Origin of the sequence: Streptomyces sp. NBC_00158 (assembly GCF_045160885.1) — a bacterium.
Lineage (GTDB): Bacteria > Actinomycetota > Actinomycetes > Streptomycetales > Streptomycetaceae > Streptomyces.
In genome coordinates, this window is sequence record NZ_CP108161.1 from 5249409 (window position 1) to 5362563 (window position 113155).

At 71.7% G+C, this 113155-nt stretch carries 108 protein-coding genes and 2 riboswitches (2 of these 110 only partly in view); of the genes, 63 read left to right on the forward strand and 45 right to left on the reverse strand.

Going from position 1 to position 113155, the window contains the following annotated elements; translation table 11 throughout:
- From OG553_RS24145 to OG553_RS24165, 5 genes are all read left to right on the forward strand, one after another.
- Nucleotides 1–136: the 3' portion of a hypothetical protein gene (locus OG553_RS24145; RefSeq protein ID WP_405980987.1), read on the forward strand. The gene continues 188 nt to the left of window position 1, outside the view; only the last 136 of its 324 coding nucleotides appear in the window; its start codon lies off the left edge, out of view; the stop codon is at nt 134–136.
- A 78-nt stretch (nt 137–214) separates the two neighbouring features.
- Complete coding sequence (gene lipB / locus OG553_RS24150) at nt 215–1027, forward strand: lipoyl(octanoyl) transferase LipB (RefSeq protein ID WP_405980988.1); 813 nt, start codon at nt 215–217, stop codon at nt 1025–1027.
- 111 nt (nt 1028–1138) lie between these two features.
- A complete protein-coding gene (gene lipA / locus OG553_RS24155; protein ID WP_007263733.1) occupies nt 1139–2086 on the forward strand; it encodes a lipoyl synthase in 948 nt (315 codons plus the stop codon).
- Between the two features lie 243 nt (nt 2087–2329).
- Nucleotides 2330–2527: a hypothetical protein gene (locus OG553_RS24160; protein ID WP_401243206.1), complete on the forward strand. Its 198-nt coding sequence runs from the start codon at nt 2330–2332 to the stop codon at nt 2525–2527.
- Between the two features lie 10 nt (nt 2528–2537).
- Nucleotides 2538–3236: a DUF4191 domain-containing protein gene (locus OG553_RS24165; RefSeq protein ID WP_405980989.1), complete on the forward strand. Its 699-nt coding sequence runs from the start codon at nt 2538–2540 to the stop codon at nt 3234–3236.
- 194 nt (nt 3237–3430) lie between these two features.
- Here the strand turns inward: OG553_RS24165 and OG553_RS24170 are convergent, their stop codons facing one another.
- Entirely contained in the window at nt 3431–3898 is a 468-nt protein-coding gene (locus tag OG553_RS24170) for an RDD family protein (RefSeq protein ID WP_405980990.1), read from the reverse strand.
- A 184-nt stretch (nt 3899–4082) separates the two neighbouring features.
- On the opposite strand from OG553_RS24170, the gene glnA reads away from it, so the two are divergent.
- Both glnA and OG553_RS24180 read left to right on the forward strand, forming a co-directional pair.
- Nucleotides 4083–5492, forward strand: a complete 1410-nt coding sequence (gene glnA / locus OG553_RS24175; RefSeq protein WP_401243199.1) for a type I glutamate--ammonia ligase — start codon at nt 4083–4085, stop codon at nt 5490–5492.
- Between the two features lie 153 nt (nt 5493–5645).
- The gene (locus tag OG553_RS24180) at nt 5646–5918 is read left to right on the forward strand and encodes a hypothetical protein (protein ID WP_405980991.1); all 273 of its coding nucleotides are present in this window, start codon (nt 5646–5648) and stop codon (nt 5916–5918) included.
- Between the two features lie 36 nt (nt 5919–5954).
- Here OG553_RS24180 and OG553_RS24185 read toward each other — a convergent pair whose 3' ends face one another.
- On the reverse strand, nt 5955–6611 hold the full coding sequence (locus OG553_RS24185) for a TetR/AcrR family transcriptional regulator (RefSeq protein ID WP_405980992.1): 657 nt from the start codon (nt 6609–6611) through the stop codon (nt 5955–5957).
- An 85-nt stretch (nt 6612–6696) separates the two neighbouring features.
- On the opposite strand from OG553_RS24185, the gene OG553_RS24190 reads away from it, so the two are divergent.
- Nucleotides 6697–7467, forward strand: a complete 771-nt coding sequence (locus OG553_RS24190; protein WP_405980993.1) for an SDR family NAD(P)-dependent oxidoreductase — start codon at nt 6697–6699, stop codon at nt 7465–7467.
- A 20-nt stretch (nt 7468–7487) separates the two neighbouring features.
- Here OG553_RS24190 and OG553_RS24195 read toward each other — a convergent pair whose 3' ends face one another.
- From OG553_RS24195 to OG553_RS24220, 6 genes are all read right to left on the reverse strand, one after another.
- A complete protein-coding gene (locus tag OG553_RS24195) occupies nt 7488–8006 on the reverse strand; it encodes a DUF4240 domain-containing protein (protein ID WP_405983120.1) in 519 nt (172 codons plus the stop codon).
- 117 nt (nt 8007–8123) lie between these two features.
- Entirely contained in the window at nt 8124–10808 is a 2685-nt protein-coding gene (aceE, locus tag OG553_RS24200; RefSeq protein ID WP_405980994.1) for a pyruvate dehydrogenase (acetyl-transferring), homodimeric type, read from the reverse strand.
- 278 nt (nt 10809–11086) lie between these two features.
- Entirely contained in the window at nt 11087–11713 is a 627-nt protein-coding gene (locus OG553_RS24205; RefSeq protein WP_405983121.1) for a GntR family transcriptional regulator, read from the reverse strand.
- Nucleotides 11714–11922: 209 nt separating this feature from the next.
- Nucleotides 11923–13698 (reverse strand): 2-oxoglutarate dehydrogenase, E2 component, dihydrolipoamide succinyltransferase, encoded by a 1776-nt coding sequence (gene sucB / locus OG553_RS24210; protein ID WP_405980995.1) that lies wholly within the window; start codon nt 13696–13698, stop codon nt 11923–11925.
- Nucleotides 13699–13751: 53 nt separating this feature from the next.
- Nucleotides 13752–15140 carry a dihydrolipoyl dehydrogenase gene (gene lpdA, locus OG553_RS24215; RefSeq protein WP_405980996.1) on the reverse strand — a complete coding sequence of 463 codons (1389 nt, stop codon included), beginning with the start codon at nt 15138–15140 and terminating at the stop codon, nt 13752–13754.
- Between the two features lie 341 nt (nt 15141–15481).
- Nucleotides 15482–17020 carry a leucyl aminopeptidase gene (locus OG553_RS24220; protein ID WP_405980997.1) on the reverse strand — a complete coding sequence of 513 codons (1539 nt, stop codon included), beginning with the start codon at nt 17018–17020 and terminating at the stop codon, nt 15482–15484.
- A 357-nt stretch (nt 17021–17377) separates the two neighbouring features.
- Here OG553_RS24220 and OG553_RS24225 point away from each other — a divergent pair, with 357 nt between their 5' ends.
- The 5 genes from OG553_RS24225 (at nt 17378) to OG553_RS24245 (ending at nt 24229) form a co-directional block, all read left to right on the forward strand.
- Complete coding sequence (locus OG553_RS24225; protein WP_405980998.1) at nt 17378–19405, forward strand: hypothetical protein; 2028 nt, start codon at nt 17378–17380, stop codon at nt 19403–19405.
- A gap of 199 nt (nt 19406–19604) precedes the next feature.
- On the forward strand, nt 19605–21125 hold the full coding sequence (gene pelF / locus OG553_RS24230) for a GT4 family glycosyltransferase PelF (protein WP_405980999.1): 1521 nt from the start codon (nt 19605–19607) through the stop codon (nt 21123–21125).
- Nucleotides 21122–22726, forward strand: coding sequence for a hypothetical protein (locus tag OG553_RS24235; protein ID WP_405981000.1), 1605 nt, complete (start codon nt 21122–21124; stop codon nt 22724–22726). The genes pelF and OG553_RS24235 overlap by 4 nt, the downstream gene beginning before the upstream one ends.
- 31 nt (nt 22727–22757) lie before the next feature.
- Nucleotides 22758–23408, forward strand: a complete 651-nt coding sequence (locus OG553_RS24240) for a spherulation-specific family 4 protein (protein WP_405981001.1) — start codon at nt 22758–22760, stop codon at nt 23406–23408.
- Nucleotides 23408–24229 (forward strand): endo alpha-1,4 polygalactosaminidase, encoded by an 822-nt coding sequence (locus tag OG553_RS24245; protein WP_405981002.1) that lies wholly within the window; start codon nt 23408–23410, stop codon nt 24227–24229. Before OG553_RS24240 ends, OG553_RS24245 begins: the two co-directional genes overlap by 1 nt.
- A 567-nt stretch (nt 24230–24796) precedes the next feature.
- On the opposite strand, the gene OG553_RS24250 is transcribed toward OG553_RS24245, so the two are convergent.
- Both OG553_RS24250 and OG553_RS24255 read right to left on the reverse strand, forming a co-directional pair.
- Nucleotides 24797–25051: a hypothetical protein gene (locus OG553_RS24250; RefSeq protein WP_405981003.1), complete on the reverse strand. Its 255-nt coding sequence runs from the start codon at nt 25049–25051 to the stop codon at nt 24797–24799.
- The gene (locus OG553_RS24255; RefSeq protein WP_405981004.1) at nt 25044–25190 is read right to left on the reverse strand and encodes a hypothetical protein; all 147 of its coding nucleotides are present in this window, start codon (nt 25188–25190) and stop codon (nt 25044–25046) included. Before OG553_RS24255 ends, OG553_RS24250 begins: the two co-directional genes overlap by 8 nt.
- A gap of 525 nt (nt 25191–25715) precedes the next feature.
- On the opposite strand from OG553_RS24255, the gene OG553_RS24260 reads away from it, so the two are divergent.
- Both OG553_RS24260 and OG553_RS24265 read left to right on the forward strand, forming a co-directional pair.
- Nucleotides 25716–25898, forward strand: coding sequence for a hypothetical protein (locus tag OG553_RS24260; protein WP_405981005.1), 183 nt, complete (start codon nt 25716–25718; stop codon nt 25896–25898).
- Nucleotides 25885–26352 carry an NUDIX hydrolase gene (locus tag OG553_RS24265; protein ID WP_405981006.1) on the forward strand — a complete coding sequence of 156 codons (468 nt, stop codon included), beginning with the start codon at nt 25885–25887 and terminating at the stop codon, nt 26350–26352. Before OG553_RS24260 ends, OG553_RS24265 begins: the two co-directional genes overlap by 14 nt.
- A 659-nt stretch (nt 26353–27011) precedes the next feature.
- On the opposite strand, the gene OG553_RS24270 is transcribed toward OG553_RS24265, so the two are convergent.
- The 5 genes from OG553_RS24270 to OG553_RS24290 form a co-directional block, all read right to left on the reverse strand.
- A complete protein-coding gene (locus OG553_RS24270; protein ID WP_405981007.1) occupies nt 27012–28229 on the reverse strand; it encodes a sensor histidine kinase in 1218 nt (405 codons plus the stop codon).
- 22 nt (nt 28230–28251) lie between these two features.
- Entirely contained in the window at nt 28252–28989 is a 738-nt protein-coding gene (locus tag OG553_RS24275; RefSeq protein ID WP_405981008.1) for a hypothetical protein, read from the reverse strand.
- Entirely contained in the window at nt 28986–30869 is a 1884-nt protein-coding gene (locus OG553_RS24280) for a phosphatidylglycerol lysyltransferase domain-containing protein (RefSeq protein ID WP_405981009.1), read from the reverse strand. Before OG553_RS24280 ends, OG553_RS24275 begins: the two co-directional genes overlap by 4 nt.
- Nucleotides 30870–30951: 82 nt before the next feature.
- On the reverse strand, nt 30952–32019 hold the full coding sequence (cobT, locus tag OG553_RS24285; RefSeq protein ID WP_405981010.1) for a nicotinate-nucleotide--dimethylbenzimidazole phosphoribosyltransferase: 1068 nt from the start codon (nt 32017–32019) through the stop codon (nt 30952–30954).
- Between the two features lie 55 nt (nt 32020–32074).
- On the reverse strand, nt 32075–33289 hold the full coding sequence (locus tag OG553_RS24290; RefSeq protein ID WP_405981011.1) for a bifunctional adenosylcobinamide kinase/adenosylcobinamide-phosphate guanylyltransferase: 1215 nt from the start codon (nt 33287–33289) through the stop codon (nt 32075–32077).
- A gap of 182 nt (nt 33290–33471) precedes the next feature.
- On the opposite strand from OG553_RS24290, the gene OG553_RS24295 reads away from it, so the two are divergent.
- Nucleotides 33472–33681, forward strand: a complete 210-nt coding sequence (locus OG553_RS24295) for a hypothetical protein (RefSeq protein ID WP_405981012.1) — start codon at nt 33472–33474, stop codon at nt 33679–33681.
- A 408-nt stretch (nt 33682–34089) separates the two neighbouring features.
- Here OG553_RS24295 and OG553_RS24300 read toward each other — a convergent pair whose 3' ends face one another.
- Both OG553_RS24300 and OG553_RS24305 read right to left on the reverse strand, forming a co-directional pair.
- Entirely contained in the window at nt 34090–34797 is a 708-nt protein-coding gene (locus tag OG553_RS24300; RefSeq protein ID WP_405981013.1) for a class I SAM-dependent methyltransferase, read from the reverse strand.
- 113 nt (nt 34798–34910) lie between these two features.
- Entirely contained in the window at nt 34911–35510 is a 600-nt protein-coding gene (locus OG553_RS24305) for a DUF3043 domain-containing protein (RefSeq protein WP_405981014.1), read from the reverse strand.
- 262 nt (nt 35511–35772) lie between these two features.
- Here OG553_RS24305 and OG553_RS24310 point away from each other — a divergent pair, with 262 nt between their 5' ends.
- A complete protein-coding gene (locus tag OG553_RS24310; RefSeq protein WP_362468707.1) occupies nt 35773–36567 on the forward strand; it encodes a PspA/IM30 family protein in 795 nt (264 codons plus the stop codon).
- 14 nt (nt 36568–36581) lie between these two features.
- Complete coding sequence (locus OG553_RS24315; RefSeq protein ID WP_405981015.1) at nt 36582–36860, forward strand: hypothetical protein; 279 nt, start codon at nt 36582–36584, stop codon at nt 36858–36860.
- A 76-nt stretch (nt 36861–36936) separates the two neighbouring features.
- Here OG553_RS24315 and OG553_RS24320 read toward each other — a convergent pair whose 3' ends face one another.
- Complete coding sequence (locus OG553_RS24320; protein ID WP_405981016.1) at nt 36937–37704, reverse strand: hypothetical protein; 768 nt, start codon at nt 37702–37704, stop codon at nt 36937–36939.
- Between the two features lie 70 nt (nt 37705–37774).
- Between OG553_RS24320 and cobS the strand changes: the two genes are divergently transcribed.
- From cobS to OG553_RS24335, 3 genes are all read left to right on the forward strand, one after another.
- Complete coding sequence (gene cobS / locus OG553_RS24325) at nt 37775–38596, forward strand: adenosylcobinamide-GDP ribazoletransferase (RefSeq protein ID WP_405981017.1); 822 nt, start codon at nt 37775–37777, stop codon at nt 38594–38596.
- A 26-nt stretch (nt 38597–38622) separates the two neighbouring features.
- Nucleotides 38623–39336 (forward strand): response regulator, encoded by a 714-nt coding sequence (locus OG553_RS24330; RefSeq protein WP_405981018.1) that lies wholly within the window; start codon nt 38623–38625, stop codon nt 39334–39336.
- A gap of 146 nt (nt 39337–39482) precedes the next feature.
- Nucleotides 39483–42611, forward strand: a complete 3129-nt coding sequence (locus OG553_RS24335) for an efflux RND transporter permease subunit (RefSeq protein WP_405981019.1) — start codon at nt 39483–39485, stop codon at nt 42609–42611.
- Between the two features lie 67 nt (nt 42612–42678).
- On the opposite strand, the gene nadA is transcribed toward OG553_RS24335, so the two are convergent.
- On the reverse strand, nt 42679–43866 hold the full coding sequence (gene nadA / locus OG553_RS24340) for a quinolinate synthase NadA (protein WP_405981020.1): 1188 nt from the start codon (nt 43864–43866) through the stop codon (nt 42679–42681).
- 330 nt (nt 43867–44196) lie between these two features.
- Here nadA and erpA point away from each other — a divergent pair, with 330 nt between their 5' ends.
- Complete coding sequence (gene erpA, locus OG553_RS24345; protein ID WP_030010511.1) at nt 44197–44553, forward strand: iron-sulfur cluster insertion protein ErpA; 357 nt, start codon at nt 44197–44199, stop codon at nt 44551–44553.
- A gap of 105 nt (nt 44554–44658) precedes the next feature.
- Here erpA and OG553_RS24350 read toward each other — a convergent pair whose 3' ends face one another.
- Complete coding sequence (locus OG553_RS24350; RefSeq protein ID WP_405981021.1) at nt 44659–46092, reverse strand: hypothetical protein; 1434 nt, start codon at nt 46090–46092, stop codon at nt 44659–44661.
- A gap of 88 nt (nt 46093–46180) precedes the next feature.
- On the reverse strand, nt 46181–46396 hold the full coding sequence (locus OG553_RS24355; RefSeq protein ID WP_405981022.1) for a hypothetical protein: 216 nt from the start codon (nt 46394–46396) through the stop codon (nt 46181–46183).
- Nucleotides 46397–46527: 131 nt separating this feature from the next.
- Between OG553_RS24355 and OG553_RS24360 the strand changes: the two genes are divergently transcribed.
- Nucleotides 46528–47505, forward strand: coding sequence for a carbohydrate kinase family protein (locus OG553_RS24360; RefSeq protein WP_405981023.1), 978 nt, complete (start codon nt 46528–46530; stop codon nt 47503–47505).
- 481 nt (nt 47506–47986) lie between these two features.
- On the opposite strand, the gene OG553_RS24365 is transcribed toward OG553_RS24360, so the two are convergent.
- Nucleotides 47987–49369, reverse strand: a complete 1383-nt coding sequence (locus OG553_RS24365; protein ID WP_405981024.1) for a cysteine desulfurase/sulfurtransferase TusA family protein — start codon at nt 49367–49369, stop codon at nt 47987–47989.
- A 306-nt stretch (nt 49370–49675) separates the two neighbouring features.
- Between OG553_RS24365 and coxB the strand changes: the two genes are divergently transcribed.
- The 4 genes from coxB (at nt 49676) to OG553_RS24385 (ending at nt 54156) form a co-directional block, all read left to right on the forward strand.
- On the forward strand, nt 49676–50650 hold the full coding sequence (coxB, locus tag OG553_RS24370) for a cytochrome c oxidase subunit II (protein ID WP_405981025.1): 975 nt from the start codon (nt 49676–49678) through the stop codon (nt 50648–50650).
- Nucleotides 50647–52377 carry a cytochrome c oxidase subunit I gene (ctaD, locus tag OG553_RS24375; protein WP_405981026.1) on the forward strand — a complete coding sequence of 577 codons (1731 nt, stop codon included), beginning with the start codon at nt 50647–50649 and terminating at the stop codon, nt 52375–52377. The genes coxB and ctaD overlap by 4 nt, the downstream gene beginning before the upstream one ends.
- Complete coding sequence (locus OG553_RS24380; RefSeq protein WP_125818808.1) at nt 52374–52772, forward strand: cytochrome c oxidase subunit 4; 399 nt, start codon at nt 52374–52376, stop codon at nt 52770–52772. The genes ctaD and OG553_RS24380 overlap by 4 nt, the downstream gene beginning before the upstream one ends.
- A gap of 136 nt (nt 52773–52908) precedes the next feature.
- Nucleotides 52909–54156 carry an Ig-like domain-containing protein gene (locus OG553_RS24385; protein WP_405981027.1) on the forward strand — a complete coding sequence of 416 codons (1248 nt, stop codon included), beginning with the start codon at nt 52909–52911 and terminating at the stop codon, nt 54154–54156.
- 97 nt (nt 54157–54253) lie between these two features.
- Here the strand turns inward: OG553_RS24385 and OG553_RS24390 are convergent, their stop codons facing one another.
- Nucleotides 54254–54655: a hypothetical protein gene (locus tag OG553_RS24390; RefSeq protein WP_125818806.1), complete on the reverse strand. Its 402-nt coding sequence runs from the start codon at nt 54653–54655 to the stop codon at nt 54254–54256.
- Nucleotides 54656–54841: 186 nt separating this feature from the next.
- On the opposite strand from OG553_RS24390, the gene OG553_RS24395 reads away from it, so the two are divergent.
- From OG553_RS24395 to OG553_RS24420, 6 genes are all read left to right on the forward strand, one after another.
- Entirely contained in the window at nt 54842–55462 is a 621-nt protein-coding gene (locus OG553_RS24395) for a heme-copper oxidase subunit III (protein WP_007263684.1), read from the forward strand.
- Nucleotides 55463–55538: 76 nt separating this feature from the next.
- Entirely contained in the window at nt 55539–56348 is an 810-nt protein-coding gene (locus tag OG553_RS24400; RefSeq protein ID WP_405981028.1) for a c-type cytochrome, read from the forward strand.
- Nucleotides 56345–57403, forward strand: a complete 1059-nt coding sequence (locus tag OG553_RS24405) for a Rieske 2Fe-2S domain-containing protein (RefSeq protein ID WP_405981029.1) — start codon at nt 56345–56347, stop codon at nt 57401–57403. Before OG553_RS24400 ends, OG553_RS24405 begins: the two co-directional genes overlap by 4 nt.
- Nucleotides 57400–59037: a cytochrome bc complex cytochrome b subunit gene (locus OG553_RS24410; protein ID WP_405981030.1), complete on the forward strand. Its 1638-nt coding sequence runs from the start codon at nt 57400–57402 to the stop codon at nt 59035–59037. The genes OG553_RS24405 and OG553_RS24410 overlap by 4 nt, the downstream gene beginning before the upstream one ends.
- A 165-nt stretch (nt 59038–59202) precedes the next feature.
- Nucleotides 59203–60267 carry an anthranilate phosphoribosyltransferase gene (trpD, locus tag OG553_RS24415; RefSeq protein ID WP_405981031.1) on the forward strand — a complete coding sequence of 355 codons (1065 nt, stop codon included), beginning with the start codon at nt 59203–59205 and terminating at the stop codon, nt 60265–60267.
- 89 nt (nt 60268–60356) lie between these two features.
- A riboswitch (SAM riboswitch) is annotated at nt 60357–60473 on the forward strand.
- A 227-nt stretch (nt 60474–60700) separates the two neighbouring features.
- Nucleotides 60701–62092, forward strand: a complete 1392-nt coding sequence (locus OG553_RS24420) for an aminotransferase class V-fold PLP-dependent enzyme (RefSeq protein WP_405981032.1) — start codon at nt 60701–60703, stop codon at nt 62090–62092.
- A gap of 67 nt (nt 62093–62159) precedes the next feature.
- Here the strand turns inward: OG553_RS24420 and OG553_RS24425 are convergent, their stop codons facing one another.
- Nucleotides 62160–62441: an Lrp/AsnC family transcriptional regulator gene (locus OG553_RS24425; protein WP_007263678.1), complete on the reverse strand. Its 282-nt coding sequence runs from the start codon at nt 62439–62441 to the stop codon at nt 62160–62162.
- Nucleotides 62438–63172, reverse strand: a complete 735-nt coding sequence (locus OG553_RS24430; RefSeq protein ID WP_405981033.1) for a rhomboid family intramembrane serine protease — start codon at nt 63170–63172, stop codon at nt 62438–62440. Before OG553_RS24430 ends, OG553_RS24425 begins: the two co-directional genes overlap by 4 nt.
- A 113-nt stretch (nt 63173–63285) precedes the next feature.
- On the opposite strand from OG553_RS24430, the gene OG553_RS24435 reads away from it, so the two are divergent.
- The 7 genes from OG553_RS24435 to OG553_RS24465 all read left to right on the forward strand — a co-directional run bounded on the left by OG553_RS24435 (nt 63286) and on the right by OG553_RS24465 (nt 71997).
- Nucleotides 63286–63525, forward strand: coding sequence for a hypothetical protein (locus OG553_RS24435; RefSeq protein WP_007263676.1), 240 nt, complete (start codon nt 63286–63288; stop codon nt 63523–63525).
- A 39-nt stretch (nt 63526–63564) separates the two neighbouring features.
- Nucleotides 63565–64929 (forward strand): NYN domain-containing protein, encoded by a 1365-nt coding sequence (locus OG553_RS24440; protein WP_405983122.1) that lies wholly within the window; start codon nt 63565–63567, stop codon nt 64927–64929.
- A gap of 202 nt (nt 64930–65131) precedes the next feature.
- Nucleotides 65132–66151 (forward strand): NlpC/P60 family protein, encoded by a 1020-nt coding sequence (locus OG553_RS24445; protein ID WP_405981034.1) that lies wholly within the window; start codon nt 65132–65134, stop codon nt 66149–66151.
- A 235-nt stretch (nt 66152–66386) separates the two neighbouring features.
- A complete protein-coding gene (locus OG553_RS24450; RefSeq protein WP_405981035.1) occupies nt 66387–67439 on the forward strand; it encodes an NlpC/P60 family protein in 1053 nt (350 codons plus the stop codon).
- A gap of 25 nt (nt 67440–67464) precedes the next feature.
- A complete protein-coding gene (locus OG553_RS24455; protein WP_405981036.1) occupies nt 67465–68607 on the forward strand; it encodes a hypothetical protein in 1143 nt (380 codons plus the stop codon).
- Nucleotides 68608–68628: 21 nt separating this feature from the next.
- A complete protein-coding gene (locus OG553_RS24460) occupies nt 68629–69771 on the forward strand; it encodes a glycosyltransferase family 4 protein (RefSeq protein WP_405981037.1) in 1143 nt (380 codons plus the stop codon).
- Nucleotides 69772–70383: 612 nt separating this feature from the next.
- Complete coding sequence (locus tag OG553_RS24465) at nt 70384–71997, forward strand: GMC oxidoreductase (RefSeq protein WP_405981038.1); 1614 nt, start codon at nt 70384–70386, stop codon at nt 71995–71997.
- Nucleotides 71998–72030: 33 nt separating this feature from the next.
- Here OG553_RS24465 and OG553_RS24470 read toward each other — a convergent pair whose 3' ends face one another.
- On the reverse strand, nt 72031–73827 hold the full coding sequence (locus OG553_RS24470) for an AMP-dependent synthetase/ligase (RefSeq protein WP_405981039.1): 1797 nt from the start codon (nt 73825–73827) through the stop codon (nt 72031–72033).
- Between the two features lie 255 nt (nt 73828–74082).
- Between OG553_RS24470 and OG553_RS24475 the strand changes: the two genes are divergently transcribed.
- From OG553_RS24475 to OG553_RS24500, 6 genes are all read left to right on the forward strand, one after another.
- Nucleotides 74083–74865 (forward strand): metallophosphoesterase, encoded by a 783-nt coding sequence (locus OG553_RS24475; protein WP_405981040.1) that lies wholly within the window; start codon nt 74083–74085, stop codon nt 74863–74865.
- A gap of 113 nt (nt 74866–74978) precedes the next feature.
- On the forward strand, nt 74979–75422 hold the full coding sequence (locus OG553_RS24480; protein WP_405981041.1) for an SRPBCC family protein: 444 nt from the start codon (nt 74979–74981) through the stop codon (nt 75420–75422).
- Between the two features lie 90 nt (nt 75423–75512).
- Nucleotides 75513–76691 (forward strand): ArsA family ATPase, encoded by a 1179-nt coding sequence (locus OG553_RS24485; RefSeq protein ID WP_405981042.1) that lies wholly within the window; start codon nt 75513–75515, stop codon nt 76689–76691.
- A gap of 67 nt (nt 76692–76758) precedes the next feature.
- Nucleotides 76759–77238, forward strand: a complete 480-nt coding sequence (locus tag OG553_RS24490) for a DUF5304 domain-containing protein (protein WP_405981043.1) — start codon at nt 76759–76761, stop codon at nt 77236–77238.
- A gap of 61 nt (nt 77239–77299) precedes the next feature.
- Complete coding sequence (locus tag OG553_RS24495) at nt 77300–78241, forward strand: ROK family glucokinase (RefSeq protein WP_125819571.1); 942 nt, start codon at nt 77300–77302, stop codon at nt 78239–78241.
- A 70-nt stretch (nt 78242–78311) separates the two neighbouring features.
- The gene (locus OG553_RS24500) at nt 78312–79070 is read left to right on the forward strand and encodes an endonuclease/exonuclease/phosphatase family protein (RefSeq protein ID WP_405981044.1); all 759 of its coding nucleotides are present in this window, start codon (nt 78312–78314) and stop codon (nt 79068–79070) included.
- Between the two features lie 635 nt (nt 79071–79705).
- Here the strand turns inward: OG553_RS24500 and OG553_RS24505 are convergent.
- Together OG553_RS24505 and OG553_RS24510 are read right to left on the reverse strand one after the other, a co-directional pair.
- A complete protein-coding gene (locus OG553_RS24505) occupies nt 79706–80377 on the reverse strand; it encodes a YdcF family protein (protein WP_405981045.1) in 672 nt (223 codons plus the stop codon).
- Nucleotides 80377–81486, reverse strand: coding sequence for a helix-turn-helix domain-containing protein (locus tag OG553_RS24510; RefSeq protein ID WP_405981046.1), 1110 nt, complete (start codon nt 81484–81486; stop codon nt 80377–80379). Before OG553_RS24510 ends, OG553_RS24505 begins: the two co-directional genes overlap by 1 nt.
- Before the next feature lie 150 nt (nt 81487–81636).
- Here OG553_RS24510 and OG553_RS24515 point away from each other — a divergent pair, with 150 nt between their 5' ends.
- The 3 genes from OG553_RS24515 to OG553_RS24525 all read left to right on the forward strand — a co-directional run bounded on the left by OG553_RS24515 (nt 81637) and on the right by OG553_RS24525 (nt 82908).
- On the forward strand, nt 81637–81786 hold the full coding sequence (locus OG553_RS24515; RefSeq protein WP_405981047.1) for a hypothetical protein: 150 nt from the start codon (nt 81637–81639) through the stop codon (nt 81784–81786).
- Complete coding sequence (locus OG553_RS24520; RefSeq protein WP_405981048.1) at nt 81779–82051, forward strand: hypothetical protein; 273 nt, start codon at nt 81779–81781, stop codon at nt 82049–82051. Before OG553_RS24515 ends, OG553_RS24520 begins: the two co-directional genes overlap by 8 nt.
- Nucleotides 82052–82134: 83 nt before the next feature.
- Nucleotides 82135–82908, forward strand: a complete 774-nt coding sequence (locus OG553_RS24525; protein ID WP_405981049.1) for a glycosyltransferase family 2 protein — start codon at nt 82135–82137, stop codon at nt 82906–82908.
- Between the two features lie 577 nt (nt 82909–83485).
- On the opposite strand, the gene OG553_RS24530 is transcribed toward OG553_RS24525, so the two are convergent.
- Both OG553_RS24530 and OG553_RS24535 read right to left on the reverse strand, forming a co-directional pair.
- Nucleotides 83486–84073 (reverse strand): hypothetical protein, encoded by a 588-nt coding sequence (locus OG553_RS24530; protein WP_405981050.1) that lies wholly within the window; start codon nt 84071–84073, stop codon nt 83486–83488.
- Entirely contained in the window at nt 84066–84845 is a 780-nt protein-coding gene (locus tag OG553_RS24535) for an alpha/beta hydrolase (protein ID WP_405981051.1), read from the reverse strand. Before OG553_RS24535 ends, OG553_RS24530 begins: the two co-directional genes overlap by 8 nt.
- A 160-nt stretch (nt 84846–85005) precedes the next feature.
- On the opposite strand from OG553_RS24535, the gene OG553_RS24540 reads away from it, so the two are divergent.
- From OG553_RS24540 to OG553_RS24560, 5 genes are all read left to right on the forward strand, one after another.
- Nucleotides 85006–85818 carry a lysophospholipid acyltransferase family protein gene (locus OG553_RS24540; protein ID WP_405983123.1) on the forward strand — a complete coding sequence of 271 codons (813 nt, stop codon included), beginning with the start codon at nt 85006–85008 and terminating at the stop codon, nt 85816–85818.
- A 57-nt stretch (nt 85819–85875) separates the two neighbouring features.
- Nucleotides 85876–87087 carry a MacS family sensor histidine kinase gene (macS, locus tag OG553_RS24545; protein WP_405981052.1) on the forward strand — a complete coding sequence of 404 codons (1212 nt, stop codon included), beginning with the start codon at nt 85876–85878 and terminating at the stop codon, nt 87085–87087.
- 41 nt (nt 87088–87128) lie between these two features.
- Entirely contained in the window at nt 87129–87773 is a 645-nt protein-coding gene (locus OG553_RS24550; RefSeq protein ID WP_042803204.1) for a response regulator transcription factor, read from the forward strand.
- 156 nt (nt 87774–87929) lie between these two features.
- Nucleotides 87930–88961: a 6-phosphofructokinase gene (locus tag OG553_RS24555; RefSeq protein ID WP_405983124.1), complete on the forward strand. Its 1032-nt coding sequence runs from the start codon at nt 87930–87932 to the stop codon at nt 88959–88961.
- 122 nt (nt 88962–89083) lie between these two features.
- Entirely contained in the window at nt 89084–90094 is a 1011-nt protein-coding gene (locus OG553_RS24560; protein WP_405981053.1) for a 2-hydroxyacid dehydrogenase, read from the forward strand.
- Nucleotides 90095–90438: 344 nt separating this feature from the next.
- Here OG553_RS24560 and OG553_RS24565 read toward each other — a convergent pair whose 3' ends face one another.
- On the reverse strand, nt 90439–92373 hold the full coding sequence (locus OG553_RS24565) for an anthranilate synthase family protein (protein WP_405981054.1): 1935 nt from the start codon (nt 92371–92373) through the stop codon (nt 90439–90441).
- A gap of 327 nt (nt 92374–92700) precedes the next feature.
- Between OG553_RS24565 and OG553_RS24570 the strand changes: the two genes are divergently transcribed.
- Together OG553_RS24570 and OG553_RS24575 are read left to right on the forward strand one after the other, a co-directional pair.
- Nucleotides 92701–94065: a class II 3-deoxy-7-phosphoheptulonate synthase gene (locus OG553_RS24570; protein WP_007263646.1), complete on the forward strand. Its 1365-nt coding sequence runs from the start codon at nt 92701–92703 to the stop codon at nt 94063–94065.
- A gap of 179 nt (nt 94066–94244) precedes the next feature.
- The gene (locus OG553_RS24575; RefSeq protein WP_405981055.1) at nt 94245–94514 is read left to right on the forward strand and encodes a bacterioferritin-associated ferredoxin; all 270 of its coding nucleotides are present in this window, start codon (nt 94245–94247) and stop codon (nt 94512–94514) included.
- Nucleotides 94515–94562: 48 nt separating this feature from the next.
- On the opposite strand, the gene bfr is transcribed toward OG553_RS24575, so the two are convergent.
- Nucleotides 94563–95039, reverse strand: a complete 477-nt coding sequence (bfr, locus tag OG553_RS24580; protein WP_030037303.1) for a bacterioferritin — start codon at nt 95037–95039, stop codon at nt 94563–94565.
- Nucleotides 95040–95222: 183 nt separating this feature from the next.
- Between bfr and OG553_RS24585 the strand changes: the two genes are divergently transcribed.
- Nucleotides 95223–95855 carry a sulfite oxidase-like oxidoreductase gene (locus OG553_RS24585; protein ID WP_405981056.1) on the forward strand — a complete coding sequence of 211 codons (633 nt, stop codon included), beginning with the start codon at nt 95223–95225 and terminating at the stop codon, nt 95853–95855.
- Between the two features lie 52 nt (nt 95856–95907).
- On the opposite strand, the gene OG553_RS24590 is transcribed toward OG553_RS24585, so the two are convergent.
- From OG553_RS24590 to thiO, 8 genes are all read right to left on the reverse strand, one after another.
- Nucleotides 95908–96528, reverse strand: coding sequence for a DUF4396 domain-containing protein (locus OG553_RS24590; protein WP_405981057.1), 621 nt, complete (start codon nt 96526–96528; stop codon nt 95908–95910).
- Between the two features lie 99 nt (nt 96529–96627).
- A complete protein-coding gene (locus OG553_RS24595) occupies nt 96628–97488 on the reverse strand; it encodes a deoxyribonuclease IV (RefSeq protein WP_405981058.1) in 861 nt (286 codons plus the stop codon).
- Nucleotides 97489–97494: 6 nt separating this feature from the next.
- On the reverse strand, nt 97495–99408 hold the full coding sequence (pknB, locus tag OG553_RS24600; RefSeq protein WP_405981059.1) for a Stk1 family PASTA domain-containing Ser/Thr kinase: 1914 nt from the start codon (nt 99406–99408) through the stop codon (nt 97495–97497).
- A 788-nt stretch (nt 99409–100196) separates the two neighbouring features.
- Complete coding sequence (gene cyaB / locus OG553_RS24605; RefSeq protein ID WP_405981060.1) at nt 100197–100769, reverse strand: class IV adenylate cyclase; 573 nt, start codon at nt 100767–100769, stop codon at nt 100197–100199.
- 14 nt (nt 100770–100783) lie between these two features.
- A complete protein-coding gene (locus tag OG553_RS24610; RefSeq protein ID WP_405981061.1) occupies nt 100784–101035 on the reverse strand; it encodes a hypothetical protein in 252 nt (83 codons plus the stop codon).
- A 667-nt stretch (nt 101036–101702) separates the two neighbouring features.
- Nucleotides 101703–102497 (reverse strand): thiazole synthase, encoded by a 795-nt coding sequence (locus tag OG553_RS24615; RefSeq protein WP_405981062.1) that lies wholly within the window; start codon nt 102495–102497, stop codon nt 101703–101705.
- 4 nt (nt 102498–102501) lie between these two features.
- Nucleotides 102502–102702, reverse strand: a complete 201-nt coding sequence (gene thiS, locus OG553_RS24620) for a sulfur carrier protein ThiS (RefSeq protein ID WP_405981063.1) — start codon at nt 102700–102702, stop codon at nt 102502–102504.
- On the reverse strand, nt 102699–103880 hold the full coding sequence (gene thiO, locus OG553_RS24625; protein ID WP_405981064.1) for a glycine oxidase ThiO: 1182 nt from the start codon (nt 103878–103880) through the stop codon (nt 102699–102701). The genes thiS and thiO overlap by 4 nt, the downstream gene beginning before the upstream one ends.
- A riboswitch (TPP riboswitch) is annotated at nt 103878–103990 on the reverse strand. (Overlaps the previous gene by 3 nt.)
- A 114-nt stretch (nt 103991–104104) precedes the next feature.
- Here thiO and OG553_RS24630 point away from each other — a divergent pair.
- From OG553_RS24630 to OG553_RS24650, 5 genes are all read left to right on the forward strand, one after another.
- Complete coding sequence (locus OG553_RS24630) at nt 104105–105349, forward strand: NAD(P)/FAD-dependent oxidoreductase (RefSeq protein WP_405981065.1); 1245 nt, start codon at nt 104105–104107, stop codon at nt 105347–105349.
- 112 nt (nt 105350–105461) lie between these two features.
- Entirely contained in the window at nt 105462–105827 is a 366-nt protein-coding gene (locus OG553_RS24635; RefSeq protein WP_362468403.1) for an Rv2175c family DNA-binding protein, read from the forward strand.
- A gap of 81 nt (nt 105828–105908) precedes the next feature.
- On the forward strand, nt 105909–106547 hold the full coding sequence (gene thiE, locus OG553_RS24640) for a thiamine phosphate synthase (RefSeq protein WP_405981066.1): 639 nt from the start codon (nt 105909–105911) through the stop codon (nt 106545–106547).
- A gap of 82 nt (nt 106548–106629) precedes the next feature.
- Nucleotides 106630–107544: a methylenetetrahydrofolate reductase [NAD(P)H] gene (metF, locus tag OG553_RS24645; protein ID WP_405981067.1), complete on the forward strand. Its 915-nt coding sequence runs from the start codon at nt 106630–106632 to the stop codon at nt 107542–107544.
- 50 nt (nt 107545–107594) lie between these two features.
- Nucleotides 107595–108479 (forward strand): hypothetical protein, encoded by an 885-nt coding sequence (locus tag OG553_RS24650; protein ID WP_405981068.1) that lies wholly within the window; start codon nt 107595–107597, stop codon nt 108477–108479.
- Between the two features lie 22 nt (nt 108480–108501).
- Here the strand turns inward: OG553_RS24650 and OG553_RS24655 are convergent, their stop codons facing one another.
- The 5 genes from OG553_RS24655 to OG553_RS24675 all read right to left on the reverse strand — a co-directional run bounded on the left by OG553_RS24655 (nt 108502) and on the right by OG553_RS24675 (nt 112719).
- Entirely contained in the window at nt 108502–109935 is a 1434-nt protein-coding gene (locus tag OG553_RS24655; RefSeq protein ID WP_405981069.1) for a phytoene desaturase family protein, read from the reverse strand.
- A gap of 31 nt (nt 109936–109966) precedes the next feature.
- Nucleotides 109967–110590 carry a DUF4126 domain-containing protein gene (locus OG553_RS24660; protein ID WP_405981070.1) on the reverse strand — a complete coding sequence of 208 codons (624 nt, stop codon included), beginning with the start codon at nt 110588–110590 and terminating at the stop codon, nt 109967–109969.
- 102 nt (nt 110591–110692) lie between these two features.
- Nucleotides 110693–111094: a DUF3040 domain-containing protein gene (locus OG553_RS24665; protein WP_401252724.1), complete on the reverse strand. Its 402-nt coding sequence runs from the start codon at nt 111092–111094 to the stop codon at nt 110693–110695.
- A gap of 309 nt (nt 111095–111403) precedes the next feature.
- The gene (locus OG553_RS24670; RefSeq protein ID WP_405981071.1) at nt 111404–112162 is read right to left on the reverse strand and encodes a methyltransferase; all 759 of its coding nucleotides are present in this window, start codon (nt 112160–112162) and stop codon (nt 111404–111406) included.
- Between the two features lie 74 nt (nt 112163–112236).
- Entirely contained in the window at nt 112237–112719 is a 483-nt protein-coding gene (locus OG553_RS24675; RefSeq protein ID WP_405981072.1) for an SAV_6107 family HEPN domain-containing protein, read from the reverse strand.
- A 182-nt stretch (nt 112720–112901) separates the two neighbouring features.
- Between OG553_RS24675 and OG553_RS24680 the strand changes: the two genes are divergently transcribed.
- Nucleotides 112902–113155: the start of an ATP-binding cassette domain-containing protein gene (locus tag OG553_RS24680; protein WP_405981073.1), read on the forward strand. Its footprint extends 766 nt past the window's final position; the window shows 254 of its 1020 coding nt (coding positions 1–254); its start codon is at nt 112902–112904; the stop codon falls past the right edge of the window.

A 113155-nucleotide genomic window follows, 5' to 3' on the forward strand; every position in this document is an offset into this window, starting at 1 on the left:
GCCGAGGGCCGACGAGGACCCGGACCGGCCGGCCGCGGGCCGCAGGCGCCCCCGCCGGCTGCCGGCCGCCCCGCCGCCGGAGCCCGCGCGGGGACCGGCACGGGCACCCGCGCCGGAGCCCGCGCCGGGGGCCTGAGGGGCCGCGCACGGGCCGCCGTACTCTTGACCGGAGTGCGATACGTGCACACAGCAGGTTCAACGAGGAGGCGCTGCGGTGACTGAGCTTCGGTTTGTCCATCTGGGCTTCGGGCCGGAATCCGTCGAGTACACCGAAGCCTGGGAAGAGCAGCGCCGGGTGCACGCGGCCCGCTTCGCGGACGAGATCGGCGACACCTGCCTGATGGTGGAGCACGAGCCGGTCTACACCGCCGGCCGCCGCACCGACCCCAGCGAGCGCCCCCTGGACGGGACCCCGGTCATCGACGTGGACCGCGGCGGCAAGATCACCTGGCACGGCCCGGGCCAGCTCGTCGGCTACCCGATCATGAAGCTGCCCCGCCCCGTCGACGTGGTCGCCCACGTGCGCCGGCTGGAGGACGCCCTGATCCGCACCGCCGCCGAGTTCGGGCTGGAGACCACCCGGGTCGAGGGCCGCTCCGGCGTCTGGGTGCTCGGCGACCCCGTGGAGCAGCGCCCGCAGATAGGCGGCCTCTCCCTGGACTTCAGCGTGCCCGCGCCGGACCCCCGCAACGGCGACGACGAGTTCGACGCCCGCCTCCACGGCCCCGAGTACGCCCCCTCCAACGCCGGCCAGCGCCGCGAGGACCGCAAGCTCGCCGCCATCGGCATCCGCGTCGCCAAGGGCGTCACGATGCACGGCTTCTCCCTGAACGTGAACCCGGACAGCACCTGGTTCGACCGGATCATCCCCTGCGGGATCCGGGACGCCGGTGTGACCTCGCTCTCGTACGAACTGGGCCGCGAGGTCACCATCGCCGAGGTCCTGCCGGTCGTGGAACGGCACCTGAAGGACGTGCTGGAGCAGGCCGAGCTGAAGCCGCGCGAGATCGAGCCGGCCGCCGGCTGACCGGGCGGGGGAATGCCTCCGGGCGGCCCCCGGTTGGCGGACGTAAGAGCGTACGAATTTACGGGCGTACCCTGGTGGGCGCCGAAGAATCGAAGTCACAGGGAGCCGGTCGTGTCCGCAGTCGCACCCGACGGACGCAAGATGCTGCGCCTGGAGGTCCGTAACAGCCAGACCCCCATCGAGCGCAAGCCCGAGTGGATCAAGACCCGGGCGAAGATGGGTCCCGAGTACACCAAGATGCAGGCCCTGGTGAAGGGCGAAGGACTGCACACGGTGTGCCAGGAAGCCGGCTGTCCGAACATCTACGAATGCTGGGAGGACCGCGAGGCCACCTTCCTCATCGGCGGCGACCAGTGCACCCGGCGCTGTGACTTCTGCCAGATCGACACGGGCAAGCCCGAGGCCCTGGACCGGGACGAGCCCCGCCGGGTCGGCGAGTCCGTGGTCACCATGGACCTGAACTACGCCACCATCACCGGCGTCGCCCGCGACGACCTGGCGGACGGCGGCGCGTGGCTGTACGCGGAGACCGTGCGCCAGATCCACCAGCAGACGGCCGGCCGCGAGGGCGGCCACACCAAGGTCGAGCTGCTGGCCCCGGACTTCAACGCGGTCCCGGAGCTGCTGGAGGAGGTCTTCGCCTCCCGCCCCGAGGTCTTCGCGCACAACGTCGAGACCGTGCCGCGCATCTTCAAGCGCATCCGCCCGGGCTTCCGCTACGAGCGCTCCCTCGACGTGATCCGGCAGGCCCGCGCCTACGGCCTCGTCACCAAGTCCAACCTGATCCTGGGCATGGGCGAGGAGCGCGAGGAGGTCAGCGAGGCGCTCAAGGAGCTGCACGAGGCGGGCTGCGAGCTCATCACCATCACCCAGTACCTGCGCCCCTCGCCGCGGCACCACCCCGTGGAGCGCTGGGTGAAGCCGGCCGAGTTCGTGGAGCTGGCGAAGGAGGCCGAGGAGATCGGCTTCTCCGGCGTGATGTCCGGCCCGCTGGTCCGGTCCTCGTACCGCGCCGGCCGCCTGTACAACCAGGCGATGGAGAAGCGCGCCGCCGTCTGATCCGGCGACCGCGTGACCGTGCGTGAGTGTGAGCTCACGCACAAAAGCTACCAATCGGTAACACCGCATCGACGCGGCCCCTAGGCTCTTTTCGTGTGAGGAGCCCGGCGGGCCGCGTCTGTGTTTGCAACGTGTCAATCACATTTGACCGACCGGTCACGCCCTGGTAACACCAGTCAGTGACGCTGGATCCACGCACCGCACACGCCGACGATGCGAGCAGCGAGAGTAGGGGTCGACATCATGCAGGCCGCGCCAGTCCGCGCCATCGCCATTCCGTCCTTCACCGAGGCCTTCCGGGGCCTGGAATCGCTGCTCATGAGCGGTGCCAGGCGCAACGCCTGGACGGCCGTCCTCGAGGACCGACGCCGGGCGAAGGACCGCGTGGAAACCGAGCACGTACTCGAGGCCGCGGCGACCCGGACCCCGCAGGACACGTAAACTTCGCCTTATGGCGAGGAAGTCAAACGCAGAGACTGCTGCGAACCCCGGGCGACTGAAGCAGATCGCCCTGACGTACAAGATGACGCGGAAGGCCGACCCCAAGGTCGGTCTGATCGTCGCGGGCGTGGGAATCGTCACCTTCGGTGTCTTCCTTGCGATCGGCTTCCTGATCGGCCACCCGGTCTACCTGGGCATCCTGGGCTTCCTGGTGGCGTTCCTCGCGATGGCGATCGTCTTCGGACGGCGGGCCGAGCGGGCTGCCTTCGGGCAGATGGAGGGGCAGCCGGGCGCTGCCGCGGCCGTACTGGACAACGTCGGACGGGGATGGACGACCACCCCGGCCGTGGCGATGAACCGGAACCAGGACATCGTCCACCGGGCCGTCGGCAAGGCGGGCGTGGTCCTGATCGCGGAGGGCAACCCGAACCGGGTCAAGGCCCTGCTCGCGGCCGAGAAGAAGAAGATGGCCCGGATCATGCCCGACATCCCGGTCCACGACTTCATCGTGGGCACCGGCGAGGGCGAGGTGCCGCTCAAGAAGGTCCGCACGACGCTGCTGAAGCTGCCGCGCGTCCTGTCCGGCCCGCAGATCACGCAGGTCAACGACAAGCTCCGGGCCATGGGTGACCTCATGAGCAACATGCCGGTCCCGAAGGGCCCGATGCCCAAGGGCATGCGCATGCCGCGCGGCGGAAAGATGCGCTGACCGTACTCGTCGTATACACACGGGGGCGCCCCCGAGCCATCCGGCTCGGGGGCGCCCCCGTGTGTATACGAGCTGTGCATGCGAGCGGTGGATTCCGGCCACCGCCGCGGTGCGCGTACGCCTCTACGCGTCTGCGGTGGTGTACCGGTGGTGCGCCGCTGGAGCCGGGATCCGGATCCGGACCCGGCTCCGGACTAGATCCGGACCTGGACCGCGCCCGCGAGGCGGTCGTGCAGTCCGCGGCCGTCGCGGTCCCAGATCAGCGCCGGGACGACCAGGGCCAGCAGCAGGGTCCGCAGCACCACGCGGGGGATGCTCAGGCGGCCGCCGCCCTGCCCGACCACCCGGAGGCCGAGCATCCGCTTGCCGGGGGTGAATCCCACGGTTCCTACGGTCAGCAGGGTCAGGGAGAGGAAGAGGGCGAGCGTCCAGTTGCCCGCGGCCGCCAGATCGCCGTGGGTGATGAGCCCGTACGCGATGAGCTGGCAGCCGATCCAGTCGACGAGGACGGCACCGAGCCGGCGTCCGAAGCGGGCCGCGGAGCCGGGTCCCGACTGGGGCAGGCCGAGCCGCTGGCCCGGATAGCCGAAGTCGACGCCCATCTCCTCGGCGGCCGCGCGCGGGCCGGAGAGCCAGGAACCGATTGCTTGCCTGTTGTCCACTCCACCACGGTACCGGTGGTCCTCCACGGGACCTGGACCGGACCCTGGTTAACTTGTGCGAAACAAATGGGTCATGCTTGGGAAATCCCGTCTGCTTATGGTCGGTCAGCGTGCGGCACCGCACTGACGCACCACGAGCTATAAAGCCCGTCCCTGCCCCGGGACCGGGAGTAGGAGGAGTTGGATGTTCAAGAACGCCGACGAAGTGAAGCAGTACATCGAGGAGAACGACGTCAAGTTCGTCGACGTCCGCTTCTGCGACCTGCCTGGTGTGATGCAGCACTTCACCATCCCGGCGCGAGCGTTCGACCCGGCGGAGGAGCTCGCCTTCGACGGTTCCTCGATCCGCGGCTTCCAGGCGATCCACGAGTCCGACATGGCGCTGCGTGCCGACATCACCACCGCGCGCCTGGACCCGTTCCGCAAGGACAAGACGCTCAACATCAACTTCTTCATCCACGACCCGATCACGGGTGAGGCCTACAGCCGCGACCCGCGCAACATCGCCAAGAAGGCCGAGGCCTACCTCGCCTCCACCGGCATCGCCGACACCGCGTTCTTCGGCCCCGAGGCCGAGTTCTACGTGTTCGACAGCGTGCGCTTCGCGACCTCCGCGAACGAGGGCTTCTACCACATCGACTCCGAGGCCGGCGCCTGGAACACCGGTTCCGAGGAGAACAACCGCGGCTACAAGGTCCGCTACAAGGGTGGTTACTTCCCGGTCGCCCCGGTCGACCACTTCGCCGACCTGCGCGCCGAGATCTCCCTCGAGCTGGACGCCCAGGGCCTCCAGGTCGAGCGCCAGCACCACGAGGTCGGCACCGGTGGCCAGGCCGAGATCAACTACAAGTTCAACACGCTGCTCGCCGCGGCCGACGACCTGATGCTCTTCAAGTACATCGTGAAGAACGTCGCTTGGCGCAACGGCAAGACCGCGACCTTCATGCCGAAGCCGATCTTCGGCGACAACGGCTCGGGCATGCACGTCCACCAGTCCCTGTGGACCGGCGGCGAGCCGCTCTTCTACGACGAGGCCGGCTACGCGGGCCTGTCGGACACCGCCCGCTACTACATCGGCGGCATCCTCAAGCACGCCCCGTCGCTGCTCGCCTTCACCAACCCGACGGTGAACTCGTACCACCGCCTGGTGCCGGGCTTCGAGGCGCCGGTCAACATGGTGTACTCGCAGCGCAACCGCTCCGCCGCCATGCGCATCCCGATCACGGGCTCGAACCCGAAGGCCAAGCGCGTCGAGTTCCGCGCGCCGGACCCGTCCTCGAACCCGTACCTCGCCTTCGCGGCGCTGCTCCTCGCGGGCCTCGACGGCATCAAGAACAAGATCGAGCCGATGGAGCCGATCGACAAGGACCTCTACGAGCTCTCGCCCGACGAGCACGCGAGCGTCCCGCAGGTCCCGACCAGCCTCGAGGACGTCCTCAAGGCCCTGGAGGAGGACCACGAGTACCTCCTGGCCGGCGGTGTCTTCACCCCCGACCTCATCGAGACCTGGATCGACTACAAGCGCACGCACGAGATCGCCCCGATCGCGCAGCGCCCGCACCCGCACGAGTTCGAGCTCTACTTCGACCTGTAAGAAGCCCAGGTCAGCGTAGGCAGGGAAGGCCCCCGCCGCTCTCTTTCGGAGAGTGGCGGGGGCCTTCTGCTTTTGACAGCCCGCCCGACCGGAGTAACGGTTGATAAGACCTAAAAGCCCGATAAGCGATATTTGTATCGGAGGTGCATGAAGATGCGCCGTAGGATCGTCGGAGCCGTTGTCGCCGGGGCCGCCGGACTCGCCCTGGGTCTGCTGCCGGTCACGAACGCCTCCGCCCACGACGGTGGCTGGGACTCGCGCTCGGACTACCGCCACTCGAACCACTGGGACGACGACGACTGTGGTGGGAACGGCCGCTGGAGCGACCACGACCACGGCTGGAACGACAGCGACTGGGGCCGCTGGGACAACGCCGGCTGGCACGACCACGGCGGATGGGACGACGACTGGGGCGGCTGGCGCTGAGCGCCCCGCACCCCTCTTCCGGTGCCCCTGCTCCGCTCAGCGGCGGATCAGGGGCATCGCGCCGGTCAGCTCGCGCAGGGCGCGGACCGCGAGGTCCGCGGGGGAGCCGGGGCCGGAGACCGGGGCGTCCCCGGCGGACCAGAGCTCCAGCGAGACGCGGATCGCGTCCGTGGCGGCCGCCGCGAGGAGGCGTACGGACATCGGGTCCGCGTCCGGGCCGGCCAGTCCGGCCACCACCGGGACCAGGCGCTCCTCCGAGTCCTGGTTCACCCGGTACCAGACCGCCCGCAGCGCCTCGTCGGAGGCGGCCGCGCGCAGCAGGCCGCGGGTGACCTCCAGCCCCTCCTCCACGGCCTGCGAATCGCTCAGCGAACGCGTCACCGCGCGCTCCAGCGCCTCGGACAGGGGGGTGCCCGGCCGCTCCTCGGCCAGCAGCGCCCGCCAGGCGTCGCCGCCGCCCGCCAGCAGCGGGGCCACGGCCTCCTGCTTGTTGCGGAAGTAGCGGTAGAACGTGCGCAGCGCGACCCCCGCCCGGTGGGCGATGTCCTCGGCGGTGGTGCCGTCGGGGCCGTGTGCGGCGAAGAGCTCGCACGCGGCGCGGGCGATGTCCAGCTGGGTGGCGGCCTTGCGGCGCTCCGTCAGCGACTGGGTTCCGGGGCCGCTCTGGGGGGAGTACGGGCGGGGAGATCTCACGGGTGAAGACTACGCCAGGCCTAGCTGAAGAATGCATTACGTGCCAGTCTGGCAAAACGTGCCAGGCTCTCGGTACGCTCGCCCCATGAACCGTTACGAAGGACGTCGCGTCCTCATCACCGGCGGCGGCTCGGGCATCGGCCAGGCCACCGTCCACCGCATTCTCTCCGAGGGCGGCCGCGTCCACGCCGTCGACGTCAACGAGGCCGGCCTCAAGGCCACCGCCGACCGGGCGGCCGCCGACGGCCACGCCGGCCGGCTGACCACCGCCGTCCTGGACATATCCGACGAGGCCGCCGTCAAGACCGGCGTCGCCGCCGCGGTCGACGCCCTCACCGGCATCGACGTACTGGTCAACGCGGCGGGCATCCTGCGCTCCGCGCACACCCACCAGACCACGCTCGACCTGTGGAACCAGGTGATCTCGGTCAACCTGACCGGCACCTTCCTGATGATCCGCGAGTCGCTCCCCGCCCTGCTGGCCGGAGAGCAGCCCGTCGTCGTCAACTTCAGCTCCACCTCGGCCAGCTTCGCCCACCCCTACATGTCCGCCTACGCGGCCAGCAAGGGCGGCATCCAGTCCATGACCCACGCACTGGCCGCCGAGTACAGCAAGCAGGGCCTGCGCTTCGTCGCCGTCGCCCCCGGCTCCATCGAGAGCGGCATGACCACCGGCACCGGCCCCGGCCTGCCCGAGGACACCGACTGGAGCCTGTTCGCCAAGCTCGCCCCCGCCCTCGGCCAGGGCTTCGCCGGCCCGCAGACCGTCGCCGGCGTCGTCGCGATGCTGGGCTCCGAGGACGGCGCCTTCATCACCGGCACCGAGATCCGCATCGACGGCGGTACGCACTACTAGGACGAGACGGCGGACACCCCCTAGGGGCGGAAGCGGTCCCAGAGCCGGGGGAAGCGCTCCGCCAGCACGGCTTCGTTCTCGAAGTCCAGCGGGGCGCCCTCCGGCTCCTCCGCCTGCAACGGGATCCCCAGGTCCGGCGCCACCACCCCGGTGAGCTGCTCGTACGCCTCGTCGGCCGCGTACCCCAGCTCCTCGCCGTCCCCGTCGATCTCCTCGTCGAACTCGCCCAGCAGCTCCGCCAGCCGGTCCGGGTCGTGCACCCCGCCCTCGAAGACCTCCCGGCCCTGCCCGATGAGCCAGCACCTGAAGTAGTCGAACGCGTCGTCGCTCGCCCCGTCGAGCAGGACCCACGCCGCGCCCCACAGGTCCCAGGTGTACGCCCGGTTGTAGCGCGACTCGAAGTGCCGCGCGAAATCCAGCACGGAGTCGGGATCGAGCTGTGCCAGCCGCTCCACGAGCAGCTCGGCATGCTCCTCGGGGTCGCCCTCGGCGGCCTCGCGGGTACGGTCGACGATCTCCCAGAACTCCGTCTCGTCCATCACGGGATCCAGCATCCGGGCTCGCACCCCGCCCCGCCACCGCTCATACGGCCAAAGGCCGGTGTCCGACCCCTTTGGGGGGTGGACACCGGCCTTCGGCGTTCGACGGGACACGGCTCAGAGGCCGTAGCGCTCCCGGGCCTCCTTGACCGCGGAGGCGGGAACCTCGCCGCGGCGGGCGAGCTGGGCCAGCGAGGCCACCACGATCGACTGGGCGTCGACACCGAAGTGGCGGCGGGCGCCCTCACGGGTGTCGGACAGACCGAAGCCGTCCGTACCCAGCGAGGTGTAGTCCTGCGGGACCCACTGGCTGATCTGGTCCGGGACCTGGCGCATCCAGTCGGAGACCGCCAGGACCGGGCCCGGGGCGCCCTCCAGCACGCGGGTCACGTACGGGGTGCGCTCCTCGCCGCGCAGCAGCGCCTCGTCGCACTCCAGCGCGTCGCGGCGCAGCTCGCCCCACGAGGTGGCGGACCACACGTCGGCGGCCACGTTCCAGTCGGCGGCCAGCAGACGCTGCGCCTCCAGGACCCAGTGGATCGCCGTACCAGAGGCCATGAGCTGGATCTTCGCGGCGTCGGCGGCCGGGGCCGCCTCCGCTAGGTCGGCCGCCGTGTTGAAGCGGTAGAGACCCTTGACGATGCCCTCCTCGACGCCCTCGGGCATCGCGGGCTGCACCTTCGGCTCGTTGTAGACCGTCAGGTAGTAGAAGACGTCCTCGGGCGTCTCGCCGTACATGCGGCGCAGACCGTCCTTGACGATCACCGCGATCTCGTACGCGAAGGCCGGGTCGTAGTTGAGCGACGCCGGGTTCGTGGACGCGATCAGGTGCGAGTGGCCGTCGGCGTGCTGGAGGCCCTCACCGGTCAGCGTGGTGCGGCCGGCCGTGGCGCCGACGATGAAGCCCTTGCCGAGCTGGTCGGCGAGCTGCCACATCTGGTCGGCGGTGCGCTGCCAGCCGAACATCGAGTAGAAGATGTAGAACGGGATCATCGGCTCGCCGTGCGTCGCGTACGACGTGCAGGCGGCGATGAAGTCGGCCATGGCGCCGGCCTCGGTGATCCCCTCGTTGAGGATCTGGCCGTCCTTGGCCTCCTTGTAGTACATCAGCTGGTCGCGGTCGACCGGCTCGTACGTCTGGCCCAGCGGCGAGTAGATGCCGGCCGACGGGAAGAGGGACTCCATACCGAAGGTACGGGCCTCGTCGGGGACGATCGGCACCCAGCGCTTGCCGGTCTCCTTGTCCCGCATCAGGTCCTTGACGAGGCGGACGAAGGCCATGGTGGTGGCCATCTCCTGCTTGCCGGAACCCTTGATGAGCGGGGCGAAGGAGCGGTCGGCCGGAGCCGGCAGGGCCACGTGGTGGACCTTGCGGGCCGGGGCGGGGCCGCCGAGGGCCGCGCGGCGCTCGTTCAGGTACCGCACCTCGGGGCTGTTCGCGCCCGGGTGGCCGTACGGGACCTTGCCGTCGGCGAAGGCGCTGTCCGGGATCGGGAGGCCAAGGAGGTCGCGCATGTCCTTGAACTCGTCGATCGTCAGCTTCTTCATCTGGTGGTTCGCGTTCTTCGACTCGAACCCGGCACCCAGCGTGTAGCCCTTGACGGTCTGCGCGAGGATGACCGTCGGCGCGCCCTTGTGCTCCAGGGCGGCCTTGTACGCGGCGTACACCTTGCGGGGCTCGTGGCCGCCGCGGGAGGTGTGGAAGCACTCGGCGATCTTCGCGTCGGAGAGCAGGGCGCCGAGGGCGGCGAGCTCGGCGTTGGCGCCGAAGAAGTGCTGGCGGATGTAGGCCACGTCGCGGGTCGCGTACGTCTGGAACTGCGCGTCCGGTACCTCGCGCAGGCGGCGTACCAGGGCGCCCGTGGTGTCGAGCTGGAACAGCTCGTCCCAGGCGGTGCCCCAGAGGGTCTTGATGACGTTCCAGCCGGCGCCGCGGAACTGGGCCTCCAGCTCCTGGACCACGCGGAAGTTCGCGCGGACCGGGCCGTCGAGGCGCTGCAGGTTGCAGTTGATGACGAACGTCAGGTTGTCGAGCTGCTCGCGGGAGGCCAGGGCCAGGGCGGCGGTCGACTCGGGCTCGTCCATCTCGCCGTCGCCGAGGAAGGCCCAGACGTGCGAGTTGGAGGTGTCCTTGATCCTGCGGTTCTCCAGGTAGCGGTTGAAGCGCGCCTGGTAGATCGCGGAGAGCGGGCCGAGGCCCATGGAGACCGTGGGGAACTCCCACAGCCACGGCAGGCGCCGCGGGTGCGGGTAGGAGGGCAGGCCGTTGCCGCCGGCCTCCTGGCGGAAGTTGTCGAGCTGCTGCTCGGAGACGCGCCCGTCGAGGAAGGCGCGGGCGTAGATGCCGGGGGAGGCGTGGCCCTGGATGTAGAGCTGGTCGCCCGATCCGTCGGCCTCCTTCCCGCGGAAGAAGTGCTGGAAGCCGGTCTCGTACAGCCACGCGGCGGAGGCGAAGGTGGCGATGTGGCCGCCGACGCCGTACTTGGAGCCGCGGGTCACCATGGCCGCCGCGTTCCAGCGGTTCCAGGCGGTGATCCTGGCTTCCATCTCCTGGTCACCCGGGAACTCGGGTTCCGCGGAGGTGGGGATGGTGTTGACGTAGTCCGTCTCCAGCAGCTTGGGCAGGGCGAGGCCGGCGGCCTCGGCGTGCTGGAGGGTGCGGCGGAGCAGGTATTCGGCGCGGCGCGTACCGGCGGCCTTGGCGACGGCGTCGAGGGAGGCCGCCCATTCGGCGGTCTCCTCGGTGTCGCGGTCCGGGAGCTGGTCGAGCTCGCTCGGAAGCTTTCCTACGGGGTCGGACATCGGTGTGCGCCGCCTTCCGGACAAAGGAGAGGAGGTGGTGAAGAAAACCCTGACGGGCAGGACAGGGTCGTTGGACCCGGTTGGGGCCCGCAGTGACTGTAAATCCCTGATCGATGATCGATCAAATAAAAGTGACGAATAATCGACGGTGTGACGAAAGTCGGCACCCGGTGCCATGAACTCAGGCACCCGGTGCCGGTTTCATCAGTACATGCCACCGGCGCCGCGATCCGCTGGAGGATCGGTCAAATGTGCAGGTCAGACGGGTGGGAGGAAGGTCAGGCGCTGCGCGGGGCGCAGCCCAGGACGTGCCGCTTCACCAGGACGCCGATATCGGGGTCCTGGCTGCGGAACGCGGCGACGAGGGCCTCGTGCTCCTCCGCGTAGGACTTCTGGACGGTTCCCAGCCACCGGATGGACAGGGCGGTGAAGACCTCGATGCCCAGGCTCTCCCAGGTGTGCAGCAGCACGCTGTTCCCGGCCGCCCGCACCATCTCCCGGTGGAAGCCCACCGTGTGCCGCACCTGGGCCGTGCCGTCCTGGATCCGGTCGGCCTCCCACAGGGCCTCCACGTGCGGCTCCAGGGCCGAGCAGTCGGTCGCCAGCCTCGGGGCGGCCAGCTCGGCCGCGATCTGCTCCAGACCGGCCCGGACCGGGTAGATCTCCTCCAGGTCGGCCGCCGAGAGGTTGCGTACGCGGACGCCCTTGTTCGGCGCCGACTCGATCAGCCGCAGCGTCTCCAGCTCGCGCAGCGCCTCGCGCACGGGCGTCTGGCTGACCTCCAGCTCCACGGCGATCCGGCGCTCGACGATCCGCTCGCCGGGCTTCCAGCGGCCGCTGACGATCCCCTCCACGATGTGCTCGCGGATCTGCTCGCGCAGCGAGTGCACGACGGGTGGGGTGATCATCGGGTTTCAACTCCTGTGTGTGCGGACACGCGGGGCCTGATGCGTAGACAATAAGGCCGTCGTGGCCTGCTCCGATGCGTTCGTGGTCAGGGACGCAGGGTGAGGCTCGTTACAGCGGGGCACAACGGGGCACAACGACGGCGCCCCCGCCCGGACGAATCCGGACGGGGGCGCCGCGAGCGACAGCCGGGGCTGTGCGCAGGGCCTTACAGGCCGAGCTCGACCTCGAACTCGCCGGCCTCGAGGATCGCCTTGACGGCGCTGAGGTACCGGGCCGCGTCCGCGCCGTCCACCAGGCGGTGGTCGTAGGACAGGGTCAGGTACGTCATGTCGCGGACGCCGATGACGGTGCCCTCTTCGGTCTCGATGACCACCGGGCGCTTGACCGTGGCACCGATGCCCAGGATCGCGACCTGGTTCGGCGGAACGATCACCGTGTCGAACAGCGCACCGCGCGAGCCGGTGTTGCTGATGGTGAAGGTCGCGCCGGACAGCTCGTCCGGGGTGATCTTGTTGCCGCGGACCTTGCCGGCCAGGTCGGCCGTGGCCTTGGAGATGCCCGCCAGGTTGAGGTCACCGGCACCCTTGATGACCGGGGTCATCAGGCCCTTCTCGGAGTCCACGGCGATGCCGATGTTCTCCGAGTCGAAGTAGGTGATGGTGCCCTCGTCGTCGTTGATCCGGGCGTTGACGACCGCGTGGGCCTTCAGCGCCTGGGCAGCGGCCTTGACGAAGAACGGCATCGGGGACAGCTTGACGCCCTCGCGGGCGAGGAAGCCGGCCTTGGCCTTCTCGCGCAGCTTCATGATCTTGGTGATGTCCACCTCGACCACGGAGCTGAGCTGCGCCTGCGAGTGCAGGGCCTTCATCATGTTGTCGCCGATGACCTTGCGCATGCGGGTCATCTTGACCGTCTGACCGCGCAGCTCGGACACCGCGGCCGGAGCCTTGGCGGCGGCCGGGGCGGCGGCCGCGGCGGCCGGAGCCGGAGCGGCGGCGGCCTTGGCGGCCTCGGCGGCGGCCAGGACGTCCTGCTTGCGGATACGGCCACCGACACCGGTGCCCGTGACCGTCGACAGGTTGACGCCGGACTCGGAGGCGAGCTTGCGCACCAGCGGGGTCACGTACGCGCCCTCGTCGCCGGAGACGGCGGCGGGGGCGGCCGGGGCGACCGGAGCCGGAGCGGCGACCGGAGCCGGGGCGGCCGGAGCGGCCACGACCGGAGCCGGAGCGGCCACGGGGGCGGCCGGAGCCGGAGCTGCGGCGGCCGGAGCGGCCACGACCGGAGCCGGAGCGGCGGCCGGAGCGGCCGGGGCGACCGGAGCCGGAGCTGCGGCGGCCGGAGCGGCGGCCGGAGCCGCGCCCGCGACACCGATGACGGCGAGACGGGCGCCGACCTCGGCGGTCTCGTCCTCGGCGACCAGGATCTCCAGCAGGGTGCCGGAGACCGGCGCGGGGATCTCGGTGTCGACCTTGTCAGTGGAGACCTCGAGCAGCGGCTCGTCGGCCTCGACGGACTCGCCGACCTCCTTCAGCCAGCGGGTGACGGTGCCCTCGGTGACCGACTCGCCCAGCGCGGGCAGCACGACGTCGGTACCGGAGGCGGCGCCCGCCGGAGCGGCGGCCGGGGCAGCCGGGGTCTCGGCCGGTGCGGGGGCGGCCGGGGCCTCGGCGACGGGGGCCGGAGCCGCCGGAGCCGCGACGGGCTCGGCGGCCGGGGCGGCAGCGGCGGCCGGGGCGCCGGAGCCGTCGTCGATGACGGCCAGCTCGGCGCCGACCTCGACGGTCTCGTCCTCGGCGACCTTGATGGAGGCCAGGATGCCGGAGACGGGGGAGGGGATCTCGGTGTCGACCTTGTCGGTCGAGACCTCGAGCAGCGGCTCGTCGGCCTCGACGCGCTCGCCCTCGGCCTTGAGCCAACGGGTGACAGTGCCCTCGGTGACGCTCTCGCCGAGCGCCGGAAGGGTTACGGAAACCGACATGGTTTCAGTTGCTCCTAACGAAAGTGCGGAAGTGGTCGTCGCGCCCGTGACGATTAGTCGTGTGCGTGAAGCGGCTTGCCGGCCAGGGCCAGGTGGGCCTCGCCGAGGGCCTCGTTCTGGGTCGGGTGCGCGTGGATGAGCTGCGCGACCTCGGCCGGCAGGGCCTCCCAGTTGTAGATCAGCTGGGCTTCGCCGACCTGCTCGCCCATCCGGTCACCGACCATGTGGACGCCGACCACGGCACCGTCCTTGACCTGGACGAGCTTGATCTCGCCCGCGGTCTTCAGGATCTTGCTCTTGCCGTTGCCCGCCAGGTTGTACTTCAGGGCGACGACCTTGTCCGCGCCGTAGATCTCCTTGGCCTTGGCCTCGGTGATGCCGACCGAGGCGACCTCGGGGTGGCAGTACGTGACGCGCGGGACACCGTCGTAGTCGATCGGCACGGCCTTCAGGCCGGCCAGGCGCTCCGCGACGAGGATGCCCTCGGCGAAGCCGACGTGCGCGAGCTGCAGGGTGGGGACGAGGTCGCCCACGGCCGAGATGGTCGGCACGTTGGTCTGCATGTACTCGTCGACCAGGACGTAGCCGCGGTCCATCGCGACGCCCTGCTCCTCGTAGCCCAGGCCCTGGGAGACCGGGCCGCGGCCGATGGCGACCAGCAGCACCTCGGCCTCGAAGGTCTTGCCGTCGGCCAGCGTGACCTTGACACCGGTCTCGGTGTACTCGGCCGACTGGAAGAAGGTGCCCAGGTTGAACTTGATGCCGCGCTTGCGGAACGCGCGCTCCAGGATCTTCGAGCTGTTCTCGTCCTCGACCGGGACGAGGTGCTTGAGGCCCTCGATGACGGTGACGTCGGTGCCGAAGGACTTCCACGCCGAGGCGAACTCGACGCCGATGACGCCGCCGCCCAGGATGATCGCGGACTGGGGCACGCGGTCCAGGACCAGCGCGTGGTCCGAGGAGATGATCCGGTTGCCGTCGATGTTCAGGCCCGGCAGCGACTTCGGCACGGAGCCGGTCGCCAGCAGGACGTGGCGGCCCTGGATGCGCTGGCCGTTCACGTCGACGGAGGTCGGGGAGGACAGACGGCCCTCACCCTCGATGTAGGTCACCTTGCGGGAGGCGACCAGGCCCTGCAGGCCCTTGTACAGGCCCGAGATGACCTCGTCCTTGTACTTGTGCACACCGGCGATGTCAACGCCCTCGAAAGAGGCCTTGATACCGAACTGTCCGGCCTCGCGTGCCTGGTCGGCGATCTCACCGGCGTGCAGCAGAGCCTTCGTGGGGATGCAGCCGTTGTGCAGGCAGGTGCCGCCGAGCTTGTTCTTCTCGATCAGCGCAACGTCGAGACCCAGCTGGGATGCGCGGAGAGCCGCGGCGTAACCGCCACTGCCACCGCCGAGGATCACTAGGTCGAAAACGGTGCTGGCGTCGTTCGCCACGTCACGTCCTCCATGCATGTGCGCCGGGCACCGGTCCTCTGTGACCGGGCGGCGGCTGGTAATCGGCCGCTTGTTTCTTCGGCCCTGTGGTGGGGGCCCTGTCCTGCCGAGAACCCATCTTCGCATTTGTCGGGGGAACGCGGGACGCCGGGCCCCGGGTGTGGACCGTCGTTCTGCCCGAGATCAGGGTTACCCGTGCGTAGAAACCTACTGATCCTCGACGTTTCTTCCAGAGCGAACGCGCCCCGGGACCCCGACGGGGGTCCCGGGGCGCGGCGCGCGTCACAGCGGGCGTCTCACGAGGTGGTACGCGGACGCCCGCGCGACGGGGTCCGGGGCCGTCAGCCCAGGTCGCCGGTGGCGGTGCGCTCGGCGAGGCGCACCAGGGTGCGCACGGCGGAGCCGGTGCCGCCCTTGGGGGTGTAGCCGTACGGGGCGCCCTCGTGGAAGGCCGGGCCCGCGATGTCCAGGTGCGCCCAGGCGATGCCCTCGCCGACGAACTCCTGGAGGAAGAGGCCGGCGACCAGGCCGCCGCCCATCCGCACGCCCATGTTGGCGATGTCGGCGGTGGGGGAGTCCATCGTCTTGCGCAGGTCCTCGGGGAGCGGCATCGGCCAGGAGGCCTCGCCGACCTCTTCCGCGATCTCGTGGATCGAGGTGCGGAAGGCGTCGTCGTTGGCCATGATCCCGAAGGTGCGGTCGCCGAGCGCCAGCACCATGGCACCCGTGAGCGTGGCGACGTCGACGATCGCGTCCGGGGCGTCCTCGGAGGCCTTGGTCAGCGCGTCGCCCAGGACCAGGCGGCCCTCGGCGTCGGTGTTCAGGACCTCGACGGTCTTGCCGCTGTACATGCGCAGCACGTCGCCGGGCTTGGTGGCGGAGCCGGAGGGCATGTTCTCGGCGAGCGCGAGCCAGCCGGTGACGTTGACCTGGAGGCCCAGCTTGGCGGCGGCGATGACGGCGGCGAAGACGGCGGCGGCGCCGGCCATGTCGCACTTCATCGTCTCGTTGTGGCCGGCCGGCTTCAGGGAGATGCCGCCCGAGTCGTAGGTGATGCCCTTGCCGACGAAGGCGAGGGTCTTCTCCGCCTTGGCGTGGGTGTAGGAGAGCTTCACCAGGCGCGGCGGGTTCTCGGAGCCCTTGCCGACGCCCATGATGCCGCCGTAGCCGCCCTTGACCAGCGCCTTCTCGTCCAGGATCTGGACCTTGACGCCGTTCTCCTTCGCGGTCGCGGAGGCGACGGCGGCGAAGGCCTCGGGGGTGAGGTCGTTCGGCGGGGTGTTGACCAGGTCACGGGCGACGTTGACCTCGGTGGCGACGACGACGGCGCGCTCGGCCGCGGCCTTGTGCTCCTTGTCGCGCGGCTTGGCGCCCAGCAGGGCGACCTCGGCCAGCGGCTGCTTGGGCCCGCCGTGCTTGTCGGCCTTGCCGTTCTTCTTCTCGCCGCCCTGGTAGGCGGTGAAGGCGTACGCGCCGAGCAGCGCGCCCTCGGCGACGGCGGTGACGGCGGAGGCGTCGTCCAGGGGGAGGGCGAACGCGGCCTTCTTCGAACCGTGCAGGGCGCGGGCGGCGGCGCCGGCGGCGCGGCGCAGGGCCTCCTCGTCGAAGGACTCGTCCTGCTCAGGGGCCGTGCCCAGGCCGACGACCAGCACGACCGGGGCCTTGAGGCCGGCCGGGGCGGGCAGCTTGGTGGTCTCGCCCTCGGCGCCCGTGGCACCGAGCGAGTCGAGCACGGCGGCGAGCTTTCCGTCGAACGCCTTGTCCACGGCCTCGGCGCCGGCGGCCACGACGAGCCCCTTCGGGCCCTTCGCCACGCCGACCACGAGGGCGTCGGCGCGCAGCGTCGCAGCGCCGGCAGTGCTGAGAGTCAGAGCAGTCACGGTGGTGAGGTCTCGCTTCCGTTTGTGTTAGTGGGCGCTTGGGTCGCGTCGGGGTCACCGGCCGCTCCGCAGCGATCGTATTCGGGCCCAGCGGCCGCCGGAAACGAGCCTACGCGCAGGTAGTCGTCCGTACGCCACTACAGGGTTTGTCAAGTTGTTCGATCAACGCGCCATCAGGTTCACCCATCTGTGGACTCTGCTCCAGGTTTGCCCTTTAGAGCTGACGGGGTCCGAGAGACTCGCATCACTCTCGCAAGGGGACGTGGGGTCCTTTTGCATGATTTTCCACAGTGCCTCCCCGGCCCGGCCGTCCGCCATGGGCCGTCGTCGAGGGATGCCTGCGGGGGGAAGGCCGAAATGGTCAACAAGAACCGGATGAACAGGGCCGCCGCGGCGATGGCGGCAGCGGCCCTGATGTCCGTGGCAGTACCCGCCGCGACCGCCCAGGCGGCGGCCGTGACGCCGCGCATCGACCTGAAGGTGCTCGTCGTCGACGACGGCGGCAGCTCGGTCGGCGCGATCACCGCGCAGCTCAAGGACACGGGCGTCCCCTACACCCGGGTCGACCTCGCCAGTGCCGGCCGCCCCGTCATCGACGCGGCGTTCCTCGCCGACACCGTCGACGGCCGCCCCCGGGCCAAGTACCAGGGCGTCGTCCTGCCCAACGAGAACCCCTTCGGCGAGGGCTCCGCCGAGATGGCGGCGCTCAGCGCGTACGAGACGACGTACGGGATCCGCCAGGTCGACGCCTACACCTGGGCCCACCCGGGGGTCGGCCTGGAGTACACGGACAACGGCGGCTACAGCGGCCAGCTCGACGGCACCCAGGCAGCCGTCACCGCCGCCGGCAAGGCGGGCCCCTTCGGCTACCTCGGCGGTCAGGTCGCCTTCGAGGACAACTCCGCCATGGTTCCGGAGAGCTACGGCTTCATGGGCAAGCCGCGCACCGGCTACACCAGCTACCTGGACGCCCCCGTCACCGGCGGCCGGGCCTCGCTCGTCGGCGAGTACACCCACGACGGCCGCTCCGAACTGGTCGTCACCTTCGGCTACAACCAGTACCAGCAGCAGTTCCGGCTGCTGGCCCGGGGCATCGTCGAATGGCTCACCCAGGGCGTCCACCTCGGCCAGGAGCGCAACTACTTCGCGGTCCACGTCGACGACGTCTTCGCCCCCGACGCCCGCTGGAGCAAGGAGCTCAACTGCACGCCCGGCGACTACGCCTGCGCGGGCGGCGAGGGCAAGGAGAGCACCATCCGGATGACCGCCGCCGACGCCCAGTACGCGGCGCAGTGGCAGACGTCCAAGAACTTCAAGCTGGACATGCTCTTCAACGCGGGCGCCGGCGAGGAGTGGAAGGCCGAGAACGGCGGCACCGACGCGATGACCGCCCAGCTCGTCGCCGACCGGGCCAAGTTCCGCTGGATGAACCACACCTACACGCACCCGTTCCTCGGCTGCGTCCAGGACACCAGCGCCAACCCCTGGTCCTGCACCAAGAACGCCCAGGGCGCGACCAACTGGATGAGCCGCGCCGAGATCTCCGCGCAGATCCGCGACAACAACAACTGGGCGGCTTCCAAGGGCATCACCCTCGACCGCTCCGAGCTGGTCACCGGCGAGCACTCCGGCCTCAAGACCCTCCCGCAGCAGCCGCAGGACAACCCCAACCTGGCCGGCGCCCTCGCCGACAACGGGGTCAAGTGGGCCGGCAGCGACAACTCCCGCGAACCCGACCAGCGGGCCGTCGGCGCCGCCCTGACCGTCCCCCGCCACCCGATGAACGTGTACTACAACACGGGCACCAACGCGGAGATGGCCGACGAGTACAACTGGATCTACACCAGCCGCGCCGACGGCGGCAGCGGCATCTGCGAGGACAACCCGGCGACCTCCACCTGCCTGCCGGCCCCGCTGAACACCAGCACCGGCTACCTCGACCACATCGTCCCGGCCGAAGCGCGCACCGCCATGCGCCACGTACTGGCCAACGACCCGCGGCCGCACTACGTCCACCAGTCCAACCTCGCCGAGGACCGCACCCTGTACCCGGTGCTCAACCAGGTCCTCGACACCTACCGCGGCCTCTACGCGACCAGCGCGCCGATCGTCAACCAGAGCATGAAGGACACCGGCGTCGAGCTCCAGCGCCGCGCGGCCTGGAACAAGGCCGTCGCCGACGGCAAGGTGACCGCCTACAAGATCGGCAAGGACGTCGTCGTCAAGGCGCCCTCCGGAGTCGTCGCCCCGGTCACCGCCCCGAACGGGACCAAGAAGCAGCTGCTGCTCGGCACCGCCGACTTCGGCACCGCCTACGCCGGCACCCGCTCCGCCTGGACCGCGCCCGAGGTGCTCCAGTCGCAGGTCACGCTCAAGCTCCTCTGACCCGCCGGCGCCAGCCGCCCCACTCGCCCCACCTTCACCACCCGCGCGACCCTTCCCGGCCGTACTGCCCGTACCGCCGCCCGGACGGCCCGCGGCACGCGTAACACCCAGAGCCGGCGCTCCACGCGCGCACCACGGGCGCCGGCCCCTTTTCCGTCCTGGGGGGACACACCGCATGAGCCATGGGCGTCATGTCACCATGCTCACCGAAGGCACCTACCCGCACGTCCACGGCGGCGTCAGCACCTGGTGCGACCAGCTGGTACGCGGCATGCCGGAGGTCGACTTCAACGTCATAGCCCTCACCGGCTCCGGACGCGAGCCGGTCACCTGGGAGCTGCCGCGCAACGTCTACCGGCACACCGCCGTCCCGCTCTGGGGCCCGCCGCCGGTCCGCACCCGCCGCTCGGCCCTGCGCGGCAAGGCCCGCCGCCGCTTCACCGAAACGTACGAAACCTTCCTGCTCTCCCTCATCGACCCCGAACAGGGCGGCTTCTCCGAAGCCCTCGGCGAACTCGCCCGCCTCGCCCGCGCCGGCCGCCTCGCCCCCGCCCTGCGCTCCGAATCGGTCCTGCGCCTCCTGATGGACGTATGGTCCCGCCCCGGCCTGGTCACCGCCGCCGCCGACCCCACCATCCACGACGCGCTCACCGCCACCGACCTGCTGGAGCACGCCCTGCGCCCGCTCGCGGTGCGGATCCCGCCCGACAGCGTCGCCCACGCCGTCAGCAGCGGCCTCGCCACCCTCCCCGCCCTCGCCGCCAAACGCCTCGACGGAGTGCCCTTCCTCCTCACCGAGCACGGCATCTACCTCCGCGAGCGCTACCTCGGCTACCGCACCGCCGCCCAGCGCTGGCCCGTCAAGGCCCTGATGCTGGGCTTCTACCGCGAGCTCAACTCCGAGGGCTACCGGCAGGCCGACCTGATCACCCCCTGCAACCAGTACAACCGCCGCTGGGAAGAACGCGGAGGCGCCGACTCCGAACGCATCCGCACCGTCTACAACGGCGTCGACCCGCACGCCTTCCCCGAAGCCGGACCCGAACCGGACGTCCCCACCCTCAGCTGGTGCGGCCGCATCGACCCGATCAAGGACCTCGAAACCCTGATCCGCGCCTACGCGTACATGCGCGAGGAACTCCCCGCCCTGCGCCTGCGCCTCTTCGGCCCCGTCCCCGCCGGCTGCGAGGACTACAAACTCCGCCTGGAGAAACTCGCCGCCGAACTCGGCGTCACCGACGGCATCACCTACGAGGGCCGCATCGACCAGGTCGCCGAGGCCTACGCCGCGGGCTCCGTCGTCATGCTCTCCAGCATCAGCGAGGGCTTCCCCTTCAGCATCATCGAAGCCATGTCCTGCGGCCGCACCACCGTCTCCACCGACGTCGGGGGCGTCCGCGAAGCCGTCGGCGACACCGGCCTCGTCGTCCCGCCCCGCGAACCCGAGACCATGGCCCGCGCCACCCTCGCCCTCCTCCGCGACGACGAACGCCGCGCCGAACTCGGCCGGATGTCCCGCAAGCGCGTCGTCGAGAAGTTCACCCTCCACCAGTCCGTGGACGGCTTCCGGCACATCTACCGCGAACTCGCCGACCTGACCCGGACCGGCCGGCCGCCGCTGCCCGCCCGCACCGGCGCCGACTGGACCCAGAGGCTCGCCGACCCCTGGTCCAACGACCCCTGGAACAAGGAACTCGCGGCCGACGGGAGCATGTGGTGAGCGGATCACTCTGGCTCAAGCCCCCCGGCCCGGACGGCACCTGGGTCCACCTCGGCCGCCGCCCGGCCCCCGCCGGACGCCCGGCCGCCGCCGGACGCACCGACACCCTGCCCGACCTGCCCCGGCCCCGCCCCGGCGAACCCGGGGCGCCCGCCGCCGACCCCATGGACGAACTCGCCGACCGCCTCGGCGAGTTCGCCGGCGCGGCCGTCCACCCCGACGAGATCGCCGCCATCCTCGAATCCGACGGGATGACCGACGAACACATCCGCCTCACCTACGGACGCCAGGACTCCTTCGCCCTCGCCGAAGACCTCTACGCCCGCGTCCCCCGCACCTTCCCCGAACCCGACCGGCTCCCCGACCCCTGGAAGGTCTCCCTCACCGCCTGCCTGCTCCGCGGCCTGATCTTCGCCCTGCCCGGCCTCGCCTACGTCCTCGGCGCACCCCTCCTCGAAGGCCCGCCCGACCGCCTCGGACTCCCCGCCGGCACCCTCACCCTCCTCGCCGGAGCCCTCATCGGCTGGGTCTGGGACCAGAGCCTGTCCCACCGCGCCTACTCCTGGCTCGGCCTCGGCGACCGGGCCGCCGCCGGACGCACCCTCCTCGTCGGCGCCCCCGCCGGAGCCCTCCTCGGCACCGCCGCCGCCTTCGCCGTCCCCGGCGGCCCGCCGTTCTCGTACGCCTTCGCCGCAGGCCAGGCCGTCTACGTCGGCGCCGCCACCGTCCTGCTGGTACTGGGCCGCGAACGGCTGCTGCTCGCCGCACTCGCCCCCATGGCCGCCGGGGCCGTCCTCGCACTGTTCACCGACCCGCCCGTACCCGTACGCGTCACCCTGCTGCTCGTCTCCCTCCTGGCCGCCTGCACCCTCGCCCTGCGGGAACTGCCGGTCGCCGCCGGAGTACGGGCCGGGGTGCGCCGGATCCACCGCTGGGCCGAACGCCGCCCGGGCGAAGGAGGCCCCGTCCGCTGGCGGATGCTGCGCGGCGCCGAGGAGGAGCACACCCGGCGCGGACCCCGCATCGGGGACTCGGCGCCCTACGGGGTGTTCGGCCTCGGCACCGGCCTGCTCGTCCTCTACGCCGCCCTGGGCGAGGTCCTCAGCGGCGGCCCCGCCGAAGCCGTCGCCGCACCCTCCGCCGTGGCCCTCACCCTCAGCATGGGCCCCGCCGAATGGCTCCTCCACCGCTTCCGCAGCGGCAGCCTCGCCGGACTCAGGGCGGCCCGCTCACCCCGCGCGTTCTGGCGCCGCATGCTCGGCACCCTGACCCGCTGCCTCACCGCGTACCTGGCGGTACTGCTCGTCCTCGGCGTCACCGGAACCCTGCTCTGGCCGCACGCCCCCGGCCTCACCGGGCTCCGCGTCGCCACCCTGATGCTGCTCGGCGCCGTCATGTGGACCGGGCTGCTCCTACAGTCCTTCGGCGCCGTCCGCCCCGCCGCCGTGGTCTGCTCCGCCGCCGCCTTCGCCCAGAGCCTCGCCCTGCTCGCGGGCATCGGACAACCCCGCCTGGTCCAGCTAGCGGTGGCCGGCACCGCGGCGGCCGCCCTCGCCGTCCTGGTCTGCCTGCTCCTCGGCCGGGCCACGGCACACCGCTGACCCAAGAAGACAAGGAAGACGAAGGAACCCCATGCTGCTGGTGCCGCTCTACGAGCACCCCGCCGACCGGCCCGAGGAGTGGGAGCGGCTCATCCGCTCCGCCGGACAACTGCACTCGGTGGTGCTCAACCCCGACAGCGGACCCGGCCGCGCCCCCGACGAACGGTTCGCCGCCGTCGCCGCCCGGCTCCGCGACGCCGGCGTACCCGTCCTCGGCTACACCGACACCGACTACGGACGGCGCCCCCACGCGGCCGTCGTCCAGGACCTGCTGCGCCACCGCGACTGGTACGGGGCCGACGGTGCCTTCCTCGACCAGGCCGCCGCCGACCCGGAACTCCTCCCGCACTACGGCCGGCTCGCCGTCGCCGCGAGGGCCGCGGGCGCCCGTACGCTCGTCCTCAACCACGGAGTCCACCCCCACCCCGGATACCTCCGGCTCGCCGACCTCCTCGTCACCTTCGAAGGCCCCTGGGACGCCTATCGCGACCAGGCCGCCACCCCGCCCCCGTGGACCGCCGACCACCCCGCCCGACGGTTCTGCCACCTCGTCTACGCCGTCCCGCCGGACGCCCCCGCCGCCGAACTCGCCGCCCAGCGCCACGCGGGAGTGCACTGCGCGGTCCCCGGCACCGGGGCCCACCCGTGGGGCACCCTCCCGTACGCCCTGGAGTCGGCGTGATGAAGCGTTTCGCCCCGCTGTTGGTGGCCGGCCTGCTGCTGCTCACGGCCGCCTGCACCGCCGAACCCGACGACGACGAGGCCGTCGGCCCCGCCCCCACCTGGCCCGAGCAGAAGCCGGGGGAACGCTGGCAACCCCGGCCCGGCACGCCCTGGCAGTGGCAGCTCACCGGCAAGCTGGACACGTCGGTGGACGTGCCGGTGTACGACGTCGACGGCTTCACCACGACGAAGGAGGAGGTCGCGAAACTCCGGCAGGACGGCCGCCGGACCATCTGCTACGTCTCCACCGGAGCCTGGGAGGACTTCCGCCCGGACGCGGGCGACTTCCCGGACGCGCTCCTCGGGAAGGGCAACGGCTGGGACGGCGAACGCTGGCTCGACGTCCGCCGAGCCGGTGAACTGGAACCACTGATGGCGAAACGCTTCGACATGTGCCGCGACAAGGGCTTCGACGCGGTCGAACCCGACAACATGGACGCCTACCGCAACGACTCGGGCTTCCCGCTGACCGCCGAACACCAGCTGGCGTACAACCGCCTCATCGCCCGCCTCGCCCACGACCGGGGCATGGCCGTCGGCCTCAAGAACGACCTCGACCAGATCCCGCAGCTGGTCGGCGACTACGACTTCGCGGTCAACGAACAGTGCGCCGAGTACGACGAGTGCGACACCCTGACCCCCTTCATCAAGGCGGGCAAAGCGGTCTTCCACGCCGAATACAAACTGCCGACGACCCGCTTCTGCAAGCAGTCCAAGCGCCTGCAACTCAGCTCCCTGCAAAAGAAGCTGGACCTGGACGCGTGGCGCAGGGGGTGCTGACGGGCCTCACGGTTCGGGCCCGCTATCTCCCCCTCGACCCCCTGGGGCCGGGCGGTGGCTGCCCACCCGCCCCCTCATCTGCGGGGCGGTGGGGCGGGTGGGCGGGATCCCCTCGGGCGGTCTCGGAGCAGGTTGGGGGTTTCCCGTCAGTCCCATCGTCCTTCCGTGTCGGGCCGGCCTGTCAAGGGCGCTCCCTTCGGTCGCGTCGCTACGCGATGTCGCTTCGCTCCACCCTTGACAGACCGACCCGCCACGGAAAGCCGAAAGACTGCCGGGAAACCCCCAAAGAAACGGTCACCGGACAAAGGGCAAGGGACGGGCCCGTCAGCGATGAGGCGAGGGGCCGGGCGTCGGCCCGCCGGGCATCCGGGCCCCTCAGCGTCCCGATTCGGGGCCGAGTGCGCGCCTACCTGCACGAGAGGTTGATCAGAGCGCCGTGCGGAGCGCCCAGGCGCGCCAGATCGCTACGCGCTCCTCATTTCTCGGCGTCCGGCGACCGTCTATGGCTGATACCTGCACGAAAGGACGACCAGGGCAGCGAGGGGAGCCGACGGGCGCGTCAGATCGCTATGCGCTTCTCTGATCTCGGCGGCCGGCGGCCGTCTTGGGCTGGTCCGGGGCGGGTTCGACGTTGGTGGCGGCGGTGGTGAATTCTCGGCCGGAGGCGCCCCGGATGTAGGCGAGCTCCATCCAGCGCTCGATGCCGGTGTCGGAGACGTTCTCATTGATCACAGCCATCAACACGCCTTCGGCGCCCGAGGCGATGTCACGGACACGACGGCGGAGGAGGCGGTGGGGGACGTACTCGTAGCAGTCACTCATCGGACGCCGCCTCAAGGCTGCTGAGGAACCGCTCCCAGCCGACACGGGCCCGGTCGAGGAGTTCCGCGCTGGGCTCAGCCGGCGCCAGAGGCTGCGGCCACGGGACATCCCTGTCGTCGTCGGCGTTGAGAATCTTCATCGGTCCTCCAGTTCAGGTGGCGTCGAACCGATCGTGGATCCCACGTGTGGGCGTTCCCACTCCGTTTGCGGGACGTTTGGGACGCTTCGCCGCTAGCGTCTCCTCCGTCCCGGACGGCCTGTGGAGAGACCTTTGAATCACGCACTCCGCCGCGCGATGGCGAATGCCAAGGTGACGGAAAACAACTCGCAGAAGCCTGCGGGGTGGACGCGAAGACGGTCGGACGGTGGATCACAGAGCCGCACCGCGTTCCTCATGCCCGCCATCGATGGGCAGCCTGTGAGGCACTAGGAGAGGAGGAAACGGCCTTGTGGCCCAACGCCGTTCGATCGGCTCTGACCAGCGGCCCCGACAAGGAGATAGTTCAGGTTTTTCCGTACCGGTCTGCGGCTCCTTCAAGCCTGTGGCGCTCACTGGTGACGAAGGCGCAGCATGACCTGGTGTTCGCTGGCTATACCGACTACTTCTTGTGGCTGGAGCAGGCCAATTGGAGGACGGTTCGAGACGGGCCACGTCAACCTCTCGGTGTTCAGGTTCGACGACGAGATGATCGTGACTCCCATCCTGGCCCGTCAGGTCGGGCACGATTCGCCGATGATGCACCTGCGACGTCGTCAGGCGGACGGCATGTTCGACCGGTTCTCGGCACATGTCGAGGAGCTGTGGAGCCGTGGTACCGACATCAGGGAGAACAATGCCCAGGCGTGACTACGAAGACGACCCCAGCGCCCCGCCGGCGAACAGCCTCGTGCCCGCGGCTTCCGCGGTCGTGGTGGATGACGAGGGCCGGGTGCTGCTCCAGCGCCGCACCGACAACGGAATGTGGGCCCTTCCCGGCGGCAAGATGGACCTCGGCGAGTCCATCGGCGACTGCGCGGTACGGGAAACCCACGAAGAAACCGGCATCACCGTCCAGATCACCGGCATCGTAGGCACCTACACCAACCCTGGCCACGTCTTCGCCTACGACGACGGCGAGGTCCGTCAGGAGTTCTCCATCTGCCTCCTGGCCCGACCCACCGGCGGCGTTCTCCGCACGTCGGACGAGTCTTTTGAAGTCGCTTGGTTCGCACCCCACGAGACCGACGAACTCCCGATGGTCCCCAGCATCCGCAAACGCCTGAACGACTGGCGAGCCGGAAACGGTCCCGTCATCCGCTGAGTCGACCACACACTGCTCCATTTGCCATTTGGTGCAGGCATCAGCCCAGGACGACCGTCGGACGCCGAGATCCGAGGAGCGCGTAGCGATCTGACGCGCCCGGCGGCAGCCTGGGCTGCTCGGTTCGTCCTCTGGTGCAGGTATCAGCCCAAGACGGTCGCCGGACGCCGAGATCCGAGGAGCGCGTAGCGATCTGACGCGCCTGGGGCTCCGGAGGTCGCTCGGGTCGCCTTTTGGTGCGGGTAGCCGCGCACCCGGCCCGGAATCAGGACATCTGAGGGCCTGGATGCCCGGCGGGCCGGCGCCCGGCCCCTCGCCTCATCGCTGCGACACCCGTCCCTTGTCCTCTGGACCGTGCCGTTTCTTCGGGGGTTTCCCGGCAGTCTTTCGGCTTTCCGTGGCGGGTCGGTCTGTCAAGGGTGGAGCGAAGCGACATCGCGTAGCGACGCGACCGAAGGGAGCGCCCTTGACAGGCCGGCCCGACGCGGAAGGACGATGGGACTGACGGGAAGCCCCCAACCTGCTCCGAGACCGCCCCAGGGAGCACCGCCCACCCGGCCACCGGCCCGCAGACGGCGAGGCGGGTGGGCAACTACCGACCGGCCCCCACCCCCTCGCGGGGGAGATAGCGCGCCCGAGCCGCAAGCCCCGTACCCCCCTCACACCGGCAGGATCGCGTGTACCCGGTACCCGCCCCCGTACCGGGGTCCCGCGAAGCAGGAGCCGCCCAGGGCGCCCGTGCGTTCGCGCATGCCGAGGAGGCCGTGGCCGCCGCCCGGGTCGCTCTGGCCCGGGGAGGAGTCCGCCGAGTCTCCGCCGTCGTCCAGTACGGTCACCTCCACCGAGGGGCCGACCCGGACCACGCTGACCTCGGCCCGCGCACCCGGGCCCGCGTGTTTGCGTACGTTGGTCAGTGCTTCCTGGATGACCCGGTACGCCGCCAGGTCCACGGCCGCCGGCAGTGGTTCCGTGCCCGTGCCCAGCTGGACGGTGGCCGCCACCGGCAGGCCGGCGTGGCGGAAGGTGTCGAGGAGTTCGTCCAGCAGGGCGAGTCCTGGCGCGGGTTCCGTCGGGGCTTCCGGGTCGCCGGACTGGCGCAGGAGCCCCACCGTGGCGCGCAGCTCGTTCAGTGCCGAGCGGCTGGCGTCCCGTACGTGGGCGAGGGCTTCCTTCGCCTGGTCGGGCCGTTTGTCCATGACGTGCGCGGCCACTCCCGCCTGGACGTTGACCAGGGCGATGTGGTGGGCCACCACGTCGTGCAGGTCCCGGGCGATCCGCAGCCGTTCCTCGGCGACGCGCCGCCTGGCCTCCTCCTCCCTCGTGCGCTCGGCCCGCTCCGCGCGTTCCCGTATGGCGTCGACGAAGGCGCGCCGGCTGCGGACCGCGTCGCCGGCGGCGGCGGCCATCCCGGTCCAGGCGAAGATGCCGATGTTCTCCTGCGCGTACCAGGGCAGCGGTCCGGCGAGCATCGCGACCCCGGTGAGGCCGGCCATCGTGAGCAGTCCGATCCGCCAGGTGGTGGGCCGGTCGGTGAGCGCGGCCACCGTGTACAGGGAGATGACGGCGCTCATGGCGACGGGTGCCCTCGGTTCCCCGGTGGTCAGTTCCAGCAGGGACAGCCCGCAGGTGACGGCGAGCACGGTACGGGGTCTGCGGCGCCGCAGTACGAGGGCGGCCGCGCCGAGCAGCATCAGCAGCAGGGAGAAGGGCTCGGGGGTGCGGGTGCCGAAGGTGGGGCCGTGGGGCCCGTGCGGGTCGGCGAAGGAGCCGACGACCATGGCGACGAGTGCCCCGAACGCGAGTACGGCGTCGGTGGCGAGCGGATGCGTACGCATCCACTGCCGGGTGGCGGCGAAGGGCCCGAGGTCTGTCGTCACCCGGACACGGTACGGGCTCCCGCTAGAGCCGCGCGGATCCCGGGGGCGTGGGCGAGGAGGGGGGTGCGGGCGGGCGGGGGCCGAGCGGGGCCCGCGAGCGGGCCGGGCCCCACTTGGCGCGGACCACGCACACCACCATGACGGCGGCGATGGCCGCGAGGTGTTCCTTGCCGGCGAGGTTGTTCTTGATCAGCACCTCGCCGATCATCACGAGGATCACCAGGGCCCCGGTGAGGTACGCCCGGTAGCGCCAGCAGACGTAGATGGCGAGGCCGACGACCGCCGCCGACGGCCCGGTGTCGTTGACGATCCGGTCGGACACCGGCAGCCCGAAGGGGTGGTCGGGGCCGAGGGAGAGTCCGACGCGGGCGTACGTGGTCCCGGCGATGGTGGCGACGTATCCGATGAGCAGGGTGCGCCACCAGCCGATGCAGATCTCGGCGATGCCGAAGACCAGCAGGATCTGCGCGAGAGCCCCCCACACGGGCAGGTCGAGGGCGGGGACGAAGAGGGAGAGCGGGGTCCGCAGCAGCGCCAGCCACAGCGGGTCGGCGGCTTTCACGGACCCCAGGTCCTGTACGGGCTGGAAGCCCCAGGGGGTGTTCTGGACGATCTGGAAGACGGAGGTCAGGGCGACCGCCCCGAGGGTCATCGGGGCGGCCCGCCACTTGTCGCGGACGAGCGCGTCCCGCACGGTCAGCAGCAGAGGGCCCCACTCACGGCGGGCGAACTGCCGGACCTCCGTCTTCCACGACGTCAACGAATCGTCTCCAGGTGTTTGCGGTGCAGCCACTTGGGCAGACCGGGAGCCTCCAGGAAGCCCTCGGCCCGACCCGCCGCGATACCGATCCGCAGCAGGTCCGAACTCTTCTCGAAGAGCATGAACCGCGGTTCCCAGATCGGGCGGTATTTGGCGTTGGCCCGGTAGAGGGACTCGATCTGCCACCAGCGGGAGAAGAAGCTCAGCAGCGAGCGCCACATGCGCAGCACCGGACCCGCGCCGAGCTTGGACCCCCGCTCGAAGACGGAACGGAACATCGCGAAGTTGAGCGAGACCTGTGTGACGCCGATCTCCTTCGAGCGTTCGAGCAGCTCGATGACCATGAACTCCATGAGGCCGTTCTCGGAGTCCCGGTCGCGGCGCATCAGGTCCAGGGACAGGCCCTTGGGGCCCCAGGGCACGAAGGACAGGACGGCGCGCAGGTCGCCGTTGCCGTCGGTGCACTCCAGCATCACGCACTGGCCGTCGTCCGGGTCGCCCAGACGGCCCAGCGCCATGGAGAAGCCGCGCTCGGTCGCGCCGTCGCGCCAGTCGTCGGCGCGTTCGAGCAGTACGGCCATCTCGTCGGCGGGGATGTCGGCGTGGCGGCGGATGCGGACGGTGTAGCCGGCCCGCTTGACGCGGTTGTAGGCCTGGCGGACGGTGCGCATGGCGCGGCCCTCCAGGGTGAACTCGTCGGTCTCGACGATGGCCTCGTCGCCCAGTTCCAGGGCGTCCAGGCCGTGCCGGGCGTAGATCTGCCCGGCTTCCTCGCTGGCGCCCATCACGGCAGGGACCCAGCCGTGCTCGCGGGCCTCGGCGAGCCACGGTTCGATGGCGCCGGGCCAGGCCTCGGGGTCGCCGATGGGGTCGCCGGAAGCCAGGGAGACGCCGCCGACGACGCGGTAGGTGACGGCGGCCTTGCCGGTGGGGGACCAGATGACGGACTTCTCGCGGCGCAGCGCGAAGTAGCCGAGCGAGTCGCGGTCGCCCTGCTTGGCGAGGAGCGCCCGCAGCCGCTCCTCGTCCTCGGGGGTGATCGGGTCGACGGCGCGCCGGGAGCGGAACGCCGCGAACAGCACGGCGAGCAGCAGCAGCATCGACATCACGTTGATGGCCACGTCGACCCAGGCGGGCGTGGTGATGGCCCGGTACGCCTTGTCGTCGGGCGCGAGCGTGATCAGCCGCATCACGCCGTACCGCCAGCGCGCCAGGAAGGTGGCGTCCGCGCGGTCGGCGTCGGTGTTGGTGGCGCCGACGATCAGGGCGGCGATCAGCGAGGTGAGCAGCAGGCCGACGGCGGCCACGGCGGTGGCGAGCTTCGGGTTGGAGCGGTCGCCCTTGGCGTAGAACTCGTGGCGGCCCAGGAGCAGGGCGCCGACGAAGGCCGCGGTCAGGGCGAGCGAGACCCAGTTCTGGGCGTGCTGGCGGAACTCGGGGTAGCACATGCTGAGTTCGCCGCTGGTGCAGGGCGCGAAGGCGGCGACCGCGAAGGCCAGCAGCAGCATGCCGCTGACCACCAGGTTCAGGATCCAGGCGGCCCGCTTGCGGCGGCCCATCGTGACCGCGAGCAGCAGCGAGAACAGGCCGGAGGCGAAGCCGGCCGTCAGCAGGTACGGGGTGTAGAAGTCGGCGGTGTTGTGCCGGCGCAGGTCCTGCCCGAGCGACAGCCACACGGCGCTGAGGAAGTTGACGAAGGTGACGATCCGCAGGTACCAGACCGCGAAGGCGGCACCGCGCCGCGACCTGGGAGTGCCCCTGCGGCTCTCCGGCTTCGCGGCCGCTTCCCCTCCCTGCTCCTTCTTGTTGTTGGAACCCTTGCCGGAAGCCTGATCGAGGCTCCGGTCGGTTTCTACGCTGGTCAAGCGGACCTCTCCCATGAAAAGCGATGATATGGGGCGTCACCGGTCCGCAGCGCAGTGCGAGCACTGCGGACTGGTCAGGCCCGTAGTGCCCGGTGTCTCAGTCCGTCGGCTGCTGCGCAGCAGCTCTCTCCGGAAGTTCCGCCGCGAGTGCGGCGGCCGCCTGGACCAGGGGGAGTGCCAGCAGGGCGCCGGTGCCTTCCCCTACTGTGACGCCGTGGTCGAGCACCGGGTTGAGTGCCATCCGGTCCAGTGCCTTCGCCTGGCCCGGCTCCCCGCTGGACTGCCCGGCCAGCCACCAGTCGGGGGCGCGGAAGGCGGCCCGCTGGGCCACCAGCCCGCAGGCCGCCGAAACGACCCCGTCGAGGATGACCGGCGTACGCCGTACCGCGGACTGGAGCAGGAAGCCGGTGATCGCGGCGACGTCGGCGCCGCCGACCGCGGCCAGTAGCGCCGTCTGGTCGCCGAGCACCGGGCGGGCCCGGCGCAGCGAGTCGCGGATGGCGGCGCACTTGCGCATCCAGGCCAGGTCGTCGATCGGCAGTCCGCCGCGGCCGGTGACCACGGAGGCGTCCGTCCCGCAGAGCGCGGCCACGAGCGTGGCCGCCACGGTGGTGCCGCCGACGCTCAGGTCGCCGAGGACGACGAGGTCCGTACCGGAGTCGGCCTCCTCGTCGGCGATCTGGATGCCGAGCCGCAGCGCGTCCTCGGCCTCCTCGGCCGTCAGCGCGTCCTCGACGTCGATCCGGCCGCTGCCGCGCCGTACGCGGTGCCGCACCACGTCCTCGGGCAGCAGCTCCGGGTCGCAGTCCAGGCCCGCGTCCACGACGCGCACGCCCGCGCCGAACCGGGCGGCCAGCACGGAGACCGGGCTGGTCCCGTCGAGGACGGCGCGCACCAGCTCGTGGGCGCTGCCCGCGGGCCGGGCGGAGACGCCCTGGGCGGCGATGCCGTGGTCGGCGGCGAACAGGACGACGCGCGGCCGCTCGATCGGCTTGACCGGGACCTGTCCCTGCGCGGCGGCCAGCCATTCGGCGAGCTCGTCGAGCCGGCCCAGGGCGCCGGGCGGCACGGCCAGCCGCTCACGACGCTCCTCGGCGTCACGTCGGACGCCCCCGTCGGGGCGTTCGATCAGATCGGAGAAGTCGTCGAGATTCAGCGTGGTCATCTGCCAGAGATTACAGCCGCCCGGGCCCTCCCTCAGGGGGTGTACCGGCTCCGCTTCACCTCGGTTGTTCCTTGAGGACGAGAGCCTGCCCCGCGACGACCAGGAGTACGTGCTCGCACTCGCCCGCGACCGCGTTGTTGAGGCGGCCGAGCTCGTCGCGGAACCGCCGTCCGGACGCGGTCGCGGGCACCACGCCGGCCCCGACCTCGTTGCTCACCAGCACCACCGGGCGGCGGCTGGCGCGGACGGCCGCGACCAGTTCGTCGACCCGTGCGCGCAGCACCTTGCGGCCCTCGGAGGCCCACACGGCGTCGTCCCACGCGCCGGCCCGGTCCATGGCGTCGGTGAGCCACAGCGCGAGGCAGTCGATCAGCAGCGGCGGACCGGTCCGCTCCAGCAGCGGCACCAGTTCGCAGGTCTCCACCGTCCGCCAGGTGGCCGGGCGCCGCTCCCGGTGCAGGCCGACCCGGTGGGCCCATTCCGCGTCGCCGTCGCGGGTGCCGCCGGTGGCCACGTAGACCACCTCGGGGAACGCGGCCAGGCGCCGCTCGGCCTCGAAGGACTTCCCGGAGCGGGCCCCGCCCAGCACGAGGGTGCGGCGCGGTACGTCCGGTACCGCGCGGTACTCGCCGGCCGCCACGGTGGTGCCGTCCGGCACGGCCCGCGCCCCGGCGGCGGCGCAGCGGCGGTCGAGCTCCGGGCCGGGCGGGGTGTCGTGGTCCAGGTGCACGGCGATGACGTCGGTGTCCGGGCCGACGGCGCCGCTCGCGCGGAGCCGGGCCAGCGCCTCCGGGCGGCCGAGCACGTCCGCGAGGACCAGGTCGTACGGGCGCTGCGGGTCCCCGTTGCCGGTGCCGGCGGGGGCGCCGCCCGGCGGGAGGTACAGCAGCCGGGCGCCGTCGGGGCCGGTGACCTCGTACCCGGTTCCGGGGGCGTCCATGGGCACGGCCCGCACCCGGTGCCCGCTGATCACCGACAGCTCCCGCCCGTCCGGTACCCGCCCGGCGGCCGGCAGTCCGGGCGGCAGCTCGACGGGGGGCCCGTCGTGCGGGTGCGTGAGGAGCACCTGCCGTACGCCGGCCAGCGAATGCCCCGCCCGGGCCCCGGCCAGCACCGCCCCGGGGGTCAGGTCGAGCAGCAGCGCCCCGTCGACGAGGACGGAGGTCGCGCCGCGGGACCGGCCGCCCACGGAGACCGCGCAGGCGGCGCAGGGACAGCCGGGGCGGGGCAGTCCTTCGGGGGTACCGGTGCCGAGCAGAGTGAGTTCCACACAGAGATCCTCCCGCGTCGCCGGTGGTGGTGCGCGCCCGGCCGGCGCCTGTCGCGTGCGGGCGCGGTGACGATCGTGGCGGGAATCTCCTCCCTCAGGGAGGAACGGAGGTCGATCTGCGGGCACACTCATGGCGAGAAGCGTGAGATCGCGGAGATCGCGGACGAGCAACGGAGGCGGACATGGCGTGGACGTGGCGGTTCGAGGCGGCCGACGGCAGTGAGGTGGCACCGGCGGTGGAGCCGGAGGAGTTCACCACGCAGGGGGACGCGGAGTCCTGGATCGGGGAGGTCTGGAAGGAGCTGCTGGACGGCGGGGCGGAGAAGGTGACCCTCTTCGAGGACGGCGCCCAGATCTACCCGATGAGCCTGAGGGCGGCCACTGAGGCCTGAGGCCTGGCCGGGCGGGGGTTGGGTGGCCGGTGCCGGTGCCGGTGCCGGTGGGCGGGTGCGGGTGCGTTGCCGCTGCGCGGGGCGGGTGCCGGTGCGGGTTGCCTGCGGCGCCGGTCCCCTACCCGCCCTTCCACCGTTCCCAGGGGCTCCGCCCCTGACCCCGGTACGGGCGCTGCGCGCCCGTCGCCTCAAACGTCGGCGGGGCTATGAATAGCCCCGCCGGCGTTTGAGGCGCGGGGGTCCGGGGGCGGAGCCCCCGGGGAACGGGCGAAGGGCGGGTAGGGGACCTCGCCCCGCGCAGCGGCACACCACCCGCACCCAGCACCGGGTCGAGCCCCGCTCGGGAAACGCCGGAACCCCGGGGGAGTACCCCCGGGGTTCCGTAAAGCCCAGCCCAGCCCAGCCCCGCTACCCGCGCACCCCGCACAGGTGCAGGAGCGCCGCCACCCCCCGGTAGGGATCGGTGCGGCCGGCCCGCTCCTCGGCGGCCAGCAGCCGCTCCAGTTCCTCGTCCGGCGGCAGCTCCGCCGCGGCCTCGGTGCCGTCGGTGAAGACGCGGACCCCGTACCAGGTGTGCAGCGGCGCGCCGATGCCGGAGAGCGTCGCCGTCAGGTCGGCCAGCCGGTCGGCCCGTACGTCCAGGCCCAGCCGGTTCGTGTAGTCGACGGTGTCGAAGGCGCCCAGCGCCCCCGCCCAGTCGCCCGCCAGCCCCGGCCGCAGCGCGAGCGCGTCGCCGTTGCGGACCAGCAGGGACAGCAGCCCGCCGGGGGCGAGCATGCGGGCCAGTCCGGCGAGCATCGCGTCGGCTTCCGACACGTACATCAGCACGCCGTGGCACAGCACCACGTCGAAGCTGCCCGGCTCGAAGTGCGCGCCGGTCTCGCGGCCGTCGCCCTCCACCAGCTCGACCCGGTCGCGGATCCCGGCCGGTTCGGCGGCCAGTGCCGCGTGCGCGACCGCCAGCATGGCGGCGTCCTGTTCCAGGCCGGTGACGCGGTGTCCCGCCCGTGCCAGGCGCAGTGCCTGGGTGCCCTGGCCCATGCCGACGTCGAGGACCCGCAGCCGCTGCCCGACCGGGAAGCGGTGCGTGATCTGTTCCTCGACCTGCCGGCCCACGAGTTCCTGGCGGACGGCGTTGCGCAGCCCGCCCAGTCCCTCAAGCCACAGCCGGGCTCCCCCCGAGAAGCCCTCCCCCGACGATGCCCCCGATGCTCCGGGCGTCGCTCCGGTCAGGGCCGCTCTCCGCGCTTGACCTGCGGCTTGGGCAGGCGCAGGCGACGCATCTGGAGGGTGCGCATGAGGCCGTAGGCGACGGCGCCGCGGCGCGGCTCGTTCGCGAAGCGCTCGTTCAGCGCCTTGCGCAGCCGGAACCACAGGCCGATGGAGTCGAGGATGATCAGGACGATCACGCCGAGCCACAGCATCAGCGCGATGTTCTGGATCGAGGGGACCCGGATCATGCTCAGGACGAGGATGACCACGGCCAGCGGCAGGAACATCTCGGCGATCGAGAAGCGGGAGTCCACGAAGTCGCGGACGAACCGGCGGACCGGCCCCTTGTCGCGGGCGGGCAGGTAACGCTCGTCGCCGTTGGCCAGCGCTTCGCGCTGCCTGGCCATCTCTTCGCGGCGACGCTCGCGGGCTCGCTTGGCGTCCTCCTTGCGGTTGCCGGTCGAGGCCACCACGGCCTTGCGCTGCGACTGGGCCACAGCACGCTTCGGCGTCGGGCGGCCCTTCGGGGCCTGCGGGTCACGGGGCTGCGAGGGGCCGGCGCTCACCTTGTCGGTGGCGGAGGCCTTCTCTTCCTTGGAGGAGCGGCTACCAAACACAAAACCCAAGCGTACGTGGTCGGGGCCACGGGCCCCACCCCGGCGGGGAACGATCCGGCAACGGCGGGCGTCTACCGAGTGCGGGCCTCTCTCCGGCACGGGGGATCACCTACTCCTTACGCCTGATACGGCGGCGGGGTACTCGTCCTGGAGGAGGAGCGCATCCGTACTCGAACAGTGCGGTAATAGAGGCAGGGCCCGTAGTGTGGGTCCTGCCGGTGACCTGGAGCACAGTCCGTCTAGAAGGGGGCGCGCGAAGCCCATGAGCGGTGTCATGAAGCGTATGGGGATGATCTTCCGCGCGAAGGCGAACAAGGCCCTGGACCGGGCCGAGGACCCGCGCGAGACCCTCGACTACTCGTACCAGAAGCAGCTGGAACTGCTCCAGAAGGTGCGCCGCGGCGTCGCCGACGTGGCGACCTCCCGCAAGCGCCTGGAGCTGCAGCTGAACCAGCTGCAGAGCCAGTCCGCGAAGCTGGAGGACCAGGGCCGCAAGGCGCTCGCCCTGGGCCGTGAGGACCTGGCCCGTGAGGCCCTGTCCCGCCGTTCCTCCCTCCAGCAGCAGGTCAGCGACCTGGAGGTGCAGCACCAGACCCTCCAGGGCGAGGAGGAGAAGCTGACGCTGGCCGCGCAGCGCCTCCAGGCCAAGGTGGACGCCTTCCGTACGAAGAAGGAGACCATCAAGGCCACCTACACGGCCGCCCAGGCGCAGACCCGCATCGCGGAGTCCTTCTCCGGCATCTCGGAGGAGATGAGCGACGTCGGCCTCGCCATCCAGCGGGCCGAGGACAAGACCGCCCAGCTCCAGGCCCGCGCCGGCGCGATCGACGAGCTGCTCGCCTCCGGTGCCCTGGACGACCAGAGCGGTCTCGGCTCCAAGGACGACATCCAGGCCGAGCTGGACCGCCTCTCCGGCGGTACCGACGTCGAGCTGGAGCTCCAGCGGATGAAGGCCGAGCTGGCCGGCGGCCCGTCCGCCCAGCAGCAGGCGATCGAGGGCGGTGCCCCGGGCACCGCGCAGCCGCACCAGACCCAGCACCGGTTCGACAAGCAGTAGGACAGGGGCCCGTCATGATTGTCCGCATCATGGGGGAGGGCCAGGTCGAGCTGGCCGACAGCCACTTCGCCGAGCTGAACAAGCTGGACGACGAGCTCCTCGAAGAGATGGAGTCCGGCGACGGGGAGGGCTTCCGGCGCACGCTGGGCGCGCTGCTCGACGCCGTGCGGCGCCTCGGCAGTCCGCTGCCGGACGACGCGCTGGAGCCGTCCGAGCTGATCCTGCCCGCGCCCGACGCCACGCTCGACGAGGTGCGGGACATGCTCAGCGACGACGGCCTCATCCCGGGCTGAGGCGCCCGGGCGCACCGGCACCGCGAAGGGCCCGCCCCCGTACCGCACGGGGGCGGGCCCTTCGGATGTCCGCGGTCTATTCGCGCCGCTCGGCGGCGGGGTGCTTCTCCGGGTCGGAGAGTCCGCTGATGAAGTTCTCGAACTTGCGGCGGGGCCGCGCCCAGCGCCGGTCGTGGTGGAAGGCCCGCAGGCCCGCCCTGGCCCGTGCGCGCGGGCGCCTGGCGTAGAAGCGCTTGGCGTACGGGGATCCGGGCCGGGCCAGCCGCACCGCCCCGATCAGTGCCACGAAGGGGATCACCAGCCCGAATATCGCGGTGCGCGGCTTCCCCTTCCACAGGGCGATCAGGGCGAGGAAGAAGTTGGTGGCGGTGTTCATGACGACGAGCCCGCGGCTGTGCCGTTCGTCCGGGGACAGCTCGTTGACCCCGAAGGGCAGGAAGCCGCCCAGGACCAGCGCCACCACGGCGGCCGTGAGGACCACGATCTCCACGCTCTTGCGGCCCTGTTCGCTCCAGTAGACGTCGTCCAGGTGCAGGATCAGCGCGAACTCGTCCAGCACCAGGCCCGCCCCGAGTCCGAAGAGGACCGCCGACAGGCCGGCGCCGAAGCTGTGTCCGCCGCTGCCGACCGCGCCGAAACCGCCGATGATGACGAGGACCACGCCCGGCACCACGTGGTGGACGTGCAGCCCGCCCGGGGTGATGTTCTTGAAGGGCCCCCGGCCGGCCCGGATCAGCCTGGTGATCACCCGTGTGACCAGGAACGACAGCACGAAGGAGAGCAGGGCGAGCAGCAGTGGGAGCTTGCCCGGCTCGATGATGTTGCGTTCCCACCAGTGACCCACGACACCTGCTCCCGATATGACACGTATTGAGCAATTTACCGCTCACCGTAAACGGGTAGCGTTCGCGCCGATGACAGACTCCACCGATGATCCACTGCCGCGGCCGCCCGGGGAACGCGCCTCCCTGCCCGACGGGATCCGCTTCGCCTTCGGCACGCTGACCGTCCTGCCCGCGCGCATCACCCGCTGGGACCGGCCCGCGGCCCGCACCGGGATGGCCTGCGCCCCGCTCGCCGGCCTCGCCGTCGGGCTGCTCGCCGCCCTGCCCGGGACGCTCCTGCTCCTCCTCGGCGGCGGCCCGCTCCTCGCCGCGGCCGTCGCCGTCGCCGTACCGGCGGCGCTGACCCGCGGACTCCACCTGGACGGCCTGGCCGACACGGCCGACGGGCTGGGCAGCGCCAAGCCCGCCGAGGACGCCCTGCGGATCATGAAGCAGTCCGACATCGGCCCCTTCGGGGTCATCTCCCTCCTCGTCGTCTTCCTGGTCCAGGTGGCCGCCCTGGCCAACGCGTACGCCGACAGCTGGATCCGGGGCGCCCTGGCCGCCGTAATCGCCGCCGCCGCCGCCCGCCTCGCGATGACCCTGGCCTCCCGCGAGGGGGTTCCCGCCGCCCGGCCCGGCGGCCTCGGCGCGGCGGTGGCCGGCGTGGTCCCGCACCGGGCGGCCGCCTGCGTGGCCGCCGCCGTCGTCGCCCTCGCCGCCCTGGCCGCCCTCCCGGCGGGCCCGCTCGCCGCCGCGCAGCACGCGGCCGCCGTCCTCGCCGCCCTGCTCACCGCCGAACTCCTGCTCCGCCGCTGCGTCCGCCGCTTCGGCGGGGTCACCGGGGACGTCTTCGGCGCCGTCTGCGAGGTCGCCGCGACCGCCGTCCTGTTGGTCCTCGCCCTCGGCTGATCCGGGGCGCCGCCTACCCTGACGGTATGACCGATCCCGACGGCGCCGGCCCGGCCCGCATCCGAGTCCTGCTCGCCGACGACCAGGCGCTGCTGCGCAGCGCGTTCAAGGTGCTCGTCGACTCCGAGCCCGACATGGAGGTCGTCGGCGAGGCCTCGGACGGGGCCCAGGCGTACGCCCTCGCCCGCGAACGGCGGGCCGACGTCGTCCTGATGGACATCCGGATGCCCGGCACCGACGGACTCGCCGCCACCCGCATGATCAGCGCCGACCCGGGGCTGTCGGACGTCCGCGTCGTCATGCTGACCACCTTCGAGGTCGACGAGTACGTGGCCGCGGCCCTGCGCGCCGGAGCCTCCGGCTTCCTCGGCAAGGGCGCCGAACCCGACGAACTCCTCAACGCCATCCGCGTGGCCCACGCCGGCGAGGCGCTGCTCTCCCCGGCCGCCACCAAAGGGCTCATCGCCAGCTTCCTCGCCCAGGGCACCCGCGCCGACGCCCCCGCCGCCGGCTCCGCGCACGCCGAACGGCTCGCCGCGCTGACCGGGCGCGAACGCGAGGTCCTCGTACAGGTCGCCGGCGGACTCTCCAACGACGGCATCGCCACCCGGCTGGAGGTCAGCCCGCTCACCGTGAAGACCCACGTCAACCGGGCCATGGCCAAGCTCGGGGCGCGCGACCGGGCGCAATTGGTGGTCATCGCGTACGAATCGGGACTGGTCCGGCCGCGGGCCGACTGACCTGCGGGGAACCGCAGTAGGACGGAGTACTGCGGACGCGGTATGCCGCACATAAGGACGGCACCTGGGAGCGACGCAGCGGGCTTCCCCGGTGCGGAAGGCTGGAGGGGTCCTCGCGAACGACCAGCAGAGAGATCCCACCGCCCATGTCCTGGCTGTCCCGCTTCAGCCTCGCCCAGAGAGCGCTGGTCGGCCTCGTGTCGATCGTGGCCCTCCTGTTCGGCGCCATAGCCATCCCGCAGCTCAAGCAGCAGCTGCTGCCCTCCATCGAACTCCCGATGGTCTCCGTGCTCGCGCCGTACCAGGGCGCCTCGCCCGACGTGGTCGAGAAGCAGGTCATCGAGCCGATCGAGAACACCCTCAAGGGCGTCGACGGCATCACCGGCATCACCTCGACCGCCAGCGAGGGCAACGCCCTCATCCGGGCCACCTTCGACTACGGCGACAGCGGCACCAAGCAGCTCGTCGCCGACGTCCAGCAGGCCGTCAACCGGGCCCGCGTCCGGCTGCCCGCCGAGGTGGACCCGCAGGTCGTGGCCGGCTCCACCGACGACATCCCGACCGTCGTCCTCGCCGTCACCTCCGACAAGGACCAGCAGGCGCTCGCCGACCAGCTGAACCGTTCCGTCGTCCCCGTCCTGGAGGACGTCGAGGGCGTCGGCCAGGTCAGCGTGGACGGCGTCCGAGACGTCCAGGTCACCATCACCCCCGACAACGCCAAGCTCGCCGCCGCCGGCCTCGACGGCGCCGCGCTCGCCGAGGGCCTCAAGGCGGGCGGTACGACCGTCCCCGCCGGCTCCTTCGACGAGCAGGGCAAGAACCGCACCGTCCGCGTGGGCTCCGGCTACACCTCGCTCGCCCAGCTGGAGGACCTCCGGCTGACCGCGGGCCCCGGCAAGCCCGCCGTCCGCCTCGGTGACGTGGCCGCCGTCAAGCAGGAGCCGGCCAAGGCCGACTCCATCACCCGCACCAACGGCAAGCCCAGCCTCGCCCTCGTCCTCACCATGGACAAGGACGGCAGCGCCGTCGCCATCTCCGACGCCGTCAAGGACAAGCTCCCCGGGCTGCGCTCCACCCTCGGCTCCGGCGCCGAGCTGACCGTCGTCAGCGACCAGGGCCCGGCCGTCGCCCGCTCCATCTCGGGCCTGACCACCGAGGGCCTCCTCGGCCTCGTCTTCGCCGTCATCGTGATCCTGGTCTTCCTGGCCTCGATCCGCTCGACGCTGGTCACCGCGGTCTCCATCCCGCTGTCCGTGGTCCTCGCGCTGATCGTGCTGTGGACCCGCGACCTGTCCCTCAACATGCTGACGCTGGGCGCCCTCACCATCGCCATCGGCCGGGTCGTCGACGACTCGATCGTGGTCCTGGAGAACATCAAGCGCCACCTCGGCTACGGCGAGGAGCGCGAGGCCGCGATCACCACCGCCGTGAAGGAGGTGGCCGGAGCGGTCACCTCGTCGACGCTCACCACCGTCGCCGTGTTCCTGCCGATCGGCCTCGTCGGCGGCATGATCGGCGAGCTCTTCGGCTCCTTCTCGCTCACCGTCACCGCGGCCCTGCTGGCCTCGCTGCTGGTGTCCCTGACGGTCGTGCCGGTGCTGTCGTACTGGTTCCTGCGCGCCCCCAAGGGCGTCTCCTCGGAGGACGCCGAAAGCCGGGCGAAGGCCCGCCGCGAGGCGGAGGAGAAGGAGGCCAACAGCCGCCTCCAGCGCTTCTACGTGAAGGTCCTCGGCTTCGCGACCCGCCGCCGGCTGACCAGTGTCGCCATCGCGGTCGTCGTCCTCGTCGGCACCTTCGGGATGACCCCGCTGCTGAAGACGAACTTCTTCGACCAGGGCGACCAGGACGTCCTGACGGTCAAGCAGGAACTGCCCGCCGGCACCTCGCTGGCCGCCTCCGACGAGGCCGCCCGCAAGGTGGAGAAGGCCCTGGACTCCGTCGAGGGCGTCAAGGACCACCAGGTCACCGTGGGCTCCTCCGGGTTCCTCGCGGCCTTCGGCGGCGGCACGGGCACCAACCAGGCCTCCTTCCAGGTCACCCTGGAGGACGCCGGCCAGTCCGACGCCGTCAAGCAGCGCATCCAGGACGCCCTCGGCAAGCTCCAGGGCATCGGCGACACCTCCATCTCGGCGGGCGGCGGCTTCGGCAGCCAGAACCTGAGCGTGGTCGTCAAGGCCGGCGACGGAGCCGTCCTCGCCAAGGCCGCCGAGCAGGTCCGCGCCGAGGTGGCCACGCTGGAGGACGTCACCGACGTCCAGAGCGACCTGGCCCAGTCCGTGCCCCGGATCTCGGTCACCGCCACCCCCAAGACCGCCGAGGCGGGCCTGAACCAGGCCGCGCTGGGCGCGGTCGTCGCCCAGGCCGTCCGGGGCAACCCGGTGGGCAAGGCCGTACTCGACAACACCGAGCGGGACATCGTCATCCGCTCCGCGCAGCCGGCCGCCACTCTGGCCGAGCTCCGGGCGCTGCCGGTCGGTCCCGCGAAGCTCGGTGACATCGCCGAGGTCAAGGAGGTCCCCGGCCCGGTCGCGATGACCCGGATCGACGGCGCCCGCGCCGCCACCGTCACCGCCAAGCCGGTCGGCGACAACACGGGCGCGGTCAGCGCCGCGCTCCAGACCAAGCTCAAGGCCCTGGACCTGCCCGAGGGCGCCACCGCCGCCATCGGCGGGGTCTCCGAGGACCAGGACGAGGCCTTCGCCTCGCTGGGCCTGGCCATGTTCGCGGCCATCGCGATCGTGTTCATGCTGCTGGTCGCGACGTTCCGCTCGCTGGTCCAGCCGCTGATCCTGCTGGTCTCCATCCCCTTCGCCGCCACCGGCGCGCTGGGTCTGCTCATCGCCACGGGCACCCCGATGGGCGTCCCCGCGATGATCGGCATGCTGATGCTCATCGGCATCGTGGTCACCAACGCGATCGTCCTGATCGACCTGGTCAACCAGTACCGGGCGCAGGGCCTGGGCGTCGTCGAAGCGGTCGTCGAGGGCGGCCGCCACCGTCTGCGCCCGATCCTGATGACGGCCCTGGCGACGATCTTCGCGCTGCTCCCGATGGCGCTGGGCGTCACCGGCGAGGGCGGGTTCATCTCGCAGCCGCTCGCGGTGGTCGTGATCGGCGGCCTGGTCAGCTCGACGCTGCTGACCCTGCTCCTGGTGCCGACGCTCTACACGATGATCGAGCTCCGCAAGGAACGCCGGCGCGCGAAGAAGAGGGCCCGCCTCACGGTGGTCCCGACCGCGGCGTCCGCTTCGGACGACACCCCGGTCAAGGTCTGAGCAACGCGGAAGGGGCCCCGGCCGGCGTCATGGACGCCGGCCGGGGCCCCTTCGTGTGCCGCGACCCCTACGGGAGGGCGAGCATGCGCTCCAGGGCGAGCTTCGCGAAGCTCTCCGTCTCCTTGTCGACCTCGATCCGGTTGACGAGGTTGCCCTCGGCCAGGGACTCCAGGGTCCACACCAGGTGCGGGAGGTCGATGCGGTTCATCGTCGAGCAGAAGCAGACCGTCTTGTCGAGGAAGACGACCTCCTTGCCCTCCGGGGCGAAACGGTTCGCCAGGCGGCGGACGAGGTTCAGCTCGGTGCCGATGGCCCACTTGGAGCCGGCCGGGGCCGCCTCCAGCATCTTGATGATGTACTCGGTCGAACCGACGTGGTCGGCGGCCGCCACGACCTCGTGCTTGCACTCGGGGTGCACCAGCACGTTCACGCCCGGGATGCGCTCGCGCACGTCGTTGACCGAGTCCACCGAGAACCGGCCGTGGACCGAGCAGTGGCCGCGCCACAGGATCATCTTGGCGTCGCGCAGCTGCTGGGCGGTCAGGCCGCCGTTCGGCTTGTGCGGGTTGTAGAGGACGCAGTCGTCCAGGGACATGCCCATGTCGCGGACGGCCGTGTTGCGGCCCAGGTGCTGGTCCGGGAGGAAGAGCACCTTCTCGCCCTGCTCGAAGGCCCATTCCAGGGCCTTCTTCGCGTTGGACGAGGTGCAGATCGTGCCGCCGTGCTTGCCGGTGAAGGCCTTGATGTCGGCGGAGGAGTTCATGTACGAGACGGGGACCGTGCTGCCGGCGATCCCGGCCTCGGTCAGCACGTCCCAGCACTCCGCGACCTGCTCGGCGGTGGCCATGTCGGCCATCGAGCAGCCCGCCGCGAGGTCGGGCAGGACGACCTTCTGGTCGTCCGAGGTCAGGATGTCCGCGGACTCGGCCATGAAGTGCACGCCGCAGAAGACGATGTACTCGGCCTCCGGCTTGGCGGCCGCGTCCTTGGCCAGCTTGAAGGAGTCGCCGGTGACGTCGGCGAACTCGATGACCTCGTCACGCTGGTAGTGGTGGCCGAGGATGAAGACCTTGTCGCCGAGCTTCTCCTTGGCGGCGCGGGCCCGTGCCACCAGGTCCGGGTCGGACGGCGAGGGAAGGTCGCCGGGGCACTCCACCCCGCGCTCGCTCTTGGGGTCGGCCTCACGGCCGAGCAGCAGCAGGGCAAGGGGCGTCGGCTGGACGTCCAAAGGCTGGGCGGTGGTCACGACACGCACCCTTTCTGTTCTGCGACAAGGAAATCTGGGACTGCGGGGGGCTTTGATCGACACTTCTCGTCTATATGACGTTATCTATGATAGCCGCTTCACGTCACTTTGACGATGCCGATAGTGTCGATGTGACGCATTCGCCCGGTGCGGGGTACGCCACTCCACCGGTCCTCGTCACGGGGTCCACCGGACCGCCGGGGTGTGCGAGCATGAATCGAGAAAAAGAGGCGCCGGACCCGGAATGAAACCGCGGTCCCGCTGGTTGCCATCGACGGCAAGAGTCCGACGTTTCCCCAGCCACCGGCGGGGAGCCGCCCACTTCGGGAGTGAATGCAGATGTCCGTACAGGACGACAAGACCACTGTGAGCGACGGCATCCTCCTGTCCGACGCCGCCGCCGAGAAGGTCCGTACCCTGCTGGAGCAGGAGGGCCGCGATGACCTCGCGCTGCGCGTCGCCGTCCAGCCCGGCGGCTGCTCCGGCCTGCGCTACCAGCTCTTCTTCGACGAGCGCTCCCTCGACGGCGACGTCGTCAAGGACTTCGACGGCGTCAAGGTCGTCACCGACCGGATGAGCTCCCCCTACCTCCACGGCGCGTCGATCGACTTCGTCGACACCATCGAGAAGCAGGGCTTCACGATCGACAACCCGAACGCCACGGGCTCCTGCGCCTGCGGCGACTCGTTCAGCTAAGCCGTAGAGCCTCACGGCCTCACGGTCTGACGGCTCGACGTCGAAGGGCCCGGGTCCGGTCGGAGACGACCGGACCCGGGCCCTTCGCGCGTTCCGCCGCCCGGCCTACTGGCGGGGGATCGGCTTGCCGGACGTGGCGTCGACCACCTTGCGGTCGCCGAGCGGCTGCTGGAGCGTCGCCGTCAGCGCCATCTCCTGCGCGATCATGATGCAGGCCTGGCCGGGCTTGTTCGGCGTGTCCGTGATCTTCACCAGGACCGAAGCCGCCTCCTCCCGCGCCTCCAGGGTGTAGGTGCTGCACACCCCGCCCCAGAAGTTCACCGTCAGCGTCCGGTCGGCCTGGGCGTACGAGAACCCGGGCACCGTGTGCGGCCTCGGCGGCACTGCGGTGCCCGCGTCCTCCGCCGCGGCCGGCTGGGCCACCGTGCGGCCCGGCTTGCCCTGCGAGCCCGCCACCTCGAACAGCCAGGCCGGTACGAGGCCCCGCCCGCCGTCGACCGTCCCCGCGACCAGCCCCAGTACGGCCCCCCGCACGCTCTCGGTCCGCGGCGGCTTCATCGGCCGCGGCTCCGGGTTGCAGGGCAGGGTGTCCGTCGCGCCCGTCGGGGTGTCCGGGGTCAGCGGCACCGTGGTCGCGCAGCCGCTCGGCCCCGGACCGGTGCCGTCGCCGCCCTTCGCCGCCGCGTTCAGCCGCTCCAGGGCCTCGGCGGCCCCGACCACGGCCTGCTCGCCCGCGCGGACCGGGGCCTTCAGCTCACCGCTGCCCGCCACCACCGCGCCGTCCGCCCCGACGCTGATCTTGCTGGACCACCCCTGGGTCGAGAGCCCGCCCACCACCGGGTCGGCGCTCACCACCCGGACGGAACCCTGGGTGAGGTGCGCGTCCACCTTGGCGTCACCCTGCCCGGCGGCCGCGAGCACCGGCGCCGCCGCCGCCTTCGCCGCCTGCTCCGAGACGGGCCTCGCCGCGCCCGAGTCCTCCCGGGGGCCCTGGGGGAGGGTGGCCGGGCCGCAGGTGTCCTTGCCGCGCACGCAGTCGTCCCCGACGCCGCCGGCCTGGTAGCGGGAGAAGGCCCAGGTGCCGGGGGCCTTGCGGGCCACCGTGAGCCGGGGCCCGGAGCCGTCGGCCGCCTCGCCCGCCTGCCAGGTGTCGCCGACCAACCGGGGCACGCCCGCGACGCCGAGCGCCTTCGCGAGCCGGGCCACCTCGTCGGAGGCCACCTCCCCGGACGCCGCGAACGCCGGCGCGGTGCCCGGACCGTCGGGCAGCTTCACGTCCGCCCGGTACGTCACCGGCCCGCCGGACGGGTCCGGCTCCCCGGGCGCGATGCCGGGGCCCGTCGGGGACCCGGCCGAGCGCGGCGCGGCGGCCGCACTGTCACCCGTACGGGCACCGCCGCCCGAGGCGTCGCCGTACGCCGTCGACGCCCAGTACGCCGTACCGCCGCCGGCCAGCAGGACGGCGGCCGCGATCGAGCCGACGGCCCAGGCGGGCCGCCGTCGTGTACCGCGTGATGTGTCGGGTTGTTCGCTGGTCACCGCATCGCTCCTTAGCGTGTCCCGCCGTACGTGATGCGGGTGTGACGCGTCGGCCGCGGAACCGGTTCCCCTCGTTCCTGCGGTTGCCCTAGTCGCCGTACGCGGCGGTACCGGCGATCAGCCGCGCGGAGGCGGGCGGCACGCGCACCCCGTGGATCTGCGAGGGCGCCACCCGCCCCGGCCGCGGCTCCCGCTCCACGGGCCAGTGCGGGGCCATCCGGGCGCAGTCGCCGAGCAGCCGTGCGAAGCCGGGCCGCGCCCCGGAGGCGTGGTCCGCGTACCCGAAGCCATCGGTATAGGTCATGGGGGCACCGTATGGGCGCCATCCTCGGCGAAGGAAGTCCTACTACGGGGTAGTTTCGCCGGGTCGGAGTACGGGCCCGGACCCGGTAGTTTTGATTGTCACCCGCCGTCATCCGCAGGAGCATCCACGCCGTGCGCATCGCAGTCACCGGCTCCATCGCCACCGACCACCTCATGACCTTCCCGGGCCGCTTCGCCGACCAGTTCGTCGCCGACCAGCTCCACACGGTCTCCCTCTCCTTCCTCGTCGACAACCTCGACGTGCGGCGGGGCGGCGTCGGACCGAACATCTGCTTCGGCATGGGCCAGCTCGGCAGCCGCCCGATCCTCGTCGGCGCGGCCGGCTCGGACTTCGACGAGTACCGCGCCTGGCTCGACCGGCACGGCGTCGACACCGAGTCCGTCCGGATCTCCGAGGTGCTGCACACCGCCCGCTTCGTCTGCACCACGGACGCCGACCACAACCAGATCGGCTCCTTCTACACGGGCGCGATGAGCGAGGCCCGGCAGATCGAGCTCAAGGCCGTCGCCGACCGCGTGGGCGGCCTCGACCTCGTCCTCATCGGCGCCGACGACCCCGAGGCGATGCTCCGCCACACGGAGGAGTGCCGCACCCGCGGGATCCCCTTCGCGGCGGACTTCTCGCAGCAGATCGCCCGCATGGACGGCGAGAACATCCGCACCCTGATGGAGGGCGCGACGTTCCTCTTCTCGAACGAGTACGAGAAGGGACTCATCGAGTCGAAGTCCGGCTGGACCGACGAGGAGATCCTCGCCAAGGTCGGCACCCGCGTCACCACCCTCGGCTCGCAGGGCGTGCGCATCGAGCGCGTCGGCCACGAGCCGATCCTGGTCGGCTGCCCGGAGGAGACCGCGAAGGTCGACCCGACCGGCGTCGGCGACGCGTTCCGCGCGGGCTTCCTGACGGGCCTCGGCTGGGGCGTCGGCCTGGAGCGGGCCGCGCAGCTCGGCTGCATGCTGGCCACCCTGGTCATCGAGACCCTGGGCACCCAGGAGTACACCCTGGCCCGGGCCCACTTCATGGAGCGCTTCACGAAGGCCTACGGCGAAGAGGCCGCCGCCGAGGTCCGCGCGCACCTCTCCTCCTGACGCGCCGCTCGCGCGGCTCGGCCCCTGGGGGCCTGCCCGGCTTCGCGCCGCTGCGCCGGACTCCGTCCGTCGGATGCGGTGCGGGGCCGGTGCCCGTGGCCGAGGTCCGGCCGTCGGGTGCGGGCCGGTGCCGTTGGCTGGGGCCGGTGCGTCGTCTGCGGGTGCGTTGCCGCTGCGCGGGGCGAGGTCCCCTACCCGCCCTTCGCCCGTTCCCAGGGGCTACGCCCCTGACCCCGTTCCGGGCGCTTCGCGCCCGGTGCGCTCAAACGCCGCGCGGGCTGGAGATTCGCTGCGCGAATTCCAGCGCCGCCGGCACCCTCCAGCCCCGCCGGCGTTTGAGGCGCTGGGGGTCCCCCCAGCGGTAGCTGGGGGAGGGTCTGGGGGCGGAGCCCCCAAGGGGGTCCGGGGCGCAGCCCGGGGAACGGGCGAAGGGCGGGTAGGGGAGTGGTCCGCGCAGCGGTGCGCCGCCCGCACCCGGGGGTCACGCCTCGCGGCGGACCCGGTACGCCACGCCCGCGTCGCGCGGGGTCTCGCCCAGGTAGGTGTGGCCCCGCATCCCGCACCACGCCGGGATGTCCAGGCGGGCCACCTCGTCGTCGGAGACGACCGTGACGGTGCCGCCGACCGGGACCGTGACGATGGCGCGGGCCAGCTCGATCACCGGCTGCGGACAGCGCAGGCCCAGCGCGTCGATCTCGACCGACTCCGCCACCGGGGCCACCGAAGGAGCGGCTTCCGGGACGCCGAGCTTCTCCCGTACGCCCGCCACCGCCCCCGGCAGTACCTCCAGGAAGCCGTTGACCTCGTCGGCGGAGGTGCCCGGCGGCAGGGAGACCCGTACGTTCCCCTCCGACAGCACCCCCATCGCCCGCAGCACGTGACTGGGGGTCAGCGTGGAGCTGGTGCAGGAGGAGCCGGAGGAGACGGAGTACCCCGCCCGGTCCAGCTCGTGCAGCAGGGTCTCCCCGTCGACGTACAGGCAGGAGAACGTGACCAGGTGGGGCAGGCGCCGGTCGGCGTCCCCGACCACCTCCACGTCGGGCACCAGCCGGACCACCCGCCGCCGCAGCCGGTCCACCAGGATCCGCAGCCGGGCCGCCTCCGCGTCCGCCTCGGCCCGCACCGCGCGCAGCGAGGCGGCCGCCGCGACGATGGCGGGCAGGTTGGCGAAGCCGGGGGAGCGGCCCGACTCCCTTTCGTCGGCGGGGCCTTGGGGGGAGAAGCGGACCCCCTTGCGGACGGCGAGCAGCCCCACCCCGGGCGGGCCGCCCCACTTGTGGGCGCTGGCCGCCAGGACGGACCACGCGCCCTCCACCCGGCCCCAGCCCAGCGACTGGGCGGCGTCCACGAGCAGCGGCACCCCGGCGGCCCCGCAGGCCTCGGCGACCTCGGCCACCGGCTGGACCGTGCCCACCTCGTGGTTGGCGGACTGGAGGCACGCCAGAGCCGTGGTGGAGCCGATCGCGGCTTCGTACCCGGCGGCCGAGACCGCGCCGAGCCGGTCCACCGGAACCTCCGTCACCGTCCCGCCGGCCGCCGCGTGCGCGTCCGCCGCATGGAGTACGGAGCTGTGCTCCACCGCCGATACGACCAGATGGCCGCCGGCCCGCCGGCGCCCCGCGAGCACTCCCGCCATGCCCGTGTGAACCGCGTGCGTCCCCGAAGGAGTGAACACGAGCTCGTCGGCGCGGCATCCCACCGCCTCGGCCGCCGCCTCGCGCGCCGCGTCCAGCAGCAGCCTTGCCCGCCGCCCCTCCCGGTACAGCCGGGCGGGGTCCGCCCAGCCCTCGTCCAGGGCGGCCTGGAGCGCCTGCCGGGCCACGGGGTGCAGGGGAGCGGCGGACGCGGTGTCGAAGTACGGCATCCGGCCACGGTAGATGGTGGCTGGAGCCCGGGCGGGACCCCGCCCCGCGCCCATCCGGTTCAGGGACCGTCAGATGCCGTCCGGAGCCCGCTGTTCAGGGCCGTTCGGCCCGTCCCCCGTACGGCGGATCCATCCCTTCGGGGGCAGTAGCGGCGCGTTGGGCACCCTCCCCGCGCGACCCCAAATAGCGTCCAGTAGGGTTTGGTCCGCATAAACATCCAAACCCCTGCCTGCGTCAGGGCCGGCGACCGACCCGAACACGGCCGCGGCCGGCCGCGCGGGCCGAGACTCTCGGGAAGGCGCTACGTGAGTCCCTACGGCTCCGACCGCTCGCCGCGGCGCCCGATGCGGCGGAAGCTGCTGCAGGCGCTGACTGCGGGCGTGGTCCTGGCGACCGCCACTGGTTGCTCGTACACCTGGAAAGACTTCCCCCGCCTCGGAATGCCCACCCCGGTCACGGAGGAGGCGCCTCGCATCCTCTCCCTGTGGCAGGGATCCTGGGCGGCCGCTCTCATCACGGGCATCCTGGTGTGGGGCCTGATCATGTGGAGCGTCATCTTCCACCGGCGTAGCCGGACGAAGATCGAGGTCCCCGCGCAGACCCGGTACAACATGCCCATCGAGGCGCTGTACACCGTGGTCCCGCTCATCATCGTCTCGGTGCTCTTCTACTTCACCGCGCGTGATGAGTCGAAGCTGCTCTCCCTCTCCAAGAAGCCGGCGCACACGATCAACGTGATCGGCTTCCAGTGGAGCTGGGGCTTCAACTACGTCGAGAACGTCGACGGCGATGCCGCGACCCCGAAGGCGGGCGAGACCCCGAAGGAACTCGCCTCGCTGCCGGACCGCTTCATCAAGGAGTTCCCGGCGGGCGCCGAGGGCGTCTACGAGAAGGGCGTTCCCGGCGACCGGAACGTCCAGACCGGCAACCCGGGGCCGACCCTCTACCTGCCCAAGGGTGAGAAGGTCCGGTTCATCCTGTCGTCGAACGACGTCATCCACTCGTTCTGGGTGGTGCCCTTCCTGTTCAAGCAGGACGTGATCCCCGGTCACACCAATGTCTTCGAGGTCACCCCGACCCAGGAAGGCACCTTCATGGGCAAGTGTGCCGAGCTCTGCGGTGTCGACCACTCCCGCATGCTCTTCAACGTGAAGGTCGTCTCTCCGGAGAAGTACCGGGCGCACCTGAAGGAGCTGGCGGAGAAGGGTCAGACCGGCTTCCTGCCGGCCGGCATCAAGCAGACTGACCCGGCCCGGAATGCGGAGACGAACAAACTGTGAGCATCCTCAACGAATCCCAGGGTGCCGCCGCAGCTGACTCGTACGAGAACGAGCTGCCGGTGCGGCGCAAGCAGCCGGGCAACGTGGTCGTGAAGTGGCTCACCACCACCGACCACAAGACCATCGGCACGATGTACCTGGTCACCTCGTTCGTGTTCTTCATCATCGGCGGGATCATGGCGCTCTTCATGCGCGCCGAGCTGGCCCGTCCGGGTACGCAGATCATGTCGAACGAGCAGTTCAACCAGGCGTTCACCATGCATGGCACGATCATGCTGCTGATGTTCGCGACCCCGCTGTTCGCCGGCTTCGCGAACTGGATCATGCCGCTGCAGATCGGCGCGCCCGACGTGGCGTTCCCGCGGCTGAACATGTTCGCGTACTGGCTGTACCTCTTCGGCTCGACCATCGCGGTGGCCGGCTTCGTCACCCCCTCGGGTGCCGCCGACTTCGGCTGGTTCGCCTACTCCCCGCTGTCGGACGCCGTCCGCTCGCCGGGCATCGGCGCCGACATGTGGATCATGGGTCTGGCCTTCTCCGGCTTCGGCACGATCCTCGGCTCGGTCAACTTCATCACCACGATCATCTGCATGCGCGCTCCCGGCATGACGATGTTCCGCATGCCGATCTTCACCTGGAACGTGCTGCTGACCGGTGTCCTGGTCCTGCTGGCCTTCCCGGTCCTCGCCGCCGCGCTCTTCGCGCTGGAGGCCGACCGGAAGTTCGGTGCACACGTCTTCGACGCGGCGAACGGTGGCGCACTGCTCTGGCAGCACCTCTTCTGGTTCTTCGGACACCCAGAGGTGTACATCATCGCGCTGCCGTTCTTCGGCATCATCTCCGAGGTCATCCCGGTCTTCTCGCGCAAGCCGATGTTCGGTTACATCGGCCTGATCGCCGCGACGATCGCGATCGCCGGCCTCTCGGTGACCGTGTGGGCGCACCACATGTACGTCACCGGCGGTGTGCTGCTGCCGTTCTTCTCCTTCATGACCTTCCTGATCGCGGTACCGACCGGTGTGAAGTTCTTCAACTGGATCGGCACCATGTGGAAGGGCTCGCTGTCCTTCGAGACCCCGATGCTCTGGGCCGTCGGCTTCCTGATCACCTTCACCTTCGGTGGTCTGACCGGCGTCATCCTGGCCTCGCCCCCGATGGACTTCCACGTCTCCGACTCGTACTTCGTCGTCGCGCACTTCCACTACGTCATCTTCGGCACCGTGGTCTTCGCGATGTTCTCCGGCTTCCACTTCTGGTGGCCGAAGTTCACGGGCAAGATGCTGGACGAGCGCCTCGGCAAGATCACCTTCTGGACGCTGTTCATCGGCTTCCACGGCACCTTCCTGGTGCAGCACTGGCTGGGCGCCGAGGGCATGCCGCGTCGTTACGCGGACTACCTCGCGGCCGACGGCTTCACGGCGCTGAACACGATCTCCACGATCAGCTCCTTCCTGCTGGGCCTGTCGATGCTCCCCTTCATGTACAACGTCTGGAAGACGGCGAAGTACGGCAAGAAGATCGAGGTCGACGACCCGTGGGGCTACGGCCGTTCGCTCGAGTGGGCGACGTCCTGCCCGCCGCCGCGGCACAACTTCCTCACCCTGCCGCGCATCCGCAGTGAATCGCCGGCGTTCGACCTGCACCACCCGGAGATCGCGGCCCTCGACCACCTCGAGGACCACGCCCCGGCGAAGGCCGTCACTGGTGCCAAGGAGGCCGGCAAGTGAAGATCCAGGGCAAGATGTTCCTCTGGCTCTCCGCCTTCATCCTGATCATGACCGTCGTCTACGGCGTCTGGTCGAAGGAGCCGGTCGGAACCACCGCTCTCGCGCTGGCCTTCGGCCTGAGCGCCATGATCGGCTACTACCTGGCCTTCACGGCCAAGCGCGTGGACGAGATGGCCCAGGACAACCTGGAGGCCGACGTCGCGGACGAGGCCGGCGAGCTGGGGTTCTTCTCCCCGCACAGTTGGCAGCCGCTCTCGCTCGCCATCGGTGGCGCGCTCGCGTTCATGGGCGTCATCTTCGGCTGGTGGCTCATGTACTTCTCGGCCCCGATCATCCTGATCGGCCTGTGGGGCTGGGTGTACGAGTACTACCGCGGTGAGAACCAGAACCAGTAAGCGGTAGCGGTACCAGCGGTACAGAGCGGCAAAGAGCAGTGCAGAGGGGCCCGGACACCTTTTCGGAGGAGTCCGGGCCCCTCGTTTGCAGTCACCCCGCGCGCTGGATTTGTCATATCTTCATAGCGTTGGGCCCATGAACCACTCACCGCGTCTTTGGACGGTACTCAGCTGCTCCCTGCTGGTCGCGTCCCTCGGGGCCGGCGCCACCGCATGCGGGTCCGGCGACAACAACCCGCTGTCCGCCCGCCCGTACGACGCGGGCGACCAGGTCGTCTTCAACCAGCCCCCGGGCGGCCGCCCCGCCGACCCGGACAAGCCGCTGGAGGTCACCGCCAAGGGAGCCGAGGCGCGGATCACCGACGTGATGGCCGTCGACACCCACGGACGCCGCCTGGCGGGCGAACTGTCGGCCAAGGGCGACCGCTGGCACAGCACCGTCCCCATGGCCGCGGGAGTGCGCTACACGGTCCTCGTGAGCACCGAGGACCAGCGGGGCGCCCCCGGGCAGCGCACGCTGACTTTCGAGACCACCCCGGCCAAGAAGGTCCTCAAGGTCGAATTCGGTCCCGACGAGGGCAAGTACGGCGTCGGACAGCCCCTCACGGCCGAACTCAACGAGCCCGTCAAGGACAAGGCCGCCCGCGCCATCGTCGAACGGGCCCTGGTCGTCGACGCGCCCGCCGGGGTCGACGGCGCCTGGCACTGGGTGGACGACAAGAACCTGCACTACCGCCCTAAGGACTACTGGCCCGCCCACACCACCGTCTCCGTACGGAGCAACCTGGAGGGCATCAAGGTCTCCGACGAGCTCCACGGAGCCGCGTCCAAGCCGCTGAAGCTGGAGATCGGCGACCGCGTCGAGGTCACCACCGACGCCGCCTCGCACTACCTGACCTTCGAGCGCAACGGCGAAGTGATCAACACCATCCCGGTGACCACCGGCAAGCCCGGCTTCTCCACCCGCAACGGGGTCAAGGTGGTGCTCGGCAAGCAGTACTTCGTCCAGATGCGCGGCGACACCGTCGGCATCGGCGGCAGCGAGTACTACAACTTGCCCGTCTACTACGCCACCCGGGTGACCTGGAGCGGTGAATACGTGCACGCCGCGCCGTGGTCGGTCGGCTCCCAGGGCTACGAGAACGTCAGCCACGGCTGCACCGGCATGAGCACCGGCAACGCCGCCTGGTTCTACGAGAACATCACCGAGGGCGACATCGTCAAGGTGATCAACAGCATCGGCGACGACATGGACACCTTCGGCAACGGCTTCGGCGACTGGAACATGGAGTGGAAGGAGTGGCGCGAGGGCAGCGCCCTCCTCAAGGGCACCCAGGAAGGCCGCAGCCCGGTCGACCAGGCGCGACTGCGCCCCACCGTCTGAGAGCCCCGCAGAAGGCCGTACGGGCCCGCCTCCCGGCCGACAAGCCGGGAAGCGGGCCCGTGGTGCGTCAACGGGCGTCTCAGCCGCCCCAGGGGCCTCAGGCGGCCGACGACAGCCGCGACCGGAGCAGCCCCGCCAGGGTGTCGGGGAAGTCGACGGGGTCCACCGGAAGGGTGACCGCCGCATCCGCCCGGCTCCACGTGGCCAGCCACGCGTCCTGGGGGCGCCCCATCAGCAGCAGCACCGGGGGGCACCGGAAGATCTCGTCCTTGATCTGCCGGCACACGCCCATGCCCCCGGCCGGCACCGCCTCGCCGTCCAGCACGCACAGGTCGATGCCGCCCGCGTCCAGCTCCTTGAGGACCGCTGGAAGCGTGGCGCACTCCAGGAACTCCACCGGCGGCAGGTCCGCGGCGGGCCTGCGCCCGGCGGCCAGCCGCACCTGCTCCCGGGTGCCCGCGTCGTCGCTGTAGACCAGAACCCGCGCAGTCGCCCGCATTTCGTCCTCCACCTGGCCGTGAATCACGCTGATGATGCGCGGGATGCTACTCCGTCCGACCCGGTGTCAACATCGGTTCCGCAAGCCTCGCGACCGGTCTCCTGATGGGCCGTTCGGGCCTTGCACACCCCCCTGACACTCCGAACGGCACCCCCCGGGGTGAGGGCGGGATAAGCGACCGACATAATGTCGGTCGTGGCGACAGCAACGACAGTAGATACCGGGCACGCGCACCCGACGGTCAATCGGCCGAACCTCGTCAGCGTCGGAACCATCATCTGGTTGAGTTCCGAGCTGATGTTCTTCGCGGCCCTCTTCGCGATGTACTTCACCCTGCGATCCGTGACGGGTGCCGAGTACTGGACAGAGCAGGCCGAGGCCTTGAATCTGCCCTTCTCGGCAACGAACACCACGATCCTGGTGCTTTCCTCCCTCACCTGCCAGCTCGGCGTGTTCGCCGCGGAGCGCGGTGACGTGAAGAAGCTCCGGACGTGGTTCATCATCACGTTCGTCATGGGTGCGATCTTCATTGGCGGCCAGGTGTTCGAGTACACCGAGCTGGTCAAGCACGAGGGCATGTCCCTCTCGTCCGGTCCGTACGGCACGGTGTTCTACCTGACCACCGGCTTCCACGGTCTGCACGTGACGGGCGGTCTCATCGCCTTCCTGCTGGTCCTCGGCCGGACGTACGCGGCCAAGAGGTTCACCCACGAACAGGCCACGTCGGCCATCGTCGTGTCCTACTACTGGCACTTCGTCGATGTCGTCTGGATCGGCCTCTTCGCGACGATCTACCTGATCAAGTAGCGATCACGTCGCCGGGTACCGCTCGGCACACCGTCCAGAAACACCGACGCAGAAGATCCTGACACCGGGGTAATCCGTGAAAAAGCTCTCCGCACGACGACGCCATCCGCTGGCGGCGGTCGTCGTTCTACTCTTCGCGCTGGCGGTCACGGGGGGGCTGTACGCCGCCTTCGCGCCCGCGGGCAAGGCGCAGGCCGATGAAACCGCCCAGTCCCTCGCCATCGAGGAGGGCAAGAAGCTCTACGCCGTGGGCTGCGCAAGCTGCCACGGAACCGGCGGTCAGGGTTCCACTGACGGCCCCAGCCTGGTCGGCGTCGGCTCCGCGGCCGTCGACTTCCAGGTGAGCACGGGCCGCATGCCCGCCCAGCAGCCCGGCGCCCAGGTGCCGAAGAAGCCGAACATCTACACCCAGCCCCAGATCGACCAGCTCGCGGCGTACATCGCGTCGCTCGGCGCCGGCCCGATCACGCCGACCGCCAAGCAGTACGACCCGGCTGGTGCCGACATCGCCGCTGGTGGCGAGCTGTTCCGCAACAACTGCGCGCAGTGCCACAACTTCACCGGCGAGGGTGGCGCGCTGACCAACGGCAAGTACGCCCCCAACCTTGAGGACGTCTCGCCGAAGCACATCTACGAGGCCATGCTCACCGGCCCGCAGAACATGCCCTCCTTCCCGGACAGCACCATGCCGGAGAAGCAGAAGAAGGACATCATCGCGTACCTCGAGAACGTCAACGGCGAGAAGTCCACCAGCCCCGGTGGCCTCAAGCTCGGCGGCCTCGGTCCCGTCTCCGAGGGTCTGTTCGGCTGGATCTTCGGTCTGGGTGCGCTGATCGCTGTTGCCGTCTGGGTCGCGGCCCACACCGCTAAGGCCAAGAAGTCATGAGTAGCCAAGACATTCCCGAAGACAAGCACCTGCCGAGCGAGCAGGGCGACGCGCACCACGGTGCCGTAGCGGTCGCGGACGACCCGTTCGCGGACCCCGGCCTCCCGGTCCACAAGCCGCGCATCCAGGACATCGACGAGCAGGCCGCCAAGCGGTCCGAGCGCACGGTCGCGATGCTGTTCACGCTGTCGATGCTGGCCACGATCGGCTTCATCGCCTCGTACGTGACCATCCCGGTCGACAAGATCGTTTTCATCTTCCCCGTGGGGAAGGTCAGCGCGCTGAACTTCGCGCTGGGTCTGACGCTCGGCACGGCCCTGTTCTGCATCGGCGCCGGCGCGGTCCACTGGGCCCGCACGCTGATGTCCGACGTCGAGGTCGCCGACGAGCGCCACGAGATCGCCGCCTCCCCGGAGGTCAAGGCGAAGGTCATGCAGGACTTCGCCGACGGTGCGAACGAGTCCGGCATCGGCCGCCGCCCGCTCATCCGCAACACGATGCTCGGCGCGCTGGCCCTGCTGCCGCTCTCCGCCGTCGTGATCATGCGCGACCTGGGCCCGCTGCCCGAGGACAAGCTGCGCAAGACCCTGTGGTCCAAGGGCAAGCTGCTCATCAACCAGAACACGATGGAGCCGCTGCGTCCCGAGGACGTCCTGGTCGGTTCGCTGACCTTCGCCATGCCGGAAGGCCTGGAGGAGGACCAGCACGACTTCCAGGTCCAGATCGCCAAGGCCGCCCTGATGATCGTCCGCATCCAGCCGGAGGACATCAAGGACAAGCAGGAGCTGGAGTGGTCCCACGAGGGGATCGTCGCCTTCTCCAAGATCTGCACCCACGTCGGCTGCCCGATCAGCCTGTACGAGCAGCAGACGCACCACGTGCTCTGCCCGTGCCACCAGTCCACCTTCGACCTCTCCGACGGCGCCCGTGTCATCTTCGGCCCGGCCGGTCACGCGCTTCCGCAGCTGCGGATCGGCGTGAATGACGAAGGCTTCCTCGAGGCGCACGGCGACTTCGAAGAGCCCGTCGGTCCTGCATTCTGGGAGCGCGGATGAGCACCTCCACGAACACCTCGGCCGGCCCGGCGCGCAACGCGTCGCGCGGCGAGCGCGTAGCGGACTGGGCGGACGGCCGCCTGGGCATCTACGGCCTCGCCAAGGCCAACATGCGCAAGATCTTCCCGGACCACTGGTCCTTCATGCTGGGTGAGATCTGCCTCTACAGCTTCATCATCATCATCCTCACGGGTGTGTACCTGACGCTGTTCTTCCACCCGAGCATGAACGAGGTCGTGTACCACGGCTCGTACGTGCCGATGCAGGGCGTCATGATGTCCGAGGCCTTCGCCTCGACCCTGGACATCAGCTTCGACGTCCGCGGTGGCCTGCTGATCCGCCAGATCCACCACTGGGCGGCGCTGATCTTCGTCGCGGCCATGGTCGTGCACATGATGCGCGTCTTCTTCACCGGCGCGTTCCGCAAGCCGCGTGAGGTCAACTGGATCTTCGGCTTCCTGCTGCTGGTCCTCGGCATGTTCACCGGCTTCACCGGTTACTCGCTGCCGGACGACCTGCTCTCGGGCACCGGTGTCCGCTTCATGCAGGGCGCCATCCTCTCCGTCCCGGTCGTCGGCACCTACCTGTCGATGTTCCTCTTCGGCGGGGAGTTCCCGGGCGGCGACTTCGTCGCGCGCTTCTACTCGGTGCACATCCTGCTGCTGCCCGGCATCATGATGGGCCTGCTGGTCGCGCACCTGATCCTGGTGTTCTTCCACAAGCACACCCAGTTCGCCGGCCCCGGCAAGACGAACAACAACGTCGTCGGCATGCCGCTGCTGCCGGTCTACATGGCCAAGGCCGGAGGCTTCTTCTTCCTGGTCTTCGGTGTCATCGCGGCCGTCGCGGCGATCGCCTCGATCAACCCGATCTGGGCGCTCGGCCCGTACCGCCCGGACCACGTGTCCACCGGTGCGCAGCCCGACTGGTACATGGGTATGCCGGAAGGCCTCATCCGAGCCATGCCGGGCTGGGAGATCAACCTGTGGGGCCACACGCTCGTCCTGGGCGTGTTCATCCCGCTGCTGCTCTTCCCGCTGGTCCTCGGCGCCATCGCCGTCTGGCCGTTCATCGAGTCCTGGGTCACCGGCGACAAGCGCGAGCACCACATCCTGGACCGCCCGCGCAACGTCCCGACCCGTACGGCCTTCGGTGTCGCCTGGATCGCGGAGTACATCGTGCTCCTCATCGGCGGCGGCAACGACATGTTCGCCCAGTACTTCCACCTGTCGATCAACTCGATCACGTGGTTCGTCCGGATCGGCTTCTTCGTCGTCCCGGTCCTGGCGTTCATCGTCACCAAGCGGATCTGCCTCGGCCTGCAGCGCCGGGACCACGACAAGGTGCTGCACGGTCGCGAGACCGGCATCATCAAGCGCCTGCCGCACGGTGAGTTCGTCGAGGTCCACGAGCCGCTGTCGCAGGGCAAGCTGCACACGCTCACCGCGCACGAGCAGTACAAGCCCGCCGAGATCGGCCCGACGGTCGACGAGAACGGTGTCGAGCGCAAGGTGACGCGTACCGAGAAGCTGCGTGCGAAGCTCAGCAAGGGCTTCTACGCGGAGAACAACCAGATTCCGAAGCCCACGGTGGAGGAGTACAAGGAGATCCAGGCCGGACACGGCCACCACTGATCTCCGGCTCGACCGCTTGAGGGACCGGCTCCGTCCGGTCCTGGTGTCGCCACGGCGAGAGCCCCGTCCAGTCACTGGACGGGGCTCTTTGCCGTCTCCGGGGCTGGATAGGCTTGAGATCCTTTCCATTGGACGCAGGACCCCGACGAGCAGCAGGAGCTGACCATGAACGTTGCGACCCCGGCAGGCGGCGACAGCGTGGCGGCCCGCGGCTGGCCGGGCATCCTGGAGGCGCTGCTCAGCGGCCGGGACCTCGCCAGCGAGGACACCGCCTGGGCGATGGAGCGGATCATGCGCGGCGAGGCCACGGACGCGCAGATCGCGGGCTTCGCGGTGGCCCTGCGGGCCAAGGGCGAGACCGTGGCCGAGTACACGGGTCTGGTCCGGACGATGTACGCCCACGCTAACGTGATCGAGGTGCCCGGGCGGACCGTGGACATCGTCGGCACGGGCGGCGACGGCGCCAAGACGGTCAACATCTCGACCATGTCCGCCATCGTGGCCGCCGGCGCGGGCGCCAAGGTCGTCAAGCACGGCAACCGGGCGGCGTCCTCCGCCAGCGGCTCCTCCGACGTCCTGGAGAAGCTCGGCGTCAACCTGGCGCTCACCCCGGAGCGGGTGGCGCAGGTGGCCGAGGAGGCCGGCATCACCTTCTGCGCCGCGGTCGTCTTCCACCCGGCCCTGCGCCACGCCGCCTCGGCCCGCCGCGACCTCGGGGTGCGCACCGCGTTCAACGGCCTCGGCCCGCTCACCAACCCCGCCCGGGTCAAGGCGCAGGCGGTCGGCGTGGCCGATCCGCGGCTGGCCCCGATCATGGCCGGGGTGCTCGCCGAACGGAACACCTCCGCCCTGGTCTTCCGCGGTGACGACGGCCTGGACGAGCTGACGACGACCGGCACCTCCCGGGTGTGGTGGGTCCGCGAGGGCGAGGTCACGGAGCACGCCTTCGACCCGCGTGACGTCGGCATCGCGACGGTCGACATCTCCGCCCTGCGAGGCGGCGACCCGTCGTACAACGCGGACGTCGCCCGCCGCCTGCTGGCGGGGGAGACGGGCCCGGTGCGCGACGCGGTGCTGCTGAACTCGGCGAGCGCCCTGGTGGCGCTGGACCCCGGCACGGGCACGCTGGAGGAGCAGCTGGTGGCGGCCATGGCCCGTGCGGCCGAGTCCATCGACTCCGGGGCCGCCCGCGCGGCGCTGGAGCGCTGGGTGGCGGCCAGCAACTCCTGATCCCGAGCGGTCCGTCCGGACACGGCCCCGGTCCACGATGTGGACCGGGGTCTTGCGCGTACGGGATCTTGTGGCAGGATGCTCTCCAAGGTCACGAGTGACAGCGATTAGGCCCCGGCTTGCTGTCCGGCAACCCTCCTTCCGTGGCGGGGTGCCCCGGGTGATGACCAGGCCGTAGGCAGCGAGGTCTACGGCAAGCGCGGATCCCTCGACACCAGGGGTCCTGGTCTCTCGAGGAGCGTTTTCCGTGAGCAAGCGAATGCGATAGGGCGAATCCGCCCCTTCTTCAACCCTCGGATCAGGGTCCCTTCCGCGTACCCCCGATCAGTCCGAGGACTTTCCCGTACCCCCTGACGGCCGCCGTCGCCGCGCCGCCGCACCCGCGTACGGGCACACCGAAGCCATTCAGCCCTGCCTGCCGGGAGATACCGCCATGTCCGCATCCCTGAACGCCGCCGCCGTCACCGCCTGCGACACCGCCGCCGAGGGCCCCGCCTGTGGCGGGCCGCTGCCGGTGCTCGGCCGGGACGTCACCGTCCCCCTCGTCACCGGCGGCGAGGTCACCTACGCGGCCCTGGACTACGCGGCCAGCGCCCCCGCGCTCCAGCGGGTCTGGGACGACGTCGCCGCGTACGCCCCGTACTACGGCAGCGTCCACCGCGGCGCCGGCTACCTCTCGCAGCTGTCCACCGACCTGTTCGAGCAGAGCCGCGTCACCGTGGCCGAGTTCCTCGACTGCCGTCCCTCCGACCAGGTCGTCTTCACCCGGTCCACCACCGACTCCCTCAACCTGCTCGCCGCCGCGCTGCCCGCCGACTGCCGGGTGTTCGTCTTCGAGACCGAGCACCACGCCTCGCTGCTGCCCTGGGGAGACGCCCGCGTCACCTACCTCAACGCCCCCCGCACCCCCGGCGAGGCCGTCGCCACCCTGGAGCGGGCCCTCGCCGACCGCGACCCGTACGGCCCGGCCCTGGTCTGCGTCACCGGCGCCTCCAACGTCACCGGTGAGCTGTGGCCGGTGAAGGAGCTCGCCGCCGCCGCGCACGCCCACGGCGCGCGGATCGTGCTGGACGCCGCCCAGCTGGCCCCCCACCACCCCGTCTCCGTACGGGAGCTGGACGTGGACTGGGTCGCCTTCTCGGGGCACAAGCTGTACGCGCCCTTCGGCTCGGGCGTGCTCGCCGGCCGCGCCGACTGGCTCCAGCAGGCCGAGCCGTACCTCGCCGGGGGCGGGGCCTCCCGCAAGGTGGCCCGCCGCGAGGACGGCGGCGTCGACGTCGAGTGGCACACCACCGCCGCCCGCCACGAGGCCGGCTCCCCGAACGTCATCGGCGTCTACTCGATCGCCTCCGCCTGCCGTGCGCTGCGGGAGGCCGGCTTCGAGAACCTCGTCGCCCGGGAGGAGCACCTGATCGCGAAGGTCCGCGAGGGCCTGGCGGAGGTCCCGGCGGTGCGGGTGCTGTCCCTGTTCGGGGACGACGCCCCGCGCGTCGGCGTCATCTCGTTCGTGGTCGACGGCTGGAACAGCTCGCACTTCGCGGCCGCGCTGTCCGCCGAGTACGGGATCGGGGTGCGGGACGGGCTGTTCTGCGCCCACCCGCTGGTGCGCACCCTGCTGGGCAGCGAGCCGCAGGCCCAGGGCGAGTGCGGGGCGCCGGAGGCGGCGCCGGGGGAGCGGTCGCTGAACGCGATCCGGGTCAGCTTCGGGGCCGGTACCCCGGACGAGCACGTCGAGCGGTTCGTGAGGGCCGTTCGGGAACTGGTCGAGGACGGCGCGAAGTGGCAGTACCGCACGGAAGAGGGCCGCTGCGTGCCGGCGGTGTAGTTCCGCCGGCGTTTGAGGCGCGGGGTCTGGGGGCGGAGCCCTCAGGAGGCCCCGCGCAGCGGTGCGGCTACGCGTCCAGGCCGATGGCGAAGGCTGCTTCGAGGTCGTGCTGGGAGTACGTGCGGAACGCGACGTGCGTGTCGGTGGCCTCGACGCCCGGGATCTTGCTGATGCGGCCCGGGATGATGTCCGCGAGGTTCTCGTGGCGGGCGACGCGGACCAGCGCGATCAGGTCGTACGTACCGGTGACGGAGTAGACCTCGCTGACGCTGTCCAGCTGCGCGATGGACTCGGCGATCTCGGGGATCCGGTCCACGCTGGTCTTGATGAGCACGATCGCGGTGATCACGGTTGGCTGTCTCCCTCGCCGGCAGTCACTGGTCTCCTCACTCTAGTCGTACGGCGATAGCGGGCCCACGCGTAGCAGAAGCCCAGCGAGAAGCCCACCACGTGGGCCAGGTAGGCCACCCCCGGACCGCTCCCCGCGCGCTGCGCCGCCAGCCACTGGAGGCCGAACCAGAACAGCAGCACGATCCACGCCGGGAACCGCAGCGGCAGGAAGAGCAGGAACGGGAACAGGCTGGTCACCCGGGCCCGCGGGAACAGGCACAGGAAGGCCCCCAGCGCCGCCGAGATCGCCCCGGAGGCCCCCACCAGGGTCTGGTCCGAGGAGGCGTTGGCCGCCGCGTAGGCCGCCAGCGCGAGGTATCCCGTACAGACGTAGAAGACGAGGAAGGGCGCCCTGCCCATCCGCTGCTCCGTCATCGTCCCGAAGACGTGGAGGAACAGCATGTTCCCGAGCAGGTGCAGCCAGCTGCCGTGGACGAAGAGCGCCGTCAGCGGGGTCAGCAGCGGGCGTCCGGCCCCGGAGAACAGCTCGTCCGGGACGACGCCCCAGTGCCGGAAGTACGCCGTCCCCGTCTCGATCAGCAGATCGCCCGTCCCGTAGGCCGGGTTCAGGCCAGAGGCGGGCCCGAGGAAGAACACCGCGCAGCACGCGGCGATCAGCGCGTACGTGACCACGGGCCCCCGGGCGGCATCGCACAGGGTCCGCCACTTTACGATCATGCGACAGAGCATGACGCAGGCGGACCCACCTGAGGGTGGTGCCAGGCCGTAGGGTTACGTGCTGCGGTCCGTCGACCGCGGCGTAGGGCTTTAATTGAATCAGCTACGAAGGAGAGAGCGGCCTGATGACGGTTCCCCTGCCGACCGACACCACCCGGTGGCGCTGCACCCTGTGCGGCAACCTCACGCGGTTCGATGTCACCCGTTCGTCGAAGGTCGTGGAGTACGTCCACCTCGATCTCGCCGGGGAGCCCAAGGTCGAGGAGCGCGAGGTGGTCAGTGAGACCATCGAGTCGGTCCGCTGCCGCTGGTGCAACGCGGTGGACCAGATCGAGCTCGTGGACAGGCCGGGCACCGACTCCTGAGGGAGCCGGGCCCACAGTAGATCACGGTAGGGGTGACGGATTGTGGAGCCAGCAAGCGGCGCGAGGCCGGCCGACGCGGCCGGCGACGCCGCGGAGGTCCTCGACCGCCCGCTGCCGGAAGGCGTGCGGCGCCGGGTCGTCGCGATCGTCTCGGAGGCCTTCGGAGGTCTGACGGTCGGGGACCTCCCGGCACAGCTGCGCCAGTACGCCCGGTTCACCCCGACGAGGCGCGCCAAGTTCGCGGGCAACGCCATGGCCGCGGCCGTGGAGACCGACGGGGTGTTCCGCAGCCGGATCGCCGAGAAGCTGCGCGAGGCGCAGCCGGAGCTGGCCGGGGCACTGGAGTCGGGTGCCCCGCCCGCCGCGGCGGACCCGCTGGACGTGGCGGCCGCCGCGTACGTGCTGCGTCCGGCCGGCTGGGTCAAGCTGGTGGCGTCCGCCGGTGAGGAGGCGCAGCGCGCCGACGCCGAGCGGGTCGGCGACGAGACCCGTCGGGAGCTGGAGCGGCTGCGCGAGGAGCTGGCCCACCTGAAGGAGGCCCAGCGCTCGGGGGGCGAGCAGGTGCGGGCCGAGCTGGAGGCCGCCCGGAAGGAAGCGGAATCGCTTCAGCGCAAGCTGCGCAGCGCCCTGAGCGACGTCAAGCGCGGCGAGGCGGCCCTGCGCAAGCTGGGCGGGGAGATCGACGGGATCCGCGGTGAGGCGGCGGCGCAGGTGGCCGCGGCGGAGAGCGAGTCCCGGCGCCTGAAGTCCCGTCTCGCGGAGGTGGAGTCGGCGCTGGAGACCTCGCGCCGGGCCACCCGGGAGGGGCGCAGCATCGAGGACATGCGGCTGCGGCTGCTGCTGGACACCGTGCTGGACGCGGCGGCGGGACTGCGCCGCGAGCTGGCGCTGCCGCCGGTCTCGACGCGGCCGGCCGACACCGTGGACGCGGTGGAGCCGGGCCGGATGACGCCGAAGGACATCGCGGCGCGCGCCCTGTCGGAGACCGATCCGGCGCTGCTGGACCAGCTGCTGGCGCTCCCTCAGGCGCACCTGGTGGTGGACGGCTACAACGTGACGAAGACCGGCTATCCGACGATGCCGCTGGAGAAGCAGCGGCTGCGGCTGCTGGGCGGGCTGTCGATGCTGGCCGCGCAGACGGGCGCCGAGATGACGTGCGTCTTCGACGGCGCGGAGCTGGCGGCGCCGGTGCTGCTCGCGCCGCCGCGCGGGGTGCGGGTGCTGTTCTCCAAGGCGGGTGTGACGGCGGACGAGTTGATCCGCCAGCTGGTGCGGGCCGAGCCGCCCGGCCGTCCGGTGGTGGTGGTCTCCACCGACCGGGAGGTCGCCGACGGGGTGGCGAAGGCGGGCGCCCGGCCGGTGACGTCCGCACTGCTCCTGAAGCGGCTTTCGCGCGTTTCGTGACGCAAGCGGAAGACGTACCGTCAGCCTCTCGGCACGCAGCGTTGGGCCTGTGTGAAGGAAGCGGAAGGGCGTCGGGATTTTTTCTGCAGGGGGTTTGAAGTGATCAAGGACGGGTCGCTAGGGTCCGCTCAAACCTTCGTGCGGTAGCTCACCCGTTCGGGTGCGGGCGAGGGTGATCCCCAGGCAGAAGGAGCCCGCCCCCGTGGCGTCCCACCGTCGACCCAAGCAGCCGGCCCGCACCCGCGTGACCGTGCTCACCGCCACCGCCGCCGCGGCGGTCGCCCTCTCCGCGCACTCCGCCGTGGCCGCCCCCGCCGGACCGGACAAGGACGAGGTCAAGAGCAAGGTCGACGCCCTCTACGAGGAGGCCGAGCAGGCCACCGAGAAGTCCAACGGGGCCCGCGAGCACCAGAGGGAGCTCGAACGGGAGATCGCGCAGCTCCAGGACGCCGTCGCCCGCGACCAGGACGAGCTCAACGGCCTGCGCAACACCCTCGGTTCGCTCGCCACCGCCCAGTACCGCGGCGGCGGCATCGACCCCTCCGTCGCCCTCCTGCTCTCCGGCGACCCCGAGACCTACCTCGACAAGGCCTCCACCCTCCAGCAGCTGAGCGGCCGCCAGCTGGAGGCCGTGGCCAGGATCCGGGCCAAACAGCGGGCCCTCGCCCAGCAGCGCCAGGAAGCCGCCGGCAAGCTCGCCGACCTCGACGCCACCCGCAAGGAGCTCGGCGAGAAGAAGAAGGCCGCCCAGGACAAGCTCGCCGAGGCCCAGGCCCTCCTCAACACGCTGAGCGCGCAGGACCGCAGCCGGCTCAAGGAGGAGGAAGCCGGGCAGAGCGCGGCCGGACAGAAGGCGGCGCCCGCCGTGAAGGCCTCCGGACGCGCCGGAGCCGCGCTGGCGGCCGCGAAGACCAAACTGGGCAGCGCGTACATCATGGGCGCCACCGGCCCCAGCGCCTACGACTGCTCCGGACTGACCCAATGGGCCTACGGACAGGCCGGCGTAGGCATCAGCCGCACCACCTACACCCAGGCGAACGACGGCACCCGCATCGGCCGCAGCCAGCTCCAGCCCGGCGACCTGGTCTTCTTCTACGACGACCTGCACCACGTCGGCCTCTACGCCGGAAACAACATGACCCTGCACGCCTCCAACCCGCGCGGCGGCGTCAAGTACGAGTCGATGGACAACATGCCGTTCCAGTTCGGCGTCCGCATCTGACCCCACGGCCGCCACGCGCCCCACACCGCCCATCCGGGCGAATTGCACGGACCCGCACTGACCCCACGCCCCGCCCATGACCTGCGTCTGAGGCGGGGCACCGGCATGTGGGCCCCCCGACGGCCGTTGGCCGGTGCGTGGCCGCACGGCTACTGTCTGCCAGCGCGGAACCCGGCACACGGCCGTCCACGGAGGGCGGACCCGGGCCACGCGCAGCGGAAGGGAGCGGTACCCCATGGCGTCCCACCGCCGGCCCGGGCCCAGCGGCCTCGACCGGAACACCAAGGTCACCGTCTTCACCGCCGCCGCGGCCGGCGCCGCCGTGGCCATCACGGGCGCACCCGCGCTCGCCTCCCCCGGGCTCCCCCAGGAACCCGCCGGAGGCACCCGCGCCCAGGTCGACCGGCTCTTCGAAGAGGCCGAACAGGCCACCGAGCGGTACAACGAGGCCGGCGAGAAGGCCGACGCCCTGCGCGCCGAGATCAGCCGCGCCCAGGACGCCGTGGCCCGCGGCCAGGACCGCATCAACACCATGCGCGGGGTCCTCGGAACCTTCGCCGGCGCCCAGTACCGCTCCGGCGGCCTGGACCCCACCGTCGAGCTGATGCTCTCCGACGACCCCGCCGCATACCTCGACAAGGCCGCCGTCCTGGGCCGGCTCAGCGGCCGCCGCGCCCAGCAGCTGGGCGAACTCCGCGAGGAGCAGCGGCGGATCGGGCAGCAGCGCCAGGACGCCTCCCGCAAGCTCGCCGAACTGGAGACCCTGCGCACCGAGGTGGCCACCCAGAAGCGGTCCGTCACGGCGAAGCTCGCCGCCGCCCGTCGGCTCCTCAACGACATGCCGTCCGAGGAGCGCGCCGACTTCGAGCGCGCCTCCCGCTCCGGCGGCCGGGGCCACGCCGACGTCCTGCCCGACCTGCCCTCCGGCGGCGGCCGCGCCTCGGGCCGCGCCATGGCCGCCGTGATGGCAGCCCGGGCAGCCGTCGGGAAGCCCTACGTGTGGGGCTCCACCGGCCCCTCCGGCTTCGACTGCTCCGGGCTGATGGTGTGGTCCTACCGCCAGGCCGGGGTGTCCCTGCCGCGCACCTCGCAGGCCCAGCGGTACGCGGGCCGGCGGGTCCCGCTGTCGCAGGCGCAGCCCGGGGACCTGGTGACGTACCGCTCCGACGCCAGCCACGTCGGCATGTACGTCGGCAACGGCCAGGTGGTGCACGCCCCGTACCCGGGCGCGCGGGTGCGGTACGACCCCGTCGGGATGATGCCGGTGTCCTCCGTGACCCGGCCCTGAGCCGGGCCGTGCGTACGATCGGCGGATGACCCCGGTCCGCCGCCGCACCGCCGTACGCCTCCTCGCGCTCGCGCTGTGCCCGCTCCCGGCGCTGGCCGGCTGCACCGACCCGGCGCCCTCCGCCCCCTCGGCCCCCTCGGCCCCCGACGACGCGGCCGTACGGCGGGCCGTGGCCGACTGGTCGGCGGCCCCGCCCGCGCGGCTCGCCGGGATCCCGTTGGAGGACTGGTCGTACCGGGTCGCCTCGGTCCGGCAGGACGGCGTACGGGCCTCCGTGCGCGCGGAGCTGCGCTACCGGCTCGCCGGCCACGACGCGGCCCCGGCCTCCTCGGCCCGCGAGGTGGAGCTGACCCGGACCGGCACCGGCTGGCGGGTCACCGCCGACCGGCCCGCCCCCGGGGCGCCTGCGCAGCTGTGGGACCAGGGCGATCCGGCCGTCGTACGCGGAGCGCACAGCCTGGTCCTCGGGGTCGGCCGCAGCCCGCGGGAGCTGGCGGACCTCGCGGCCGCGGCCGACCGGGCGGTACCGGCGGTCAGCGCGGCCTGGCCGGGGCCGTGGGCGGGGCGGGTGGTGGTCCTGGCCCCCGCGACGCTGGACGCGATGGCCGCGCTGCTGGGACGGCCGGCCGACACCTACCGGGGCCTGGGGGCCGTCACCACCGGCAGCACCGGGGGCGGGCCGGCCCCGGCCGACCGGGTCGTCGTCAACCCGGAGGGCTACGCGGGCCTTTCGGAGGCCGGGCGGCGGATCGTCCTCACCCACGAGGTCACGCACGTCGCGACCCGCGCCGCCACCTCGGCACGGACCCCGCAGTGGCTGTCCGAGGGCTTCGCGGACTGGGCGGCGTACCGGGGGACCCCCACCACCCCGGGGGAGGGCGCCCCCGAGCTCGCGCGCGCCGTGCGGCGCGGAGAGCTGCCGGGCGCGCTCCCGGCCGATGACGCGTTCGCCTTCGGCGGGGACCCGGCGGCGGCGGCCCGCGCGTACGAGGGCGCCTGGCTGGCCTGCCGGCTCGTCGCCGCCCGCTGGGGGGAGGCTGCGCTGGTCCGGCTGTACGAACTGGCCGGCCGCGAACCGCTGCCGGTGGCGCTGGAACGGGCACTGGGGACGGACGCCGCCGGGCTGACGGAGGCCTGGCGGGAGACGCTGCGGCAGGAGCTGCGGTAGCGGTCCGGTACGTTGGCGGGGATGCACAAGACGCTGATCGTGACGAACGACTTCCCGCCGCGCCCGGGCGGCATCCAGGCCTTCCTGCACAACATGGCGCTGCGGCTGGACCCCGAGCGGGTCGTCGTCTACGCGTCCACGTGGAAGCACGGTGCGGAGGGCCGCGAGGCCACCGCCGCCTTCGACGCGGAGCAGCCGTTCAAGGTGGTGCGCGACCGTACCACCATGCTGCTGCCGACGCCCCGGGTGACCCGACGGGCGGTGTCCCTGCTGCGCGAACACGGCTGCGAGTCGGTGTGGTTCGGCGCCGCGGCCCCCCTCGGGCTGATGGGCCCGGCGCTGCGGAGGGCGGGCGCGCGGCGGATCGTCGCCACCACGCACGGGCACGAGGCCGGCTGGGCGCAGCTGCCGGCCGCGCGGCAGCTGCTGCGGCGGATCGGCGAGGGCACCGACACCCTGACCTACCTGGGGGAGTACACGCGCTCGCGGATCGCCTCGGCGGTGACGGACCGGGCGGCGGCGCGGATGGTCCAGCTGCCGCCGGGGGTGGACGAGAAGACCTTCCACCCCGGCTCGGGCGGCGCGGAGGTCCGGGCCCGGCTGGGCCTGACCGACCGGCCGGTGGTGGTGTGCGTCTCCCGGCTGGTCCCGCGCAAGGGGCAGGACACCCTGATCGAGGCGATGCCGCGGATCCGGGCGGCGGTGCCGGGCGCGGTGCTGCTGATCGTCGGCGGCGGCCCGTACGAGGCGGACCTGCGGGCGCTGGCCGCCGCGAAGGGGGTCGCGGACTCGGTGGTCTTCACGGGAGCCGTCCCCTGGTCGGAGCTCCCGGCCCACTACGGGGCGGGGGACGTCTTCGCGATGCCGTGCCGGACCCGGCGGGGCGGGCTGGACGTGGAGGGGCTCGGGATCGTCTACCTGGAGGCCTCGGCGACCGGCCTCCCGGTGGTCGCGGGCGACTCGGGCGGGGCGCCGGACGCGGTGCTGGACGGGGAGACCGGCTGGGTGGTCCGGGGCGGAGACCCCGACGACGCGGCGGACCGCGTCATCACCCTGCTCCGGGACCCGGAACTGCGCGCGCGCATGGGCGAGGCGGGGCGGGCGTGGGTCGAACGCCAGTGGCGCTGGGACCACCTGGCCGAAGGCCTCCGCGCGCTGCTTTGATTCTTGACGCGCCGCTCGCACCGCTCGGCCCTGGCGGGCCTCCCCGGCTTCGCGCCGCTGCGACAGCCTCCGGCCGTCCGCCCCCGGGCGGGGTCGGTTCGGGTGGCTGGGGCCGGTGGGTCGGGTGCGGGTGGGTGGGCCGCTGCGCGGGGCTGGGTCCCCTACCCGCCCTTCCACCGTTCCCAGGGGCGCTGCCCCTGACCCCGGTACCGGGCGCTGCGCGCCCGGCGCCTCAAACGCCGGCGGGGCTATTTATAGCCTCGCCGGCGTTTGAGGCGCGGGGGTGCGGGGGCGGAGCCCCCGCAAGGGGTCCGGGCGCAGCCCGGGGAACGGGCGAAGGGCGGGGCGGGGAGCAGCCCGCGCAGCGGCCCACCCACCCGCACCCGCACCCGACCCACCGGCCCGGCCACGCGCACCGGCACGGCGGCCCGGCCGTCAAAAGGGAACAGCAGGCGGCATTTCCGGTCCGGGAAGGACAATCCCGGGCGGAATCGCGCAGATCGGCGGGCGTGCGCCGGAGCGCGGATACGGTCCACACATGTCTGACTGTTACTCACATGCGTGGCAGTGCGAGTTATGGCCGGTTGGGCGGAATCCGCTCATGATGCGGCCATGACACCCAACCTGACGCGCCGTCAACTCGGCCTCAACGCCCTCCGCGCCGCCGCAGCCCTCGGCATCACCCGCATCGGCCTCGGCGCCGCCGCCGCGGCGCCGGCCGAACCCGCCGCCGCCCAGTACGCGCCCGCCGTCGTCGTCGGCTCCGGCTACGGGTCCGCCGTCGCCGCGCTGCGCCTCGGACAGGCCGGCGTCCGGACCGTCGTCCTGGAGATGGGGCGGCTGTGGGACACCCCCGGCCCCGACGGCAAGGTCTTCCCCTCCACCTCCGCGCCCGACCAGCGCTCCATGTGGTTCCGCAACCGCACCGAGGCCCCGCTCGCCCAGTTCCTCTGGCTCGACGTGGTCAACCGCGACATCAGCCCCTACCCCGGGGTCCTGGACCGGGTGAACCACGGGGACATGTCCGTCTACGTCGGCCGCGGCGTCGGCGGCGGCTCGCTCGTCAACGGCGGCATGGCCCCGACCCCCAGGCGCTCCTACTTCACCGAGGTGTTCCCCGGCGTGGACGCCGAGGAGATGTACGGCACCTACTACCCCCGCGCCCGCGCCATGCTCGGCGTCAACGAGATCGACCCCGCCTGGTTCGAGTCCACCGAGTGGTACCGCTTCGCCCGGACCTCCAGAAAACACGCCCAGAACACAGGGCTGAGAACCACCTTCGTGCCCAACGTCTACGACTTCGAGTACATGAAGCGCGAGGCCGCCGGCACCGCCACCCGCTCCGCCCTCGCAGGCGAGGTCATCTACGGCAACAACCACGGCAAGAAGAGCGTCGACAAGACCTACCTCGCCGCCGCCCTCGGCACCGGCAACGTCACCATCGAGACCATGCAGCGCGTGGTCGCCGTACGCCAGGACCCGGCCGGGGGCTACGTCCTGACCGTCCACACCAGCGACCTCGCCGGCCGCGTCACCCAGGTCCGCGAACTCGGCTGCCAGCGGCTCTTCCTGGGCGCCGGCAGCCTCGGCACCACCGAGATCCTGCTGCGCGCCCGCGAGACCGGAGCGCTGCCCGCGCTCAGCGAGAAGGTCGGGCTCGGCTGGGGCCCCAACGGCAACGTCATGACCGCCCGCGCCAACCACCTGTGGGACACGGTGGGCTGCAACCAGGCCACCATGCCCGCCCTCGGCATCGACGACTGGGACAACGCGGCCAACCCGGTCTTCGCGGAGATCGCCCCGCTCCCCATGGGCATCGAGCACTGGATCTCGATGTACCTGGCCATCACCAAGAACCCGGAGCGCGGCCGCTTCACCTACGACGCCGCGACCGACTCGGCGCGGCTGAACTGGACCCGGGACCAGAACGCCCCGGCGGTCGCCGCGGCCAAGAACCTCTTCGACCGGATCAACCGCCGCAACGTCACCATCTACCGCTACGACCTGTTCGGCGAGAACAAGGCCTTCGCCGACAACTTCACCTACCACCCGCTGGGCGGCTGCGTCCTCGGCGAGGCCACCGACGGCTACGGGCGGGTCAAGGGCTACCGGGGGCTGTACGTGCTCGACGGGTCGCTCGTACCCGGCTCGCTCGGCGTGAACCCGTTCGTGACGATCACGGCCCTCGCCGAGCGGAACATGGAACGGATCCTCGCGCAGCCCTGAGCCATGAGCCCTGAGCCCCGGCGGCCCGACCGCCTAGCCGCGGTACAGGGCGTCGATCTCGTCCGCGAAGTCCTTCGCCACCACGTTGCGCTTCAGCTTCAGCGACGGCGTGATGTGGCCGGACTCCTCCGTGAACTGGGAGCCCAGGATGCGGAACTTCCGCACCGATTCCGCCTTGGACACCGCCGCGTTGCCGTCGTCGACGGCCTTCTGGACGGCGGCGATCAGCTCCGCGTCCTCGCGCAGCTCCGCCGCCGTCACCCCGGCCGGCTTGCCGTTCTCCGCGGCCCACCGGCCGAGGAACTCCTCGTCGATGGTGACCAGCGCTGCCACGAACGGCCGCCCGTCGCCGACCACCATGCACTCCGCGACCAGCGCGTGCGCCCGGATCCGGTCCTCGATCACCGCGGGGGCGACGTTCTTGCCGCCCGCCGTGACGATGAGCTCCTTCTTGCGGCCGGTGATCCTGAGGTAGCCGTCCTCGTCGAGGGTGCCGACGTCGCCGGTGTGGAACCAGCCGTCCGTCATCGCCTCGGCGGTGGCCGCCTCGTTCTTCCAGTACTCCTTGAAGACGTGCTCGCCGTGCACCAGCACCTCGCCGTCGTCGGCGATGCGCAGCACGGAACCGGGCAGCGGCTGGCCGACCGTGCCGATCTTCTGCTTGTCCCACGGCAGGAAGGCGGTGGCCGCGCAGGTCTCCGTCAGGCCGTAGCCCTCCAGGACCGTGAAGCCGATGCCGCGGAAGAAGTGGCCGAGGCGCTCGCCGAGCGGGGCGCCGCCGGAGATCGCGTACTCGCCGCGCCCGCCGAGGACTGCGTGCAGCTTGGAGTAGACGAGCTTGGAGAACAGCTTGTGCTTCAGCTTCAGGCCGAAGGACGGGCCCGAGGGGGTGTCCAGCGCCCGGCTGTACGCGATCGCCGTGTCGGCGGCCGCGTCGAAGATCTTGCCCTTGCCGTCGGCCTGGGCCTTGGCCCGCGCCGAGTTGTAGACCTTCTCGAAGACGCGCGGCACGCCGAGGATCAGCGTGGGGCGGAAGGACTGCAGCTCGTCGGTGAGGTTCTTGATGTCCGGTACGCAGCCCAGCCGGATCGGCGCCAGCACCGCCGCCACCTCCACCAGGCGGCCGAAGACGTGCGCGGCCGGGAGGAACAGCAGCACGGAGCACTCGCCGGTGCGGAAGAGCGGCTTCAGCCGCTCCACCACGTTGCCGCACTCGGCGAAGAAGTTGCGGTGGGTCAGCACGCAGCCCTTGGGGCGGCCGGTGGTGCCCGAGGTGTAGACGATCGTGGCCGGGTCGTCGGCGACCGCGAGGGCGCTGCGGGCGTCCACCTCGGCGTCGGTGACGTCCGTGCCCGCGGCCTTCAGGACGCCCTGGGCGTCCTTCTCGATCTCCCAGACCTCGCGCAGCTCCGGCAGCCGGTCGCGCAGGGAGGCCACGCCGGCGCTGTGCCCGGGGCTCTCCACGATGGCCGCGACGGCCCCGGAGTCGCCGAGGATCCACTGGATCTGCTCGGGGGAGCTGGTCTCGTACACGGGGACGGTGACGCCGCCCGCGGTCCAGATCGCGAAGTCGAACAGCACCCACTCGTAGCGGGTGCGGGAGATCAGGGCGACCCGGTCGCCGGGCTCGATGCCGGACGCGATCAGGCCCTTGGCGGCGGCCCGCACCTCGGCGAGGAACTCCGTCGCGGTCACGTCCTGCCAGCGGCCGTCGACCTTGCGGCTGATGACGGCGGTGTCTGGGTGCTGGGCGGCGTTGCGGCGGATGAGATCCGTCAGGTTCCCGTCCGACGGGACCTCGTACAGGGCCGGAAGGCTGAACTCGCGCAAGACTGCTGCTCCTCTGGGCGCCATCGCCACCGTGTGGACCGACCGGACGTTACCCACCGGTAGTGGGTTCCCGATAGAGGGAACCGGCCAGATGTTCCATGCGTCACATCCTGTACACCCGCGATGCGCCGCAAGACCCGCCAATACGCTGCCGACAGTAGTCGACCGTGTTCGCGACTCGGAAGTAACCGCAGGTCCGGCCGCCTACGACCCTCCCTCTACCCGCCCCCGCCCGGGCCCCCCTAGGGTGGGCGCATGGGTGGCAGGAAGACGCGTACCAGGGTCCACGTCGTCAGCGACGTCCACGGCAACACCGAAGCGCTCGCACGCGCCGGAGACGGCGCCGACGCACTCGTCTGCCTCGGCGACCTGGTGCTCTTCCTCGACTACGCCGACCACTCCCGCGGCATCTTCCCCGACCTCTTCGGCGTCGAGAACGCCCACCGCATCGTCGAACTGCGCACCGCGCGCCGCTTCGCGGAAGCGCGCGAATTCGGCCGCCGGCTGTGGGACGGACTCGACCGGGAACGCATGATCGAGGAAGCCGTGCGCCGCCAGTACGCGCAGATGTTCGCGGCCTTCCCCAGCCCGACGTACGCCACCTACGGCAACGTCGACATGCCCGGCCTGTGGAACGAGTACGCCGGACCCGGCACCACCGTCCTCGACGGCCAGCGCGTCGAGATCGCCGGCCGCGTCTTCGGCTTCGTCGGCGGCGGACTGCCCTCACCCATGCGCACCCCCTACGAGGTGGACCCCGAGGAGTACGCCGCCAAGGTCGAGGCCCTCGGCGAGGTCGACGTGCTCTGCTCGCACATCCCGCCCGAGGTCCCCGAACTCTGCTACGACACCATCGCCCGCCGCTTCGAACGCGGCAGCGAAGCCCTGCTGGCCGCGATCCGCCGCACCCGCCCCCGGTACGCCCTCTTCGGCCACGTCCACCAGCCGCTCGCCCGCCGGGCCCGGATCGGCGCCACCGAATGCGTGAACGTCGGCCACTTCGCCGCCACCGGCAAGCCGTGGGCCCTGGAGTGGTGACCTCCCTGGAGTGGTGACCTCCCTGGAGTGGTGACCTCCACACGCACGGTAGCCTGCACGCGGCGGCCTCAGGCCGCACACTTCCTCGAATCTCCCCCGGAGGAGCCACCGCGATGGCGGAACACACCAGCTCAAGCATCACCATCGACGCTTCCCCGGCCGACGTGATGGCCGTGATCGCCGACTTCGCCCGATACCCGGACTGGACCGGCGAGGTGAAGGAGGCCGAGGTACTGGCCACCGACGCCGAAGGCCGCGCCGAGAAGGTCCGCCTCCTCCTGGACGCCGGCGCCATCAAGGACGACCACACCCTCGCCTACACCTGGAAGGGCGCCGACGAGGTCAGCTGGACCCTCGACAAGTCCCAGATGCTCCGGCAGCTGGACGGCTCCTACCGGCTCGTCCCCCTCGACGGCGGCCGCACCGAGGTCACCTACCAGCTCACCGTGGACGTCAAGATCCCCATGCTCGGCATGATCAAGCGCAAGGCCGAGAAGGTCATCATCGACCGCGCCCTCGCCGGCCTGAAGAAGCGCGTCGAGACCCCCCGCCCCTGAGCCGTCGGCCCCCTCCGGGACACCGCGCGCGCGGCACCCGAAGGGGGCCCGCACCGGCACGGACCAGCAGAGCAAAGGCACGGCACCACCATGCAGACCCTCCTCGTCACCGGCCCCGGAGGCGCAGGCAGCAGCACCGTCGCAGCCGCCACCGCACTCGCCGCCGCACGTGGGGGACAGCGGGTGCTGCTGCTCTGCGGCGCCGACGCCGACCCCTTCCCCGACCCGGTCCCGGGGCTGCGCGTCACCCCCGTCGACTCCGGCCGGGAGTTCCGCACCGAGCTCGCCGCCCTCCAGGAACGCGGCACCGCCCTCATCGGCATGCTCGGCGGCCGCCCCCTCGGCGCCGAGGAACTCACCGAACTCCCCGGCGCTGAACAGTTCGCCCTGCTCCGCGCCCTGCGCCGGGCCGCCGCCGAGCCCGCCACCGACCTCGTCGTCGTGGACATGCCCCCACTGCACCAGGCCGTGGCCGCCCTCGCCCTCCCCGCCCAGCTCCGCCGCTACCTCGCCCGGCTCCTCCCCGCCGAACGCCAGGCCGCCCGCGCCCTGCGCCCAGTACTCGCCCAGCTCGCCGGCGTGCCCATGCCCGCCCAGTGGCTCTACGAGACCGCCGCCCGCTGGGACGAGGAGCTCGCCGCCGTCCAGGCCGTCGTGGAAGCCCCCACCACCCGCATCCGCCTCGTCGCCGAACCCGGCCCCGCCGCCGACACCGCCCTGCGCACCGGCATGCTCGGGCTCGCCCTGCACGAGCTGCCCGTCGAAGGCCTCGTGGCCAACCGGCTCGTACCCCCCGACGCCGCCGCGGCCCACCCCTGGGCCGCGCGCCTCGCCGAGCAGCAGCGGGCCTTCCTCGACCAGTGGGCCGGCCCCGGCCTCCCCGTCCACGAGCTCGCCCACCTCGGCCGCGACCCCCTCGGCACCGACGACCTGGAAGTCCTCGGCACCGCCCCGGGCATCGCCCCTGGTCCGGCTGTCGACGCAGGCGCCGCACCCGGCACCGGCCCGGGCACCGGCTGGGCCGTCGAGGACCGGCTCGCCGACGACGGGGTGCTCGTCTGGGCGATCCCGCTGCCCCGCGCCCGCAAGAGCGAGCTCGACCTGATCCGGCGCGGCGACGAGCTGCTCGTCGCCGCGGGACCGCACCGCAGGATCGTTCCGCTGCCCTCTGCCCTGCGCCGCTGCACCGTCTCCGGCGCCGCCCTCGCCGACGACGCCCTCCGCGTCCGCTTCACCCCCGACCCGCGGCTCTGGCCGAGGGAGCGCTGAGACCCGTACCGCCGTTCGGGTACCGTCGAAGGAAGACCCACCGCAGCTGCCGCCAGGAGAGTCCGCCATGAGCGAGGCCACCGACCACCCCGCCGACGACGACGCCTGGGCGCGGGCCTGCGCCGAGGACCTCGCCGCCGAGAAGGAACGCCGCAGGTCGGAGCGGTCCGGCGGCACCGGAACGGGAGCCGGCACCGCAACCGGAACCGCCGCCGAGGAACTCTTCAAGCTCTTCGAAGCCGTCGCGGACAAGGTCTCCTCCCTCAACAACCCCGCCGTCGGCGCCGTCGGCACCGCCGCCCAGGACGCCGTACGCCAGTTCGTCAACCAGGCCAAGACCGCCGCCAAACCCGTCATCGAACGCAACCCGGAGGTCTTCGGCCACCTCGCCGCCGCCGGATCCGAACTCCTCGCCGCCTACCGCTCCGCCGTCGAAGGCCACGAACGCCGCTGGACCCACGACGAACCCCCCGCCCCCCGCAAGCCCACCGACAACGGCGACGAGGGCCCCGGTACGGGCCCGGCCGAGCGGATCGATCTCGACTGAACCTCCGCCGGGCCCGTGTACGGTTGGCCGTGGCGGGGTTTGACCGGAAACCGAGGGACTAATGGGACTCACCATCGGCGTCGACATCGGCGGCACGAAGATCGCGGCCGGCGTGGTCGACGAAGAGGGCACCATCCTTGAGACGTACAAGGTGCCCACCCCGCCGACCGCGGACGGCGTGACGGAGGCGATCTGCGCCGCCGTCTCCGAGGTCAGCAGCAACCACACCATCGAAGCCGTCGGCATCGGCGCCGCCGGATACGTCGACGACAAGCGCGCCACGGTGCTCTTCGCACCCAACATCAACTGGCGCCACGAACCGCTCAAGGACAAGGTCGAACAGCGGATCGGCCTGCCCGTCGTCGTCGAGAACGACGCCAACTGCGCCGCCTGGGGCGAATACCGCTTCGGCGCCGGCCAGGGCCACGAGGACGTCATCTGCATCACCCTCGGCACCGGCCTCGGCGGCGGCATCATCATCGGCAACAAGCTGCGCCGCGGCCGCTTCGGCGTCGCCGCCGAATTCGGCCACATCCGGGTCGTCCCCGACGGCCTGCTCTGCGGCTGCGGCAGCCAGGGCTGCTGGGAGCAGTACGCCTCCGGCCGCGCCCTCGTCCGCTACGCCAAGCAGCGCGCCAACGCCACCCCCGAGAACGCGGCGATCCTCCTCGGCCTCGGCGACGGCACCGCCGACGGCATCGAGGGCAAGCACATCAGCGAAGCCGCCCGCGCCGGCGACCTCGTCGCCATCGACGCCTTCCGCGAGCTCGCCCGCTGGGCCGGCGCCGGCCTCGCCGACCTGGCCTCCCTCTTCGACCCCTCGGCGTTCATCGTCGGCGGTGGCGTCTCCGACGAGGGCGACCTCGTCCTCGACCCGATCCGCAAGTCCTTCAAGCGCTGGCTCGTCGGCGGCGCCTGGCGCCCGCACGCCCAGGTACTCGCCGCCCAGCTCGGCGGCAAGGCCGGCCTCGTCGGTGCCGCCGACCTGGCCCGCCAGGGCTGACACCCATATCCACTGCGACTGCCCGCCGTGCCCCCTGTGGGAGCGGCGGGCAGCTGCGTATGTTCGGGGCATGCCGCACACGCTGCACACCCTGCCGAAGTCCGTGACCGAGCCCGACGGCTCCGCCGTCATCCGGGCGCTCAGCTACAACATCCGCTCGCTGCGCGACGACGAAGACGCCCTGGCACGGGTCATCCGCGCCTGCGCCCCGGACCTGGTCCTCGTACAGGAAGCACCCCGGTTCTTCCGCTGGCGCAAGCACGCGGCGAGGCTCGCCGCGAAGACCGACCTCGTGGTGCTGGGAGGCGGAGCCACCGCGGCCGGACCGCTGCTGCTGTGCTCGCTACGGGCCTTCGTGGAACGCACCGAGGACGTGCTCCTCCCGCGCACCCCCGGACTCCACCGCCGGGGCTTCGCCACCGCCGTCGTACGGTTCGGGGCCGCCCGCGTCGGAGTGGTCAGCGCCCACCTCTCACTGGACGCGCGGGAACGCCGGGCGCAGGCGGAGCTGCTCCTGGACCGGGCCGCCGCACTGGGCGCCCCGCACGTGATCGCCGCCGCCGACGTCAACGAAGCGGCGGGCGGCCCGGCCTTCGGCCGGCTGTCGGGGGCGCTCCAGGACTGCTGGGCGGTCTCCCCGTGGGGCGAAGGCGACACCTTCCCCTCGACGGCCCCGACCCGCCGCATCGACGCCGTCTTCGCCTCCCCGGGGGTCGAGGTCCTGGCCTGCGGAGTCCCGGCGGGCCTCCCCGGCATCACCACCCCCGACCTCCGAGCCGCCACCGACCACCTCCCGGTCCTGGCGGCACTGCGGGTACCGGCGGGGTGAGGCGGGGCGGGGCGGTGGCTCCGACTGCTCGCGGTTCGGGCCCGCTATCTCCCCCTCGAGGGGGTGGGGGCGGGTCGGTGGCTGCCCACCCGCCTCCCCGGGTGCGGGGCGGTGGGCGGGGGCGGGGTCCCCTCGGGCGGTCTCACAGCTGGTTGGGGGCTTCCCGTCAGTCCCATCGTCCTTCCGTGTCGTGCCGGCCTGTCAAGGGCGCTCCTTCGTCGCGTCACTTCGTGATCGCCTTCGGCGACCCTTGACAGACCGACCCGCCCCGGAAAGCCGAAAGACTGCCGGGAAACCCCCAAAGAAACGGTCACTGGACAGAGGGCAAGGGGCGGGCCTGTCAGGGACGAGGCGAGGGGCCGGGCGCCGGCCCGCCGGGCATCCGAGCCCTCAAGAGTCGAGATTCCGGGCCAGGGGCACGCCTACCTGCACGAAAGGCCGACCAGAGCGCCCTGCGGAGCCCCCGAGCGCGACAGATCGCTACGCGCTCCTCTCGTCTCAGCGTCCGACGACTGCCTGTGGCTGATACCTGCACGAGAGGACGACCAGGGCAGCCCAGGACGCGGATGGGCGCGTCAGATCGCTACGCGCTCCTCCGATCTCGGCGACCGGCGGCCGTCTGGGGCCGCTGCCTCTCAGTGGCTGAGGAGACAGCTGGTGAAGCCGTCGCGGACCAAAGATTCGTATGCGGCATGCACGTCCTGCGGTACGTCCTGGGCAATAGCGAAGCCCTGCTTCGGGTACTCGATCACGCGTTGGAGGTCGCCGACGATCATGCTGATCACGGATGCCTCGTCGCCCATGCCCTTGAGGTAGGCGTCGAAGGACAATGGGTCGGAAGCGCAAACCACTTCGACCTCGGGCCATTGCTCGCGGCAGGTGGCGAATGCCCGTCGCTCCATGTACGGCATGCAAATCAGCAGCACGGAGCGGGGCCGGACACCGGCGGCGCTCAGGACTTCGCGGGCGAATTCGATGTTCTGACCGGTGTTGGCGGCATTCGGCTCCAGCAGCATCGCGTGGGCGGGAACGCCGAGCGCAAGGGCCTGTTCGTGGAAGTGCACGGCTTCTCCGCGGGGGAACACGTCCCTGGTGGCCGCGCTGTTGCCACCGGTGAACACGAGCGTGGGGAAACAACCGGCCTTGTACAGGTCGGCGGCGTAGGTGCTGACGCCGAGGTCGTTGCAGCCCAAAGCGATCGCCGCATCGCACGGGCGGAGGTCGTGACGCATGTGGTGGTAGTCCCAGATCAGTTGGGCGGCCTGCCGCTGATCCTCGGTGACTTCCTGCGGTCGTCCGTCTGCCACTACCTGCTCCCTGGTCGGTGATGTAGGGGTTTGAAGGCTCCCTCGCACGTCCGCCTGATGGCCTCGATGCTACGGAGTTGATGTCCGAGGTCGGCCTGTGCGGCGATCTGCGCGGCTTCGTCGAGAAGGCGGAGGCCCTCGTCACGGGTGGCGGGATCAGTGCGAAAGATGTGGGCTTGAGCGGTGGTGAGCTGCACCCGTTGCATCGGGGACCGTACGGTGCTCGTGCTACAGGCGATGTCCAGGAAACGCAGTGCGGCGGTGAGATCTCCGGCGTCGCGGCGGGCGAGCGCGAGTTTCTGGTGTGCCACCGACCAGTCTTCGGGTTCGGCGAGGTCCTCGAAGTCACGAGTCGCGGCGGTCATGACGCGCGTCGCGTAGTCGTGCCGCCCGTTCTTGCTCAGCGCCGTCCCCACCCACAATCGGGCACTCGCGCGGTCGCGGGGAGAAAGCCGGTCGTCGACAGCCAGGCTTTCGTACGCGCGAGCAGCGGGCTCCAGCTTGCCAGACATTTCCATTACGACCGCGAGGGACAGGTCAAGCTGGGCCACACGGCGAGGGACGTCGAGGCGTGTGAAGACTGCGCGCGCACCGGCATAGGAGTGTTGGGCGGACAGCAGCCCGACGGGAGTTCCCCGGAATCGCTTGAGGTCACCGAGCAAAGCGGTCGAGCGGGCGAACAGGTACAGGCCCCTCTCGTCCAGCCCGGGTCTCTTGAAACGGCTCAGCCACCTGGTGAGCAGGCAATCGGCGAACGCAAAGTCCTGCTGAGAGAGCGCCACCACGACCCGGTCCAGGTCATCAGCCCAGGATTCGTACTCCCAGGCCAACGGAGCTGCGGGGGTCAGCGACCGGACCGTCCTGGAGCCTCCGGCCTCGGACAGGAACATCTCGAACCGCAGATGGGCGGCAGCGTCTGCACGGGCCAAAGCGGTATCAAGAATCGCTTGGGTGTCCGGGCGAGGCTCGGTCGACGCCCGGAGCTTCTCCCATTTGGAGATGGTCCGCACTCCGACGCCAAGGTGATCGGCAAACGCGCGGACGCTCAGCCGCAGCGCCAGCCGGAGTGCTTTGGCCTCCAGCCCGGTCCAGTGGTGCACGGTCGCCACACGCCGCTCCCTTCTCACCGTCATCGAACCACGGCAGACCGACGAAGGAGGACGCAAGTACAGCGGAAGTGCAACAAACGGCCATTCCCGCGCGGTTGGGACGAGTCCAGGCTGATGGGTGACACCACTGACCTCTGGAGGAGTCGATCCGTGACCGACCTCATCACGCACAGCTGCATCTGCGACGTGCCCGTCGAGAGGGTGGCAGCCACGTTCGAACCCAGCGCCGACCTGATGGATCGGGCGTTGGCCGGCTGGGAGCGCTTTCTCAGCACCTTCGAGGTGGCGTCCGATGAGTGAGTGCTACGAGTACGTGCCGCACCGCCTCCTCCGCCGCCGTGTCCGCGACATCGCCTCAGGCGTCGAGGGCGTCCTTATGGCGGTGATCAACGAGAACGTCTCGGATTCCGCCGTCTATGAGCGCTGGATGGAGCTCGCCTACATCCGGGGTGCTTCCGGCCGCGAGTTCACCACCGCCGCCACCAACGTCGAACCCGCCCCGGACCAGCCCCGGACGGCTGTCGGTCTCCGAGGTCGGACGCCTCCTCCAGTGGTGTCGGGGTAGGGCGTGGACTCCAGGGCGACGGCCGCGCTGCGGCTGAGGTGCTTGAATGGGTGGTCGTTCCCGGTCTGGCAAGGAGAAGTGCTGTGCCCCTGGTGTCTGTCGTTATGCCCGTTTACAACTCGGCGGCGACCCTCGGTGCGGCCGTCCGGTCAGTACTCACCCAGACCCATGGGGACCTGGAGCTGCTGGTCACCGACGACCAGTCCTCCGACAGCTCCATGGAGATGCTCGCGGAGTTCGCCCGCCAGGACGAGCGCGTCCTGCCGGAGCGGGCGCCCGAGCAGGGCGGCGCCGGCCGGGCCCGCAACCGCGCGATCGAGCGGGCCCGCGGGGACTACATCGCTTTCCTCGACAGCGACGACATGTGGCTTCCGGAGAAGACCGAGAAGCAGCTCGCCTTCGCCGCTCAGGGCACCGCGCCGCTGACGTTCACCTCGTACTTCAAGATGGACGCCGACTACGACGGCGAGAGCACCGACTGGGTCCCGAACGGGCGCGTGGTCCGTGCCCGGGAGCACGTGGACTACCGCGCGATGCTGGTCCGCGACCACATCGGAGCCCTCACCGCCATGTACGACCGCAACGCCCTGGGCACGAGGCTCATGCCGGAGATGCGCAAGCGCCAGGACTACGCCCTCTGGCTCTCGATCATGCGGGACGGCGCCGACGCCCGGGGCCTGGCTGAGCCGCTCGCGGTGTACCGGGCCCACCAGGCGGGATCCCTGTCCTCCAACAAGCTGTCGCTCGTCCAGTACAACTGGTCGCTGTACCGCGAGCACGAGCACCTGTCGCTCCCGCGCGCGACGCGGGCGCTGGCCGGTGCCGTGTGGCAGTCGGTGCGCAACTCCCGCATCTAGCCCGACAAGGCCCTGAGCGACGGGACTCCGCTGGGCGCCTGTCCCCAGACCAGCCCTGGACGGCCGCCGGTCGCCGAGACCGGAGGAGCGCGTAGCGATCTGCTGCGCCCGTCCGTTTCCTGGGCTGCCCTGGTCGTCCTCTGGTGCGGGTATCAGCCCCGGCCGGTCGTCGGACGCCGGGACGGCAGGAGCGCGTAGCGACCTTGCGCGCTCGGGGGCTTCCCGGGCTGCTCCGGTCGCCTTTTGGTGCGGGTGGGCGCGCCCCTGGTCCGGAACGGGGACTGCTGAGGGCCCGGATGCCCAGTCGGCCGACGCCCGGCCCCTCGCCTGGTCCATGAGAGGGCCGTCCCTTCTCCCCTGGACCGTGCCGTTTCTTCGGGGGTTTCCCGGCAGTCTTTCGGCTTTCCGTGGCGGGTCGGTCTGTCAAGGGTGGAGCGAAGCGACATCGCGTAGCGACGCGACCGAAGGGAGCGCCCTTGACAGGCCGGCCCGACGCGGAAGGACGATGGGACTGACGGGAAGCCCCCGCCCTTCCCTGAGACCGTCCGACGGGATCCCGCCCCATCCCCGAGCCGGGTTACACCACCGCCCCGCGACCCGGGTCGTCGTCGTCTTCGTCCTCGCCGCCCGACATGCGGGCGATCAGGGTGGCGAAGCCGCCCAGGAAGCCGCCGATGCCCAGGGTGGTCAGCCACCACGTCATGTCCCACTGGAACAGCACGGCCAGCAGCAGCAGGACCGGCCCGCCGATGACGGCGAGCCACGCGAACTTCGCCGTCGTGTCCGCTTCCGGCAGCTCCGGTTCCGGCGGGACGAAGTGGCCCTCGTCCGCCGGTTCGGCCGGGGTGTGGTCGCGGGGGCCCTGCGCCGGGGTGGGGACGGGGACGCCCGCGCCCACGCCCGGGGCGAACGTGATCGAGCTGCCCAGCTCCGGCTCCGGCGTGGGCTCGGGCTTCGGCTTCGGTTCCGGAGCCGGGTCGGCCGTCGGGGCCTTCGGCTCGGGCTTCACGTCCTCCTCGGGCAGCATCAGGTTCTCGATCGGCCGGAACGGCCTCGCCCCCGGCGGGTCCGGGGGTTCCTGTCCGTACCCGGCGACGATCGCGGCCCACGCCGCTTCCTCGTCCAGCGGGGGAACGCCCCCGGAGGACTCCTCGTGCTCAGCCACCGCTGGCCGCCCCCTCCCTGCCGACACTCTTCGCGAGCCGCCCGATGAACGCGTAGCTGTCCGCGAAGATCCGCTCCGCGTCATGGTCCAACGTCGCCACGTGGTAGCTCTGTTCCAGCAGGGTCTCGGTGACGTCGGTCGACGACACGCGGGACAGGATCCGCGCCGAGTCCACCGGCGGGACCACGTGGTCCTGGGGGCTGTGGAGCAGCAGCACCGGCTGCGTGACCTGCGGCAGGTCGGTGTCCACGAGCTGGAAGAACTTCCGCAGCGAGTGCGCGGCCTTCGTCGGGACGCGGTCGTAGCCGACCTCCTCCGAGCCGGGCTTGGCGATGTCGCTGGCGATGCCCGGCGTCGACCGGATGAAGTGCTTGACCACCGGAAGGGCGACGGCCAGCGGGTCGTGGACCTTGTTGGCCGGGTTGACGAGGACGATGCCGGTGATGGCGTCCCCGTGCTTGGCGGCCAGCCGCAGCGTCAGCGCGCCGCCCATGGAGAGCCCGAAGACGAAGACCTGCTCGCACCGGTCCAGCAGCTCGCGCAGCGCCCGGTCGACCTCCGCGTACCAGTCCTGCCAGCCGGTGAGCTGCATGTCCTGCCAGCGCGTGCCGTGTCCGGGCAGCAGCGGAAGCGAGACGGTCAGCCCGCGCTCGGCCAGGTACTCGGCCCAGGGGCGCAGCGACTGAGGCGAACCGGTGAAGCCGTGGCAGAGAAGCACGCCGACCTCTCCGCCCTCGTGGCGGAACGGCTCTGCTCCAGGGAGGACGGGCACCAGGGTCTCCTTCGAAGGGTGGGGGGTGCGTTGCGCTGTGTGACTTCACCGTACGCGACCGGGATGGCACCGACCAGGGCCGTCGGGCGCTCTGCGCGGGCCCAGGGGATATGGTCTGTTCGACAGACACAGGAAGGCTTTCGAGTTGATCTACGGCGCAATGAAGTTCTCCATCGGGGGTTCCCTGAAGCTCGCCTTCAGGCCGTGGGTGGAGGGCCTCGAGAACATTCCCGCCGAGGGGCCGGCGATCCTCGCGAGCAACCACCTGTCCTTCTCCGACTCCTTCTTCCTGCCGGCCGTACTGGACCGGAAGGTGACCTTCATCGCGAAGGCGGAGTACTTCACCTCCCCGGGGGTCAAGGGCAAGCTGACGGCGGCCTTCTTCAAGGGTGTCGGCCAGCTCCCGGTGGACCGCTCCGGCGCGCGCGGTGCGGGCGAGGCCGCCATCAAGAGCGGCATCGACGTCATCGAGCGCGGGGAGCTGTTCGGTATCTACCCCGAGGGGACGCGTTCACCCGACGGCCGCCTGTACCGCGGCAAGCCGGGCGGTCTGGCCCGGGTGGCGCTGGCTACCGGTGCGCCCGTGATCCCCGTCGCGATGATCGACACCGAGAAGATCCAGCCGCCCGGCAAGGTGGTCCCGAAGCTGATGCGTCCGGGCATCCGGATCGGCAAGCCGCTGGACTTCAGCCGCTACCAGGGCATGGACGGGGACCGCTTCATCCTGCGCTCGGTGACCGACGAGGTCATGTACGAGATCATGAAGCTCTCCGGCCAGGAGTACGTGGACATCTACGCGACGGCCGCGAAGCGGCAGATCGCGGACGCGGAGAAGGCGGCCAAGGAGAGCGGCAGGGCGGCCGACAAGGCGGCCAAGGCCGAGAAGGCCGAAGCGGAGAAGCACGAGGCCGACAAGGCCGAAGCCGAGAAGACCGGGGCCGAGAAGGCCAAGGGAGAGACGGGCGCGGAGTAGCGCGCGCGGCGGGCCGGCCGGGAGGCCGTGCCCGCCGGAACGGGGCGGGTGGGGGAGATGGCGAAGCGCGAGCGCGTCGTACGGATGTCGGTCGAGCAGCCGCTGTGGCGGGCCCTGACCGCGTACCGGCTGCTCACCATGGTCTACGCGGCCCTGCTGTTCGCCGCGGCCTACCGGAAGTTCGACCAGCCGCTGGTGGCGGCCGGCTACCTCGCCCTCCTCGCCGTCTGGACGCTGGCCACCCACCGCCGGGTGGCGAACGCGGCCAGCTGCACCAAGGGCTTCCTCGTCGCCGACCTCGCCGTCGCGCTGACCGGCATCCTGCTCACCCCGCTCGCCGACACCCACCAGCGGATCACGGAGGGCGGCCCCACCCTCCCCAGCATCTGGACCGCGGGCTCGGTCCTGGCCTTCGCCCTCAAGGGCGGCTGGCGCTGGGCCGGCTTCGCCTCGACCTTCGTGGCCGCGGCCAACCTCGTCATCCACGGCGGCGACCCCACCCGGGACGCCCTGCACAACGTGCTGCTGGTCTGGGTGGCCTCCATCGCCATCGGCTACGTCGTCGAGGTGGCCCGGGCCAGTGAGGCCACCCTGGCCCGCGCCCTGGAGATCGAGGCCGCGACCCGCGAGCGCGAGCGCCTCGCCCGCGACATCCACGACGGGGTCCTCCAGGTCCTCGCCATGGTGCAGCGGCGCGGCACCGAGCTGGGCGGCGAGGCCGCCGAGCTCGGCCGGATGGCGGGGGAGCAGGAGGTGGCGCTGCGCACCCTGGTCTCCAGCGGGCTGGTGCAGCCGTCCCGGGTCTCGCGCGACGGGTCGCTCGGCGCGCTGGTGGACACGTACGAGGTGCAGGAGCCCGGCGCGGAGGAGGCCGAGCTGGACCTGCGCTCGCTGCTGGCCCCGCACGCCGGCTCCCGGGTGAGCTTCGCCGAGCCGGGCACCCCGGTGGTGCTGCCCGCGCCCGCCGCGCGGGAGCTGGCGGCGGCGGTCGGCGCGGCCCTGGACAACGTGCGCAAGCACGCCGGGGAGGGGGCCAGCGCCTGGATCCTGGTCGAGGACTGGGGCGACGAGGTGATCGTGACCGTACGGGACGACGGTCCGGGCATCCCGGCCGGCCGGCTCGACCAGGCGGAGGGCGAGGGCCGCATGGGCGTGGCCCTGTCCATCCGCGGGCGGCTGCGCGACCTCGGCGGCAGCGCCGAGCTGGTGTCCGTCCCCGGACAGGGCACCGAAGTGGAACTGAAAGTACCGAGGGGGAGGACCCAGTGAACGACGCCGGCAGCGAGCTCCAGCTCCAGGACATCAAGGTGATGGTCGTCGACGACCATCCGATGTGGCGGGACGCGGTCGCCCGCGACCTGGCCGCGGCGGGCTTCGACGTCGTCGCCACGGCCGGCGACGGGCCGGAGGCGGTGCGCCGGGCCCGTGCGGCGGCGCCCCGGGTGCTGGTCCTCGACCTCAACCTGCCGGGCATGCCCGGGGTGCAGGTCTGCAAGGAGCTGGTCGGCGCCGATCCCGCGCTGCGCGTGCTCGTGCTGTCGGCCAGCGGTGAGCACGCCGACGTGCTGGAGGCGGTGAAGTCCGGGGCGACCGGCTACCTGCTGAAGTCGGCCGGGGCGCAGGAGCTGATCGACGCGGTGCGCCGCACGGCGGCCGGTGACCCGGTGTTCACCCCGGGTCTGGCCGGCCTGGTCCTCGGCGAGTACCGGCGCTTGGCCACCGACCCGGCGCCGGCCGCCCCCGACGTGCCGAAGGCCCCGCAGCTGACCGACCGGGAGACCGAGGTACTGCGGCTGGTCGCGAAGGGGCTGTCGTACAAGCAGATCGCGGAGCGGCTGGTGATCTCCCACCGGACGGTCCAGAACCACGTGCAGAACACCCTCGGCAAGCTCCAGCTGCACAACCGGGTGGAGCTCGTCCGGTACGCGATAGAGCGCGGGCTCGACGACGCGTAACCCGTTCGTACGTCGTACTTACTTCCACCCCGGCTCCCCGTACGAGTGAACGGGGCGTGCGCAACGCCCCGTGTCCCCACTGGAATTGGGCTTTCCGGGCCCCTTGCCGTGACCTGCGTCACCACTAGCGTGACGGCCATGGCGAAGGGAGATTCCATGAAGGTCGGAGTGCTCACCGGCGGCGGCGACTGCCCCGGACTCAACGCGGTGATCAGGGGCGTCGTCCGCAAGGGCACGCAGGAGTACGGATACGGGTTCGTCGGCTTCAAGGACGGCTGGCGGGGCCCGGTCGAGGGGGACACCGTCCCGCTGGACATCCCCGCGGTCCGCGGCATCCTGCCCCGGGGCGGCACCATCCTCGGCTCCTCGCGCACCAACCCGTTCAAGACGGAGCACGGCGTCCGCGCCATCAAGGAGAACCTCGCCAAGTTCGAGGTCGACGCGCTCGTCGCGATCGGCGGCGAGGACACCCTCGGCGTGGCCGCCCGGCTCCACGAGGAGTACGGCGTCCCCTGCGTCGGCGTACCGAAGACCATCGACAACGACCTCTCGGCCACCGACTACACCTTCGGCTTCGACACCGCCGTGGGCATCGCCACCGAGGCCATCGACCGGCTGCACACCACGGCCGAGTCCCACATGCGCGTCCTGGTCGTCGAGGTCATGGGCCGGCACGCCGGCTGGATCGCCCTGCACTCCGGGCTGGCGGGCGGCGCCAACGTCATCCTCATCCCCGAGCAGCGGTTCGACGTGGACCAGGTCTGCTCCTGGGTGACCTCCCGCTTCAAGGCCAGCTACGCGCCCATCGTGGTGGTCGCGGAGGGGGCCATGCCCAAGGACGGCGACCTGGTCCTCAAGGACGCGGTCTCCCGCGACTCCTTCGGGCACGTCCGGCTGTCGGGCGTGGGCGAGTGGCTGGCCAAGGAGATCGAGTCGCGGACCGGCAAGGAGGCCCGTACGACGGTCCTCGGGCACATCCAGCGCGGCGGCACCCCGAGCGCCTTCGACCGCTGGCTCGCCACCCGGTTCGGGCTGCACGCGATCGACGCGGTGCGCGACGGGGACTTCGGCAAGATGGTCGCACTGAAGGGGACGGACATCGTCCGCGTCCCGATCGCGGAGGCCACCGCGAAGCTGAAGACGGTCGACCCCGCGCTGTACGAGGAGGTTGGGGTCTTCTTCGGCTGACGCGCGGGCTGATGCCCGAGCGGTGCCTGCGCCGGCGCCCGAGCCGGCGCCTGAGCGGACCCGGGCCACGGGTCGTATCGTGACGAAACGACCCGTGGCCGACCTGTGGGGAGCGAGCGAGCGTGGAGATCCTGGCCTTCGGCGTGACCGCCGACGAGAAGCCCCTCCTGGAGCGAGCCTTCCGGGAACACTTCGAGGGGCGCCACGAGGTCCGCTGCCTCGACGTCTTCCTCGGCGAGGACACCGCGCCGATCGCAGCCGGGTACGAGGTCGTATCCTCCAGCGTCAACGCCGAACTGCACGGCCGGGTCCTGCGCACCCTGGCCGCCGGCGGCACCCGGATGATCGCGCAGCGCTCCACCGGCTTCAACAACATCGACCTGGACGCGGCCCGGCAGCTCCGCATGACCGTCAGCCGGGTCTCGTACTACTCCCCGTACTCGGTCGCCGAGTTCGCCTGGACCCTGGCCATGGCCGTGAACCGGCGGATCGTCCGCGCCTCCAACCGCACCCGGGACTTCGACTTCCGCCTGAACGGGCTGATGGGCCGAGACCTCCGGGGCCGGACGGCGGGGGTGCTCGGCACCGGCAAGATCGGCGAGGCCTTCACCCGGATCGCCCACGGCTTCGGCATGGAACTGCTGGGCTGGGACCTCGCGCCGAACCCGGCGTGCGTGGAGCTGGGCATGACGTACGTCGACAAGGACGAGCTGTTCGCGTCCGCCGACCTGATCAGCCTGCACGTGCCGCTGGTGGAGGCCACGCACCACATCGTCGACGAGGCCGCGCTGAAGGCGATGCGGGACGACGCGGTCCTGGTGAACTCCAGCCGGGGCGGGCTGATCGACACGGAGGCGCTGGTCGCGGAGCTGCGGGCGGGGCGCTTCGCGGGGGTGGGGCTGGACGTGTACGAGGCGGAGGCCGGGGTCTTCTTCACGGACCGGTCCCTGGAGGCGGTCGAGGACGACACCCTGGCCAGGCTGGTCACCTTCCCGAACGTGGTCGTGACCAGCCACCAGGCGTACTACACGCTGGAGGCGGTGGGGGAGATCGTCGACGCGACGGTCTCGAACGTGGCGGACTACCTCGCGGGGCGTCGCTCGGACAACACCCTCGTTCCTCCCGGGGGCTGAGCTGCGGGGTTCCGGGTGCCGGCCGTCGGGGCGCGGGTGCCGCTGCGCGGGGCGAGGTCCCCTACCCGCCCTTCGCCCGTTCCCCGGGGGCTCCGCCCCCGGACCCTCCCCCAGCTACCGCTGGGGGGACCCCCAGCGCCTCAAACGCCGGCGGGGCTATCCATAGCCCCGCCGGCGTTTGAGGCGACGGGCGCGCAGCGCCCGTACCGGGGTCAGGGGCAATGCCCCTGGGAACGGCGGAAGTGGGGGTCCCCCCGGACGGAGTCTGGGGGAGGGTAGGGGACCGGCCCCGCAGGGCAACGGCACGCAGCCGCCGCCCCCCGGGACGCCCCCCCGGGACACGGCTACGACGGGCGGCCGGTCGCGGCTGCCGCCACCGCGCGGACGAGGCCGGACACCAGCTCCGCCCCGCGCAGGCTCAGCACCGACTCCGGATGGAACTGCACCCCCGCGAACCCCCGCCCCGCGCAGCGGACGGCATGGACCTCCCCCGTGACGGCGTCGCGCGACACCTCCACCCCGTGCGCCGCGAGCTCGGCCTCCGCCTCCGCGTCGCACGCCGCGGCGTACGTGTTGTAGAAGCCCACCACCTCCGGCGTGCCGAAGAGGTCGATCACGACCTGCGCCCCCTGCGCCGGCTCGGCCTTCCGCACCAGCGGCAGCCCCAGCTCCGCCGCGATCAGCTCGTGCCCGAGGCACACCCCCAGCAGCCCGCCGCGGTGGGAGGTGAGCAGCTCCCTCGCCAGCCCGCGCAGCATCCGCATCTTGGGGTCGGCGGCGTCCGCCGGGTTCCCCGGGCCGGGGCCGAGGACGACGGGGCCGTCCCAGGCCAGGGCGAGGGCCCGCAGCCCGGGGTCGTCGTAGCGGCGTACGGTCACCTCCAGTCCGGCCACCCGCAGCACGTGGGCCAGCATCGCCGTGAAGGTGTCCTCCGCGTCGATCACCAGCGCGTGCCCGCCCGCGTCGGCCGGCCGCTCCTGCATGCGGAGCCAGAACGGGGCCAGGTCCGCCCGCCGCGAGGCGAGGGCCGCCCGCACCCGGGCGTCGTCGGCCAGCCCGGCCGCCCCGACGGCGGAGGCCGGCCGGGGCGCGGCGGGCCGTACGCCCAGGGCCGCCAGTACCCCGGCGGCCTTGGCGTGGGTCTCGGCCACCTCGCCGAGCGGGTCCGAGTGGCGGACCAGGGTGGCCCCGACCGGCACCCGCAGCGCCCCGTCCGGGGCGATGTCGGCGGTGCGGATCAGGATGGGGGAGTCCAGGGTCTGGCCGCCGGACGCGTCCAGGCCGAGCAGGGCCAGCGCGCCCGCGTAGTAGCCGCGGCCGCCGCTCTCGTACCGCTCGATCACCCGGCAGGCGTTCTGTACGGGCGAGCCCGTGACGGTCGCCGCGAACATGGTCTCCCGCAGTACCTCCCGGACGTCCAGCGAGGAGCGTCCGCGCAGCTCGTACTCGGTGTGCGCGAGGTGGGACATCTCCTTCAGGCGGGGGCCGACGACGACCCCGCCCATGTCGCCGACCGTGCACATCATCTTCAGTTCCTCGTCGACGACCATCGACAGCTCCTCGGTCTCCTTGCGGTCGGCGAGGAAGGAGAGGAGGGACTCGGCGGTCGGGCCGGAGGCGGGGTAGCGGTAGGTGCCGCTGATGGGGTTCATCACGACGGTGCCGCCGGACATGCGTACGTGGACCTCGGGGCTGGCCCCGACCAGGGTGCGGTCCGGGGTGTGGACCACGTACGTCCAGTACGCGCCCCGCTCGCCCTCCAGCAGCCGCCGGAACAGGGCCAGCGCGTCGGCCCGGCCGAAGCCGTCGATCCGGCCGCCGTAGGTGCGCCGGATCACGAAGTTCGCGCCCTCGCCGCGGCCGATCTCCTCGCGGATCACCCGGTCGACGGTGGCCGCGTACTCCTCGTCGGGGACGTCGAAGCCGCCGCCGTCGACCCGGACGCGGTGGTCCGGGAGCCCGGCGAGCGCGGCGGCGAGCGGGACCTCGTACGCCTCCTCGGCGGTCAGCACGGCCAGCGGCGTGCCGTCGTCGCGCACGTCGAACCCGCGCTCGCGGATCTGCCGGAAGGGCACGAGGGCCAGGGTGGGGAGTTCGCGTACGGGCAGGTCGGCGAGGCGGTCGGCCTCGTGGACGGGGCCGAGGAGCACCTCGACGGTGTCGTGGTCGCGGCCCGGGGTACGCCGGCGCAGCAGGGCGAAGGGCGGGGCGGATCCGTCGAGGAGCGACGTGAAGTCGAAATCGGGGCGGTGCGTGGGGCGGTGCGTGGGGCGGGTCATGGGGCGTCCTTCCGGTGAGGTGTCGGAGGAGGGGGAGGGACGGCCCGTGTCGGCACACGCAAAAGGCCGCCCCTCGGGGCGGCCTTCGCTTCGCTCGTGTCAGTGGGTACGCGAGGGGAGTGGGCCGCCGGGAGCGGGCCACCACCAGTTCAGGTCGGAGTGCGCGTACATGGGAGGCACCCTAGCCCACCGGGCCGGCGTTCCGCTGCATCTGACCTTTTCCGACATATGAACCTTGCATTCCGTTAATCCATGGCCGCTGGGCCTTCGAACGACACCGTCTCATCAGGTGGGCGTCCGGCCGGACACGGCGAATGACGACGTAATGTGTACGAGGTGACCGTGAACGCTGAAAACCAAGCCCTCGCCGCCAAGGCGACCTGGCGAGACCTTCCCGCGGCGCAGCAGCCTTCGTACCCCGATGCCGAGGCCCTGCGCGCTGTTGTCGCGGACCTCGAGTCGTATCCTCCGCTCGTCTTCGCGGGCGAGTGCGACCAGCTGCGCGCCCGTCTGGGAGCCGTCGCCAAGGGCGAGGCGTTCCTGCTCCAGGGCGGCGACTGCGCCGAGGCCTTCGACGCCGTCTCCGCCGACCACATCCGCGCCAAGCTGAAGACCCTGCTCCAGATGAGCGCCGTCCTGACGTACGCGGCCTCCGTGCCCGTCGTCAAGGTCGGCCGCATCGCGGGTCAGTACTCCAAGCCCCGCTCCAAGGACACCGAGACCCGCGACGGCGTCACCCTGCCGACCTACCGCGGTGACTCCGTCAACGGCTTCGCCTTCACCGAAGAGGCCCGTGTCCCGGACCCGGAGCGCCTGAAGCGCATGTACCACGCGTCGGCCTCGACGCTGAACCTGGTGCGCGCCTTCACCACCGGTGGCTACGCCGACCTGCGCCAGGTGCACGCCTGGAACCAGGACTTCGTGAAGTCCTCCCCGTCCGGGCAGCGCTACGAGCAGCTCGCGCGGGAGATCGACAACGCCCTGAACTTCATGAAGGCCTGTGGCACCGACCCGGCCGAGTTCAAGGCGGTGGAGTTCTACTCCTCGCACGAGGCGCTGCTGCTGGACTACGAGGGCGCCCTCACCCGTACGGACTCGCGCACCGGCAAGCTGTACGACACCTCCGGCCACATGGTCTGGATCGGCGAGCGCACCCGCCAGCTGGACCACGCGCACATCGAGTTCTGCTCGCAGATCGCCAACCCGATCGGCATCAAGCTCGGCCCGACCACCTCGGTCGACGAGGCGCTGACGTACATCGACCGCCTCGACCCCGAGCGCGAGCCGGGCCGCCTGACCTTCGTCGTCCGCATGGGCGCCGACAAGGTCCGCGACAAGCTCCCCGAGCTGGTCGAGAAGGTCACCGCGTCCGGTGCGACCGTCGCGTGGGTCACCGACCCGATGCACGGCAACACCTTCGAGGCGGCCTCCGGCCACAAGACGCGCCGTTTCGACGACGTGCTCGACGAGGTCAAGGGCTTCTTCGAGGTCCACAAGGCCCTGGGCACCCACCCGGGCGGCATCCACGTCGAGCTCACCGGTGACGACGTCACCGAGTGCGTGGGCGGTGGCGACGAGATCTTCGTCGACGACCTGCACCAGCGCTACGAGACGGCCTGCGACCCGCGGCTCAACCGCAGCCAGTCCCTGGACCTGGCCTTCCTGGTCGCCGAGATGTACCGCGACCAGTAGTCGTCGCGCGCAAGTGGTAGGCGATCAGTAGGTACCTTCCTACGACGATGGGGCGCGGATCGATGTGATCCGCGCCCCATCGTCGTACCCGGGTCTTTTAGGGGACCCTAACTTTGGGTACGGTTAGGTAAGCCTCACCGAATAGGGGATGGCCTGCCGAACCGTTCCGCTCCAGGGAGGTGAACCGCGTGTACGTCTGCTCTTGCTTCGGCGTCACCGACAAGCAGGTGAAGGAACACGCGGCTGCCGGGGCCTGCACCCCCCGCCAGATCGCCTCGGCCACCAAGGCCGGCACCGACTGCGGTTCCTGCGTGCGCACCATCCAGGGCATCCTCGGGCGCGGGGCCTGTCCCCGCCGGGAGCTGCTGGAGAAGGGCAACGCCGCGGCCGTCCTCGCCGCCGACCCGACCACGACGGCCCCCGAACCGGAGCTGGCCGAGGCCGCGTGAGGCCGCCCGGGGCCGTTCCGGCCCGCCGGGGACTGCCGGCTGCTCGGGCTAGCTCGGCTGCTCGATGAGCTGCGCGATGTACAGCGCCTCGCCGAGGGACTCGATGAGCTCCAGCTGGGTGTCGAGGTAGTCGATGTGGTGCTCCTCGTCCTCCAGGATCTCCTCGAAGAGGCGGGCGGACGTGATGTCGCCCTTCCCGCGCATGACCTCGATGCCGCGCTTGAGGCGGTCGATGGCCTCGACCTCGACCTGCCGGTCGGCCTGGAACATCTCCGTGATCGTCTGTCCGACGCGCACGTGGAAGAGGCGCTGGTAGTTCGGCAGACCGTCGAGCATGAGGATGCGCTCGGTGATCTTGTCCGCGTGCTTCATCTCGTCGATGGACTCTTCACGCGTGTACTTGGCGAGCTTGGTCCACCCCTTGTTGTCCTGGATGCGGTAGTGCAGCCAGTACTGGTTGATGGCCGTGAGCTCGCCGGTCAGCTGCTCGTTGAGGAATTCGAGGACCTCGGGGTCGCCCTGCATCGCAGAGGCTCCTTCCAAGCAATGTCAGCTAGTGACTGGGTAGTGCGCGCATCCTTGCACTGCCGTCCTGGGGCGTCCAGTAAGTGCCTCCTTAGTGGGAGTTGCAGGGACTTGCCCGAATCGGGTCGTACCGTGGGTCGTACCTGGTCGTGACCACCCCGCCACGTCTGTCACCATGGAGGCATGGGTCAGCCGGAAAGCCGGGAATCTCCGGGAGCAGAGCAGGTCGAGCTCCCTCCGGGGCAGCGGTTGCAGAGGGGTTGGCCCGTCACCCACTACGGTCCCGTGCCCAAGTTCAAGCCGGACCGCTGGGAGTTCCGGGTCTTCGGCGCGACCGCCGACGGCGAGAAGCACTGCTGGAACCACGAGGAGTTCGCGGCCCTGCCGTTCGACTCGGTCGTGGCGGACCTGCACTGCGTCACCAAGTTCAGCATGACGGGCGCCGAATGGGGCGGCGTGCTGGCGCGTACCGTACTGGAACTGGCCCCGCCGGCCCCGCAGGTCACGCACGTGATGGTGTGGGCCGAGTACGGCTTCAGCTCCAACATGAGACTGGCCGACTTCGCCTCCGACCGGACCGTCTTCGCCACCCACATGGGCGGCGAACTGCTGACGGCCGAGCACGGCTTCCCGCTGCGGCTGGTGGTCCCGCACCTGTACGCCTGGAAGGGCCCGAAGTGGGTCCGCGGCGTGGAGTACATGACCGCCGACCGCCGGGGCTTCTGGGAGGAGCGCGGCTACCACAACATCGGCGACCCCTGGCGGGAGCAGCGCTACTCGTACCAGGAGGAACCGGGCGACGGCCCGGAGCTGTAGCTCACGGGCCGCCGTAGGTCGGTGCCCCCCCCGGGTACCCCCTGGTGGTACCTCAGTGGTGGTACTGGTGGACGACGGCGTGGCCCTTGCCGCGGCCGATCATCCACTTGTTGACCGGGGTGGTCAGGACGAAGGCGACGACGAGCGCGATCGCCAGCACCGTCCAGAAGAGCGGATCCGACAGGTGGGCGTCCATGGCGCCGGGCCACAGGGCGATCACCCCGTTGTCGACCAGCTCCATGACCGCGATCGAAAGGGTGTCCGCGGCCAGCGCCACCCGGACGGCCGAACGGAAGTCCACGCCGGCGGCGAGGATCCCGCGCAGGGTGAGCGCGTAGCCGAAGAAGAACGCGAGGACGATCGCCAGGATCATCGTCGGGACGTTCCCCCAGCCCAGCGCGGTGCCGACGATCATGCCGAGCACCTCGCCGATGGCGCAGCCGGTGAGGCAGTGCAGGGTGGCCCGGGCCGCCATGCCCCAGCTGACCTCGCCGCCGTGGGCGTGGGCGCTGTGGGCGTCGTGGTTGCCGTGGGCGTCGTGTCCGGCGTGGGCGGCGGGGGCGTGGTGCTCGCCGTGGCCCTGGTGTGCGCCGTGGCCCGCGTGGCCCTGGTGCCCCTGGTGTCCCTGGTGCTCTCCGTGGTGCTGGTGGTGCTCGTGGTTCTCGTGCTCCATGACAACCCCCGAATGCCTGGGGAACGCCTGGCGGCGGTCCCGTCGGTACGACAGAACCGTATACCCCCCTGGGGTATTCCTCAACAGATCTTCATGGGGTCAGTGGAGGTCGCGGAGCTCCTTCAGCAGCGCCACGTCGGCCGCGTGCCCCTCCTTGCCGCCCGGCGTCTCGATGATCAGCGGTACGCCGTCCATCTCCGGGTGCGAGAACAGCTCGGCGAAGGCCTCCCGGCCGATGTGGCCCTGCCCGATGTTGGCGTGCCGGTCCTTGTGCGCGCCGACGCCCTCCTTGGAGTCGTTGGCGTGGATCAGCTTCAGCCGGCCCGCGCCCACCGTCTCCACCAGCAGGTCCAGCGTCTGCTTGGTGCCGCCCGGCTCGGCGAGGTCGTGCCCGGCCGCGAAGACGTGGCACGTGTCCAGGCAGATGCCGAGCTTCGGGTGGTGGTCGAGCGCCTCGAAGTACGGGCCGAAGTCCCAGGTGCGCGAGCACAGTGAGGAGCCCTGCCCGGCCGTGGACTCCAGCAGCAGGAACGGGTCGTCGTCGTGCGTCAGCTCGTCCAGCAGCGGCAGCATGTGCTCCCTGACCTGCGCGTACGCCTCCTCGCGCGGGCGGCCCCCGGTCGCCGACCCGGTGTGCACGACCACCCCGAGCGCGCCGATCTCCCGGCCCCGGCGCAGCGAGTGGCGCAGGGACTCCACCGACTTCTCGACGGTCGCCTCGGTGTGCGAGCCGAAGTTGATCAGGTACGGGGCGTGCACGTACGCCGGGATCGACTCCTCGGCGCACTGGGCGCGGAACAGCTCGTCCTGCGCCGGATTGCCGGTCGGGGTGGCCCAGCCGCGCGGGTTGGCGACGAAGACCTGCACGGCCTCCGCGCCCATCTCCCGGGCGTAGGTGAGGCCGACCGAGGCCAGCCCGCCGGCGACGGGGACGTGCCCGCCCACGGGATTGCGTGTCACTGGCTCTCAGAGTCCCTTGGTCTTGACGGTGATCGTGCTGCCCTCGGGCGCGCTCTGGCCGGCGGGCACCGACTGGGTGTCCACGGTGCTGCTGAAGGAGAGGAAGGGGCGGTCCACCTTCACCTTGAAGCCCAGGGCCTCCAGCGTCTTGCGGGCCACGTCCACGTCCTGGCCGGTGACGCCCGGCACCTGGACCTGGCGGGGGCCCTTGGACAGGGTCAGCGTGACCGTGTCACCGGCGGCGGCCTGGGTGCCCGCGGCGGCGGACTGGTTGGCGACCGTACCGGCGGGGGAGGGGGAATTGACCTGGTCGGGGGCGATCGCCACCTTCAGGCCCAGCGCCTCCAGCGCCGCCCGCGCCTGGTCCGCGGACGTGCCCGTCACGCTCGGGACCTGCACCGGGCGGCCCTTGCTGACGAGGAGCGCGACCGCGGAGTCCGGGGCGCGCTTCTGGCCGCCCGCCGGGTCGGTGCTGATCACCGAGCCCTGGACGACGTCCTGGCTGAAGGCCTGCGAGACGATGCCGGGCGCCAGGCCCGCCTTCGTCAGCTCCTCCTTGGCCTCCTCCAGCGGCCTGCCCTTGAGGTCGGGCACGCTGACGACCTCGGGGCCGCGCGAGACGGTGAGGACGACCGCGCCGTTGCCGCGGATCTGCTTGCCGCCGCCGGGGCTGGTCTCCATGACCGTCCCGCGCTCGAAGGCCGCGCTGAACTTCCGGTCGACCTTCTTGATGCCCAGACCGGCGGCCGACAGCTCGTCGCGGGCCTGCGCCTCCGTCTTGCCGAGGAGGTTCGGGACCTTGGTGAACTGGCCGGAGTTGATGTACCAGACCCCGCCCCCGATACCGAGGACGAGCAGGACCGCGGCGATGACCAGCAGCATCCCGCGCCGGGGCGCCCGCCGCGGCGGGGCATGGGCGGGGGCCTGCTGCTCGGCGACCGGTGGACGCTCCAGGCGGGAGGTGTGGTGCACGGGCCCGGACGGTCCCACCGGCCGGGGGATCACGCTGGTGCGGTCCTCGGTCGCGGACCGCTCCTGCGCCCGCGCCTGCGGCGGTACGGCGTCCAGCTCGGCCTCGCTCAGCCGCGCCCGGGCATCCCGGGTCAGGCCCAGCAGGGCGGCGGCGTCGTACGGGCGGAGCTCGGCGCTGCGGGCGGCGGCGTGCGCCACCAGCTCGTCGAGCGCGGCGGGCAGCCCGGGGACGGCGGCCGACGGGGGCGGAACGTCCTCGTTGAGGTGCTGGTACAGCACCTGGGCCGGAGTGCCACCGGTGTGCGGCTTGGAGCCGGTGAGCATCTCGTACAGGACGACACCGCAGGCGTAGACGTCCGCGCGGGTGTCGGTGATCCCGTCCTCGATCTGCTCGGGCGCGAGGTAGGAGACGGTACCCAGGACGGACCCGGTGGTGTTCGTCGCCGAGTCCACGGAGCGGACGAGGCCGAAGTCGGCCACCTTGACGCTGCCGTCGTCGCCGATCAGGACGTTCTCGGGCTTCATGTCCCGGTGCACGAAACCGGCCCGGTGCGCGGTGCCGAGGGCGGCGAGGACCGGCTCCAGGATGTCCAGCGCGGCCCGCGGCTGGAGCGCCCCGCGCTCGCGCAGCACGTCGCGCAGGGTGCAGCCGGAGACGTACTCCATGGCCAGGTACGTGTACGGCCCGTCCGTGCCCTGGTCGAAGACGGCCACGACGTTCGGGTGCGCGAGCCGGGCCACGGACTTCGCCTCGCGGATGAACCGGTCGACGAAGGCGGCGTCGGCGGCCAGGTCCGGGTGCATGATCTTCAGCGCGAGCACCCGGTCGAGGCGGGTGTCGACGGCCCGGTAGACCGTCGCCATTCCGCCGGCCGCGATACGGGCGTCGACGCGGTAGCGGCCGTCGAGCACGCGCCCGACGAGGGGGTCATCCAGGGTCGTATCCACCCGGCGATTCTACGAGCCGCCCCGCCGGGACCATCCGGGGCGTCCAAGCTTGCAGCGCAGCCGTGACACGCGGCGGGCGGCGGCGGGGCCCGGGGCGGGGGCCCGCCATCTCCCCCGCGAGGGGGTGGGGGCGGGTCGGGGGTTGCCCACCCGCCTCCCTGTCTGCGGGGCGGTGGGGTGGGGGGGGGCGGGGTCCCCTCGGACGGCCTCACAGCTGGTTGGGGGTTTCCCGTCAGTCCCATCGTCCTTCCGTGGCGGGTCGGCCTGTCAAGGGCGCTCCCTTCGGTCGCGTCGCTTCGCGATGGCCTTCGGCCACCCTTGACAGACCGACCCGCCACGGAAAGCCGAAAGACTGCCGGGAAACCCCCAAAGAAACGGCACGGTCCAGAGGAGGAGGGGGACGGCCATGTCAGCGATCAGGCGACGGGGCCGGGCGCCGGCCCGTCGGGCATCCGGGCCCTCAAGAGTCGAGATCCAGGGCCTGGGGCGCGCTTACCTGCACGAAAGGCCGATCAGAGCGCCCTGCGGAGCCCCCAGGCGCGCCAGATCGCTACGCGCTCCTCCCGTCTCAGCGTCCGACGACCGCCCGTGGCTGCTACCCGCACCAAAGGACGAACAGAGCAGCCCAGGGCGCGGACGGGCGCGTCAGATCGCTACGCGCTTCTCTGGTTTCGGCGGCCGGAGACCGTCTTGGCCTGGTGTGGATGGGAGCCCTGCGGTCGGAGTCAGCCGGTCCGCCAGGACCTGCCACGGGGAGGGCTTCGGATGGCCCGAAGCGGGACGGGGGGTCAGCTGCTCGCGGCTCGGGCCAGGCGCCGGGCCTTCACTGTGGTTGTGTACTGCTCGCGTGTCAGGTCTTCTGCTTTGACGCCGAGCTCGGCGAGGACCTCGCGGACGTCATCGAGGGCCTCCGCCACGTTCTCCTCCTCGGCCTGGGTTTCCAGTTCCAGGAACGTCCCGTCCAGCTCGGGGACGCGGACGAGTGTGGCGAGCATCTGCCTTCCGTGTGCTTGGAAGGAGTAGTTCCTGCAGCGCTTCTCGAAGGCGATGGCCGGTACGTATCCGAGGCCGCGCAGCATGGCGTGTACTGCCTCGGCATCCTCCACACCTGTCTCGTGCTCCGGCTTCGAACCCGACTCCTCGTCCACCCGGGCGCCCTTGTAGGTGAGGATGGTGCGGGTTTCGTCCGGGCCGTGGATGGTGCGGACCCGAAGCTCTTCGTCCTTGGCCTCCAGTGCGGCGTCCCGGGTGTCGTAGTAGGTATCCCGGTACACCTCGGCCCGTCCTTCGGCCCGCTCGTCCAGCTGCCGCAGCGTGTCCTCGGGTGCGTGTACCCGTGCCTTCAGCTCCGCCTCGATCACTTGTCCGCCCTTTCTCACACCGTGCGTTCGGCACTCCTGACGATGGCCTCGAACATGCGCCGAAATCCCCTGAACAGAGGGCCGTGAGGTGTTTCCATCACCTTGCACGTCGCCGATCCGTGCCCTTCCCACCCCGCGTCGAACGCCCCGACGAACAGGGTGGAGTCGGTTCGGATCAGCCGCCGCGTAGGCAGAATGCCGTACCGGTACACCTGGACGTCGCAGGTTCCGGCAAGCTCACGCAGCCGGGCCTCGGTCAGTCGCACACCACTGGCGAGTGACTCTGCCGACTCGCCGATCTCGGCGGCACGCGCCGCAAGGGCCGGCGCTTCCCCCGCGTTCTCGGCTGCTCTGTTCGTCCTTTGGTGCGGGTATCAGCCCAAGACGGTCGTCGGCCGCCGAGAAATGAGGAGCGCGTAGCGATCTGTCGCGCTCGGGGGCTTCCCAGGCCCTTCTGATCGGCCTTGAGTGCAGGTAGGCGCCCCCAGGCCCGGAATCTCGACTCTTGAGGGCTCGGATGCCCGGCGGGCCGGCGCCCGGCCCCTCGCCTGGTCGATGACGGGGCCGTCCCTTCTCCTCTGGACCGTGCCGTTTCTTTGGGGGTTTCCCGGCAGTCTTTCGGCTTTCCGGTTCGGGTCGGTCGGTCAAGGGTGGCCGAAGGCCATCACGAAGTGACGCGACCGAAGGGAGCGCCCTTGAGGGACCGGCCCGAACCGGAAGGACGATGGGACTGACGGGAAGCCCCAACCGGCTGTGAGCCCGCCCGAGGGGATCCCGCCCCCCACCCCACCGGCCCGCACCCGGGGAGGCGGGTGGGCAGCCACCGACCCGCCCCCACCCCCTCGAGGGGGAGATAGCGGGCCCGCGCCGCAAGCTGCGTACGCGTACGCGTACGCACCAGCCGCGCCGCGAGCCCCGTACGCCCCGCCCCCCTCAGAACGCCGGTCGCTCCGGATCAAGCGTTGCCCGGCCCTCCACCGGGGAGGAGGCTTCGGCGAAGCGGCGTTGGGGGATGCGGCCCGCGCGGTGGGCCAGGCGGCCCGCCGAGACGGCGTCGCGCATGGCGGCCGCCATGAGGGCGGGGTGCTGTGCGCGGGTCACCGCGGAGGCGAGCATGACGGCCGCGCAGCCGAGTTCCATGGCCAGGGTGACGTCCGACGCGGTCCCGGCGCCCGCGTCGAGGATGACGGGGACGCCGGCGCGCTCGACGATCAGCTCGAAGTTGTGCGGGTTGCGGATGCCCATGCCGGAGCCGATCGGCGAGCCCAGCGGCATGATCGCCGCGCAGCCGACGTCCTCCAGTTTGCGGGCGAGGACCGGGTCGTCGTTGGTGTACGGGAGGACGGTGAAGCCCTCGTCGACCAGGACCTCCGCGGCGTCGAGCAGCTCGACGCCGTCGGGGAGCAGGGTGCGCTCGTCGGCGACGACCTCCAGCTTGATCCAGTCGGTGCCGAGTGCCTCCCGTGCCAGCCGGGCGGTGAGGACGGCCTCGCCGGCGGTGAAGCAGCCGGCGGTGTTGGGGAGGACGGCGATGTCCAGCTTGGACAGGACCGACAGGACGGATCCCTGGACGGTGGGGTCCAGGCGGCGCATGGCCACCGTGGTGAGTTCGGTCCCGGAGGCGATGAGGGCGCGTTCGAGGATGTCGAGGCTCGGGGCTCCGCCCGTGCCCATGATCAGGCGGGAGGAGAAGGTCCGGCCGCCCAGGGTGAAGACGTCGTCAGCCATGTGTTCAGCCTCCCTGGACCGCGGTGAGGATCTCGATCCGGTCGCCTTCGCCCACCGAGGTGGCGGGCCACTGTCCGCGCGGGACGACGGTCTCGTTGAGGGCGGCGGCCACGCCGGAGGGGGCGGTGGTGAGGGTGGCGACCACCGCGTCGAGGGTGGTGCCGGCCGCGATCTCGCGCGGCTCGCCGTTGACGGAGATGGTCATGCGTAGGACTCCTGACGCGTGGAGGAGAAGCGGCGCGGGGTGAAGGGGCGGGCGATCTCCGGCACGGTGCCGGTGGTCAGCAGTTCCGCCATCACGTCGCCGGTGAGCGGGGTGAGCAGGACCCCGTTGCGGTAGTGCCCGGTGGCCAGGTGCAGGCCGGGGAGGTTGGTGGGGCCGAGGAGCGGGGCGTTGTCGGGGGAGCCGGGGCGCAGGCCGGCCCGGGTCTCGACGAGCGGCAGTTCGGTGATGCCGGGGACCAGTTCGTGGGCGTCGCGCAGCAGTTCGTAGACCCCGCCGGCGGTGACGGTGGTGTCCCAGCCGAGTTCCTCGCTGGTGGCTCCGACGACGAGTTCGCCGTTCTCGCGGGGCACCAGGTAGACGTGGCTGCCGCGTACGACGGCCCGTACCGTCCGGGAGAGGAAGGGCGCGTAGGCGGGCGGTACGGCGAGGCGCAGCACCTGTCCCTTGACCGGGCGTACGGGCGGTACCGCGTCCGCGGGTACGCCGGCCAGCCGGCCGCTGAGCGAGCCCGCGGCGAGTACGACCTGGTCGGCGTGCAGCTGCGTGCCGTCGTCGAGGAGGGCTCCGCAGGCCCGGTCGGCGGTGACGAGGAGCCGCTGCGCGCGGGCCCGGTGGATGGTCACGCCCGCTCGTTCGCAGGCGGCGAGCAGGGCGTCGGCGAGCCGGCGGGGGTCGACCTGGTGGTCGCCGTCGACGCGCAGGCCGCCGCGTACGCCGGGGGCGAGCATCGGTTCGAGGCGGCGGCATTCGCGGCCGGTGAGCCATTCGGACTCCAGGCCGCAGCGGCGCTGGAGGGCGTGGAGTTCCCGCAGGTGGAGGCGGTCGTCGGCGTCGAGGGCGACGGCGAGGGTGCCGCAGGCGCGGTAGCCGAGGTCGATGCCGCCGCTGGCTTCGGTGAGCTCGGCGGCGAAGTCGGGGTAGCGGGCGGCGGAGGCGACGTTGAGGCCGAGGAGGGTCTCCTCGCCGTAGTGGAGCTCGGTGACGGCGGCGAGCATGCCGGCGGCGACGCGGGCGGCGCCGCCCCCGGGGTCGGGGTCGGCGAGTGCGGTGCTCAGGCCGTGCCGGGCCGCCCGCCAGGCGGTGACCAGGCCGATGATGCCGCCCCCGATGACGAGGACGTCGGATCCCTTGTCGGATCCGTTCCGAGATGAGTGCATGGGCGTCCAGCCCCTCCCTTCGCCGGCATGACCCGGATCAGGTTCGTACGGTCGGAGGCCGGCCAGCCTCCCTCTCAGCCCGGTGCGCCCGGACTCCCGCGATAGGTACGGTGGCCAGGTTAACCCCGGCGCCGGGGTCGGGTAAGGCTGCCTCCCCGCTGCCGGGCGGACGATCTCCACGCCCCCTGTTCCTGACGGCCCGTCAGTTCACTAGGGTGGGCCGCGTGAGTGAGCAGACGGAACAGCAGACGGAACAGCAGACGGAACAGACGAACCCCGGTGTCGTGATCGTGGGCGCCGGAATGGCCGGCGTGCAGACCGCCGTGGCCCTGCGGGAACAGGGCTACGAGGGCCCCGTGACCCTGCTGGGCGCCGAACCCCACCAGCCCTACGACCGGCCCCCGCTCTCCAAGGCGGTATTGCTCGGCAAGGCCGAGGACTCCGCGTTCGAGGTGGACTTCGAGGGCCTGCGCATCGACCTGCGCCTCGGCACCGAGGTCACGGGGCTGCGGGCCGGGGCCCGCGAGGTCGACACCGAGGCCGGTCCGGTTCCGTACGAGGTCCTCGTGCTGGCCACCGGAGCCGTGCCGCTGACCCTGCCCGGCACCGAGGGGGTCCCCGGCGTCCACCTGCTGCGCACCCTCGACGACGCCGCCCGGCTGCGCCCGGTGCTGGCCGCCGCCCCCGAGGCCGTCGTGGTCGGGGCCGGCTGGATCGGCGCCGAGTTCGCCACCGCGGCCCGCGAGGCCGGCTGCGCCGTCACGGTCGTCGAGGCGGCGGACCGGGTGCTGTCGGGGGCCCTGCCCGCCGAGGTCGCCGAGCCGATGGCCCGGTGGTACGCGGAGGCCGGAGCCACGCTGCTCACCGGCGCGAGGGTCGCCGGGATCGAGGAGGGCCGGGTGCTGCTGGCGGACGGCCGCGAGCTGCCCGCCGGGGCCGTCGTCGTCGGCATCGGCGCCCGGCCGGCCACCGACTGGCTCGCCGGGACCGGGGTCGAGCTCGGCGCCGACGGCTCGGTCACCGCGGACGCGTACCTGCGCACCTCGCTCCCCGGCGTGTACGCGGTCGGCGACTGCTCCTCCTTCCCGTCGGCCCGCTACGGGACGCGGCTGCTGGTCCACCACTGGGACAACGCCCTCCAGGGCCCCCGGGCCGTCGCTGCGAACGTGCTGGCCGGGGAACCGGTCCAGGTCTACGACCCGGTGCCGTACTTCTGGTCGGAGCAGTTCGGCCGCTTCGTCCAGTACGCGGGCCACCACGGCGGGGCCGACACCCTGCTGTGGCGCGGGGACCCGGCCGGCGCCACCTGGTCGGTGTGCTGGCTGCGCGGGGGCGCGCTGGCAGCCGTGCTGGCCGTGGGCCGCCCCCGGGACCTCGCGCAGGGCCGGAAGCTGATCGAGACCGGTGTGCCCGTGGACCCGGCCAAGGTCGCGGACCCGGCCGTTCCGCTGAAGTCGGCCCTGGCCTGACGCCTCCCGGGGCCGGCCGGACGCGCGGCCCGGCCCCGTCCGGCCCCCGGCCCGGCCCCGGACGGACGGGGCCGGGTACCGGCTGCCCGTCCGAAGTGGCAGGCTTGTGCCCGTGACCGAGATTGACGCAAAGATCGACGCCCTTGTCCCCTCCTGGCTGTACCTCCCCGACATCGCGGAGATGCTCGACATCGAGGTGACCCGGGTCCGCCAGATGGTGAAGGAAGGGCAGCTGATCGCCGTACGGCGGGGCGAGAACCGCGCCCTGCAGGTGCCGGCGCAGTTCATCGACGGCGACAAGGTCGTCAAGGGCCTCGTCGGACTGCTGACCGTACTGCGAGACGACCGCTTCTCCGACGAGGAGATGCTGGAGTGGCTCTTCACCGAGGACGCGAGCCTGCCCGGCACCCCCGTGCAGGCGCTGCGGGAGAACCGCGGCACGGAGGTGAAGCGCCGCGCCCAGGCGCTCGCCCTCTGAGCGGCTGATCCACGGATGCGGCGGGCCGGGTAACCTCGGCCCGCCCGCACACCGCACCATCACCACCCGAGGGGTACTCCCATGCAGCAGCTGTCCGACGCCCGGCTCTACCTGTGCACGGACGCACGCAAGCGGCAGGGGGACCTCCCCGAGTTCCTGGACGCCGTCCTGGCCGGCGGAGTCGACATCGTCCAGCTCCGCGACAAGGGCATGGAGGCGGGTGAGGAGCTCGAACACCTCCAGGTCTTCGCCGAGGCCGCCCGCCGCCACGGCAAGCTCCTCGCCGTCAACGACCGCGCCGACGTCGCGCACGCCATCGGCTCCGACGTCCTGCACCTCGGCCAGGGCGACATCCCCGTCCCCGCCGCCCGCGCCATCCTCGGCGACGGGGTCCTGATCGGCCGCTCCTGCCACGCCGAGTCCGAGGTGGACGCCGCCGTCGCCGAGCCCGGAGTGGACTACTTCTGCACCGGCCCGTGCTGGCCCACCCCCACCAAGCCCGGCCGCCACGCCCCCGGACTCGACCTCGTCCGGTACGCGGCCTCCCTCGCCCAGGAGCGCCCCTGGTTCGCCATCGGCGGCATCGACGGAGGCAATCTGGACGAGGTCCTGGACGCCGGCGCCACCCGCGTCGTGGTCGTCCGGGCCATCACCGAGGCCTCCGACCCGGGTGCGGCCGCCGCCGAGCTCGCCAAGCGGGTGCGCGCCCGTCTCGGCTGACGGCCGCAGGGGGGTGTCCAAAAATCTGTCCAGCTTGTGGACAGCGCTTCGGTGTCCGGCGGGCCGCGTCTAACCTGCCGGTATGGCCCTTGGCACCGCTTCCACCTGGTCGGACCGTGCACACACCGTCCGCGACCTCCTCGCGTCCGGAACCTCGTACTCCTTCGAGTTCTGGGCTCCCAAGACCGAGAAGGGCGAGCGCAACCTCTGGAACGCCCTGCGCCGGATCGAGGCGGTCTCCCCGAGCTTCGTCTCCGTCACGTACGGAGCCGGCGGCTCCACCCGGGGCGGCACCGTCCGCGCCACCCAGCAGATCGCCTCCGACACCACCCTGACCCCCGTCGCGCACCTGACCGCGGTGGACCACTCCGTCGCCGAGCTGCGCCACGTCATCGGCCAGTTCGCCGACGCGGGGATCCGCAACATGCTGGCGCTGCGCGGCGACCCGCCGGGCGACCCCATGGGTCCCTGGGTCAAGCACCCCGAGGGCGTGGACTACGCGGCCGACCTGGTGCGCCTGCTCAAGGAGTCCGGCGACTTCTGCGTCGGCGTCGCCGCCTTCCCCGAGATGCACCCGCGCTCGGAGGACTGGGACACGGACATCCGTCACTTCGTGGACAAGTGCCGCGCCGGTGCGGACTACGCCATCACCCAGATGTTCTTCGATCCCGAGAATTATCTGAGGCTTCGCGACAGCGTCGCCAAGGCGGGCTGCGAAACCCCGATCATCCCCGAGGTCATGCCTGTTGTGGGCATCAAGCAGCTCGACCGGCTGCCGCAACTGAGCACCGCGGTCTTCCCCGACTCGGTCAAAGAGCGCATGCTCGCCGTCAAGGACGATCCGGCCGCTGTACGCTCCATTGGCATCGAGTTCGCCACGGAGTTCTGCGCGAGGCTGCTGTCCGAGGGTGTTCCGGGACTGCACTTCATCACGCTGAACAATTCCACGGCGACCCTCGAAATCTACGAGAACCTGGGCCTGCACCAGCGGGCCTGACCGGCCGTCTCCTCTTCCCGCGCGGGCGGCCGTACCGAGAGGGGCCTTGCATGGGAATGACGGTCCTCTACATCGCGTTCGGCATCGTCGCGTTGTGGCTGCTTGCCGAGGTCCTGATGCAGTACAAGGCCCGGCTGCGCTGGCGCCTGCTCGCCTTCACCGGCTTCGTCGGGGTGGTGGCCGGGGTGATATTGCCGTCGGTGATCGTGATCGCCGCCGGCGCGACCGCGTTCGCCGTGGGCCAGACCCTCGTCACGCTGTCCTTCCGCAAGGGCTTCGTGGCCGGCTGGGCACTGCGCCGGGGCGGTAAGCCCGCACCGGCCGAGGCACAGGGCAGACGCCGCCGCTCCGGCGGCGCACCGGCCCCGGAGCCCGCGCTGGAGGTCACCGGGCTGGAGTACGCCGACCAGGGCGGGGGCCCCGACGGGGACACCGGCTCCCAGGACCCGGTGTTCACCCCGCAGCCGGTGCCCGAGGAGACCGGCTCGTACGGGATACAGAGCTTCGTACCCCAGCAGCCGCAGCAGAACCAGCAGCCCGGCGCCGACGCCCCCTTCGCCTCGCCGTTCACCACGGCCGAGCAGGACGCCCACCAGTACGCGGCCTACTACGACCAGCAGCAGGGCCAGGGCGGCTACTACCCCGGCGGGCAGCAGGTCTACCCCGCCTACTCGGACCCGTACATCGGCACCGGCGGCGAGGTCTCCCCGGCCCCGCCCTACGACGGCGCGGCCTACCCGCCCTACGCGGACCCGGCCCAGCAGCAGTACTCCATGGACACCCCGCCCGGCGGGGTCTGGGTGCCGCAGCAGCGCGCCACCGACGCCGCCCCGCAGCAGCCCTACCCGGGGCAGGACCCGCAGCAGCCGCAGGAGTACCCGTACCCGTACCCCGGCAACGGCAACGGGGAGTACGGCGGCCAGTACCGCCACTGACGCGGGCCCGGCGGGCCGGGGCTCACTGCGAGCCCCGGAACCCCGCCCCCTCCACGATCAGACCGGCCACCAGGGCGCCCGTCATCCCGGCGTGCGCGAGCCCGCCGCCGGGATGCGCCCAGCCGCCCGCCAGGTACAGGCCGGGCAGCGCCGTCGCGTTCGCCGGGTACAGCATCCGGCCCCCGTCCCCCGGCAGCGCGGGCGCCGGCACCGAGCCGCCGCGCGCGCCCGTGGCCGCCTCCACGTCCTCCGGGGTGCGCACCTCCTGCCACAGCAGCCTCTTGCGCAGCCCGGGGACGGCCCGTGCGGCGAGGTCCAGCAGCTTCTCCGGGTCCGGGACCGGGGCACCGCCCGCGGGGCCGCACACGGCGCTCACGGTGACCGCCTCGTGGTCCGCGTCGGGCCGGGTGGCGGGGTCGTCCGGGCGCAGCACCGTGACCAGCCGGACGCCCGCGGAGCCGGGGGAGTGCACCAGGGTGCGGTGGACGGCGTCCGCCGGACGGGCGCCGCTCAGGGCCAGCAGCAGGGTCAGCCGCCCGGGCACCTCGCTGCCCCGGGCCGGTACGCCGCCGCGCGATCGCGGCACGGAGGAGCCCGGCAGCTGCCTCGGGTCGATGCCGCAGACGACGTGGTCGGCGGCGGCCTCGGTGCCGTCGGCCAGCCGCACCCCGGCGGCCCTGCCGTCGGAGGTCAGCACGGCGCGCACGTCGGCGCCGAAGACGAACTCCACCTTCCGCTCCCGGCAGCGCTCGTACACGGCGGTGGCCAGCTCGCGCATGCCGCCGCGGACGTACCAGCTGCCGAAGGTCTGCTCCATGTAGGGCAGCGCGGCCGCGGCGGCGGGCGCCGCGTCGGGGTCCAGCCCGTACGCCAGGACCCGGCCGGCCAGCAGCTCGCCGAGCCCGCCGCCGAGCTCGCGCCGGGCCACCTCGGCCAGCGTCGGCGTACGGCGGCGCAGCAGGCCGCTGCCCCGCAGCGCCGGGTACGGGTCGCGGCCCAGGACCTGCCAGTCGGGGCGCAGGGGCTCCTCCAGCAGGGGGCGGCGGGTGGCGTCCCAGGTGTCGCGGGCCCGGCCCAGCAGGGCGTTCCAGCGTTCGCCGGCGCCCGCGCCGAAGGTCTCGTCGAGGGCGGTGGCGACCCCGCCCCGGGAGGCGCCCGGGAGGGTGACGGCGGCGCCGTCCAGGACGTGCCGGACCGCGGGGTCCAGCTGGACCATGTCGACGCAGTCCTCCAGCGGCCGCTTGCCGGTCTTCACGAACAGGTCGCGGTAGACGGCGGGCAGGTGCAGCAGACCGGGCCCGGTGTCGAAGGCGAAGCCGTCGCGCTCGTACCGGCCGACGGCACCCCCGTACGTGGTCCCGCGCTCGTACACCGTCACCTGGTGGCCCGCCACGGCCAGCCGGGCCGCCGTAGCCATCGCGCCCATGCCGGCGCCGATCACCGCAATTCTTGCCATGGCGCTGAGCCTATCGAGCGGGGTGGGCGGCTCAGCCGGGCGGTGCCCCGCCCGCCGCCCGGGCGGCGGCGAGGTGTTTCTCCTCGCGGCGCTGGGCCCGTCGGCGGCGGAACCGGCGGATCCGGCTCCAGAGGTAGACGATCATCACGAGGCCGATGAGCAGCAGCACGGCCGCGATGACCGCGGCGGCCTGGGGGTTGAACATGGCGAAGGTGACGATGCCGCCCACGCCGAGGTCCTCGGCGGTGCTCAGCACGATGTTGCTGAACGGCTCGGGGGAGGTGTTGACCGCCATCCGGGTGCCGGCCTTGACGAAATGGCTGGCCAGCGCGGTGGAGCCGCCGACCGCCCCGGCGGCGAGGTCGGGGAGCGATCCGCTCTGCCCGGCCAGGAGGGCGCCGATCACCGCCCCGGCCACGGGCCGGATGACCGTGTGGACGGTGTCCCACAGGGAGTCCACGTACGGGATCTTGTCCGCCACGGCCTCGCACAGGAACAGCACGGCGGCGGCGATCAGGACGTCGGTGCGCTGGAGCGAGGCGGGGACCTCGTCGGTCAGGCCGGTCGCGCCGAAGACGCCGAGCAGCAGGACGACGGCGTAGGCGTTGATCCCGCTGGCCCAGCCGCTGGTGAAGACCAGGGGGAGGACACTCATCTGATCAGCATGCCGCAGCGCGGGCGATCGGGCGGGCCAAAACGGTGAGGGGACGGCCGCGCGATCGCGGCCGTCCCCTCACCGGCGGAGTGTGTGCGGGGCCTACTGCCCCTGCTCGTCACGGCGGCGCTGCCACCGTTCCTCGATACGGGTCATCATCGACCGACGCTGCCGGTTGCGGCCGCGGGCCGAACCGCCTGCACTTCCGGAGACGGGCTGCTCGCCGGGCTTGGGTGCCTTGCGCCAACCGGTGACCACGAGGACCGTACAGGCCAGCATGACGAGGAATCCCACCACGCTGATCCAGAGCACTTCCTGCCAGATCACACCAGTCATGAGGAGCGCGATACCCACCACAATGCCTACGACTGCCTGGTAGACCCGTCGCCGGGTGTACGTGCGCAGTCCACTGCCCTCAAGCGCTGTCGCGAACTTGGGGTCTTCGGCGTACAGCGCTCGCTCCATCTGCTCGAGCATTCGCTGCTCGTGCTCCGAGAGCGGCACGGGAGTCCTCCTCATCCGTCGGTCGCGGGGGGTAGCGACCAGGGGTCCCCTTCAGGATAGGCGGGGAATCGCCCCCGTGATACCCGCCCTCTACGCCACATTCTGCAAACCACCGTGCCAGGCAAATCCAGCGAGCCGGACCCGGTGCCGAACGAACGGGTGCTTCGAACGTACCGGCGCCAAGGCGGTCATTGAGGCGCTTATTCCCCAATGCGCAGTCCGCCATGCCGACCGGTGCACCCGATCATACGGGTCGGCGCGCCGGAAGGGAGGGGATCCGCCGGAAGCCCGTCCGAGCAAGCCCGCAGATCAGGCGGGCTTCTCGCCCAGGACGTGCAGCTGCGTGGCCACCGCGTGGAAGGCGGGCAGCTCGGCGGCGGCCTCCTCCAGACGCAGCAGCGCCTCCACCGCGCCGGGCTCGGTGTCCACGAGCACCCCGGGGACCAGGTCGGCGAAGATGCGCACGCCGTGGACCGCGCCGACCTCCAGGCCGGCGTCCCCGACCAGGGCGCCCAGCTGATCGGCGGTGAAGCGGCGCGGCACCGGGTCGCCGGAGCCCCAGCGACCGGCCGGGTCGGTGAGGGCGTTGCGTGCCTCGGTGAAGTGCCCGGCGAGCGCCCGCGCGAGCACGGCCCCGCCGACGCCGGCGCCGAGCAGGCTGAGGACGCCGCCGGGGCGCAGGGCGGCGACGGCGTTGGCCACGCCCTCGGCCGGATCGTCCACGTACTCCAGCACGCCGTGGCAGAGCACCACGTCGTACGCCTCCCGCTCGACGACGTCCAGCAGGCCCTGGGCGTCGCCCTGGACCCCGCGCACCAGATCGGCGACACCGGCCTCGGCGACCCGGCGCTCCAGCCCGAACAGCGCGTTCGGGCTGGGGTCGACCACGGTCACGCGGTGGCCCAGCCGGGCGACCGGCACGGCGAACTTGCCGGTGCCGCCGCCGGTGTCCAGCACCTCCAGTGCCTCCCGCCCGGTCGCCTTCACCCGGCGGTCGAGGGCCTCCTTGAGGACCTCCCACACCACGGCGGTGCGGAGGGAGGCGCGGGGGCGGGAAGTGTCCGACACGGCTGATGGCTCCTCGGCGCGAAAGGGGTGGGGCGGTGCGTGCCCCACCCTATTGCCTCAGCCGACCGGGCAGCTCATCCGGCGTCCGGACGCTCCGGGCGGGGCTGCGGCAGGGGCTGGGCCACCGGCTGCAGCGCGAGCATCCGCTCCACCAGCCGCAGGAACATCCCCACCTCCCGCACGAGGTCGTCCGCGTCCCGGCCGCTCGCCGCGTCCGGTATGCCGGCTTCGGCCCTGGCCCGGCGGGCCGCTCCCGAGGCGAACAGGGCGCTCCACTCGGTCAGCTCCGGCGCTATCTCCGGCAGCACCTCCCACGCGCTGCGGATCCGGGGCCGCCGCCGGGGGTTCACCGGTTCGGGCCGCCCGCGCGCGGCGAGCACGGCCGCGGCCGTGCGCAGCGCGGCCAGGTGGGCGGTGGCGTACCGCTCGTTGGGCCGGGGCAGCCGGGCCGCCTCGGCCAGGCCGCTGCGGGCCTTGGCGAGCAGGTCGAGGGCGGCCGGCGGTGCGGACGCCCTGCGCGGGACGGGGTGGACAGGGGACGGGGACGGTGTGGCCATGACGAACCTCCTGTCGTTGCGTGGTGCTCGGCGTACTGCCGGTGTCTGCGTTCGTGCCTCCATCGTGACGGCCGCCACTGACAATCGCGCTGACCTGCGGGTTCGTCCGAAGGGGCGGCGGCACGGTCCCGAACCTGCTAGTTTTTGAACTGACCGGTCAGTTCAAAAGGAGGGGGAGGGGCGTGGACAGCCCGCACGGCGTCGCCGTCAAGGCCGAGGGCTTCGGACTCGAGGGCCCGCGCGGCTGGGTGTTCCGCGGCGTGGGGATCGACGCGGCCCCCGGATCGCTCGTCGCCCTCGAAGGCCCCTCCGGCAGCGGCCGGACCTGCCTGCTCCTCGCCCTCACCGGGCGGATGAAGGCCACCGAGGGCCACGCCGAGATCGGCCGCCACCGGCTGCCGAAGAAGATGGCCGCGGTCCGCCGGATCGCCGCCCT

Excerpts from the sequence above, each read along its gene's own strand:
- OG553_RS24160 (WP_401243206.1), top strand. The coding sequence starts at position 2,330 with ATGCAGGCCGCGCCAGTCCGCGCCATCGCCATTCCGTCCTTCACCGAG.
- OG553_RS24165 (WP_405980989.1), top strand. The coding sequence starts at position 2,538 with ATGGCGAGGAAGTCAAACGCAGAGACTGCTGCGAACCCCGGGCGACTG.
- glnA (WP_401243199.1), top strand. The coding sequence starts at position 4,083 with ATGTTCAAGAACGCCGACGAAGTGAAGCAGTACATCGAGGAGAACGAC.
- OG553_RS24180 (WP_405980991.1), top strand. The coding sequence starts at position 5,646 with ATGCGCCGTAGGATCGTCGGAGCCGTTGTCGCCGGGGCCGCCGGACTC.
- OG553_RS24190 (WP_405980993.1), top strand. The coding sequence starts at position 6,697 with ATGAACCGTTACGAAGGACGTCGCGTCCTCATCACCGGCGGCGGCTCG.
- OG553_RS24195 (WP_405983120.1), bottom strand. The coding sequence starts at position 8,006 with ATGGACGAGACGGAGTTCTGGGAGATCGTCGACCGTACCCGCGAGGCC.
- aceE (WP_405980994.1), bottom strand. The coding sequence starts at position 10,808 with ATGTCCGACCCCGTAGGAAAGCTTCCGAGCGAGCTCGACCAGCTCCCG.
- sucB (WP_405980995.1), bottom strand. The coding sequence starts at position 13,698 with ATGTCGGTTTCCGTAACCCTTCCGGCGCTCGGCGAGAGCGTCACCGAG.
- OG553_RS24225 (WP_405980998.1), top strand. The coding sequence starts at position 17,378 with ATGGTCAACAAGAACCGGATGAACAGGGCCGCCGCGGCGATGGCGGCA.
- pelF (WP_405980999.1), top strand. The coding sequence starts at position 19,605 with ATGCTCACCGAAGGCACCTACCCGCACGTCCACGGCGGCGTCAGCACC.
- OG553_RS24240 (WP_405981001.1), top strand. The coding sequence starts at position 22,758 with ATGCTGCTGGTGCCGCTCTACGAGCACCCCGCCGACCGGCCCGAGGAG.
- OG553_RS24245 (WP_405981002.1), top strand. The coding sequence starts at position 23,408 with ATGAAGCGTTTCGCCCCGCTGTTGGTGGCCGGCCTGCTGCTGCTCACG.
- OG553_RS24250 (WP_405981003.1), bottom strand. The coding sequence starts at position 25,051 with ATGAGTGACTGCTACGAGTACGTCCCCCACCGCCTCCTCCGCCGTCGT.
- OG553_RS24255 (WP_405981004.1), bottom strand. The coding sequence starts at position 25,190 with ATGAAGATTCTCAACGCCGACGACGACAGGGATGTCCCGTGGCCGCAG.
- OG553_RS24265 (WP_405981006.1), top strand. The coding sequence starts at position 25,885 with ATGCCCAGGCGTGACTACGAAGACGACCCCAGCGCCCCGCCGGCGAAC.
- OG553_RS24280 (WP_405981009.1), bottom strand. The coding sequence starts at position 30,869 with ATGGGAGAGGTCCGCTTGACCAGCGTAGAAACCGACCGGAGCCTCGAT.
- cobT (WP_405981010.1), bottom strand. The coding sequence starts at position 32,019 with ATGACCACGCTGAATCTCGACGACTTCTCCGATCTGATCGAACGCCCC.
- OG553_RS24295 (WP_405981012.1), top strand. The coding sequence starts at position 33,472 with ATGGCGTGGACGTGGCGGTTCGAGGCGGCCGACGGCAGTGAGGTGGCA.
- OG553_RS24310 (WP_362468707.1), top strand. The coding sequence starts at position 35,773 with ATGAGCGGTGTCATGAAGCGTATGGGGATGATCTTCCGCGCGAAGGCG.
- OG553_RS24315 (WP_405981015.1), top strand. The coding sequence starts at position 36,582 with ATGATTGTCCGCATCATGGGGGAGGGCCAGGTCGAGCTGGCCGACAGC.
- cobS (WP_405981017.1), top strand. The coding sequence starts at position 37,775 with ATGACAGACTCCACCGATGATCCACTGCCGCGGCCGCCCGGGGAACGC.
- OG553_RS24330 (WP_405981018.1), top strand. The coding sequence starts at position 38,623 with ATGACCGATCCCGACGGCGCCGGCCCGGCCCGCATCCGAGTCCTGCTC.
- OG553_RS24335 (WP_405981019.1), top strand. The coding sequence starts at position 39,483 with ATGTCCTGGCTGTCCCGCTTCAGCCTCGCCCAGAGAGCGCTGGTCGGC.
- erpA (WP_030010511.1), top strand. The coding sequence starts at position 44,197 with ATGTCCGTACAGGACGACAAGACCACTGTGAGCGACGGCATCCTCCTG.
- OG553_RS24355 (WP_405981022.1), bottom strand. The coding sequence starts at position 46,396 with ATGACCTATACCGATGGCTTCGGGTACGCGGACCACGCCTCCGGGGCG.
- OG553_RS24365 (WP_405981024.1), bottom strand. The coding sequence starts at position 49,369 with ATGCCGTACTTCGACACCGCGTCCGCCGCTCCCCTGCACCCCGTGGCC.
- OG553_RS24385 (WP_405981027.1), top strand. The coding sequence starts at position 52,909 with ATGAACCACTCACCGCGTCTTTGGACGGTACTCAGCTGCTCCCTGCTG.
- OG553_RS24390 (WP_125818806.1), bottom strand. The coding sequence starts at position 54,655 with ATGCGGGCGACTGCGCGGGTTCTGGTCTACAGCGACGACGCGGGCACC.
- OG553_RS24395 (WP_007263684.1), top strand. The coding sequence starts at position 54,842 with ATGTCGGTCGTGGCGACAGCAACGACAGTAGATACCGGGCACGCGCAC.
- OG553_RS24405 (WP_405981029.1), top strand. The coding sequence starts at position 56,345 with ATGAGTAGCCAAGACATTCCCGAAGACAAGCACCTGCCGAGCGAGCAG.
- OG553_RS24410 (WP_405981030.1), top strand. The coding sequence starts at position 57,400 with ATGAGCACCTCCACGAACACCTCGGCCGGCCCGGCGCGCAACGCGTCG.
- trpD (WP_405981031.1), top strand. The coding sequence starts at position 59,203 with ATGAACGTTGCGACCCCGGCAGGCGGCGACAGCGTGGCGGCCCGCGGC.
- OG553_RS24420 (WP_405981032.1), top strand. The coding sequence starts at position 60,701 with ATGTCCGCATCCCTGAACGCCGCCGCCGTCACCGCCTGCGACACCGCC.
- OG553_RS24430 (WP_405981033.1), bottom strand. The coding sequence starts at position 63,172 with ATGCTCTGTCGCATGATCGTAAAGTGGCGGACCCTGTGCGATGCCGCC.
- OG553_RS24435 (WP_007263676.1), top strand. The coding sequence starts at position 63,286 with ATGACGGTTCCCCTGCCGACCGACACCACCCGGTGGCGCTGCACCCTG.
- OG553_RS24450 (WP_405981035.1), top strand. The coding sequence starts at position 66,387 with ATGGCGTCCCACCGCCGGCCCGGGCCCAGCGGCCTCGACCGGAACACC.
- OG553_RS24455 (WP_405981036.1), top strand. The coding sequence starts at position 67,465 with ATGACCCCGGTCCGCCGCCGCACCGCCGTACGCCTCCTCGCGCTCGCG.
- OG553_RS24460 (WP_405981037.1), top strand. The coding sequence starts at position 68,629 with ATGCACAAGACGCTGATCGTGACGAACGACTTCCCGCCGCGCCCGGGC.
- OG553_RS24465 (WP_405981038.1), top strand. The coding sequence starts at position 70,384 with ATGACACCCAACCTGACGCGCCGTCAACTCGGCCTCAACGCCCTCCGC.
- OG553_RS24475 (WP_405981040.1), top strand. The coding sequence starts at position 74,083 with ATGGGTGGCAGGAAGACGCGTACCAGGGTCCACGTCGTCAGCGACGTC.
- OG553_RS24480 (WP_405981041.1), top strand. The coding sequence starts at position 74,979 with ATGGCGGAACACACCAGCTCAAGCATCACCATCGACGCTTCCCCGGCC.
- OG553_RS24485 (WP_405981042.1), top strand. The coding sequence starts at position 75,513 with ATGCAGACCCTCCTCGTCACCGGCCCCGGAGGCGCAGGCAGCAGCACC.
- OG553_RS24490 (WP_405981043.1), top strand. The coding sequence starts at position 76,759 with ATGAGCGAGGCCACCGACCACCCCGCCGACGACGACGCCTGGGCGCGG.
- OG553_RS24495 (WP_125819571.1), top strand. The coding sequence starts at position 77,300 with ATGGGACTCACCATCGGCGTCGACATCGGCGGCACGAAGATCGCGGCC.
- OG553_RS24500 (WP_405981044.1), top strand. The coding sequence starts at position 78,312 with ATGCCGCACACGCTGCACACCCTGCCGAAGTCCGTGACCGAGCCCGAC.
- OG553_RS24520 (WP_405981048.1), top strand. The coding sequence starts at position 81,779 with ATGAGTGAGTGCTACGAGTACGTGCCGCACCGCCTCCTCCGCCGCCGT.
- OG553_RS24540 (WP_405983123.1), top strand. The coding sequence starts at position 85,006 with ATGAAGTTCTCCATCGGGGGTTCCCTGAAGCTCGCCTTCAGGCCGTGG.
- macS (WP_405981052.1), top strand. The coding sequence starts at position 85,876 with ATGGCGAAGCGCGAGCGCGTCGTACGGATGTCGGTCGAGCAGCCGCTG.
- OG553_RS24550 (WP_042803204.1), top strand. The coding sequence starts at position 87,129 with ATGGTCGTCGACGACCATCCGATGTGGCGGGACGCGGTCGCCCGCGAC.
- OG553_RS24555 (WP_405983124.1), top strand. The coding sequence starts at position 87,930 with ATGAAGGTCGGAGTGCTCACCGGCGGCGGCGACTGCCCCGGACTCAAC.
- OG553_RS24565 (WP_405981054.1), bottom strand. The coding sequence starts at position 92,373 with ATGACCCGCCCCACGCACCGCCCCACGCACCGCCCCGATTTCGACTTC.
- bfr (WP_030037303.1), bottom strand. The coding sequence starts at position 95,039 with ATGCAGGGCGACCCCGAGGTCCTCGAATTCCTCAACGAGCAGCTGACC.
- OG553_RS24585 (WP_405981056.1), top strand. The coding sequence starts at position 95,223 with ATGGGTCAGCCGGAAAGCCGGGAATCTCCGGGAGCAGAGCAGGTCGAG.
- OG553_RS24590 (WP_405981057.1), bottom strand. The coding sequence starts at position 96,528 with ATGGAGCACGAGAACCACGAGCACCACCAGCACCACGGAGAGCACCAG.
- OG553_RS24615 (WP_405981062.1), bottom strand. The coding sequence starts at position 102,497 with ATGGCTGACGACGTCTTCACCCTGGGCGGCCGGACCTTCTCCTCCCGC.
- thiS (WP_405981063.1), bottom strand. The coding sequence starts at position 102,702 with ATGACCATCTCCGTCAACGGCGAGCCGCGCGAGATCGCGGCCGGCACC.
- thiO (WP_405981064.1), bottom strand. The coding sequence starts at position 103,880 with ATGCACTCATCTCGGAACGGATCCGACAAGGGATCCGACGTCCTCGTC.
- thiE (WP_405981066.1), top strand. The coding sequence starts at position 105,909 with ATGCAGCAGCTGTCCGACGCCCGGCTCTACCTGTGCACGGACGCACGC.
- metF (WP_405981067.1), top strand. The coding sequence starts at position 106,630 with ATGGCCCTTGGCACCGCTTCCACCTGGTCGGACCGTGCACACACCGTC.
- OG553_RS24650 (WP_405981068.1), top strand. The coding sequence starts at position 107,595 with ATGGGAATGACGGTCCTCTACATCGCGTTCGGCATCGTCGCGTTGTGG.
- OG553_RS24655 (WP_405981069.1), bottom strand. The coding sequence starts at position 109,935 with ATGGCAAGAATTGCGGTGATCGGCGCCGGCATGGGCGCGATGGCTACG.
- OG553_RS24660 (WP_405981070.1), bottom strand. The coding sequence starts at position 110,590 with ATGAGTGTCCTCCCCCTGGTCTTCACCAGCGGCTGGGCCAGCGGGATC.
- OG553_RS24675 (WP_405981072.1), bottom strand. The coding sequence starts at position 112,719 with ATGGCCACACCGTCCCCGTCCCCTGTCCACCCCGTCCCGCGCAGGGCG.